Source organism: Gammaproteobacteria bacterium (assembly GCA_019911805.1).
Taxonomy (GTDB): Bacteria; Pseudomonadota; Gammaproteobacteria; order Thiohalobacterales; family Thiohalobacteraceae; genus JAHJQQ01.
Window position 1 is genome coordinate 1 of the sequence record JAIOJV010000074.1, and the last position, 115,343, is coordinate 115,343.

Below are 115,343 nucleotides of genomic sequence, written 5' to 3' on the forward strand. Positions count from 1 at the left end.
GCCCCCGATCCCCAGCTCTCAACTCACGCTGAAATGCCCATAACCCATGATGCGCTGGTAGCGTGCCTTGAGCAGCTGCTCGGGGGTCAGACCGCCGATGTTGTCGAGTTGCTGCAGCAGGGCCTGGCGGAGGGATTCCGCCGTGGCATCGATGTCGCGGTGCGCACCGCCGAGTGGCTCGGGGATGATGCCATCGACGAGCTTGAGTTCCAGCAGGCGCTTGGCCGTGATGCCCAGGGACTCGGCGGCATCCTGGGCCTTGTCGGCGCTCTTCCACAGGATGGACGCACAGCCCTCGGGCGAGATCACCGAATAGGTGCTGTACTCCAGCATCAGCACCCGGTCACCGACACCGATCGCCAGCGCGCCACCGGAACCGCCCTCGCCGATCACCGTGCAGATGATCGGTGTCTTCAGCTCGGTCATGGCGGATAGGTTGCGGGCGATGGCCTCGCTCTGGCCGCGCTCCTCGGCACCGATACCGGGATAGGCGCCGGGCGTATCGATGAAGGTCAGGAGCGGCAGGCGGAACTTCTCGGCCATCTGCATCAGACGCAACGCCTTGCGGTAACCCTCGGGGCGCGGCATGCCGAAATTGCGCACCAGCTTCTCTTTGGTGTCGTGTCCCTTCTGGTGACCGATCACCATCACCGGCCGGCCATCGATCCGGGCAACGCCGCCGACGATGGCAGCGTCGTCGGCAAAGGCGCGGTCACCGTGCAACTCGTCGAAATCGGTGAACAGGCGTTGGATGTAGTCGAGCGTGTGCGGCCGCTGCGGATGACGGGCGAGCTGTGAGATCTGCCAGGGGCTGAGCTTGGCGAAGATCGACGCGGTCAGCGAGCGGCTTTTCTCCTGCAGGCGCCCGATCTCCTCGCTGATGTTGATCTCGGTGTCGTTACCCAGGAACCGCAGTTCCTCGATCTTGGCCTCGAGCTCGGCGATGGGCTGTTCGAAATCCAGGAAGTTGAGGTTCATAAGGCGAAAGATACAAGAGGCAAGAAGCAAGATACAAGTAGAACACGGAATTATAATCGACTTGTATCCTGCCTCTTGCCCCTTGTATCCGTGGTGGCGTATTCCACCGCCACCTTCTCCTCCCCGGCCAGTTCATGCAGACGGTGGAGCAGTTCGTCGGCCGGGCGCACGTTCCATTCGCGGCCCAGGGCGACCTGGGCACGGGCCGCGCGGTTGCGGTAATCGACCCAGACCGGGCACTTGCCCTGCCGAAACGGCTGCAGGATCTCGGCCAGGGACTGCATGAAACCGTTGCCGGCCTGCGCATCGTCGACCGCGATGACCACTCGCCGGGCGAAGATCTCGCGTGCCTGACTGATATCATAGACTTTGTCGGCGGTGAGTTGCTGGCCGCCCGAATAATCGTCGTAGCCGAGCACTCCCTCCACCACCAGCACCCGGTCCTTGGCGATCAGGTTGCGGTGCTGCTCGAACACATCGGAGAACACCCGCATCTCGACCCGTGCGCTGCGGTCATCGAGGGTGACGAAGGCCATGGAACCGCGCCGGGTCTGGCGCACCCGCAGGGCGAGCACCAGGCCGGCCACCACGACCTGCCGGTCGGTGCTGCGTGAACCCGGGACATCCCCGTTGCCGATCAACGCCGCCAGACGGCCGCTGGTGATGTGCGCCAGCTCGGCCTCGTAGCGGCAGATGGGATGACCGGTGAGATACAGACCGAGGGTCTCCTTTTCGCCCTGCAGGCGGATCTCCTCGTCCCATTCCGGCAGGCTGACGACCTCGACCGGCACGTCCCCGGTCGCGACGACATTGCCGAACAGATCGACCTGCCCCGCACCCGAGTCACGCTCCTGCTGCTCGGCGAGCTTCAATGCAGTCGGCAGTTGCGCCATCAGGGTGGCGCGGTTCCCCCCCAGGCTGTCGCAGGCACCGGCGCGGATCAGCGCCTCCAGCACCCGGCGGTTGAGCTTGCGCAGGTCGACGCGGCGGCAGAAGGTGTACAGGTCCTTGAACGTGCCATGGGCCTCGCGTTCGGCCATCACGCCTTCGATGGCCGCCTGACCGACACCCTTGATGGCGCCGAGGCCGTAGATCACGGTGTCATCGTCGGCCACGGTGAAACGGTAGTCGGAACGGTTGATGTCCGGTGGGATCACCCGCAGCTGCATCGACCGACATTCATCGATGAGCGTGACCACCTTGTCGGTGTTGTCCATGTCCGCCGACAGTACCGCGGCCATGAACGGTGCCAGGTGATGCGCCTTCAACCAGGCGGTCTGGTAGGAGACCAGCGCATAGGCCGCCGAGTGCGACTTGTTGAAACCGTATCCGGCGAACTTCTCCATCAGGTCGAAGATGTAGGTGGCGACGTTCGCATCGACGCCATTGGCGACTGCGCCCTGCGTGAAGATCTCGCGCTGCTGGGCCATCTCCTCGGGCTTCTTCTTGCCCATGGCGCGGCGCAGCAGGTCGGCACCGCCGAGCGTGTAGCCGGCCAGCACCTGAGCGATCTGCATCACCTGTTCCTGGTACAGGATCACGCCGTAGGTCGGTTTGAGGATCGGTTCAAGCTTGGGATGCGGGTATTCGACCCGCTGTTTGCCGTGCTTGCGCGCGATGAAGTCATCGACCATACCCGACTGCAAGGGGCCCGGGCGGAACAGCGCTACCAGCGCGATGATGTCCTCGAAGCTGTCGGGCTGCAGACGCCGGATCAGGTCCTTCATGCCGCTGGATTCCAGCTGGAACACCGCCGTGGTCTGGCAGGCCTTGAGGAGAGCGAATGCCGCCGGATCGTCCAGCGGGATACGTTCGATGTCGACCGCTTCCGCGCCGTGTTCGGCACGCTGACGGTTCAGGGTCGCCAGCGCCCCGTCGATGATGGTCAGCGTGCGCAGACCCAGAAAATCGAACTTCACCAGGCCGACCGCCTCGACGTCGTCCTTGTCGAACTGGCTGACCAGGTTGGCACCGCCGGCCTCGCAGTACAGCGGCGTGAAATCGGTGAGCCTGGAGGGTGCGATCACCACCCCGCCGGCGTGCTTGCCGGCGTTGCGGGAGAGGCCTTCGAGCGACTTGGCGAGGTCGATGATGGCGCGCACGTCCTCTTCGTTCTCGTAGGCCCGGCGCAGTTGCTCGTCCTGGGCCAACGCCTTGTCCAGCGTGATGCCGAGTTCGAAAGGGATCAGTTTGGCGATGCGGTCGACGAAGCCGTAGGGGTGACCGAGCACCCGGCCGACATCGCGCACCACGGCCTTCGCCGCCATGGAGCCATAGGTGATGATCTGCGAGACCTTGTCGCGGCCGTACTTCCCGGCGACGTAATCGATCACCCGGTCGCGACCCTCCATGCAGAAGTCGACGTCGAAGTCGGGCATGGACACGCGCTCGGGGTTGAGGAAGCGCTCGAACAGCAGGTCGTAGTGGATCGGATCGAGGTCGGTGATGGTCAGCGCGTAGGCGACCAGCGAACCGGCGCCGGAACCACGGCCGGGACCGACCGGCACGCCGTTGGCCTTGGCCCATTTGATGAAGTCGGCGACGATCAGGAAATAGCCGGAAAAGCCCATCTGGATGATGACATCGAGCTCGATCTGAAGACGCTCGTCGTAGGGCCTGCGGCGCTCCGCGACGTCCTGCGCGCCCGCATCCGATGGCGCAGCGAACAGTTTTTCCAGCCGTTGCTCCAAGCCCTCGTGCGCCTGCTGCCGGAAGAGTTCGTCCATGGTCATGCCGGCCGGCACCGGGAACTCCGGCAGATAGTTCTTGCCCAGTGTCAGTTCCAGATTGCAGCGCCTGGCGATCTCGACACTGTTTTCCAGTGCCTCGGGGATGTCGGCGAACAGCGCGGCCATCTCCGCGGGTGTCTTCAGGTATTGCTGCTCACTGTGGCGGTGCGGTCGGCGCGGGTCGTCCAGGGTTCGGCCGTCGTGGATGCACACCCGCGCCTCGTGCGCCTCGAAGTCGTCCGGGGCGAGAAAATGCACGTCGTTGGTGGCGACCACCGGCACGGCGCGGCGCGCGGCCAGCTGCACCGCGGCGTGCAGGTACTCCTCTTCATACTCGCGGCCGGTGCGCTGGAGTTCCAGGTAATAGCGATCGGGGAACAGACCGAGCCAGTCGTCCAGAAGTTCTTCGGCAAGCGCGTCGTTGCCGGCGCGCAGGGCCACGCCGACGTCGCCGCTGCGCCCGCCCGACAGGGCGATCAGCCCGGCGCTGTGCGCGCGCAGCCAATCCTTCTGCAGGATCGGCACACCGCGATGCTGACCCTCGATATAGCTGCGCGAAATGAGCGCATTGAGGTTGAGATAGCCGGCACGGTCCTGGCACAGCAAGACCAGCCGGCTGGGTTGGTTCGGATCCTGTGCATTGTGGACCCAGACGTCCGCGCCGATGATGGGCTTGATGCCGGCGCCGATGGCCGCTTTGTAGAACTTCACCAGCGCGAACAGGTTGCTCTGATCGGTCACCGCGCAGGCCGGCATGCCGGCGGCGGCCACCGCCTGCACCAGCGGCTCGATCCGCACGATGCCGTCGACCAGCGAGTATTCGGTGTGCAAATGGAGATGGACGAAGGGCACGGGCATGCCGGGGAGTCTCCGGCTTTGGGCGGGGGGATTCAAGACTTGACTTGCGCGGCCCGCGGTCCCCGCGCGGAGCTGCCGTCGCAGCCGGCCCGGTCAACCACGAAGGACACGAAGGGCACTAAGGAAATCCATAGTTTATTGCGTAATGCAAAACAGAAGGCGCATGCTGGAACCCGGTGGATCAGCTTGGGTGGGCACCTGTTGCATGCCCACGCGACGGCCGCGGTGATCCATCGAAGTCGATTCCGCATAGGCGCGGACCAGGTGCCACCCTGCCAAGCCAAAGGCGGGTATTTTTTTCACGTCAATACCCTTGTGTCCTTCGTGTCCTTCGTGGTTATACGTACACAGGCAGGCTATAAGAGCCGCCGTACCGGCGCGAAACTGCGCCGGTGGATGGGGGTGACGCCCAGGCGCGCCAGCGCGGCGAGGTGCCCGGGGCTGGGATAGCCCTTGTGGCCGGCCAGGCCGTAGCCCGGGTACTGGGCGTCCAGTTCGACCATCTCGTGGTCGCGCGCGACCTTGGCGATGATGGAGGCGGCGCTGATGGCCGCGACACGGCTGTCACCCTTGATGACCGCCTCGGCCGGGCAAGGCAGCTCGGGGCAGCGGTTGCCGTCGATGAGTGCGAAATCCGGTACCGTCGTGAGTGCCAGCACGGCACGCCGCATGGCCAGGAGACTGGCCTGCAGGATGTTGAGCGCGTCGATCTCCTCCACCTCGGCGCGTCCCAGGGCCCAGACGAGCGCACACTCCCGGATGATCGGTGCCAACGCCTCCCGGCGCGTCTCGCTGAGCCGCTTGGAATCGGCCAGACCGTCGATGGGGCGCGCAGGATCGAGGATCACCGCGGCCGCCACCACCGGCCCCGCCAGCGGGCCGCGACCGACCTCGTCGACCCCGGCGACCAGGCGCAGACCGCGGGTGAAATCGAAGTCCACGTGGTCGTTCATCCTGAACACCGCGTTTGCCACGGGAACACGCGGAACGGCACGGACCGAGACCTTTCAGCCACGGAACCCACGGGGGATTTCTTATCCTGAAAATTCATATCAGCCACGGAAACACACGGAAGAACACGGAAATAAAACCGTGTCACAAAGCTCCGCTTCAGCACCTGGCGGGTGATAGGGGCTGTTGTGTGAAGCATATGATCTTGTCCGTGTTTTCCCGTGTGCTTCCGTGGCCAATACGGTTTGGGGGTTTGTGGGTCAGTGATTGTCAGTGTATTCCGTATGCTTCCGTGACTGAGATGCGGCTGCAGATTCATCGTCCGGCGACCTCGAGCACGGCCGCTGCGGCGCTGCGATCGGCATCGCGGCGCAGTGCGTGATGCAGCTCGTCGAAGGCGGTGATCAGCCGCGTGCGCGTGGCGCTGTCGTCCAGGCATTGCAGGACCGCCTCACCCAGGATCTCCGGCAGCACGTCATCCTGCAGGAATTCAGGGACCAGTGCCCGCCCGGCCAACAGATTGGGCAGTGCGAAATGCGGCAGTTTGACCAGCCGCCGCGCCAGCCAATAGGTGAGCGGCGCCAGGCGGTAAGCCACCACCATCGGCCGCTTCAGCAGCAGCGCCTCCAGGGTCGCCGTACCCGAGGCCAGCAGCACGGCGTCGCTCGCCGCCATCACCTGGCGCGCATTGCCGTCGATGAGTTGCACCGGCAACTCGCCCCCCTGCCGGTCGAGGGCCGTCACGAAGATCGCGCGGGTGGTCGCATTGGCCAGCGGCACCACGAAATGGATACCGGGCCGGTGACGCACACACCACGCCATCGTCCCGACGAAGCGCTCGGCCAGCCGCGCCACCTCGCCGGCACGGCTGCCGGGCAGCAGCGCCACCAGGGGGACGTCCGTGGGCAGCCCCAGGGTCGCCCGCGCCGCGTCCGCCGCGACACGCTCCGGGATCATGTCGGCGAGCGGGTGCCCGACGAACGACACCGGTACGGCATGCTCACGGTAGAATTCGGCCTCGAAGGGGAACAGGGCCAGCATGCGGTCGACACTGCGCGCGATCTTGCGGACCCGGCCACGCCGCCAGGCCCACACCGAGGGGCTCACATAGTGTACGGTCGGGATACCACTGCGCTTCAATCGCTGCTCGACACCCAGATTGAAATCCGGCGCGTCGATGCCCACGAACACGTCCGGTGGATTGGCGAAGAAATGCCGGACGATCTCACGGCGGATGCGCAGCAACCGCGGCAGATGCACGAGCACCTCGACCAGGCCCATCACCGACAGTTCCTCCAGCGGGAACAGGCTGTGGCAGCCGGCGGCCAGCATCTGCGGCCCGCCGATACCTTCGACCACCGCGTCCGGATGATGCTCGTGGATGGCGCGGATCAGGCCGGCACCGAGCAGGTCACCGGACATCTCGCCGGCGACGATGCCGATGCGCAGGGGTGCGGTACTCGGTTGCGGGGTTTGCATAGGAGATTTTATTGCCATATTGGCGGGGACATGTCATCCAAGCGGCTGGGTCTGTGAAAATCTCGACGACGCTTTGAAAGACCTGCTTACTTTGGTGAGACTTGCTGGCATGCCCCGGCGGGTCCGGCTACCGACTGGGCACGCCTCTATCGCACGATCCCGCGCTGCCGCTTCTCCAGAAACTCGACCATAATGCCCACTTCCCGGCAGTCGGCGGCCTGCACACGCAAGGCCTCGATGGCCTCCTGCAGGGTGAGCTTGGAGCGGTACAGGGTCTTGTAGGCCTGCTTGAGCGTGCGGATGGCGTCGGCGTCGAAGCCGCGTCGCTTGAGCCCCTCGGTATTCAGGCCATGCGGCTGGGCGGAGTAACCACTGACCATCACGTAGGGCGGTACGTCCTTGGCAATGCCGGTGCTGAAGGCGGTGAAGCTGTGCTCGCCCAGGGCGCAGAACTGATGCACCAGGGTGAAACCGCCGAGGATCACGTAGTCCTCGATGCGCACATGCCCGGCCAGCGAGGCATTGTTGGCGAACACCGTGTGGCTGCCGATCACGCAGTCGTGCGCGATGTGCACATAGGCCATGATCCAATTGTCATCGCCGATGCGCGTGACACCCTGATCCTGCACGGTACCGCGATTGATGGTGACGAACTCGCGGATCGTGTTGCCGTCGCCGATCTCCAGGCGCGTCGGTTCGCCCGCATATTTCTTATCCTGCGGGGCATCACCGAGCGAGACGAACTGAAAGATACGGTTGTCGCGGCCAATACGGGTCGGGCCGTTGATGACCGCGTGCGGGCCGATGGTGGTACCGGCGCCGATCTCGACGTCCGGGCCGATCACCGCATAGGGGCCGATGCTGACATCCTCGGCCAATTCCGCCTTCGGGTCGACGACTGCGCGCGGATCGATCAAATGTCTACACTCCGTTCCGTGCACATGATCTGAGCACTCGCGGCAAGCTTGCCCGCGACGGTCGCCTCGCCCTCGAACACCCAGATACCCCGCTTGCTGTTGACGAAGCGCACCTCGAGCATGAGCTGATCACCCGGCTCCACCGGTCGCTTGAAGCGCGCCTTGTCGATACCCACCAGGTAGAACAGTGAATCGTTGTTGGCGGCACGATCCACGGTGCGGAATGCCAGCAGACCGGTGGCCTGCGCCAGTGATTCAAGGATCATCACTCCGGGCATGATTGGCCGCTGCGGGAAATGGCCATTGAAGAACGGCTCGTTGAAGCTCACGTTCTTGTAGCCGCGCAGGAATTCACCCTGCCGGTAGTCCAGCACACGGTCGATGAGCAGGAAGGGATAACGGTGCGGCAGCAGCCGCAGGATGTCGTTGATGTTCAGTGTCGTCTCGGTCATGTCCGTATCTCGTCATCCCAAACTCGCAGTCTTATGGCCACGAAATGCACGAAAACACCATTAATACTTGAGATCATGGCTGCCTCATTATTTTTGCGCTGAACACACCTGTTTCAGCCACGGAAGCACACGGAAAAACACGGACAAGATCATAGGCTTCACACGATAGCCCCACGGTACCTGCCAGGTGCCGGGGCAAGGCTTCGGGACGCGGTTTCATTTCAATGTCTTCCGTGTGCTTCCGTGGCAAATCCGGCTTTGGGTTTTCGGGACCGCCGTGACTCAAGATTTTTTCGTGAATTTCGTGCATTTCGTGGCTAAGCGTCTTTTCCTGCCAGCTTCCGCTCCAGTGCCTGCAGGCGCCGGGCCATGTCATCCAGGCGCCGCAGGCGCGCGACGATCCGGTTCCACTGCTCGCCGGGCAGCACGGCCAGGCCCGAGGAGTACACACCCGGCTCAGTGATCGACTTGGTCACCATGGACATGCCGGTGACCACGGTGTGGTCGGCAATCTCCAGGTGCCCGACCACACCGACGCCGCCAGCCAGCATGCAGTGGGCACCGATCCGGGCGCTGCCGGAGATGCCGACGCAACCGGCGACGGCAGTATGCGCGCCGACCTGCACGTTGTGTGCGATCTGAATCTGATTATCGAGCTTGACACCGTCGGCGATCACGGTGTCCTCCAGCGCCCCCCGGTCCACGGTCGTGTTCGCGCCGATTTCGACGTCATCGCCGATGTACACGCTGCCGAGCTGTGGAACTTTGATCCAGCGACCGGCATCCTTGGCGATGCCAAAGCCGTCGCTGCCAACGACCACACCGGGATGAAACAGGCAATCGCGGCCGATGCTCACACCGTGACACAGTACGACGCCGGCGACCAGGCGCGTGTTCGCGCCGATGACGACGTCGCGCTCCAGTACACAGCCGGGGCCGATCACCGCACCGGCACCGATCGCGACGCGCGCGCCGATCACACACAGCGGGCCGATGCTTGCCGTTGGATCGATGTGGCAGTCGTCTCCCACCACCGCCGTCGGATGCACGCCCGGTGGTGGTGTCTCCACCGCGGTGAGCAGTGTCGCGACCCGTGCGTAGGTCGCGTACGGATTACTGCTTACCAGGGCCGGTACCGGACAGGCTGCCAGATCCGCAGCGGCCAGGATAACGGCCCCGGCGCGGGTATCATCGAGGTAGCGGCGATAACGCGGATTTGCCAGAAAGCTGATGCAGTCCGGCCGCCCGTCCTGCAGCGTACAGACACCCGCGATGGACAGTGCCGCGTCACCGTGGGGTTCGGTCCCCGTGCGCGCGGCCAGCTCACCCAGTGTCAAGCTCACCCGATTGCACCCTCTGCCGCTGGCCTCAGTTGCCTTGCTGTTTCAGACGCGTGAGCACCGCATCGGTGATGTCGATGCGGGTACTGGCGAACACCACGCCTTCGCTGACGATGAGATCATAGTTCTCTGCCTTGGCCAGATCGACGATGGCATCGTACAAACGCCGCTGCAGCTTGGAGAGCTCTTCGTTGCGACGGATGTTGAGATCCTCGCGGAACTCGTCCTGGGCGCGCTTCAGGTCACGCTTGCGGCTGACCAGATCACGCTCGGCCTTGCCGCGGTTGGCATCGCTCATGACGGCAGCATCGCGACCCAGCTTGTCTTCCGTCTGTTTGATGTCACGCTGCAGTGCGACCAGCTCTTTCTCGCGTGGCGCGAATTCCGCCTCCATCTTGCTGATGGCCGCCTTGGCCTGCGGCGCCTCCTCCATCAGCTTGACGGTATTCACGAACCCGATCTTGACCTCCGCCAGCACCAGTGCTGGCGCCAGCAGGCACAGGGCAAACAGGGTCTTCACGATATAACGCATATTCAAGGTATGTCTCCCGGCTCTCAAGAAGTCACGAAATCACATATTGGTGCCAATGGTGAACTGGAACACCTGGGTATCGTCGCCCGCCTTGTCGTTCAGCGGCTTGGCCAGGCTGAAGGTCAAGGCGCCCAGCGGTGACAACCACGTGGCACCCACACCAACGGAATAGCGCAGCTCCGCGGCATCGAAGTCATCATAACCCGGATAGACGTTGCCCACATCCAGGAACGTGCTCATCCGGAACGAATTGCTCTGGGCAAAGAACGGTGGCGGGAACAGGATCTCCACGTTGCCGACCACCCGGAAACCGCCACCCAGCGGATCGTTCTGGGAATCCCGCGGGCCGAGGGTATTGTCCTCGAAGCCACGCACCGAGCGCACGCCGCCGGCATAATAATTCTTGAAAAACGGCAGCGCGTCGAAGTCGCCGAAGCCGTCGCCATAGCCCACCTCGCCGTTCAGCATCAGGGTGAACTGCCGGGTCAGCGGCACGAAGGTCTGTTGCTCGTAACCGAGCTTGTAGTACTGCAGGTCCATGCCCGGAACGGTGATCTCGGCGGTGGCGCGCTGCAGGGTGCCACGGTCCGGGAAGATGATCTTGTTGCGGGTATCGTGCGCCCAGCTGCCGGTCAGCTTGACACTATCGAAGCGGTTGCCGTTGGCGTCGATGAATTGCCGGACCTGGTCAGAGGAATAGATGGTCTCACGGATGTCCAGGTTCTCGTATTCGACGTTCAGGCGCACTGTGTCGAATTCGTTGATCGGGATACCGTAACTGACGTTGCCACCGAAGCTATTCACGGCGTAGTTGGAAAGATTGGCCTCGCTGGCGTCGGTCTCACGGTAATAGAGACCGAAGCCGCGGCTCACCCCATCGATGGTGTAGTACGGATTCAGATAGGAGAAGCTGTAGATCGTATTCACGTCACTGTTATTGAAGGCCAGGCTGACACGCTTGCCACTGCCCAGGAAGTTGTTCTGGCTGATGCTGGTGTTGAACAGGATACCGTCCGTCTGCGAATAGCCCACACCCACCATCAGGTTGCCCGACGGCCGCTCGGTCACCGAATAGTTTACGTCCACCTGGTCGGTCGTACCGGGCACCGTGGGGGTCTCGACGTTGACCTGCTCGAAGAAGCCGAGGCGGTCCAGGCGGGTGCGTGAGCGCTCCACCGCCGCGGCCGAGAACCAGCCGCCCTCCATCTGGCGCATCTCGCGGCGCAGCACCTCGTCGCGGGTGCGGGTGTTGCCCACCATGTTGATACGGCGTACATAGACACGCTTGCCGGGGTCGACGAAGAAGGTCACGATGACCTTCTTGGTCTCGTGATCGACGTCCGGGATGGTGTTGACGTTGGCGAAGGCATAGCCCTCGTTGCCGAGCCGCTCGCTGATGCGGGTGACGGTCTCAGTGACACGTTTGCGCGAGAATACGTCGCCCGGATTCAGGTCCACCAGCGGGAAGAGCTCCGGCGGGTCGACCACCAGGTCACCGGCCAGACGCACCTCGCTGACATGGAACTGATCACCCTCGGTGACGTTGATGGTGACATAGATATCCTTCTTGTCGGGCGTGATCGACACCTGGGTGGAATCGATGCTGAAGTTGATGTAGCCACGGTCCAGGTAATAGGATCGCAGCATCTCCAGATCACCCGACAGCTTCTGCTTGGAATACTGATCGACGCCGGTATAAAAGGACAGCAGTGTCGGCGTACTGAGCTGGAAATCCTTCAGCAGTGTCTTGTCGCTGAACACCTTGTTGCCGACGATGCTGATCTGCTTGATACGCGCGGCACGGCCTTCCGAAACGTCGATGTTGATGCCGACGCGATTGCGTTCCAGCGGTGTCACGGTGGTGGTGATCTTCACACCGTACTTGCCGCGGCTGAAGTACTGACGCTCGAGTTCCTGCTCGACCTTCTCGAGCAGTGAGCGGTCGAACACACGCCCCTCGGCGAAGCCGATTTCCTTCAGCGATTCCAGCAGCGGCTCGGTCTCGATATCCTTGTTGCCGGTAATCTCGATGCTGGAGATCGCCGGGCGCTCCTGTACCACGACGACGAGTACACCGTTGTCGCGCTCGATGCGCACGTCCTTGAAGAAGCCGGTCCTGAAGAGGGCCCGAATGGCCGCGGCAGAGCGTGCCTCGTCGAAGGTTTCGCCCGTCTTCACCGGCAGGTAGCTGAACACTGTGCCGGGCGCGATGCGCTGCAGGCCCTCGACACGGATATCGGTGACAGTGAACGGCTCGAAGGCCCAGGCATTCCCCGCGACCGCGCCGGCCAGCACGCAGGAGCGCAACAAAAATCTCATGGTAGCGGCTTCCATTTCTTGTTGTCGTCTCAACCGAGCAGACGCGTGAAGTCATTGAACAGCGCCAAACCCATCAGCGCGAGAAGGGCGGCAATGCCGATCCGCTGACCGAACAACTCGGTCTGCTCCGAAACGGGACTGCCCTTGAAAAACTCAATAAGGTAATACAACAGGTGCCCCCCATCCAGTACCGGCACCGGTAACAGATTGAGTACGCCCAGGCTGATGCTGACGATGGCGAGAAAACCCAGAAAGGTGGCCAGCCCGATGCGCGCCGACTGGCCGGCGTACTCGGCGATGCTGAGCGGACCGCTGATGTTGTCGAGCGACGCCTCGCCCACCACCATCTTCCACAGCGTGCGCAGCGTCAGCACGCTCATGTCCCAGGTCTTGACGAGGCTCGGCCCCAGCGCGGCGAGTGGCCCGTAGCGCGTCTCCGTGCGCAGCTCCGCGCCGAGTCCCGGCGGTATGCGCACCTCTGCACCGATGCGGCCGATGGCGCGGTCGTCGATGACGACGCGGTCCGGTCGCAGCGTCAGCCCGATCACCGCGCCATCGCGGTCGACCCGCACCGCAATGGGCTGCTCGGCGTGCCCCTGCACGTACCGGACCCAGTCCCCCCAGTCCTCCATGGTGGTACCGTCGGCACTCAGGATGCGGTCGCCGGGCTGCAGACCAGCGGCGGCCGCCGCCCCGTCGGGCACTATCCGCTCGATCACCGCCGGCAGCCGCGGGCGCCAGGCCTTGAGGCCGAGCTTGTCGAGCAGATTGCCGCGGTCCAGCAGTCCCTCCACGGGACCCAGGTCCAGATAGACAGTGCGCACCCGGCCGTCGATACCCTCCACCTCCAACGCCAGGCGACTGCGGTCCAGCGCCCCCTCCAGCAGCGCCAGCAGGGCGCTGTCCCAGGTCGGGGTGGCGACACCGTCGATGCTCTTCAGCAGATCGTGCGTCTCGATGCCGGCCGCGGCGGCCAGGCCCTGCGGTACGGGTTCGATGATCGGCTTGGCGCCGGGCACGCCGTACACGAACATGGCCCAATAGGCCAGGATGGCGAACAGGAAATTGAAGGCCGGCCCCGCCACCACCACCGCCATGCGCCGCCCGACGGGCTGGCGGTTGAAGGCGCGTGCGCGCTCCGCGACGGGCACCGGCCCCTCGCGCTCGTCGAGCATCTTCACATAGCCGCCGAGCGGGATCGCCGCGACGACGAATTCCGTGCGGTCGGCGCCGTGGACATACCGCCACAGCGGCTTGCCGAAGCCGATCGAGAAGCGCAGCACCTTCACGCCGACCTGGCGCGCGACCCAGTAGTGCCCGAACTCGTGCACGGTGATGAGCAGACCCAGGGCGAGCACGAAGGCCGCGGCCGCGATCAGGAAGGCGCTCATGAGCTGCGCCTGCGCTGGCTGGCGGTGAGTTGTTCGGTGGCGCAGGCGCGGGCCGCAGCATCGGCGTCCAGGACGTCCTGCAGGGACTCGGCGGCACCGATGCTGCAGATACCGAGCGTCGCCTCGATTACGGCGGCGATGCGGTCAAAGCCGATGCGGCCATCGAGGAAGGCCGCCACCGCCACCTCGTTGGCCGCATTCAGCACCGCCGGCGCCGTGCCGCCGCGCCGCCAGGCGGCGTAGGCCAGCCCCAGGCAGGGGAAGCGGCGCGGATCAGGCGCGGAGAAATCCAGTCGCCCCACTGCAAGCAGATCCAGCGGCTGCACGCCGGACGCGATACGCTGCGGCCAGGCGAGTGCGTGGGCGATGGGTGTGCGCATGTCGGGATTGCCGAGCTGGGCGAGCACCGAACCGTCTGCATAGTCGACCAGCGAGTGGATCACGCTCTGCGGATGCAGCACCACCTGCACCTGCTCCACCGGCAGCCCGAACAACCAGCACGCCTCGATGACCTCCAGACCCTTGTTCATCATGGTGGCGGAGTCGACCGAGATCTTGCGACCCATGTCCCAGTTGGGATGTGCACAGGCCTGCGCGGGTGTCACCTGCGCCAGCTGTTCCAGCGGCAGACTGCGGAACGGTCCGCCGGAGGCGGTCAGCAGGATACGCCGCACCCCGGCCGGACGCTCGCCGACGGTGAAACCGGCTGGCATGCACTGGAAGATGGCATTGTGCTCGCTGTCGATGGGCAGCAGCTGCGCACCGTGGCGCCGCACCTCCTCCATGAACAGCGCACCCGACATCACCAGCGCCTCCTTGTTGGCCAGCAACACCCGCCGGCCGTGGCGCACCGCCTCCAGGGCCGGCCGCAGGCCGGCGGCGCCGACGATGGCGGCCATCACATACTCGGCATCCGGATAGGCAGCGGCCTCGCGCAGCCCGTCATCGCCGCTGCGGACCGCGACCTCGAGGCCGGCACGGCGCAGTGCCGCCTCCAGCTGCGCGGCGGCGGCGGTATCCGCCATCACGGCCAGGCGCGGCCGATGCGCGCGGCACAGGCGCAGCATACCGTCGACATCCCGGTTGGCGGTGAGCGCGACCACCTCGAAGCGGTCGGTATTGCGGCCGGCGACATCCAGGGTGCTCAGACCGATGGAGCCGGTGGCACCCAGCACGCTGAGCCGGATGCGTCGCACTGGCGGATCGTCGTGTGCAGGCATCGCCCTACTCCACCCAGTCCAGTCCGAGCGCGAACAGCGGCGCCGCGGCGAGCAGACTGTCGATGCGGTCCAGCAGGCCGCCATGCCCCGGAAACAGATTACCCGTATCCTTCAGACCCTGCTGTCGCTTGAGCAGACTGATGAAGAGATCGCCGACCACCGACAGCAGTGCACACAGCACCGCCAGCACCACGAAGCCGGTCAGGCGCCCACCCGTCCAGCCGAACCAGCCGCCGGCGAGCAGGGCGAACAGCAGGCTGCCGGCCAGACCCCCGGCCACACCCTCCCAGGTCTTGTTCGGACTGACGCGCGGGGCGAGCTTGTGCCGGCCGAAGTTGCGACCGGCGAAATAGGCCCCGCTGTCGGCGACCCACATCAGTACCAGCACGAACAGCGCCAGCGCCGGCCCGTGCTCGGGGCGTGCGTGCAGCGCGGCCAGCGCCCACCCGGCCGGCAGCAGCACCGGCAGTGCCAGCAGCGCCTTGGCCACGACCCGGTCGCGGCCAAGTTGGGGGCGGCCGAGCCACAGCGCCGCCAGCAACCACCAGCCGAGGGCGACCATGAGAGACGGCTGCAGCAGTGCCGGCTGCCGTTGCAGCGCAAACCCGCCGAGGACCAGCAAGGCCATCAACAGCAGGCCGTAGACCAGCCGCACGACCGTCGGGCGCAGCGGTACCAGGCCGGTCCATTCCCAAGCGGCAAGGCCGAGCAGCAGCGCACCGAGGGTGAACAACATGGCGGTCGGCAGCAGCAGCACGCCGCCCACGACCAAGGGGATGAGGAGCACCGCCGTCAGCAGGCGCTTAAACACGGTCAGGCACCCTTGATGCACTCCACTTGTTCACTGGTGCGGCCGAAGCGGCGCTGCCGTCCGGCAAACCAGGCCAGCGCCTCGGTGAGACAATGTTGGTCGAAGTCGGGCCAGAGGACGTCGGTGAAATAGAGCTCGGTATAGGCGAGCTGCCAGAGCAGGAAGTTGCTGATGCGTTGCTCGCCGCCGGTGCGGATGAACAGATCGGGCTCCGGTAGGCCGGCCAGGGCGAGTTGCGCGCCCAGCAGCTCGGGCGTGATGGCCTCGGGCTCCAGCGCGCCCGCCTGCACGCCCAGAGCAAGCACGCGCGCAGCCTGCGCGATATCCCAGCGGCCGCCATAATTGACGGCGATGGTCAGGCGCAGACCGGGATTGTCGCGGGTACGGGCCTCGGTCGAGTCCATCAGTGTGCGCAGCTTCGGTGCGAAGGGCTCGCGGTCGCCGATGAACCGCACTTGCACACTGTTGGCATGCAGGCTGTCCACTTCCTTCTGCAGGGTGCTGATGAACAAGTCCATCAGCAGGCTGACCTCGGTCGGTGGCCGGCGCCAGTTTTCGCTGCTGAAGGCGAACAGTGTCAGGGCCTCGATCCCCTCTCGGCGACAGATCTCGACCACGCGCCGCACGGATTTGACGCCCTCGCGATGGCCGGTTGGGCGCGGCATTCCGCGGCGCCGCGCCCAGCGTCCATTGCCATCCATGATGATGGCGATGTGACGTGGGCCTTCAGCATCCAGCATCCCGTCTTTGCCGCGGCTCGCCTCTGACATGTCTCGATATCCTGCCGACTTCAGATCTCCATCAGTTCGGCCTCTTTGGCCTGCGTGATCTTATCGATGTCGGCCACGAACTGGTCGGTGAGTTTCTGAATCTGCTCCTGCGCACGGCGCTCATCGTCTTCCGAGATCTCCTTCTCCTTGAGCAGTTCCTTGAAATCGTTGTTGGCGTCGCGGCGGATGTTGCGTACCGCGACCTTCGCACCCTCGGCCTCATGGCGGACGATGCGGATCATGTCCCGGCGGCGCTCCTCGGTGAGCGGCGGCAGCGGAATACGTATGACCGTGCCGGCGGTATTCGGGTTCAGCCCCAGGTCGGATTTCAGGATGGCCTTCTCGATCACCGCCACCATCTGCCGTTCCCAGGGCGTGACGGTCAGGGTGCGCGCATCCTCCACGGCCACGTTGGCGACCTGCTGCAACGGGACCTCGCTGCCGTAGTAGTCGACGGTGATGTGGTCCAGCAGGCCGGTATGGGCGCGGCCGGTGCGCAGCTTGGTCAGATCGTGGCGCAGCGTCTCCGCGCTCTTGGCCATGCGGGACTTGGCATCTTTGATGATGTCGTCGATCATTTTTTTTACTCCTTCTCGACCAGCGTGCCCACCGCCTCGCCGCAGGCAGCGCGCATCAGATTACCGCGCTGGTGGATATCGAACACCATCAGCGGCATGCCATGATCGCGGCACAGGATGATGGCAGTGTGATCCATGACCATGAGCTGGCGGCGCAGGGCCTCGTCATAGCTCAGCCGGTCAAAGCGCTCGGCGCCCGGATCTTTCTTGGGATCGGCCGAATATACCCCGTCGACCTGGGTGCCCTTGAACAGGATGTCCGCCCCGATCTCGATGGCGCGCAGGCTGGCGGCGGAATCGGTGGTGAAGAACGGATTGCCGGTACCGGCGGCGAACAGTACCACACGGCCCCGGTCGAGGTGCCGCAGGGCGCGGGCCCGGGAATAGTCCTCGCAGGCCGAGGCAATGGACAGCGCCGACATGACACGCCCCTCCGTACCCAGGCGACGTAGCGCATCCTGCATGGCCAGGGCGTTCATGACCGTGGCCAGCATACCCATGTGGTCGCCGGTGACGCGGTCCATGCCGGCCGCCGCCAGCCCGGCGCCACGGAAGATGTTACCCCCGCCGATAACCAGCCCGAGCTGCGCCCCGGCCTGTGCGAGGGCGTGGATCTCGGTGGCGAACTGGGTCAGCACACGGGGATCGATGCCGGGCCCGTCGGCCCCCATGAGGGCCTCACCGCTGAGCTTGAGGAGAATCCGTTGGTAGCGCAGTTCTGGTTCAGGCATGTCTTGATTTCAACAAGTTGCACAAACTTCTTGATGTGAATACTACTGCACGCTCCGGCGCGGCGACCCTTGTCATCCTGTTCCCCGCCAGGGGCCCGGCACGCGATGGGGTCGCAGAGCGACCCCATCGCATGTATCCCGCCCGGACACGGGTGGGTGACCCGCGGCTTACTTGCCGCGTGCCTGCGCCATCACCTCTTCGGCGAAGTTCTCGGTCTTCTTCTCGATGCCCTCGCCCAGTTCCAGACGCTGGAAACTCAGTACCTCGGCGCCGGCCTTGGACAGCAGCGCGCCCACGGTGATCTCGGGATCCTTGACGAAGGGCTGCCCGACCAGGGTGACCTCGGCGAGATACTTCTTGATGCGACCCTCGACCATCTTGGCAATGATGTCGGCGGGCTTACCGCTCTCCTCGGCCTGGGCGGCGAAGATCCGGCGCTCCGTCTCCAGCAGGTCTGCCGGGACCTCGGCCGCGGTGATGCACACCGGGCGGCTGGCGGCGATATGCATGGCGATATCCTTCGCCAGGTCCTCGCTGCCACCCTGCATCTCGACCAGCACGCCGATGCGGCTGCCGTGCAGATACGCACCCACCACACCGTTGGTCTCGACCACGGTGTAGCGGCGCACGTTGATGTTCTCGCCGATCATGGCGATGAGTTCCTTGCGGGCCTCTTCGATGCTCGGCCCGCCGTCGGTCAACGGCAGCGCCAGCAGTGCCTCCATGGACGCCGGCGTATCCTTCACGACACGCTGGGCGATCTTCATGGCGAAGCCCTGGAACTCCTCTTTCTTGGCGACGAAGTCGGTCTCGCAGTTGACCTCGACGATGGCCGCGCGCTGGCGGTCATCGCTGAGCTCGACCAGGACCAGGCCCTCGGCGGCCACACGACCAGCCTTCTTGTCGGCCTTGGCCAGACCCGATTTGCGCAGGGCCTCGACTGCGGTCTCCATATCGCCGGCCGCGTCGACCAGCGCCTTCTTGCATTCCATCATGCCGGAGCCGGTGCGTTCACGCAGCTCTTTGACCTGTGCGGCGGAAATAGACATGGTTGGTTACCTCTATGAATATCTGCTGGTATTCAATGACAGTGCCGCCGGTCATACGCCCATAGGCACTGCCGGCCAGCAGTCACGGATGCGTTGCGGGGGACGACGGGCACCGGAGACGCCCATCCCCCCGCGTTCGCAGCGGATCAGGCGCCCTGGTCGTCGTCGGCGCCAGCCGCGGCACGATCAGGGGCCTTGGCCGCCGGGGGACGCTTGCCACGGGGCGGCTTGTCGGCCGCGCCGGCGGCCTCATCCAGTTCGATGAACTCGTCGCCGCTCGCCGACACCTGCACCGCGGAGGTGGACTTGCCGTCGAGGACGGCGTCGGCCGCACCGCGCGCGTACAACTGGATCGCGCGGATGGCATCGTCGTTGCCGGGGATGATGTAATCGATGCCCTTGGTGGAGTTGTTGGTGTCCACCACGCCGACCACCGGGATACCCAGCTTGATGGCCTCACTGACGGCGATCTTTTCATGCCCGACGTCGATCACGAACAGCGCGTCCGGCAGGTGGCTCATGTCTTTGATGCCGCCCAGGCTGCGCTCCAGCTTTTCCATCTCGCGCGTGCGCATCAGCGCCTCTTTCTTATTGAGCCGGTCCATGCTGCCGTCCTGCGACATGGTCTCCAGCTCCTTCAGGCGACGCACGGACTGACGCACCGTCTTATAGTTGGTGAGCATGCCACCCAGCCAGCGGTAGTTCACGTACGGCATACCGCAGCGCGCCGCCTCTTCGCCCACGGTATCGCGCGCCGCGCGCTTGGTGCCGACGAACAGGATGGTGCCGCGCTTGGCGGCCAGGCTGCTCAGATAGTTCATCGCCTCGTTGTACAGAGGCAGGGTGCTTTCCAGATTGATGATGTGGATCTTGCTGCGTTCGCCGAAGATGTACGGGGCCAGCTTCGGGTTCCAGAAACGGGTCTGATGACCGAAATGCACGCCAGCTTCCAGCATCTGGCGCATGGTGACGTTCGCCATGAGATAAAACTCCGAATTGTCAGGGTTGGGCCTCCATGCGTCCCGTGCGGCAACCCCGGTCTTCACCGGGGCACCCCGCCGCACTGTCACGACGCATGTGTGGATTTGCAGCCGGCCACCGGGACGGCCTGCTTAACAAGCGCGCCTTTATACCATAAACTGGCCCCCGCAACAATTCCGTCCACCGCGTGATTCCCCCGCCAATTCAAAAGGTTCTCATGAGCGTTACGATCAAGACCGGCGACGAGATCGAGAAGATGCGCACGGCCGGCCGGCTGGCCGCCGAGGTGCTGCAGATGATCCGCCCCTACGTGAAGGCCGGCGTCTCCACCGCGGAACTGGACCGCATCTGCCACGACTACATCGTCGACCAGCAGCAGGCGATCCCCGCCCCGCTCAACTACCGCGGCTTCCCGCGCTCGATCTGCACGTCGATCAATCACCAGATCTGCCACGGCATCCCCGGCGACCGGGTGCTGAAGAACGGCGCCATCCTCAACATCGACATCACCGTGATCAAGGACGGCTTCCACGGCGATACCAGTCGCATGTTCCTGATCGGCGAACCCTCGGTGCAGGCCAAGCGCCTGTGCAAGGTCTGCTACGAGGCCATGGCGCTGGGCATCCGCATGGTGCGCCCGGGGATGCGCCTGGGTGACATCGGCCACGCCATCCAGAGACACGTCGAGGCGGCAAACTTCTCCGTGGTCCGCGAATACTGTGGTCACGGTCTGGGCCGGGAATTCCACGAGGAGCCGCAGGTGCTGCATTACGGCAGACCCGGCACCGGCATGGAACTGGTGCCCGGCATGACCTTCACCATCGAGCCCATGATCAACGCCGGCAAGCGCGATACCAAGATGCTGCCGGACGGCTGGACGGTGGTGACCAAGGACCACAGCCTGTCTGCCCAGTGGGAACACACCGTGCTGGTGACCGCTACCGGCTACGAGGTCCTGACCCTGGGGCCGGACGAGTCGCTGGACCACATGCCGCTGCTCCCATGAGCCTGCCGGACGGTGCCGTCAACACGAGTACCGCCGCCGTTCCGGCACCGCCCATCCTGGACGACCTCTGCGACACGGCCGTGCTGGACGCGGCACTCGCCGCCGGCGGCGGCCTGCTGCCCCTGCTGCGCAGTGCGCTGCGCGACGGCAGCCGCGCCCTGCGCGAGCACTTCCGCCGCCAGATCCCGGCCGACCGTCTCGTCTACAGCCGCGCCTGGCTGATCGACCAGCTGCTGGCCCGCGCCTGGCACTGGACGTTGCAGGCCGATGCCGACCGTCTGGCCCTGGTCGCGGTCGGCGGCTATGGCCGCGGCGAGTTGCTGCCCCATTCGGACATCGATCTGCTCATCCTGCTGCCGGATCACGAGACTGCCGCACTGACCGGCCGCCTCGAGGCCTTCCTGACCCTGCTGTGGGACATCGGCCTGGAGGTCGGGCACAGCGTGCGTACCGTGGACGACTGTGTACGCGAGGGCGAGCGCGACATCACGGTTGCGACCAATTTCGTCGAGGCCCGGCTGCTGGCCGGTGCCGCGCCCCTGTTCGAGGCCATGCGCGAGGCCACCGGTCCGGAACGCATCTGGACCGGCGCCGGCTTCTTCGAGGCCAAACTCAAGGAACAGGTCGCGCGTCACCACAAGTTCCACGACACCGCCTACAACCTCGAACCCAACATCAAGGAGAGCCCCGGCGGCCTGCGCGACATCCAGATGATCGGCTGGGTCGCCAAGCGCCACTTCGGCGTCGACACCCTGCACGATCTGGTGACCCACCATTTTCTCACCGAGCACGAGTACCGCACTCTCAGCGCCGGTCAGACGGCCCTGTGGCGCATTCGCTTCGCCCTCCACGATCTCACCGGCCGGCGTGAGGATCGTATCCTGTTCGACCACCAGCGCACCCTGGCCGAATTGCTGGGTTACCCGCAGGGCGAACGGCCGAATCAGGCGATCGAGCAGTTCATGAAGGATTATTACCGCACGGTATTCGAACTGAACCGCCTGAACGAAATGCTGTTGCAGCTCTTCCAGGAGGCGATCCTGTACGCCGACGATCCCGGCGAACCCGTACCCATCAATACGCGCTTCCAGGCACGCAAGGGCTTCATCGAGGCGCTCGATGAGCACATCTTCGTGCACCACCCGTTCGCCCTGCTGGAGATCTTCCTGCTGCTCGCGCAGCACCCAGAGTTGAAGGGCGTGCGGGCGGCGACCATCCGCCTGATCCGCGACCATCGCCACCTGATCGACGACGACTTCCGCAACGATCTGCGCACCCGCAGCATCTTCATGGAGATCCTGCGGCAGCCGCGCGGCGTCTGGCACGAGCTGCAGCGCATGAACCGCTACGGCATCCTGGCCGCCTACCTGCCGGTATTCGGCCGCATCGTCGGGCAGATGCAGTACGATCTGTTCCACGTCTACACCGTCGACGAGCATTCACTGTTCGTGCTGCGCAATCTGCGGCGCTTCGCGGTGCCGGAGTATGCACACGAGTTCCCGCTGTGCAGTGAGTTGATGGCAAATCTGCCCAGGCAGGAACTGTTGCTGCTGGCCGGGCTGTTCCATGATATCGCCAAGGGGCGCGACGGCGACCACTCCGAACTGGGTGCCGAAGAGGCCGTCGCCTTCTGCGATCACCACGGCCTCAGCCAGCACGATACCCAGCTGGTCGCGTGGCTGGTGCGCAACCATCTGCTGATGTCGACCACGGCGCAGCGCCGCGACATCAGCGACCCGGCCGTGATCAACGACTTCGCCCGGCAGATGCTGACGCGCACACGGCTCGATTATCTGTACCTGCTGACGGTCGCGGACATCCGCGCCACCAGTCCCGGTCTGTGGAACTCCTGGAAGAACGCCCTGCTGCTGGAGCTGTACAACGTCGCCGCCGAGGCCCTCGCGCGTGGCCTGGACAAGCCGCTCGAACAGGACGAGTTCATCGCCGAGACGCGCAGCGAGGCGCACCAGCTGCTGCTGGAGCAGGGGCTCGCCGCTGCGGACATCGAGGCGATCTGGCGGGACCTGGGTGAAGACTACTTCCTGCGCCACACCCCCGATGAGATCGCCTGGCATGCGCACTGCATCGACCGCCACGGCAGGCGCGACACACCGCTGGTCGAGCTGCGCCACAGCCCCGAGCGCGGCGGTACGGAGGTGTTCATCTACACCCGCACCAACGATACGCTGTTCGAGCGCACCACCGCCCTGCTCGACCAGCTCGGCCTGGACATCCACGACGCGCGCATCACCACCGCCCGCAACGGGTATGTCCTGGACACCTACCTGATCCTCGACGGGTCCGGCACACCCATCCGGGGCGCTGCCCAGCTGCGCGAGATCGTCGCCCGCATCACCCGTGAACTCAGCCGCCAGGACGGCGAGCGTCCGCGCGTCACCCGCCGCCCGCCCGGACGTTTCCGGCATTTCGATATTCCGACCCAGATCAGCTTCGGTGTCGACGCACCCAACCAGCGCACCGTGCTCGAACTGATCACCGGCGACCGGCCCGGGCTGCTGTCGGCGGTCGGTCGCGCCTTCAGCGCCTGCGGTATCCGCCTGCAGAACGCCCGCATCGCCACCTTCGGTTCACGTGCCGAGGACGTGTTCTACATCACCGACACCCACAACCGGCCGCTGCAATCGCCCGAGCAGTTCGAGTGCCTGCGCACGCAACTGCACGAGAGCCTGCATAGCGCCGACGACGGCACGGGCTGAAACACCGAAAACATCATTGGCCACGGAAGCACACGGAAATACACGGAATGTAAAACCCGTCGTGGCCTGACACCGGTAGGAGCGACATTCCTGCCACGATCCCGGCAGGTCACGCGCCCAATCCAATCGCGCCAGGAATGGCGCTCCTACATCAGAAACCCTGCTGTGTCGCCCGCCCCCAATCACTGCGTGTTTCGCCATAAGAATTTCTTCGTGTCCTTCGTGTCCTTCGTGGTGAAAGGAATTGAGTATCAACAGCAAAGAGCAGGCATGAACGACTACCGCATCCGGGCGTAGGTCGAACCCTTACAGACTGGCCATTGCACCACGAAGGACACGAAGGAATAATCATTGCAGAACCGGCCTGTCGATCAGGCTCGGTTGCACTTGCATCGAAATGCATTTGGCCACGGAACCACACGGAATGTAGAACCCGCCGCATCCCCGCCTTCCGTGTTTTTCCGTGTGCTTCCGTGGCCAAAATGGGTTTTATCTGTGCTTTCTGCACGTTCCGTGGCTGAGTTGAGCTTGTCCAGGATAATGCAGAGCGGCCCGGCGGGCCGTGCGGCTCACCCCACCTCGACGTCGGCCGAGAACAGATAGCCTTCGCCCCAGATCGTCCGGATATACTCCGGCTCGCTGGGGTCGTCTTCGATCTTCTGCCGCAGCCGTGACACGCGCACATCGATGCTGCGATCGTACGGCGTGCGATCATGCCGCTTCAGGAGATCCATGAGCTGATCCCGACTGAGCACGCGGTTGCAGTTTTCGATGAAGACGCAGAGCAGTTTGAATTCGGCATTGGTAAGCTCGATTTTCTCTCCAGCCCGCACCAGGGCGTGCGCCCCCGTATCCAAGGTGAACGGCCCGAAATGATAGCGTGGCGCGTGCGCGGCCACGCTCACACGGATCTCGTGCGTCCGCCGGCTGCGCCGTACCGTCGCGCGGATACGCGCCACCAGTTCTCCCGGATTGAAGGGCTTGGCGATATAGTCGTCCGCGCCGATATCGAGCCCGATGATCCGCTCGATGTCATCGCCCTTGTGCGACAGGATCAGGGCCGGGAGCGCATGCTCGAACATCACCCGCCGGGCAATGGAAAGCCCGTCTTCGCCCGGCAGCCGGACATTCAGGACCACCAGATCGAAACGTTCACGACTCAGATGCCGGTCCATCCCCGTCCCGTCCGCGGCACATTGGACCTCGAAGCCCGCCTCCTCGAGATAATGCCGGGCGAGCCTGATCAGATTCGGGTCATCGTCGACCACCAGTACCCGCAGCTTTGCCTGGCTGACCCGAGAAAGACTAGACGTGTCCATTGCTCATTCCCATCGATGCCGTCGTCAGTCGGGCGCCGCCAACAGCTACCAAAATCCACCTGTATCCGCTGCTGCCCGCCGCGCGGATCGCGCCCCGTGACACCGGCCTGCCCTGCTGCCCACTGACGTCAATGGCTGTAGGTGAACTGGAGGGTGACGATGTTGGCGCCGAAGTTGCTCTTGACCTCCTCGGTGCTCCCCGTCCTGATCCCGGTCAGCTCATTCTCGAAGGCGCGCATGTACGATGCCGTCAGCGTCCCGTGCTCGGAGATCCGATAGCTGAGGCCGCCGCTCAGGTGATGCTCGATGATCCCGTTGATGCCCGGGTTGTCACCGATATCCTCGGGACCCATTGGCGACTTGCCATAGTTGTAGCCCATCATCAGGTCCAGCCGCGGGGTGGCCTTGTAATTGACGCCCAGGGCATAGACCCACTGATCGTCCCAGCCCAGATCGAGTTCGACGCGGTCGGGGCTGTACTGATCCTGCAGGACCAGGGTGTCGCGCACTGCACTGAAATTGATCCACTTGACGTCGAACTCGATCTGCAGCTTGTCGGTCGGTTCTATCGACAGGCCCACGGCCATGCTCTGCGGGTCCTGGAAATCCAGCTTGTACTTCTGTGGTGTCCGCGGGCAGGTGTCGCAGCCGGGCAGAGTGTTTTCCAGGCCCTTGGTGAATTCGTAGGGCTGGTTATTGGTCTCCGCGTTATAGTTCAGGCCGAGCATGACGCCCGGCGCGAGCCGGTAGGTCAAGCCCGTCCCCCACACGAATCCGGTGGTGAAATCCGTCGGCGCCCGGAAGGCCGGCGCGTCGACCGAGAACATGCCGACGGTCATGTGTGTCGTCAGGCCGATCGCCAGCCGGTCGGTGACCAGATACGAAAAAGATGGCCCCATCCGCAACGACTGCAGGGCTGCGACCACCGGACCGTCGGTGCCCGGGTAGATGCTGTAGGCACCCACCGGATAATCCACGCCGCCGCCCGCGATCGCGTAGGCCCCGACACTGATGCGTACCTGTTCCGGAAAGAAATCGCTCTTGAACGCGAAGGCACCGGTGGCCAGCACGAACAGGTCGTTCTCGCTGTCGACATCGTTGAGTTGGCGTTGCGGGTTCGACGCACTCAGATTCACGTCGAAGCGGATGGCGTCCACGCCGAGATCGAGAAATGCGATACCGGCCGGATTGGTCAATCCGGTGGTCGCGTCCTGGGACTTCGCCACCACGGCACCCCCCATGGCGTTGGCCCGTCCACTGAAGGCGACCTGTTGATCACCGTTCGCGGCCCAGACCGGGCCGACCAGAAGAGACACCCCCGCAGATGCAAAGACGATTCCGAGCGACGTACGGATACGATGTACCATACCTACCCCCCTTGATTTTATATCGTTGTTCTCGTTCCCCCGACACGACATCGATGCAGCACCGATGGTCCCCGGCCGGTTGGACGCCCCCTCTTCGCTGCGCACCCGTCCGGTCTTAATACCCCCGTAGGCTATCAGGCAGCTATTTCCAAAGCGTTTCCGAATGCCGGGAGAATATTACAGGGTGTTACGTGCGGTTTCTGCAGGCAGGATACCTGCGCGCGTGTCTGCGTGCAGGTATTGAGCAAGCCGTGGCTTGGGCGTGGCGCCGAAAATTATTTTTGTTAGCCACGGAAGCACACGGAAAAACACGGAAAAAATACGGACCAGAGCAGAGGCTTTACACTACCGCTCACAACATCTGTCCAGTGCTGGGGCAGGGCGGCGTGGTGCGGTTTTATTTCAGTATCTTCCGTGTGTTTCCGTGTGCTGCCGTGGCCAACGCGACTTGCAGATGAAGCGGTGCTACCCGCTTGGGCGCCCGCGGCCCCGACATGCGGGCCGCGGGCGCGATGCATCATTCACTCGCGGCTGTCGCGACGCAGCCTGCAGTACGGCCGCCCGACACCCAGCCAGGCCAGGAACAGCAGCACCAGCAGCCATTCGCCGGCACGGCCGTGACCGCCGCCGGCACCGAGGCTGCAGCCACCACCGCCGCTGTCCGTGAAGTCGAAGCCGGCGCGCACGTCGTTGCCCAGGGCCACCGGGTCGACGATCAACCCGTTCACCAAACCGTCGGCATCGGTCACCGGATCGCCGTCCGTGACCACAATCTCGAGCGTGCGGTCGTCGATACGGGTCCACAGCGACGAGGGCAGGATGGAAAACGCCCCGTTGCCGTCGATCTTGTACACGACCAGGTTGGTCGGGAACTCAAGCGAGAAGCGCATCTGTACCCGGACCGTCCCGCCGAGCGGTGCGGTCGTGGCATAGCCAATGGCGCCATGGGCGAAGACGACGTCAGGCGGACCACCCGTGGGGGTGGTCACAGCCACCCTGGAGAGATGCTGCCCCGGCTCGGTGGTGAGCGTCACGGTGCCGCCGACGGCCGGGATCCGCAGCCCGCTGGCGATCTGGTCGTTCAGCGCATCGGCCCCCGGCTCCAGTGCATCGATGACGCCATCGCCGTCGCTGTCGAGCGGATTGTTCATGTCTCCGCCGATTTCATCGACATCCGAGTCGCCGTCCCCGTCCGTGTCGCCGTTGGCCACGAAGGGATCGAGACCCAGCACCCGCGCGTCCGCGTCCGACAGTCCGTCCCCATTGCTATCGGTGTCGGCGTCCTGGGCGGTGCCGTCCATCACGATCCCCACCGGCAGGGGCAGCACGCCGGGCAGTGTCGTTCCAGGGACGTTGTTGTTGTCGGCGTCCAGGGTGGTGACGGTCAAGGTGCCGTTGGCCTCGGTGATCCGCCAGGTCGTCGTGGTGGTGCCGGGGCCCTTGTCGCCGATCATGATGGTGTAGGTCGCCGTATAGGTGCCGTCGGCGTTGCGCTGCAGTGGCGTCGGCGCGGGCGTGATGATGTAGCCGACGCCGGTCGTCAGGTCCGCATTGGTGAGCATCACCGTACCGGCATCGAAATCGAAGTCCCACAGGATGCTCGGCCCGACCGGCAGGCTGGTGCCCAGGACGGTGCCGGAGGTGGCGTTCCACAGGGTCATCTGATAGGCCCCGACGTAACGCCCGGTGAAACCGGCGACCGGCGCCGTGCCGCTGCCCGACAGTGCGACCGTGACCGAGGCCTCGTCCGGGTCGTCCGAGAGGATGGTCAGCGTCGCCGCCTTGGCTGCGGCCGTCGCCGGGGTGAAGCTCACGGTGATCGTACACGTGGCCCCGGTGGCGAGGGTGGTGCAGTTGCTAGTCTGTCCGAACTCCGCCATGTCGGCACCCGACAGCTGGATCGATCCGATGGTCAGGGGGTTGCCGCCCTGGTTGGATACCATGATGTCCTGGGTCGCGCTGTTGCCCAAGACCACCGCGCCGAAGGCGACCGTCGGGGTGGCAAGCGCGATGTCCGGATCAGGCCCCACGCCCGTGCCCTGCACGGTCACGGTCACGCTCGCTTCGTCGGGGTCGTCCGAGGGGATGTCGAAGGTATCGCTGAACGGGCCCTCGGTGGTCGGTGCGAACCGCACGCTGATGTTGCAGGAGCCGGACGGTACGATGGGCGCCACGCAGTCGCTGGCGTCCAGGATGCTGAAGGGGGCGGCCAGCGGATTGCCGGAGGCGATCGCGCCGAGCTGGAGAGCGGTGCCTCCCACATTGTGGACCACCAGGTCGATACTGGCCGGGGCCGCGGTTGAGACCAACCCGAAGTCTAGCGTGGGGGCCACGTCGATGTCCTGTTCGGAGCCGGCAGTGCCGTCCCACTGCAGATCGACGGGCAGTGCCAAGACACCCGCCAGCAGTGTCCCCGGATTGCCGTTGCCGTCGGTGTCCTGCGTCACGATGGTCAGGTTACCACCTACTTGGGTGATGTCCCAGGTGGTCGAGGTGGCACCGGGGGTGGTGCCGATAGTCACCGTGTATGAGCCGGTGTAGGTGCCGTTGCCGTTGTCGACCAGCGTGATCGGGCTGGTGGAATAGGGAAAGCTGACGCTCAACATGCCCGGATCGAAGCTGACGGTACCGGTGGTGAAATCCCAGACCCAGACGTTGGCCGGGTTGCCGGTACTGGTCCCCAACACACCTGCAGGCCCGTAGACGGTCAGCGAATGCGTACCCGCGTACTGCCCGGTGATGCCGGCGGTCCCCGCCTGGACTGCGCCCGCGCACATCAGCGCCACGAACAGCACCCACAAACGATTCATGTACCCCATGCCACTGCCCCCTAACGTCCCCATCGCAGCGGATCCTCGCAAGGATCGCAACGCCGGGTAATAAGTAATCGTGCCGGTCGCGGTGGTGGCGTGATACCCGGGACCAGCGGCCACAGCAGGCATCCACCCTCTCATTTTCCAGCGCCAGGACCGTGGAAGAACCGCGGTGGCCCGCGCCGGGCCGCGACAACACCCCTCAAAAACCAGTAAGCCCCATCGGATCGACAGGGCTTACTGGGTCAGTACATCATGACAATCGAACGCGCACGCTCAAGCCGCGACCTTGCGCTTGCGCGCCACCCCGACCAAACCCAACAGGCCGGAACCGAACAGCCAGACGGCGGCCGGCACGGGCACGGCGGACACCGCGCTGCCGTCCCACTGCAGGCTGATGGGCAGCGGCATAACACCCGCGAGCGTCGTTCCCGGTATCCCATTGCTATCGGTGTCCCACGTCGTAATCATCAGGCTGTTGCCCGACTGGGTGATGTCCCAGGTGGTCGAGGCGGTACCGGAGTTCGTGCCGATGCTGATACCGTAGGTACCGGTATAGGTGCCATTACCGTTGTCGACCAGCGCGATCGGGCCGGTGGAATACGGGAAGCCGATATTCAGTGCACCCGGGTCAAAACTTGCGGTACCGGCTGTAAAATCCCAGCTCCACAGATTATTGGGGTTGGTGGTGCTGGCCCCCAACACAGCGCCGGTGCCACCGTTCCACACGGTCAGCGAATAGGTACCCGTGTAATCACCGGTGATCCCGATCGTCCCGGCATTCACCGCCCCGATGTTGCCGACGGCGGCCGCCGCCAGTACTGCTAACGCAATTGTCGTCTTTTTCATTGTTGGATCCTCGCACTCAGCTGGTGGATTTGGTGGATGTCCCGATCTCCGGCAATACCCCCTCAAGGCATGCCGTTTCTTCCTTACGGGACCCACGCTAGCGCGCAGGTATGTGCGAAGTACTTCGGAAGTGTATCAATTGGTACAAAAATGGTAACCGGTGGTGCCGCCATCAGACTGACGGATGGCGACGCCGCACGATCCCGGGTTCAGTCGCGCGCCTGCAGGCGCGCCGCCCAATAGGCCGCGAGGATGATCAGGCCGCCGCCGAGCCATTCCCGCGTGTGGATCACCTCCTCGGTCAGCAGACTGGACGACACGGCGCCCGCCACCAGCTCGAATAGCAGGATCACCGCCGAGCGGTGCACCGGCATGTGGGTCACACCGTACTGGACAGAGAGCGTCATGACGACGATGCCGATCGCACCCAGCGCCAGCGCCCCCAGCCAGACGCCGGTGCCGACGTGTGGGAGTGCGAACCCGCCGGTCAGCGCCAGCCAGACTGCGGCGATCGCCAGCACCCCCAGCCAGCTCACCACCGTCTTTACCGGCACCGATACCCGCTGCACCCGCCGCACCATGACGTTGCTGAGGGCGAAGGCGAGGCCCGACGAGACCGCCAGCCAGTCACCGGGCCCGCTCGGCCAGGGCGTGCCGATGGCCGGGTCCCACAGCATGATCAGCGCGCCGGCCAACGCCAGGCCGAAGACCCCGACCACCCGGCGGGTGAAGCGCTCCCCCAGGAGCAGCCAGGCCAGCAGCACGGCCCAGATGGGCGAGAGATAGAACAGCAGCAGCACGCGCATCACGGTGCCTTCCAGCACTGCCAGGATGAAGGCCACGTTGCACCAGCCCGCGGCCAGCGCCAGCACCAGCAGTGCACCCGGTTGCAGACGCAGCTCACCGCAGCGCCGCGCCAGCGGCACGAACCCGGGCAGCAGGGCCGCCGCGTAGATCACCAGCGTCGTCCACAGCCCCCCCAGGCCGGCCGTCTCCAGCAGGCGCAGCGGATACCAGATCACGCCCCACAGGGTCGCGGCGAGCAGCAGGCTGAAGACCGGTAAGACGGCGGCGGGTTTCGTCAAGGTCAGGGCTTCCCGTATACTCGCGGCTCTTTGGACGACCGGCCGCAGGATAGTGGGTTTGCCGCCGCGCTGCAGCCCACCGCACGCGGTACCCCGGCGCAGCCGCGGCCGCGCCTCAGTCGAGTACTGTGCACCATCCCATGAATCCCGATCTGCAGCGCCTGCTCCCCTACCCGTTCGAGCGCCTGGCCAGACTCAAGGCCGGAGTCACACCCCCGGCCGCGCTGACGCACATCAACCTGTCGATCGGCGAACCCACGCACCCGCCGCCACACTTCGTGGCCGAGCAGTTGATCAGCCACCTGCACGGTCTGGCGAACTATCCGCTGACGCGCGGCAGTGACGCGCTACGCGCGGCCATGGCCGCATGGCTCACGCGGCGTTTCGCCCTGCCCGCCGGCAGCATCGACCCCGCGCGCCATCTGCTGCCGGTCAACGGCACGCGCGAGGCGCTGTTCGCCATCGCCCAGACCGTGATCGACCGCAGCCGTGCGCCGCGGGTGGTGCTGCCCAACCCCTTTTATCAGATCTACGAAGGCGCCGCCCTGCTCGCCGGCGCCGAGCCCTGGTTCCACAACACCACCGCCGCGACCGGTTACCGGCCGGACTTCGGTACCGTGCCGGCCGCGATCTGGGAGCGCTGTCAGCTCGTCTACATCTGCACGCCCGGCAACCCCAGCGGCGCGGTGCTGGACACCGCCACCTTGCAGCAGTTGATCGAGCTCGCCGACCGCCACGACTTCGTGATCGCCTCGGACGAGTGCTATGCGGAGCTCTATCCGGACGAGGCCGCCGCGCCGACCGGACTGCTGGCCGCGGCCGCGACCCTGGGCCGCACCGACTACCGCCGCTGCGTGGTATTCCACAGTCTGTCGAAGCGCTCCAATCTGCCGGGGCTGCGCTCCGGCTTCGTCGCCGGCGATGCGGACCTCATGGCGGTCTTCCTGCGCTATCGCACCTACCACGGTTGTGCCATGCCGCCGGCCACCCAGGCCGCCAGCCTCGCCGCCTGGCAGGACGAGGCGCACGTACGCGACAACCGCGAACGCTACCGGCAGAAGTTCGCCGCCGTGCTGCGGACCCTGGAGGGTCTCGGGGACGGTGTGCTGGACGTGAGCATGCCCGACGCCGGCTTCTACCTGTGGGCGCGCACACCCATCGACGACACCGAGTTCGCACGTGGCCTGTTCGCGCAACACAACGTCACCGTCCTGCCCGGCAGCTACCTGTCACGCGATGCCCACGGCATCAACCCCGGCCGCGACCACGTGCGCATGGCCCTGGTCGCCCCACTGGAGGACTGCGCCGAGGCCGCGCAGCGCATCCGGGCGTATGTCGAGAGCTTATAGATTGGTCATTTCACCACAAAGGACACAAAGGACACGAAGAAATTTGATGCGAGTGCAACCGAGCCTGATCAGTAGACCGGTTTTGCAATGAATATTCCTTCGTGCCCTTCGTGTCCTTCGTGGTTAACAGAACTGAGTATCAACAGCAAAGAGCAGGCATGAACGACCAGCCCATCCGGGCGTATGGCGAAAGCGTATAGATTGGCCATTTCACCACAAAGGACACAAAGGACACGAAGAAATTTGATGCGAGTGCAACCGAGCCTGATCGGTAGACCGGTTTTGCAATGAATATTCCTTCGTGTCCTTCGTGGTTAACAGAATTGAGTATCAACAGCGGAGATCGAAGATGAACGACATCCAGGCCATCATCGAAGAGGCGTTCGAGCGTCGTGCCGATATCACGCCGCGCAGCGTCGAGCCGCACGTCAAGGAGGCGGTGTCGGAGGCGATCGAGCGGCTCGATGCCGGTCAGGTGCGTGTCGCCGAGAAGATCGACGGTACGTGGGTGGTGCACCACTGGCTGAAGAAGGCCGTGCTGCTGTCGTTCCGTATCGAGGACAACGACTTCATGAAGGGCGGCTTCACCAACTACTACGACAAGGTGCCGTCCAAGTACGCCGACTACAACTCACGTCAGTTCCGTGAATCCGGGGTGCGCGTGGTGCCACCGGCGGCGGCCCGCAAGGGCGCCTACATCGCGCCGGGCGCCGTGCTCATGCCCTCCTACATCAACATTGGTGCCTACGTCGACGCTGGCACCATGGTCGACACCTGGGCGACGGTCGGCTCCTGTGCACAGATCGGCAAGAACGTACACCTGTCCGGCGGTGTCGGCATCGGCGGTGTGCTGGAGCCGGTACAGGCCGCACCCACCATCATCGAGGACAACTGCTTCATCGGCGCGCGCTCCGAGGTCGTCGAGGGCGTGATCGTCGAGGCGGGCGCGGTGATCTCCATGGGTGTATACATCGGTCAGAGCACCAGGATCTACGACCGCGAGAGCGGCGAAGTGCTCTACGGCCGGGTCCCCGCCGGCTCGGTGGTGGTGTCCGGCAACCTGCCCTCCAAGGACGGCACGTACAGCCTGTATTGCGCGGTGATCGTGAAGAAGGTCGACGAGAAGACCCGTGGCAAGGTCGGCATCAACGAGCTGCTGCGCGGGATCTGAACCCAAGGGTTCGACATACGCCCGGATGCGCTGGTCGTTCATGCCTGCTGTCTGCTGTTGATACTCAATTCCTTTCACCACGAAGGACACGAAGGACACGAAGAAATTCTTATGGCGAAATACGCAGTGATTGGACTGGGCAGGCGACCTGCCGGGATTGCGGCAGGAATGCCGCTCCTACAGGGGTCAGGCCAGGATGGGTTTTACATTCGATGTGGTTTCGTGGCCAAATACATTTCGATGCGAGTGCAACCGAGCCCGATCGACAACCCGGTTCTGCAATGATTATCCCTTCGTGTCCTTCGTGTCCTTCGTGGTGAAATAACCAATCTGGGGACCCGACCGAAACCCTGGTCGCGATGCAACCGGGGTTTGCTCAACCGAGCACCCGTGCCTCGAGTGCGGGCAGTGCACCGCGCAGCAGGCGCTGAATGGCGCCGGCCGGCATCGGGCGGCTGAAGTAGTAGCCCTGCGCCTCGTTGCAGACGTGCTCGCGCAGGAAGCGCAGCTGGTATTCCGTCTCCACACCTTCGGCCATCACCTTCATATTCAGGCTGTGGCCCAGCGCGATGACCGTGCGGGCGATGGCGGCGCCGTCCCGCTTGTCGACATCGCGCACGAAGGACTGGTCCAGTTTGATCTTGCTGACGGGGAAGCGCGTCAGGTAGCTGAGCGAGGAATACCCCGTACCGAAATCGTCCACGGCGATCTGCACACCCAACGCGTGCAGGTGCCGCAGGGTGTCGATGGTCGTGTGTACGTCACGCATGATCAGGCTCTCGGTCAGCTCGACCTCCAGCCAGCAGGGCTCCAGACCACTCTCGATGAGCGCGGCAGTGATGGTGTCGAGCAGGTTGCGATGCCGGAACTGTACGGCCGAGAGATTGATGGCCACACGCACCGGCGGCAGGCCGGCGTCCTGCCAGGCGCGAGCCTCACGGCAGGCGGTGCGCAGCACCCAGTCGCCGATGGGCATGATGAGGCCGCTGCTCTCCGCCACCGGGATGAATTCCGCCGGAGAGATCTCGCCACGGTCCGGGTGCCGCCAGCGCAGCAGTGCCTCCACACCGACGACCCTGCCGGTGGCGAGATCCAGCTGCGGCTGATAATGCAACCGGAACTGCTGCTCCTGCAGGGCCGTACGCAGATCGCGCTCCAGCGTGGCGCGCCGCTGAATGATGTCGTTGAGCTCCGCGACATAGAACTGGAAACGGTTGCGGCCCTCGCGTTTGGCCTTGTACATGGCCATGTCGGCGTTCTTCAGCAGCCCGTCGGCCTGAGCATCGTCGAAGGGATAGATGGTCATGCCGATCGAAGCGCCACTGTGGATCTCGTGCCCTTCGATGTGGAACGGTTCGCCGAGCAGGATCAGCAGACGCTCGGCCAGATCGGCCGCCACGTCCACCGTCTGTACACCCGTCTGGATGATGCCGAACTCGTCACCGCCGAAGCGCGCGACGGTGTCGTACTCCCGCATGCAGGAGCGGATACGCTGGGCGATCTCCTTCAGGAGCTGGTCGCCGACGGCATGGCCGAGGGTGTCGTTCACGTCCTTGAAGTCGTCGATGTCGACGAACATCACCGCGATCAGGGTATCCGAGCGCTTCGCCTGGGCCATGGCCTGCAACAGGCGGTCACGGAACAGCGCGCGGTTCGGCAGCCCCGTGAGCAGGTCGTAGTGCGCCAGATAATGTACCTGCGACTCGGCGTTGGCGCGCTCACTGATATCGCGTACCACCGCCAGGATCGACCGGACGTGCCCATCGCGGCCATACAGCGGCGCGGCATGCTGCTCGACGCGACGCCGACGCCCCTGCAGCCCGACGATCTCCATTTCCAGTATGACGGGCTCGCCGGCGAGGACGCGCAGGGTGGCGGCGCGCAGCCGCGCCTGGTGCTCGGCCGCGATGAACCGCTCCACCGATTGACCGATGACATTGGCGGGGTCGTCACTCTGCAACAGGGCCAGACCGGCGGGGTTGATCTCCAGGATGTGGCCTTCCAGATCGAGCAGCTTCACGCATTCGGGCTCGGTCTCGATGATCTTGCGCAACAGCTGCTCGCGCTCGTGCAGCCGGGCCTGCAGGCCGTGCAACTCGGTGACGTCCAGCCAGGAACCCACGGTCTCGCCGCCCCCCGGCCCATCCGCATGCAGACGGCGGTGGTCGCGCAGCCAGCGGTAGCCGTTCGTGGCCGGGCAGAAGAAACGGTATTCGCATTGCAGCTCGCCACGACGGGGCAGCTGGTCGAAGGTGGCGAGCACGCGGTCGCGATCGTCGGGATGGAGCTGCCCCGTCCACCAGCCGGGGGTCAGCGCGTCCCGTGGATCGTGCCCCGTCATGCCGGCCAGATTACCGCTGATCCAGGTGAAGCGGCCGCCCCCGCCGCCCGCACCAGAGACGCTGGATGTACCAGGCACACCGGGCACGCCAGGCGCTGCGGATATGCGAAAATGCACCGTGGGGGCGGGGCCCAGGAGCCGTTCGAGCGGATCTCGGGGTAGCGCTGTCGGAATATTGTTCGGGGATCGGGGCATCGCGCGTCCGGCATCAGCTCGTGTCGTCGTCGTCTCGGGCCATCCGTGTGGCCGCACCCGGCCCGGCTGCGGCTCTCCCAGCCCAGGGTAGCGGCTAGCGATCCCATCGCTTTATTGAGATTCAACGGCTTTTCCACCACCGTCCGGTACGGGATACTAGCGGCCCGGTGGACCACAAAAATATGCAAGGACAATACAGTCCCATAGCGTTTACTTTAAAAACACTGACTTCAGCCACGGAAGCACACGGAAAAACACGGACAAGATCATATGCTTCACACGGCAGCCCATGTCACCCGCCAGGTGCTGGGGCAGAACTTCTGCGACATGGTTTCATTTCAGTGCCTTCCGTGTGCTTCCGTAGCAAATACGATTTTTGGTTTATGGGACAGCAGTGATGCAAGGGCATGAAATGCTGGTAAAACTTCATGGAATCTCCAACTGCGACAGTGTCCGGCGGGCACGCCGTTGGCTGGACGGGCAAGGCATCGCCTACCGCTTCCACGATTTCCGCAGGGACGGCCTCGACAGCGCACTTCTCGCCGCCTGGGCCGAACAGGCCGGCTGGGAGATCCTGCTCAACCGGAAAGGGACCACCTGGCGCCGCTTGCCGCCGGCGCAGCGCGCAGGGATCGACGCCCGCAGCGCCCGGGCCCTGATGCTGGCACAGCCGACCCTGATCAAGCGCCCGGTCCTGGAGGTCGACGGGCACCTCGAGGTCGGTTTCGACGCCGACCGTTATCACACCCTGTTCAAAGGCTGACCCCATGTCCCCCACCCTGGAACTCGCCCGCGCGCTGATCGCACGGCCCTCCGTGACCCCCGACGACCAGGGCTGCCAGCAGCTCATCGGCGCCCGCCTGGCTGCGCTCGGCTTCACACTGGAGCCCATGAACTCTGGCGCGGTGACCAATCTCTGGGCGCGGCGCGGAACGGCAGGCCCGCTGCTCGCCTTCGCCGGCCACACCGACGTGGTGCCCCCCGGCCCGGAAAACGCCTGGACGTCCCCGCCTTTCCGGCCGGAGGTCCGCGCCGGGCTGCTCTACGGCCGTGGTGCCGCTGACATGAAGGGCAGCATCGCCGCCATGGTCACCGCCTGCGAACGCTTTCTCGCCGAGCATCCCGATCATCGTGGCACACTGGCGTTTCTCATCACCAGCGACGAGGAAGGTAGCGCCACCGAGGGCACGGTCAAGGTCATCGAGACCCTGGAGGCACGCAACGAGAAGATCGACTGGTGCCTGGTCGGTGAGCCATCCAGCGTCGAACAGGCCGGTGATGTGGTGAAGAACGGCCGCCGCGGCTCACTGTCCGGCACGCTGAGCGTGCGCGGCGTGCAGGGCCATGTCGCCTATCCGCAGCTGGCCGACAACCCGGTGCACCGCGCCCTGCCGGCGCTCGCGGAACTCGCGGCCGCGGTCTGGGACGATGGCAACGAGTTCTTCCCGCCAACCACCTTGCAGATATCCAATATCCAGGCGGGAACCGGGGCGACCAACGTCATCCCCGGCACGCTGGAGGTCCTGTTCAACTTCCGTTATTCCACCGCGAGCAGCGAGGCCAGCCTGAGGCAGCGCGTGCACACCCTGCTCGACCGGCATGGCCTCGAGTATCGGCTCGATTGGTTCCATTCCGGCGGGCCCTTCCTGACCCCTGCCGGCGCCCTGGTCGACGCCGTACGCGTCGCGATACGCACGGTCACCGGCCTGGAGACGGAACTGTCCACCAGCGGCGGCACCTCCGATGGCCGCTTCATCGCCCCCACCGGTGCCCAGGTGGTCGAACTCGGCCCCGTGAACGCGACCATTCACAAGGTGAACGAGTGCGTCGCCGTGGACGAACTGGAGCGGCTCACACGAATATACGAAGGCGTGCTCCGACAACTGCTCGCCTAGGAACCTGTCGGACTTGGGGCAGATCCACTGCACCGGTGGGATAGCCCAAGTCCGACGGGCACCCAGCGAAACTCCGTTTGATCAACGTAGTCGACACCGAGGTGCAGGGAAAATCCTGTGAGGATTCAACACGGACAATCTCCGCGTCTCCGCGTCTCCGTATTGAAAATGTATCAGTCTGATTCCTTGGCTATGGATCGTCCCACAAATGCGTTAAGGTGACTCTCAACCGTTGCGGATAATACAACACGGGACGGCGATTTCATCTGGAGGAGCGCATGACACCATCCCCCCCCGGGCATGAAACCCTTTGGGGACGTGCAGCCGTGCTGCTGTCCCTGGCCCTGCTGGCCGGCGGCTGCACCACCGGCCAGTTGGTGGTGCGCGGCGCCATGCCGCTGATGGACGGTGGTCTGGAGGCGATGAACCGCGAGACCGATCTGGAGCTCGCACGCAGCGCCATCCCCGCCACGCTGAAGATGCTCGAAGGCATGGCCCTGGAGGACCCCGGTAACGTCACGCTGCGTCTGTATGCGGCGCAGGGTTTCTACGGGTACAGCTACAGTTTCGTCGAACTGGACGATCCGGCACGTGCGGCGACCCTCTACACACGCTGCCTGGACCATGCCGAGGCCGCACTGCACCGCCAGGGCTTCGCGGCGGATCTCGAGGAGGCGCCGCAGGCTGCCCTGGGCAGTGCCCTGGCAGCTGCCGGCGCGCGTCAGGTCCCGGCGTTGTTCTGGGCTGCCTCCTGCATGGCCAAACGTACCGACGTCGACCGCACCGACCCACGCAGTATCGCCCAGCTTACGCGCGCGGCCAGCATCATGGGACGCGTGCTGGCACTCGACGAGAACTATTACTACGGCGGACCACACCTGTTCTTCGGCGTGTATTTCGGTGGCCGGGCGCCCATGCTCGGTGGCGATCCCGTGAAGGCCGCGCACCATTTCGACCGGGCGCGGGCCGCCAGCGACGGACGCCTGCTGATCGCGGATGTCCTGCAGGCGGAGTTCCTTGCCCGCCAGCTGTTGGACCGGCAGGGGTTCCATGACCGCCTCACGGCGGTGCTGGCCGCGCCGGACGACCTCTTCCCAGAAATGGCCCTCGTCAATCAGGTGGCCAAGGCGCGCGCCCGCCAGCTGTTACGCCAGGAATCGGAGTGGTTCTGATGCACAGACTGGGCATCGCACTGCTGTGCGGTCTCGCACTGCTGACCTCGAACCTGAGCGCGGCCGAATACACGTTGAAGTTCGCTACGCTGGCCCCGCCCGGTTCGACCTGGATGAACCTCCTGGAGGACTGGGGCCGGACGGTGAAGGTACGCAGCCAGGGGCGTCTGGAATTCAAGTTCTATCCCGGTGGCGTGCAGGGCGACGAACCCGACGTCATCAAGAAGATGCGCTTTGGCCAGCTGCACGGCGGCGCCTTCACCGGCTACGGCATCGGCCAGATGTATTCGCCGGCACGGGTGCTGGAGCTGCCGTTCCTGTTCGAGAACACGGCCGAGGTCGATGCCGTGCGCGCGGCCTTCACGCCGGAATTTGAACGCGGTTTCCGCGATCATGGCTACCGGCTGCTGGGCTGGATGGAGGTCGGCGCGGTGTATTTCTTTTCCCAGTACCCCATCGAAACCTTCGATGAGCTGCAGCAGCGCCGCATCTGGTTGTGGCAGGGCGACGCCCTCGGCGAGGCACTGTTCCGCGCCGGCAAGCTCGCACCGGTACCGCTGTCGATCACCGATGTGTTCACCAGTCTGTCCACCGGCCTCATCGACACCGTCTACTCCACACCGCTGGCCGCCATCGCTCTGCAGTGGTTCACCAAGACGCCCTACAGGACCGATGTCCCCATGGCCAACGGTATGGGTGCATTGGTCGTCTCCAACCGCTTCTTCGATACCCTGCCCGCCGACCTGCAGGCGCTGCTGGAGGAGACCGGCCGGGCCACCGGCCGGCAACTCATCGAGACCGCCCGGGCCGACAACCTCCGCAGCCTGGAGGTGCTCAAGGAGGAAGGCGTACAGGTAGTGATGCCACCGGGGTCCGTGAACTGGCAGGAACTGACCGACCTGCGCGACCGTGCCGCCACCGAGCTGACGGCCGACGGCTACATCCCACGCGCGCTCTACGAGCGCACCTGGGAGCAGTTGCAGCAGCTGCGTGCCGGACGGGCCGCCGGGTACGATGCCGGCCACGATGCCGGACACGATGTCGGCCAGGCCCCGGGCGCGGCACCGCATGCGCACTGAGGTGCCGCGCGGCCTCCTCGTCCTGCTCCAGGCCGTGCGGCGCGGCCTGACCGGCCTGGAGACACTCATCGCTGGTCTGAGTCTGCTGCTGCTGGTGGTGCTGACGCTCGCCCAGACGGTCGCGCGCAACGGTTTCGATACCGGCCTGCCGGCCGTCGACGCACTCGCGCGGCAGTTGGTGCTGTACGTCATGTTCTTCGGCGCCGCGCTGGCCACCGACGCCGCCCGCCATATCCGCATCGACGTGGTCTCGACCTGGTGCGACACCAGCCGGCTCGACCGCTTCTACCGGCCGTTGCAACTCGTCGCCGCCGCGGTCTGCGCCCTGTTCACCGATGCCGCGGTGCGCTTCTGGCTGGATGCCTGGCAATACGCTGCCCAGCACGATCGTTGGCAGGTGCTGCTCAACCTGGTCATCCCGGTCGGCTTCGGCCTGCTGGCCATCCATTTCCTGCTGGGCTTTCTGCTCGGCCCGTCGCCACGCAGCGCCCGATGACACCCGTCCTGATCCTGCTCATCGTCCTGCTCGCACTGCTCGGCCTGCCACTGTTCACCGCGCTCGGCGCCGGCGGGCTGCTGGCCGCGCACGATACCGGCCTCGACCCGGCCGTACTCATCATCGAGCTGCACCGTCTGGCGGCCTCGCCCAACCTGACCGCCATTCCGCTGTTCACCTTCGCCGGCGTGATCCTCGCGGCCGGTGGCGCACCCCAGCGCCTGGTCCGGCTGTTCAACGCACTGATCGGTTGGGTCCCGGGCGGCATCGCCGTCGTCGCGCTGCTGGCGAGCGCCTTCTTCACGGCCTTTTCCGGCGCCTCGGGCGTGACCATCCTCGCGCTCGGCGGGCTGCTGTTCCCCATGCTGCTCGCCGTCGGCTACCGTGAGCGCTTCAGCCTGGGTCTGCTGACCTCATCGGGTTCGATCGGCCTGCTGTTCCCGCCCAGCCTGGCGGTACTGCTCTACGGCATCGTTGCCGGCGTGAACATCGACGACCTGTTTCTGGCCGGTGCGCTGCCGGGGCTGCTGCTGCTCGTCCTGGTGGGATTGTTCTGCATCATGATCGGCATCCGCCATGTCATCCCCTGCCAGGCCTTCGAGCTGGCGGTGCTGCGCAGCGCCGTGCGCGAGGGCCTGTGGGATCTGCTGTTGCCCGTCGGTGTCGTGTGGGGCATCTTCGGCGGCTATGTCACGGTGGGCGAGGCGGCCGCCGGCACCGCGGCGTACGTGCTGTTGCTGGAGATCGTCATCCACCGCAGCCTCACGTTACGGCAGATGCCGGAAGTGCTGCGCGAGACCAGCGTGCTGATCGGCAGCATCCTCATCATCCTGGGTATTGCCATGGGGCTGACCAATCTCCTCATCGACGCCCAGCTGCCCATGCGCCTGCTCGACTGGATGCGCAGCAACATCGACAGCCCGCTGCAATTCCTGCTGCTGCTGAACCTCTTCCTGCTGCTGGTCGGCGCGGTGATGGATATCTTCTCGGCCATCATCGTGCTGACCCCGCTGATCCTGCCCCTGGCCTTGCAGTACGGTGTCAACCCCGTGCATCTGGGCATCATCCTGCTGGCCAATCTGGAGCTCGGCTATTGCACACCGCCGGTTGGGATCAACCTGTTCATCGCCAGCCAGCGCTTCGGCAAGCCATGCCTGTCGCTGTTCATCGCCGCCCTGCCCTTCCTCGGCATCATGCTGTTATGGCTGCTGATCGTCACCTATGTGCCGTGGCTGAGTCTGTGGTGGGAGTGAGGGGTGGGTGAGTGAGGCGTGAGGCGTGAGGCGTAAGGCGTAAAAGACAAACCCTTTTTAGCCACGGAAATACACGGAACAACACGGAAAAAATTCATTGTGAAAACCCGGCGTAACACATGTCAGGGCCGGCAACCGGCGGCACGGGCCGGGGCCATACAGACACCAAGGGACCTCTGATTAATTCATCGTGCCGTCATTGCGAGCGAAGCAATCTCCTCCTACGGTAGATCAACAGCTTGGAGATTATTCGCTGCGCTCACCCCTGCGGGGCCGCCCTGCGGGTGTTCTGCGCTCGCAAGCTCGCTGGTGCCGCGTCGCTGCGCCCATAGAAGCCCTGCGCGCTTCATTATGGGTACCTCACCCTGCGGGTCCAGGCACCTTCACCGGGATGAATAAAGTCAGATACCTTAGGTATTTTTCAGTGTTGTTTCATGTGTCCCCTTGGCAGACTCCCGGCTCGTTCCGCGCCTGCGAGGAATCGGGCGTGTAGGGTGCGTCGGCGCCAGCGACGCACCGTGGCGTGGAACCCGGTGCGTCAGGCTGCGCCTCGACGCACCCTACCGGTCTGCCGAGATCATGGGGCCTGACTCCATTGATCCACGGCAGAATTCAATCGACAAACCCCACCCAGTGATCGCTCAGCTTGAGCACTGGGCTTTTACATTACTATTTTTTCCGTGTTGTTCCGTGTGTTTCCGTGGCTAAAAAGGGTTTGTCTTTTACGCCTCACGCCTCACTCCCCTCCAACACCCCCTGCCGCGCGAACAGCCGCAGGCAGCGCTCGATGTTGGCGCGCACCTGGGTCTGCAGTTGTTTCGGTGTCGCTGGTTTGAGGTCTGGCAGCATCAGGCGCGCCTGACGGATGTCAGCCGTGAGCTGACGGGCGAGCTGGGTGATGTCGCGCGTACCGTCGAGGTAGTCCAGCAACCGGGTCGAGAACGGGTCCAGCAGGAGGCTGGAATGGCGTGCCGTCGCGACATGGGCCAGTCCGGCGGCAGCCTGGGCGCGTGCCAGCCGGTGTGCCTGTGGCCGTGCCGCGGGGGTTTTGTGAAAACACCGCTGCAGCGGTGTCATGCCGACCGCCTGATGGGCGAACAGCAGGAACAGCTCGGTCAGCAGGCCGTTGGTATCGTCCGCCGCCGCGGTGTTGCCCGCCGCCCGCACCCGGGCCGCCGCCCGGGCGAACAGGGCTGCGTACGTGAGCGCATCCGGATAACACCCCTCCAGTTCCAGCAGTGCGGCCTTGGCGAGCGGATGACTCACCTCGACCGGCTTGTCGTCCACGGTCGTGAATGCCTGCGCTCGATCGCTGCACAGATCGGACTGCGCCGGCGGCCGCAGATCCGCGAAGAATGCGTGGTGCTCCAGCGTCTCCAGCTCAATCTCGCGCTGCAGCGGCGCGTCGGCACGGCACAGCAGCGATTGCCGGAACGACCGGTTGACCAGAAAATCGACGTACTGTTCCTGTTCCGCCAACTCATCGAATTGCTCCAGCCACTGCTCTGCGACCGGACCCAGCACGGAGGGAAACATGCTCTTGAGATCGGCGTCGCAGACATACTGCAGGCCTTGACCCTCAACCGCCGCAATGAACTCGCTGACGTACTGCGGCTGATTACAGCGCTCCAGATACTCGTGATACAGATAGCTCGGATGGGCCTCCTGCAGACGGCGGATTTCATTCTGAAGATACTGCGCGGGCAAGGCGTCAGTGTGCGCCAGCGCGGCGGGAAACTCCTGCAGTAACTTCTGGGCACGCGCCAGGCGCTCGCCGGGCGAGGCCGCAGCCTGCGTATACCGCAGCAGCATCTCCCGCAGCATGCCGCGCATATGCCAGCCGGGCCAGGTGTTGTAGCTGATATAGGCGATACCGTGCGGTGCCAGGTGTCGTGCACAGATGTCCAGGATGCGCGCCTGCACCTCCGGCGGTACCCAGGAATACACGCCGTGGGTGATGATGTAGTCGAACTCACCAAGGGTGCCATCCAGTTCGAGGATATCGCCCTGCTCGATGCGGATGTTGTCGAGCCCCAGTGCCGCAATCAGTTGCCGGCCGTCCTCCACCTGCCGCGCCGACAGTTCGATGCCGAGGTAACGCCCTCCCGGCAGATAAAACGCCAGCGGTAGCAGATTGCCACCGCTGGCACAGCCGAGTTCCAGCACCCGCGCACGCGCCGGATCGGGCGTGTCCAGCCCGAACAACCGCCCCAGCACGGCGAGATTCTCCGGCTGCGTGTCGGTGAAGGGGATACTCTGATAGGGGATGTCGTCGTAGCTGTCGGACATGTCACCCGAACCGTCCTGTCTTGCGATGGCCGGACGATACCACACCCGTCGCGTACCGCCGGCCCTACGGGCCTTCTCCCCGCACCCGCCGGCCGGCGGCCATCCGTTCCCGACGGCCATCGATACGGGCCACTGCATTCGTGCGCAAGGATGCGCGATTCCAGTACTATGGATACGTGTCCCACCCCCGGAGCCGTGCGTGCCCACCAGGCTGCAATCGCCCACCGACCCGCCCGATCAGCGGTCTGCGCTCGCGGCACGCCGGTGGACACTCACCGGTCGGGTGCAGGGCGTGGGTTTCCGGCCGTTCGTCTATCGGCTCGCACAGGCCCTGGGCGTGAGCGGTTGGGTCCGTAATCGCCTCGGTGAGGTGGAGATCTTCGCCGAGGCGCGCGCCGAACTGCTGGATCGTTTCGCCGCGGCGCTGATCACGCAGGCACCACCGCTCGCGCAGCCGCGCATCGCCACAGTGGCCGTGGCCGAGCCCTGCGGTCTGAGCGGCTTTGCAATCCACGCGAGCGCCGCGACCGCAAGGCCGCACATCCATGTCCCACCGGATTACTTCGCCTGTGCCGACTGTCTGCGTGAGGTCGATGACCCCGAAGACCGTCGCTTCCGCTATCCGTTCACCAACTGCACCCAGTGCGGGCCACGCTACACGCTGATCGAGCGTCTGCCCTACGACCGCCCCAACACGAGCATGGCCGGTTTCCCGCTCTGTCCCGACTGCGCGCGCGAATACCACGATCCGCTCGACCGTCGCTTCCATGCCGAACCCAGCGCCTGTCCCGCGTGCGGCCCGCGGCTGAGCTTCAACGGCGCTGCCGGAACCCTGCAAGGCAATGCCGCGGCGCTGGACGCGACGCTGGCCGCGTTGCGTGCCGGACGCACCGTCGCCATTAAGGGCGTGGGCGGCTACCACCTGGTCTGCGATGCCGGTAACGCGGCGGCGGTCGCGACGTTGCGGGCGCGCAAACCGCGGCCGGCGAAGCCCCTGGCGGTGATGTTTCCGGATCTCGATGCGCTGGAACATTGTGTCGAATTACACCCCGACGAACGCGAGCTGCTGTGCAGTCCGATGCGGCCGATCGTGCTGGTGCGCAAACGCGCCGGCTGCGCACTCGTCGCCGACATCGCGCCGCAGCTCAACGAGATCGGTGTACTGCTGCCCTACGCGCCGCTGCAGCACCTGTTGTGCCGCGCCTTCGCGGCGCCACTGGTGATGACCTCGGGCAATCTCAGTGGCGAGCCGGTGCTCACCGACAACACCGAGGCACAGGCGCGTCTTGCCCAGGTCGCCGCTGCCTTCCTGCACCACGACCGGCCGATCGTGCGGCCCGCCGATGATCCGGTGTTCCGCCGCATCGCCGGCCGACCGCGGCCCGTGCGCCTGGGACGCGGCTGCGCGCCGCTGGAGCTGCAACTGCCGCGCACACTCGCGGAGCCGGTACTGGCCGTGGGTGGTCATCTCAAACTGACCGTCTGTCTGGCCTGGGACGAGCGTGCGGTGCTCTCGCCGCACATCGGTGACCTGGGCACGCCGCGCGGCCTGGCCGTCTTCGAACAGGTGGCCGCCGACCTGCAGCGCCTCTACGGCATCCAGGCCGCGCGCATCGTCCACGATGCCCATCCTGGTTACACCACGACACGCTGGGCGCAGGCGCAGGCGCTTCCCTGTACTCCGGTCTGGCATCACCATGCCCACGCTTCGGCGCTCGCCGGCGAGTTCGAAACCGCGGGTGATCCTGACACGGGCTGGCTGATGTTCACCTGGGACGGCACGGGCTATGGCGCAGACGGCACGCTCTGGGGCGGCGAGACGCTGCACGGTCGTCCGGGTGACTGGCACCGTGTGGCGCGGCTGCGGCCGTTCCGCCTGCCGGGCGGCGACCAGGCCGGACGCGAACCCTGGCGCAGCGCCGCGGCCGTGTGTTGGGAAACCGATACGCCCTTTCAGCCCCCGTACGCCGACGGTGAACTGCTGCACCGGGCCTGGGAGCGGGGTCTCAACGCACCGCCAAGCAGCGCCGCGGGGCGCCTGTTCGACGCCGCCGCGAGCCTGACCGGCATCCTGCAGCGCGGCAGCTTCGAGGGCCAGGGTCCCATGTACCTGGAGGCGCTCGCCACCGGCGTGGACGGCGCGGCCATCGAAGTGCCGCTGGAACGGACGGACGATGGTCTGTGGCAGACCGACTGGGCACCGCTGCTCGCCCGCCTGCGCGACCCGGTCCGGCCCGTCGCGCAGCGCGCCGCAGACTTCCACGCGAGCCTGGCACGTGCTATCCGCCGCCAGGCCGAACGGCTCGCCCGGGAACACGCCTTCACCCGGGTCGGCCTGACCGGCGGCGTGTTTCAGAACGCCCTGCTGGCCGAACTCACCTGCGCCGAACTCCACACGGCCGGTTTTCGGGTAGAGTTGCCCGGCCGCATCCCCTGCAACGACGCCGGCATCAGCTTCGGGCAGGTGATGGAGGTGCTGTCTGTCGACGCGCAATGATGTCGATGCTAAGGCGCACAAAGATACCCATGAGAGAATATGAAAAGAAAAATTTTCCTGTTGGCGGCAAGAAAGAAAATTCATATCTTCACCCACTGCCATCCCATAGCTATTACCCTGAAAAACTCATTTGCCACGGAAGCACACGGAATAACACTGAGGAATCTCTGATTAATTCGTCGTACCGTCATTGCGAGCGAAGCCCTGTCCCAGCGCCTGGTCGGTGGCGTGGGCGATTGTGTGAAGCCTGTGGCCTTGTCCGTGTTTTTCCGTGTGCTTCCGTGGCAAATGCGGCTTTTGGGTTTATGGGACCGTCGTGATCTCCGCCTCATATTTTCCTTCGCGTACCTTCGGCACCTTCGTGTCGGAAGCTCTTGATACATGAATCCAGCAGCCCAGAACCGGAGCACCGCATGTCCACACCGCTGACCGATACCCACATCGCCCTCGCCCACGGCAACGGTGGACGCTACATGCGCGAGCTGATCGAGGGTGTCTTTGCACGGCACCTCGGCAATCCGTCGCTGGACACCCAGGCGGATGCGGTAACGCTGACACTGGAGGCGCGCGAACTGCTGTTCACCACCGATGGTTTCACGGTGCAGCCATTGGAGTTTCCTGGCGGCGATATCGGCTCACTGGCGGTGCACGGTACCACCAACGACCTGGCGGTGGCCGGGGCGGTGCCGCGCTATCTCAGCCTCAACGCCTTCATCGAGGAAGGCCTGGAGATCGCGGTGCTGGACCGCGTCGTCGCCAGCCTGGCGCGCGCGGCGCAGGAGCTCGGTGTGCGCGTGGCCGCCGGCGATACCAAGGTCGTGCGCCGCGGTGAGGGTGGCGGACTGTATCTGGCCACCACCGGCATCGGCACGCGCCTGCCCGGGCCGCTGCTGGGACTGAACCAGATCCGCGACGGCGACGCGATCCTGGTCAGCGGACCGGTCGGCGATCACGGCATTGCGGTGATGCTGGCACGCGAGCAGTTCGGCCTGCGCGGCGACCTGCGCTCGGACGCCGCCAGCGTGCTGCCGCTGACACGCGCGCTGCTGGAGTTCTCTGGCCTGCGCTTCATGCGCGACCCGACCCGCGGCGGCCTGGCCACGGTGTGCCACGAAATCCAGCACGCCACCGGCATGGGCCTGCACCTGCAGGCGCGGCAGATCCCGATCCGCGACCCGGTACAGTCCGTCTGCGACATGCTCGGCTACGATCCCCTGTTCCTCGCCTGCGAAGGTCGCGTGGTGGCGGTCATCTCCGCCGACCAGGCCGAGGCCGCGGCCCAGATGCTGCGGCGACTTCCGGGTGGCGAGCAGGCACAGGTCATCGGGCGCATCGAGACGGGCGTTCGACAGGTGGTGCTGCATACGGAACTCGGCGGCCAGCGCATCCTCGACGAACTCGAAGACGACCCCCTGCCGCGCATCTGCTGACCAGCTCCTGGGCTGCCCGTGCCGGCGGCGCGTGCGTGCCCGGCGGTCAATCCAGACAAATGACACGCTGCACGTCAAAACATCCTGCACCCGTCCGCACACCGTCAGAAAGACCGTGATCAACACCGTCTTTATTGATCGGCATCAATGTGATGGATAGGGGGCCGCTTACCATGTGCGCAGCATCGGCGGGACCGTAGCGATGCAATCGCGTCTGCGTCACGACGCCCGGGCCTGTAGAGGACACTTGTTTGGGTACGACCGATCAGCGCAGGCCAGACACATCGAAGGGCCACGGGCAGCCGGTCGCAGGCCCCGCCCTCCCGCGCCTGCTCGCCGCCCTGCAGCGGCCGGACGGCTTCCCGCATCCCGTGGACGGCTTTACGCTCCTGGAGACCCACATCTCCTTCGTCCTGCTGACCGGCACCTATGCCTACAAGTTCAAGAAGCCGGTCGACCTGGGCTTCCTGGACTTCAGCACCCTGGAGAAGCGGCGCTTCTACTGTCACGAAGAACTGCGCCTCAACCGGCGTCTCGCCCCGGAACTGTACGAGGCCGTGGTCGCCATCACCGGCACCCCGGAGCACCCGGTCCTGGACGGAGAGGGCCCCGCCATCGAATACGCCGTGCGCATGCGCCAGTTCGCCGTGGATGCCCGCCTGGACCTCGTCTCCGACCGCGGCGGGCTCGGCGAAAACCACATCGATCAGCTGGCGACCGACGTCGCGGCCTTTCACCGCCGTGCGGCGGTGGCCGCCGCCGACGGTCCCTTCGGCACGCCGGCGGGCATCGAGGCACGCGTCATCGAGAATTTCAAGCAGATCCAGGCCCACTGTGACGATCGGGAGCTGCTCCTGCGCCTGCCGCCGTTGCATGTCTGGAGCATGACGGCCGGCGAGGAAATCCGTGAGGATCTGGAACTGCGCCGCCGCGAGGGCTGGATCCGGGAGTGTCACGGTGACATGCACCTGGCCAATATGGCCCTGATCGACGACCGTGTGGTGCTGTTCGATGCGCTGGAGTTTTCCGCGGATCTGCGCTGGATCGATCCCCTGAGCGAAATCGCCTTCGTCTATATGGATCTCGATCATCGCGGCCACCGGGCCCTGGCGCGGCGCTTTCTGAACAACTATCTGGAAGCTGCCAACGATTACCAGTCGCTGAACCTGTTCCGCTACTACCTCGTCTATCGTGCGCTGGTGCGTGCCAAGGTCGCCGCCATCGCCGCGCATCAGCACGCGGGGGACCCGGGCCACCGGGCGCAGGAACTGGCCACATTCGCGGGCTATCTGGACCGCGCGGCCAGCTACTGCGCCAACCCGGCACCCGCCCCGCTGATCCTGATGCACGGACTGTCGGGCTCCGGCAAGAGCTGGCTGGCGCGGCAACTGGTCGAGGCCCTGGGTGCCATCCGCATCCGTTCCGACGTCGAACGTCGCCGCCTGCTGGGCATGGCGCCGGAAGAGGCCACCGACAGCGGTATCGCCAGCGGCGCCTACAGCCCCGGGATCACCCGCAAGACCTATCAGCGCCTGCAGGCGCTGGCCTATCCGATTCTCGATGCCGGCTTCCCGGCGATCATCGACGCAACCTGCCTGCTGCGCAGCCAGCGCGCGCCGCTGCAGCGCTTCGCCGCCGTCGCCGGCGTCCCCTGGGTGCTGCTCGACGTGCAGGCCCCCGAGGCCGTGCTGCGCGAACGCATCACCCGCCGCCACCGCGACGAGCGTGACGCCTCCGAGGCGACCCTGGCCGTACTCGACCATCAGCTGGCCAGCGCCGAACCGCTGACCCTCGATGAACAGCGCCACCGTATCGTCATCGACACCACCGGACCCATCGATTTCGATACGCTGGCGCGCGCGATCATGGCGCGCGGCTGAGCGACTCGGGATTTTTCTGACGGTATTTCACAGCACGCCCTGACAACAGACTCCTAGTCGTCGCGGCGTGGCTCCAGCGGCAGCGACAGCTCACCCTCCGACTCGAAGCGCCCAGCACCCAGACCGATACCACCGAGGTGGCCACGCAGGCGGTAGTCGAGCTTGGCGGGCGGCTTGCCGGCGGTGGCGATACCGAAGATCTGACGGAGGATGGCCGTCGCCGGGACGGTGACGGGCACGGCGATCAGTGTCTCACCGTAGCGCGGCACATGGCCACGCTGGTCGCTGACCCCGCTGGCGAAATCCTTGCCGCCCAGTTCCAGATCGACCGCCACGCCATCGAAGTCCAGCGGCGTTTCATTGGGGTTCTGCACGCGCAGCTTGAGGACGAAGCGTGCCTCCATCCCCTCGCCCGGCAGCGGCTCCATGCCGGCGACCGATACCTGCAGCGGTTCGCGCAGTCCGAGGCCGACGCAGCTGGCGAGCGGGAGTGCGCTGAGGATGAGCAGCAGGTGACGGCGCTTCATGCTGAGGCCCGGGTTGCGGTGGGCATGACGATCACCGTCAGCCACCGATCAACCAACCGCCACCCAGCGCCGCCACGGCGCCACCGGCCACCCGCACGACCGTGGAGAAACGTCCACCGCGCACACCGTCAGCGAGGCGGGCCGCAGCCAGCTGCACCGCCGCGGAGGCGAGCAGCAGGCCCAGCACGTACGCAAGCGGGTCGGCAGTCTGTGGCAATTCCGTACCGTGTGCCTGCCCGTGGAACAGCGCGAACACACACAGCAGCACGCTGGCGAGCCCGACCGAGGGCCGTGCGGCCGAGGCCGCCAGCAGGCCGAACAACAGCACCGACAGCACGATCATGGGTTCGACCCCGGGCAGGCCGACACCACCCCAGGCGAGCAGTACCCCGCCGAGCATGCCGGCGAGGAACCCGCCCGGCAGCAGGTACCGCGCGCGTGCGCCCAACCAGCCCGCCCACAGACCGGCACCCAGCAGTGCGAGCAGGTGATCCAGTCCGACCAGGGGGTGGGCGACACCGGCCGCGAACCCCGCGCCCTCGACACCCAGGGTGTGCGCGCCCGCCACCGGCGCCAGCAGCATCAGTCCCGGCAGCGTCAGTAGGGTGTAGATCTTTCGCATGATTCAGTCTCCGGTTGGGTGAGTGAGGAGTGAGGCGTGAGGAGAAAAACCCGAACCCTTTTTTGGCTACGGAAGCACACGGAACAACACGGAACAATTCTACAAGTAACACCCCTCACGTGGGTGGGGCCGCCTGAAGCAGCACACGTCCTGCAGTATGTTGCCCCCGACAAACCACGCGCGGCCAAAGGCCGATCGCACACGGCGTCATCAGTCCGGTGCCCGTGCCATACTGCGGATGGCCTTTTAGCCATAAGATCCTTCCACATTTTTCCGTGTTGTTCCGTGTGCTTCCGTGGCTAGATTGGTTTTTCTCCTCACGCCTCACGCCTCACGCCTCACTCACCGCACCTTCACCTTGATGAGTTCCTCGCCCTCCGGGTCGGTCACGTGCACGGCGCAGGCGATGCAGGGGTCGAAGCTGTGGATGGTGCGCAGGATCTCGATGGGCTGCTTGGGGTCGTACAGCTGGTGGCCGGCGAGTGCCGCCTCGTAGGGGCCGTCCTGACCCTGGGCGTCACGTGGGCCGGCGTTCCAGGTACTCGGCACCACCGTCTGGTAGTTGTCGATCAGGCCATCCTTGATGACCACCCAGTGGGCCAACGCACCGCGTGGGGCCTCCATGAAGCCGACGCCTTTGGCGAGTCTGGGCCAGGTGGATGGATCCCATTTCTGTTCGTTGAAGGTGCGCACGTCGCCGGCCTTGATGTTGGCCATCAGATTGCTATACCAGGTGCCCATGGCGTCGACGATGATCTTGGTCTCCAGGGCACGGGCCGCGGTGCGACCGAGCGTGGAATAGAGCGCCTGCACCGGCAGGTCCAGCGTACGCAGGGTCGAGTCCACCAACTCGCGTGTCTGCGCGTGGCCGTTGGCGTACAGCATCAGCACCCGTGCCAGCGGCCCGACCTCGACCGCCTTGCCGCGCCAGCGCGGTGATTTGATCCAGGAATAGCTGCCGTCGGTGTCGAGGTGCTCGTAGGGCGGCTCGGGGCCGGTGTACTCGAACTCGGTCTCCCCCTTGAACGGATGCAGACCGGCCGCCTTGCCGTCCTTGTATGTATACCAGGCGTGGGCGACGTACTCCTCGATCTGATCTTCCGCATTCAGATCGATCTCCTGGATATTGGACAGGTCACGGCCGACGATCACGCCGGCCGGTACCAGGAAGGTACTCGGGTCGCCCATGCCCTGCTCGGGAAAATCGCCATAGGTGAGGAAATTGCCGACACCCTCGCCCTGTGTTGCCCAGTCCTTGTAGAACGAGGCGATGGCGAGCGTGTCCGGTACGTAGACCTGGTCGATGAAGGTGCGCATCGCATCGATGATCTCCTTGACGCGTTGCAGACCGGTCATGTTCACCGCCGTCGCTCCCAGGCCGCCGCGATAGTGCGGGCCCTTGCCACGGCCGCCACCCTGAGGGTCCATGCCGCTGATGGCCGTGGGCGCGCCGCCGACGACGAAATTCGGGTGCGGATTCTTGCCACCGAAGATGGTATGCAGGCGCGCGACATCGCGCTGCCAGGCGAGTGCATCGAGATAGTGCGCCACGGCCATCAGGTTCGCCTCGGGCGGCAGTTTGTAGGCCGGGTGACCCCAGTAGCCGTTGCTGAAGATGCCGAGCTGCCCGGATTCGATGAAGGTCTTGAGTTTCTTCTGCACGTCGGCGAAATAGCCTGGCGACGATTTCGGATAGGGACTGAGCGACTGTGCCAGCGCCGAGGTCGCCTTGGGATCGGCCTTCAGTGCCGACACCACGTCCACCCAGTCGAGCGCATGCAGATGATAGAAGTGCATGACATGATCGATCGCGAACTGCGCACCGATCATGAGGTTGCGGATCAGCTGGGCGTTCGGCGGGATGGTGTACTGCAGGGCATTCTCCACGGCGCGCACCGAGGCGATGCCGTGCACCAGGGTGCACACGCCGCAGATGCGCTGGGCGAAGGCCCAGGCGTCACGCGGATCGCGGCCGCGCAGGATGATCTCGATGCCGCGCACCATGGTACCGGCACTGGACGCCCGGGTGATGCGGCCCTCGGCATCGGTCTCCGCCTCGATGCGCAGGTGGCCCTCGATGCGGGTGACGGGATCGACGACAACGCGTTGTGAAGTACTCATGGTCTTATCCTTGTATCAGGAAACGCTTGTCCGGATCGTTTGCACCGCTGTCCGATGAAGCACGCGATCGTCGCGGAAGCACCTATGAAGAGGCGGAAAAACTCCGATTTCGTTCTGCATGCCGTGTGCTTGCGTGGCCATCCGGGATGCCTGCCAGGACACTCTCCATCACGGTGATCATTTCCCAGCCAGGTGTTCGGCGATCATCTCCGTGAGGCCGACGACCGGGATGTCCATCTGATAGTGTTCCAAGCCCTCCTCCAGGAGGATGCGGCAGTTGGCGCAGGCAGTCACCACGGTCTTGGCGCCGGTCTTCTCCAGTTGCCGCTTCTTGATCTTGAAGGCCTCCAGCCGCAGGTCTTCGGCCTCCTCGATGGCGCTGACACCGCCGCCGCCGCCACAGCACCAGTTGTACTTGCCGGGGTCGTCCATCTCGACGAACTCCCGGGTCACCATCTGCATGAGGTGGCGTGGAGGATCGATGACGCCACCGCGACGCACCAGCTGACAGGGGTCGTGGAAGGTTGTGCGCGCGGTCTCGAAGCCTTCGGTCTTGAGCAGGCCCTGGATACGGAATTCGTCCAGCACCTCCAGGATGTGCAGGACCTTGAACTGGAACGGCCGGCCGATCAGGTTGGCACCGTCCCAGCGCAGGGCCGTGTAGGCGTGACCGCACTCGGGGCTGATCACCGTCTTGACGCCGAGGCGCTCCGCTCCGTCGACGATGCGCGCGACGATCAGCCTGGCGATATCCGAGCTGCCGATCTGAATACCTGAATTGGTGGCCTCGAAGGCGGTCGAGCACAGGGTCCAGGTCTTGCCCGCCTGCTGCATGATCTTGGCGATGGCGCCCAGGTACTCGGGGAAGCTCATGATCTCCATCGAGGACAGCAGCACCATGTATTCGGCGCCCTGCGCATCCATGGGGATCTCGATACCGGTGTCCGCCTGGATGTGCTTCATCTGTGCCTGCAGCGCCGGCAGGCGCACGCCCATCGGGCTGCCGATCTCCACGGCCCGGGTGGTGGCGCTGATCATGCCGGCAGGTGCGTGTCCGGATACCGCCATACCTTCCCGGAACTTGCGCACCATGTAGACGATGTCGTTGCCGACCGGACAGACCAGAGAGCAGCGGGCACACAGCGTGCAACTGTCGTAGACCAGTTCCTTCCACTCCTCCAACTCGGCGTCGGTAACAGGTTTGGACAGGCCGAGTGCCTTGCCCAGACGGCCCAGCAGCGTGTACTCCTGCTGGTAGATGCGGCGCAGCGGTTCGAGCTTGTGGATGGGTGTGTATTTCGGATCGCCGGTCTCGGTGTAGAACAGGCAGGCCTCGGCACACAGGCCGCAGTGCACACAACTCTCGAAGTAGCTGGCGATGGGCGCGTCGATCATCTCTTTCAGGACGCTGACACCCCTTTCCAGGGAGGCGCTCATACGGGCACCCCTTTGTGGGCGTTGACCCGGCCGTTGTACCAGCGCGAGCCGAACAGGGTGAAGGTATGGAACAGCTTGGTGAACGGCAGCGCCACCAGCAGGATCTCGACGCTGAGGATGTGCAGCGCCAGCAGGTTGGTGTATGGCAGCCACAGGTGCTTGACCGCCAGGTAGCCGGTCAGCACCGGCAGGAAGGTCACTGCCCAGCTGAAGTAGTCCTGGAAGGTGGACAGGTAGCGCTTGACCGGCTTGGCGAGCCGATCCACCAGCACCAGCAGCATGGCTGCCAGGGTCACCACCGTCACCAGATCGATCAATGGGGACGGCAGTGCCGGCCAGGACAGCCCGGTGAGGTCCTCGATCAGCAGGATGTGCGGCGCGAACAGGAACACGATGACGGCCAGACCGATATGGAAGATGTAGCCGCCGATATAGCTAAGGGGCGAGCGCTTCAGCATGCCGGGCGGCGGCAATGACCGGCGCAACACCGTGTGCAGACCCGAGGCCCCGGCGACCGACCGTGCTACGGACAGATCCGGTTTGCGGCCGAGGCTGTAGATCTCCAGCAGGCGCCAGACCACGCCCAGGAGAAAGATGCCGATGGCGAGATTCAGTCCCGGCCCGCGGACCCAGGTCAGAAATTGCAGCGCATGCATGTCATTTCTCCAGATCCGCGAGGGTGGTCGTCTTGTGCTGCGCCCTGGCCGCGCCCTTCTTGGCACGGTTGGCGACCGCCACCGCGGCGCCGACGGCGACCCCGGCCACCGCCGCGCCCGCCACATAGGTGAGCGGGTCGGCGGGCATGGACAGCGCCTGGTAAAAGCTGCCGGCATCCCAGAAATCCGGCTCGGAACAGCCGATGCAGCCGTGACCGGATTCGATCGGGAAGCTGGTGCCCTGGTTCCATTTCTTGGTCGCGCAGGCGTTGTAGGTCGTTGGCCCCTTGCAGCCGAGCTCAAACAGACACCAGCCCTTGCGTGCACCCTCGTCGTCGAAGGTCTTGGCGAATTTGCCCTGGTCGTAGAACGGCCGGCGGTAGCAGCGGTCGTGGATGGTTTCACCGAAAAACATCAGCGGCCGGCCGTGCCGGTCGAGCGCAGGGATCTCGCCGAAGGTCAGATAGTGCGCCAGCACACCGGTGATCACCACCGGGATGGGTGGACAGCCGGAGACATTGATCAGCGGCTTGCGTGCGATCAGGCCCCGCTCCATCAGCGCCTGCACGCCCAGTGCGCCGGTCGGGTCGGGGGCGGCCTTGGGGATACCGCCGAAGGCCGCGCAGGTGCCGACCGAGACCACCGCCGCGGCATTCTCCACCGTGTCCTTCAACATCTGCAGGTTGGTGATGCCGGCGATGGTCGAGTGGATGCCACCGTCCCGGGTCGGAATGGATCCGTCGACGAGGACCAGGTAGCCGGGCTCGGCCATGGCCTGTTCCCGTGCGCGTTCGGCGGCCTCGCCGGCGGCGGCCTGCAGGGTGTGATGATAATCGAGCGAGATGAGATCGAAGATCAGGTTCTCGACGGTGGGTGAATGCGAGCGCGTCAGCGATTCGGTGCAGCCGGTGCACTCCTGGAACGACAGCCAGATCACCGCTGGTCGGGTGCGCTTGCCCAGCGCCGCGGCGATCGCCGGCGCCATACCCGGGGGCAGCGCCATGAGTGAGGCGGCGGCGGCGCAGAATTTCAGGAATGCCCGCCGGCTGACACCCTGTCTGGCCAGCTGTTCGGCGACGGTTGGACGTCGGCTCATGATGTTCTCCTTGCTCGTCACACCGGGCCGGTGCTGTCACGCCGGCCCCTGCCCCATACGGCGTTACACACCGTCCGCCAGGCGCGCATTCAGCGCCTCCAGGCTGTCACGGACATCGTCGCGCTGGGCGCGGAGGATATCCGGACAGAAACTCACCTCCAGGAACTCGGCCATCACCTCGTCCAGCGTGTTCCAGTGCATGACCCACCAGACACCGCGGATCGCCGTCTCCCGCACCTCGCTATGGCCGAGCGCGTCGAGTTCGGCGCGTACCTCGCCCTGGCCCAGCGTCTCCCGCAAATACTCGAGCTCACCGGGGAGCAGCGGCAGGCTGCGCAGATCGATGCTGTGTTCGCGGCCGGTCTTGAGCAACGCCTGCAGGGCGGTCTCCAGCTCACTCAGCAGGGCGCGGCCATTGCCGCTCTCCGGATACACGCTGCCGGGACCAGTCTCGATACGGACGCCGATGTCGTCCAGCCCGCTCATGCGCGCCACTCGGCGAGGATATCCAGCACCTGACGGCCGGCGATCGGGATGGCCTCGGCCACGACGGTGCTCGGGGCCTCGCCCCAGTCGACACGCTGCGGCTGGATACCGACCAACGCACGGCGTTGCGGCAGATGGTCGGAGAGGCAGGCGATGGCGAGCAGATCGAGCAGGCTGACCTCGTGGACGCTGCGCTTGCGGTTGCCGCCGACGAAGGTGTCCATGGCCGCGTCGCGGTAGCAGCGTACCGTGCCGGGTGCGGCGCCCAGCTCGGCGGCGTCGACCACGATCAGGGCGTCGGCGGATTCGATGGGGACAGTGAGATCGAAGCTGAGGGTGCCGCCGTCCATGTATTCGATGCCGGCCGCCGCGGGCGACCGCGCCTGCAGATAGCGGATCACGTGCACGCCGACGCCCTCGTCGCTCAACAGCGTGTTGCCCAGCCCCAGCACCAGCACCTTCCCACTCACGGTATCCCTCGCGACAGCAGCAGTGTTCCTGTTGCTATCCAGTATCGCCGGCTTTGCCATGCGGTCAACAAGCTGCACATGACTTGCATCAAGAGATGCTAATGTTCGAATACATCGGTCGGCACGGCCGGGCCCGCAGAGGGTGCCTCCTCTGCGGGTCGCATGGAGTCCAGCATGCATAATGTCATCGCATGCGGCAACGGGCCGACCTGATCTGGATCATGTACGAGTGCAGCCGGCGCGCGATCGGGGCTGGACATTGGCAGCGCGACGCGCTGCAATGTCGTCAGGCGGGATGCACCCGATCATTCCGGGCATCGCGGGCAGAGCGGACGCCGGCCGTGGCCGGCAAGGAACTTCACATGTGTCTTGGCATCCCCATGCAGGTCTGCACCATCGACGGCTTCGTCGCCCGCTGCGAGGCGAAGGGCGTGAGCCGCGACGTGAATCTCTTCCTGCTGCAGGGCGAGCCCGTGGCGTGCGGCGACTTCGTCATGGTGCACGTCGGCTACGCCATCCAGAAGATGTCCGCACAGGAGGCGCGCTCCGCCTGGGAGCTCTACGATGAGATGCTGGCACCGAGCGGTGGCACCGATGCATGAGCTGTCCATCTGTCAGGCGCTGGTGGGACAGCTGCAGGAACTCGCCCGTGAGCAGCGTGCTGCCCGCATCATCCGGGTGGTGGTACAGATCGGTCCGCTGTCGGGAGTGGAACCCGAGCTGTTGCGCCACGCCTACCCGGTCGCCAGCGCCGGCTCGCCGGCGGCGGATGCGACGCTGGTCCTGGAGACATTGCCGGTCCGCGTCCACTGCGAGACCTGCGGCGCCGATTCCGCTGCAGCTGCCAACCGCCTGCTGTGCGGTGCCTGCGGCGATTACCGCACGCGCCTGATCAGCGGCGACGAACTGCTGCTGGCCAGCGTCGAGCTCGAGACGGAAGCGACACCCGGGACGCTGCACTGAAAAGGACTCGGCACCAGATGACGCGTACCTGACCACTATCTGGCCACGGAAGAACACGGGAAAAAGCTCATTGCATAAAGCCCACGAACCAGACCGTGGTGCATGAGCCTACGCTTGCATAGTGAACGGTTTCCGTGTTGCTCCGTGTGTTTCCGTGGCCATTGTCCGGGACGATGCCTGCACCCGGCGGCCTCCGGCACCCAAGCCTTTTCGAGGAGAGCGACAGCATGTGCGATACCTGCGGCTGCAACATCACTCCCGGCAACCAACATCTGGTGCAAAACGACGGTGCGCTTGCCAGGACCACCGACGGCCGCTCGGCACTGACCGTGCTCAGGGGTCTGCTGAGTGAGAATGACCGGCAGGCGGCGCACAACCGCGGGCATTTCGACCGTCATGGCGTGCTCGCCATCAATCTGATGTCCTCGCCCGGCTCCGGCAAGACGGCACTGCTCGAGGCGACCATTGCGGCGCTGGGCCATGAACTGCGCATCGCCGTCATCGAGGGCGACCTCGAGACCGAAAACGACGCCGAACGCATCCGCGCGCAGGGCGTGCCGGCCGTGCAGATCACCACCGGCACCGCCTGCCACCTCGACGCCCACATGGTGCACGCGGCCGTGCACCAGCTGGACCTGGATGCCATCGATGTACTGTTCATCGAGAACGTCGGCAACCTGGTGTGTCCGGCCAGCTTCGACCTGGGCCATCATCGCAACGTCACCCTGCTGTCGGTCACGGAGGGTGACGACAAGCCGGCCAAATACCCGGTGATGTTCCGCGCCGCCGACCTGATGCTGCTGACCAAGGCCGATCTGCTGGCGGTGCTCGACGACTTCGAGCCGGCACGTGCCGAACGGCATCTGCGCAATCTCGCCAATCCCGCCCCGGTGCTGCAGTTGTCGGCGCGCCGCGGCCAGGGTCTGGATGCCTGGCTGGACTGGCTGCGCGCCGAACTCGTGGCCCAGCGCGAACGCATCGAGCGCCACGAGACCCTGCGCCCGGCGATGCAGCCCGAGGGGCAGGCGCGGCATGCCGCGGCACCGCACCGCTTCGTGCGGCTGCCGTGAAGGACGGGCGGTGGTGTGGCGCCGGACGGGGCGATGGATGGCCACGGACGCCACGACAAGGTTCTGAAACCCTTGTTGTCCCATACACCCGAACACCTTGTTTGCCACGGAAGCACACGGAAGGCACTGAAATGAAACCGCGTCACGCCGCCCTGTCCCGGCACAGGACAGATGCCGTGGGCGGTAGTGTGAAGCCTGTGATCCGGTCCGTGTTTTTCCGTGTGCTTCCGTGGCTGCAAGCAGCGATTTTACGGTAGTAAGGTGTGAGATCGCAGTGCCCTGGAACGTATTCTCCACGTGTAGCTTGCATGGAGTCCGTGGCCATAGCAGCCCTTGGAACTGAACCTACGGCTTGGAGATACCGCCATGAGCACATCCGCGACGACCTGGCTCGAGCGCATCCATGCCCTGCCGCTGGAGCGCACGGTCCGCATCATGAATGTCTGTGGCGGACACGAGCGCTCCATTACCCTGGCCGGCCTGCGCGGCGCCCTGCCCTCCCAGGTCGAACTGATCCCCGGCCCCGGCTGCCCGGTGTGCGTCTGCCCCGAGGAGGACGTCTACCAGGCGATCCAGCTCGCCCTGCACGAGAACGTCATCCTGGTCGCCTTCGGCGACATGCTGCGGGTGCCGGTGAACGTGCCGAAGAAGGACGCGCGCTCGCTGGAACAGGCCAAGGCCGCCGGCGCCGACGTACGCGCCATCGCCTCGCCCACCGAGGCCGTGCGCATCGCCCGGGAGCATCCCGAGCGTGAGGTGGTGTTCTTCGCCGCCGGCTTCGAGACCACCACCGCGCCGGTGGCCGGCATGCTCGCCGAGGGCATGCCGCATAATCTCAGCCTGCTGCTGTCCGGGCGCCTCACCTGGCCGGCGGTGGCAATGCTGCTGGATTCGGAGACGCCGGGCTTCGACTGCCTGATCGCACCCGGCCACGTGAGCACCGTCATGGGGCCCGAGGAGTGGGAGTTCGTGGTGCGCGACCACGGCATCCCCGCGGCCGTGGCCGGCTTCACCCCGGAGTCGCTGCTGGCCGCAATGTATTCGGTACTGCGCCAACGCCTGGAAGGACAGCCGTTCCTGGATAACTGCTACCCGGAGCTGGTGCGCCCCGGCGGTAATCCTGCTGCCCGCCGCCTGCTCGCCCAGACCTTGAAGGTGGTCGATAGCAACTGGCGCGGCGTCGGGATCATCCCGGATTCCGGCTATGCGCTGCAGGACGCCTACACGCATCACGATATCCGCGCGCGCTTCCCCGACTACACCGACGCCGCGCGCCGACGCGCCGGTGAGATGCCACCGGGCTGCGACTGCGCCCGCGTGGTGCTGGGACGCATCTATCCCAACGAGTGCACACTCTACGGCCGCGCCTGCCATCCCCGCCACCCCATCGGCCCCTGCATGGTATCCGACGAAGGCGCCTGCCGGATCTGGTGGAGCAGCGGCGTGCGCGAGGCGGGGGCGGTGAGGAGTGAGGCGTGAGGCGTGAGGCGTGAGGCGTGAGGCGTGAGGAGCAAAACCCTTTATGGCCACGGAAAAACACGGAAAAACGCAGAAGGATCTTATGGCTAAAAGGCCATCCGCGGTATGGCACGGGCACCGTACTGATGACGTCGTGTGCGATCGGCCTTTGGCTGCGCGGGGTTTGCCGGAGGTAACGTGCTGCAGGACGGGCGCTGTTTCAGGTGGCCTATGCTCACGTGAGGAGTGTTATTTTTAGAATTGTTCCGTGTTTTTCCGTGTGCTTCCGTGGCCAATATCTTTTCGCCTCACGCCTCACGCCTCACGCCTCACGCCTCACGCCTCACGCCTCACCCGAAGATCCAGAAATACCCCAGGTTGTAGAACATGTGTAGTGCGATGGGCGCCTGCAGGCGGCCGTAGCGGTCGCGGAAGTAGCCGAAGATCAGTGATGGCAGCAGCACTGCGGCCGCTGCCAGTGGCGGATGCATCAGGAAATGCAGGCCGGTGAAAACGCTGCTGGTAAGCGCGTTGGCGCCGGTCAGGCCGTGCCAGTGTCGCTGCAGCTGTGGGCGCCGCCGCAGCCGCCCCTGCAGCAGACCGCGGAACAGCCATTCCTCGACGAGGGGATAGAGCAGCACGACATACAGGAACTCGCGCGGGTGGTGCAGCGGCCAGGCCCAGTCGGTCGAGGGCACGAACCATACGTAGCCCGCGGCCCACAGCAGCGGTGCGGCCAGCAGTGCCCACCAGAAACGGGGGTCTTTGATGAACGCTTTCGCCGGCAGGTCCAGCCGCCGCGCCGCCCCGTTCACTGCTCCAGCGTCACCAGACGCTCGCCGCTGACACGGTTGACGATCTCCACCCGGCGCGCCTCGAAGCTCTGCTCCGGAACCGTCAGCACCCCCTCGATGCGGTAGACAAGATCCCGTTCCATGTCCTTTATGCGGCGTGCCGCCGGCACATCCGCATAGGCGTAGAAGGTGACATCACCGATGAAAAAGGCGTCTTCCTCACGACGCCAGCCGACCTCCACATCGCGCTGGTAGTAGGTCATGCAGCCGCGCCAGGAATCGGTCCGACAGGGTTCGATCTGACCGATGAGACCATCTGCTGCCTGTGCGCTGCGCAGCGTGCAGGCCTTGTAGGCGCTGGCCTTGGGTGTGGGATCATCGATATGCCAGCGGTCACGCGGCAGCTTTGCCAGTAGCGGCGGAAAATCATCCCGGACCAGGCCCTCGTACTGGAGGCGCAGCCCCTTGGTGACCGGCAGCTCGAACAGGAAGCGGCGCGCGTCGACGTCGTAACGCAGTGCCACGGGGATGTCGATGCGCGCGGCTTCGATGCGCCGATAGGTGTCGCAGCCCACCCGCAGAATCTCGACACGCCGACGGTAGTCCGTCTGCGTCTCATATTCGCCGCGCACCGGGGTGAACTCCTCGCGTGCCTTGCAGCGCTCGTAATCTTCCCAGTAGCGGTCGAAGGTCTGGAGCTTATCGCCGGCCGCGATGACCAGTTCGCCGGCCTGAGCCAGCGTCGCTGACCACAGGAGCAGGCCGAGCAGTTGGGTGAGACGCATGGTTTGTATCCTTGAGGCCGCCGCAGGACCACCCGGAGACATGCCCCGGACAGGCCGTCCGGGCCGCCCCTCTTGTTGATTTCGCGCCATTCTAGCCCCGATCGGCACACGGCATCCAGACACGGACGCCGCCGGTGATTCTGGTATCATCCCTGGCCGGTAGCCGCGCCGCCCCCTGGCCCGCACGGCTGCCGTCCGATAAGAAGAGGGCACGGAGACAACGATGACGATGCGGGGAACGCTGGTGACGGGTGGTGCCGGTTACATCGGCAGCCATGTGGTGCGGCAGCTGCTGGAGGCCGGCGAGAAGGTTGTGGTCCTGGACAATCTGTCCACCGGCTTCCGCGAGGCCGTGGTGCCCGGCGCCGAACTGGTGGTCGGCGACACCGGCGATCAGACGCTGGTCACTACGCTGCTGAAGCGGCACGGCATCGATTCCGTACTGCACTTCGCCGCCCACACCATCGTGCCGGAATCGGTCGCCGACCCCCTGAAGTACTACGGCAACAACACCTGCTGCACACGCAACCTGCTGAGCTGCTGTCAGGCTGCGGGTGTGCGGCATTTCATCTTCTCGTCGACGGCCGCGGTCTACGGTATTCCGGACGGGCCGATGGCCGACGAGGATACGCCGAATGCACCCATCAACCCCTACGGCACCTCCAAGCTGATGAGCGAGTGGATGCTGCGCGATCTGTCGGCCGCGACCGACCTGCGCCATGTGGCGTTGCGCTATTTCAACGTTGCCGGTTGCAGCCCGGACGGCCGCATCGGTCAGTCCACCCGCAAGGCCACGCTGCTCATCAAGGTCGCCTGTGAGGTCGCGGTGGGTCGGCGTGAGAAGCTGCTGGTGTTCGGTACCGACTACCCGACGCCCGACGGCACCGGTGTGCGCGACTACATCCACGTCGAGGATCTGGCCGACGCACACCTGAAGGCACTCGATTATCTGCGCCAGGGCGGTGCCTCGACCACACTCAACTGCGGCTACGGCCACGGCTACAGCGTGAAGGAGGTCATCGACGCGGTCGAACGCGTCGCCGGCCACAAGATCAAGGTGGAGGACGTCGCGCGCCGCGCCGGCGACCCGCCCTCGCTGGTCGCCACGTCCGACAAGGCCCGCAGCGTACTCGGCTGGACGCCGCGTTTCGACGACCTGGATCTGATCGTGAAGACATCACTGGAATGGGAAAGGAAACTCGCCAACGGCGAGGTGTATGGCTGAACCACGCAGGCGCACGCAGAAAACCAATAAAAACCTATTGGCCACGGAAACACACGGAATAACACGGAAGAAAACCTGATTTGATCACTGCGGTCCCATAAATTCCGCAACATGGTTCCGAGCGGCCACCGGCAAGACCGTCGGCCGCAGGGATGCGGCCGTCGAGCCTACAGGGACAAGGTGAGACCGCACAGCGGTCGAGAAGGTGCCCTGGGGCAAGTATTCACGGCGGGTCTTGCCGGTGGCCGCTCGGAACCATATCCCCGCAGCTGCCAACCATGCCAATGACCACGCCAGGACTCGCCGCCTATTACGCTATGTAGAACATTTATGGGACAGCAGTGTGATTTGATTATTTCCGTGTAGTTCCGTGTGTTTCCGTGGCCAATACGTTTTTTGGTTTCCCCGCATGCGCCTGCGTGCTGGACGGGGTTTTCAGACCTTGAAGTATTCCCGGTACCAGGCCACGAAGCGCGCGATGCCGTCCTCGACCGAGGTGGCCGGCTGGTAGCCGACATCCTGCACCAGATCCTCGACATCGGCGTAGGTGTCGGGTACGTCGCCGAGTTGCAGCGGCAGCAGGTTTATCTCGGCCTTTTCCCCCAGACAGTCCTCCAGCACCTGGATGTAGTGCATCAGCTCCACCGGCTGGTTGTTGCCGATGTTGTAGAGCCGGTAGGGCGCGTTGCTGGTCGCCGAATCGGGGACATCGCTGCGCCAGTCGGGATTCGGTGCGGGGATACGGTCGAGTGTGCGGATCACGCCTTCGACGATGTCGTCGATGTAGGTGAAATCACGACGGTGCTTGCCATAGTTGAACACGTCGATGGGTTTGCCGGCGAGGATGTTGCGCGTGAACATGAACAGCGCCATGTCCGGACGGCCCCACGGCCCATAGACGGTGAAGAAGCGCAGGCCGGTGGTCGGCAGACGGAACAGGTGACTGTAGGTGTGCGCCATCAGCTCGTTGGCCTTCTTGCTGGCCGCGTACAGGCTCACCGGGTGATCGACGTTGTGGTGCACCGAAAACGGCATCGTGGTGTTGGCGCCGTACACCGAGCTGCTGGAGGCGTAGACCAGGTGCTCCACGCCCTGGTGGCGGCAACCCTCGAGGATGTTCACGAAGCCGACCAGGTTGGTGTCGACATAGGCGTGCGGGTTCTCCAGCGAATAGCGCACACCGGCCTGGGCGGCAAGGTTCACCACCCGGTGCGGCTGGTGCTGCGCGAACACCGCGGCGATGGCGGCACGATCCTCGAGGTTCACGCGCACATCGGTGAACCCGGGATACCGGGCGACCCGCGCCAGGCGTGCCTGCTTCAGCTCGACGTCATAATAATCATTGAGGTTATCGATGCCGATGACCTCGTCACCGCGTTCCAACAGGCGCATGGCCAGGTTCGAGCCGATGAATCCGGCTGTGCCGGTGATCAGTACCTTCATGTGGATCCTCGTGATGTGCGGTCGATGCCGGTTACAGACGGCCGTCCACCTGCTCGGGTGGCAGCACGTACTTCACGTCGAACAGGACGCAGGTAGGTTTACCGAAGGCGCGGATGCGCGCTGCGCCCAACTCCACGAACTGCCGGTGCGACACGGCCAGGATGACCGCGTCGTAGTGCCCGCTCGCGGGCTCGGCAGTCATGGCCAGACCATATTCGTGCAACGCCTCCTGCGGATCCACCCAGGGATCGTAGACGTCGACGTCGGCGTTGAAGCCCTGGAATGCCTCGATCACGTCGACGACCCGGGTGTTGCGCAGATCGGGGCAGTTCTCCTTGAAGGTCAGCCCCATGATCAGCACGCGGGAACCGCCGATGAGGATATGCCGCCGGGTCATGAGCTTCACCACGCGTTCGGCAACGTGCGCGCCCATGCCGTCGTTGATGCGCCGACCGGCCAGGATCACCTCCGGGTGGTAGCCGATCTCCTGGGCCTTGTGCGTCAGATAGTAGGGATCGACACCGATGCAGTGCCCGCCCACCAGGCCGGGCCGGAAGGGCAGGAAATTCCACTTGGTGCCGGCGGCCTTGAGGACCTCTTCGGTATCGATGCCCAGGCGCTCGAAGATCAGCGCCAGCTCGTTGATGAGGGCGATGTTGACGTCGCGCTGGGTGTTCTCGATGACCTTGGCGGCCTCGGCAACACGGATGCTGCTGGCCTTGTGGGTACCGGCGGTGATGATCCTGCGGTACAGCGCATCGACGAAGTCGGCCGTCTCCGGCGTCGAGCCCGAGGTGACCTTGAGGATGGTGCTGACGCGGTGTTCGTGATCGCCCGGGTTGATACGTTCCGGGCTGTAGCCGACGAAGAAGTCCCGATTGAATTGCAGCCCCGACTCGCGCTCCATAATGGGCACGCAGACCTCTTCCGTGGCGCCAGGATAGACGGTCGATTCGAAGATGGCGACGTCACCTTGCTTGAGTACGCGGCCAATGCTGCGGCTGGCGCTCTCGAGGGGTGTCAGGTCCGGACGTTTGTAGCGGTCGATGGGCGTCGGCACGGTGGCGATATAGACGTTGCAGCCGGCGATGTCGTCGAGATTGTCGGCATAGCTCAGCCGGGTCGCGGCCGCCAGTTCCTCCGGCGAGACCTCCAGGGTGCCGTCGTGCCCGGTCCGCAGTTCGGCAATGCGTTCGGCCTGGATATCGAAACCCATGGTCGGAAAGCATTTACCGAACTCCACCGCCAGCGGCAGGCCGACATAGCCCAGACCCACCACCGCAATCTTCGCGTCTTCCACCTTCAGCATGTTGCTATCCTTCTCGCGGCGTCTTTAGTTGTTTGTGAACCCCGGCACTGCGCCCATACCGGCGCCCGGCAGGCCCATGCATGGCCGCAAATGGCGCGTAGTCTACCGTAGTCCACCGGCCGGCGGCGACTGTTGGCCAGCCGTTTTGGCGCCCTGCGCTGTCAGGCTTTTCCGCAGCCGATCCTGGGCTTACGCCCACAGTCCGGCCAGCGGGGTCCGGTGCGCACGGCCGGCCGGTCCGTCTATCGAATTAACCGATTGGTTGGACAGGGATCTTGCAGTAGCATCAAGAGCGCTGTCCCTGAAAAAAAGACAGTGCAGGCTTTCATCGGGCTCTAGGGAAGGCATCACGATGGATTCCAAAAACTATTACACCCCCAATGAGGTGGCCCAGCTGTTCATGGTGTCACCCGTCACCGTCCGGCAATGGGCACAGAAGGGGCTGCTGCACGCAGCACTGACCGCGGGCGGCCACCGCCGGTTCCTGCATCAGGAACTGATCCGCTTCGCCGAGGAGCGCGGGCTGACGCCGAATTGGCCGGTAAATGGCGGCAAGCATGTCCTGATCGTCGAGGACGACCTCCACTTCGGTGAATTCCTCCAGGCCTTTCTCGGCGGACGCCCCGGCGTCGATGGCGTCGAGATCGCAACCAACGGCTTCGAGGCCGGGCGCCGGGTCGAGACCCTGCACCCCGATATCGTGCTGCTCGACCTGACCATGCCCGGACTGGACGGCTTCACGATCTGTCACCGGCTCAAGGGCGATCGCGGCACCCGCGACATCCGCGTGATCGCCATGAGCGGCGCGCCGACGACGGATAATGTCCAGCGCATCCTGGCGGCCGGTGCGGAGGCGTGCCTGCCAAAGCCGATCGATACCTATCGGCTGCTGGAACTGCTGCACCTCGATGAACCGGGTGTCGCCGCGCACTGAGCGGCGGGTGCACGACGGGGGTAGGGCTGGGGTGCGGGTGGTGTGCGGTCAGTACCCCGGGCAGATGGCTGGCGGGCGTCAGTCCCGGCCAGGCGACTGCCCGTCTGCGGCCATCCGCCGCCAGATGCAGCGCCCGTCGCTGGCTGCGTCGATCGCCTGCAGGCGCGCGGCATGTGCCTGCTCCTCGGTGCGGCTGGCGCGGATCACGCGCAGCGGCGGACGCGTCGCGCTCAACCGGCGGATGACCGCACCACCTGCGGCCGTCGTGTCCGCCTGCGCGCCTTCCAGCGACAGGCTGCTCTGCCCGCCCGTCATCGCGAGATAGACGTCGGCGAGGATCTCCGCGTCCAGCAGGGCACCGTGCAGCTCGCGCCGCGTATTGTCGACGGCGTAGCGCTTGCAGAGGGCGTCGAGATTGTTCTTCTGTCCCGGGTGCAGGCGCCGCGCCAGGGCCAGTGTATCGAGCACAGCGCAGTAGCTGCCGATGTCGCCGTGGTCTGCGCCCAGCAGCTTCAGCTCATGGTTGAGGAACCCCACGTCGAAAGGCGCGTTGTGGATGACGAGCTCGGCATCGCGCACGAATTCCAGGAAATCCTCGACGATGTCGGCGAAGCGCGGCTTGTCGGCCAGGGACGCGTCGGTGATGCCGTGGACCTCGACGGCCCCGGGATCGATCAGCCGGTCGGGCTGCAGATACTGATGGAAACTGCGGCCAGTGTGCCGGCGGTTGACCAGTTCCACGCAGCCAATCTCGATGATGCGATGCCCGTCGGCCGGTTCCAGGCCGGTGGTCTCGGTATCCAGCACGATCTGACGCATCTTCTCATTCCTCCCCTACCCAGGTTCACTCAGACCCTGACAGCGCATACGGAAGCCGATTTCTTGGAAATATGGCCACGGAAGCACACGGAACAACACGGAAATGATTGGTCGCAGGGCGCATCGAGGCGTAGCCTGACGCACCAGAACAGGTAGCAACCGCGCGGCTTGTTCGCTGGGCTTTTACATGCAAGTAGTTTCGACTTGATCTGACACCTGCCGCACCGAAATCCCGCGCCACGGTGCGTTGCTTACGCCGACGCATCCTACCCGGGATTTTGCCATAAGCATTCTTTCCGTGTTGTTCCGTGTGCTTCCGTGGCCAAGCGGGTGTACGTACCGGCCGTTCCACTCAGTCCCGTTGCAGCAATTCGTCGATACCCCGGTTGGCCAGTTGATCGGCACGTTCATTCTCCGGATGTCCGGCATGACCCTTTACCCAGTGCCAGGTGATGTCGTGCTGCGCCGCGAGCCGGTCCAGCTCCTGCCACAGATCGACGTTCTTTACCGGCTGACGCGCGGAATTCTTCCAGTCCCTGCGTTTCCAGCCGGGCAGCCATTCGGTGATGCCCTGCTGCACGTACTTGGAATCGGTCGTCAGCCGCACCCGACAACGCCGCGTGAGCGATTCCAGGGCGCGGATCGCGGCCGTCAGTTCCATGCGGTTGTTGGTGGTGTGCACCTCGCCACCATGGAGTTCCTTCTCGGTGCCGTTGAAGCGCAGCACGGCGCCCCAGCCGCCCGGGCCCGGATTGCCGCGACAGGCGCCATCGGTAAAGATCTCCACGACTTTGGTACTCATGACAGTCGGTCCCGGCGGCTCGGTTCGACCAGCCCCCCGAGCAGACTGCGGCGGGGACGCCAACGCGGCCGGATGGGCGTCAGCCCCACCACGCGCTTACGCGCCAGCAGCTGATAGCCGGCCGCCGGTATGGGCCAGCCGCGCCGGGCCAACCGGTCCAGGACCTCCAGGCGTTGCAGCGCGAATCCGCCCTGCAGCGGCGGCCGGAAGAACAGCGGTGTGCAGGCGACGGTATCGAAACCCAGCAACGCCAGCCAGTCCCGCACCCGGGTCTGGCTGATGAAGCGGCCGGTCCAGGGCGCCCGGCGCCGCCAGCCGTACAGCAGGCGCCACAGACCCCACAACCCGTACGGATTGAAGCCAAGGATCAGTACATGCCCCTCCGGGATCAGGCAGCGATCGACCTCGCGCAGCACCTCGTGCGGCTGCTCCACGAATTCGAGGGTATGCGGCAGGATCACCACGTCCAGGGCGTCGGTGCTGATCGGCAGGGCCTGGGCGGCCCCGACCAGGCCGGCCGTAGCGTGCGGCGTGCGGGGCATCACAATCCGGTGGCCGATCCGACTGGCGCCCAGGGGCGATGCCCCCCAGGGAGGAGACACCAGCAGCAGATGAAAGCCAAAAAGAGTAGAAATTACTTCGCGAACAGATGACAACTCGACGTTTTCGTATGCTTTTCCTAATGGTGTCTCATACCATTCGCTAAGCCCTGCCAGACCATCGGCATCACTCAGGGGGGGGCTGGGGCGGCGCGGCTTCATGGTCGTGCATCATACCCGAACTCCAGTGATGCGCGCAGACGCCGAAACCACGATGTAGTCGGTTGACCCATCCACCCGCGGCTGTCAGCATGCCGGCCGGACCATTGGGGGAAAGTAACGATGCCGGGAAGGATTTTCAAAATCGGGGCGCGTTGCGGCCTGTACGCCGTGCTCTGCACCTGCCTCGGCTGCAGCCTGCAGGCCGTCAGCCACCAGACGCCCGAACAAGAACACCTACCGGCCACCGCGATGCTGCCGGTGACGGCGGATCAGGATCGGATCTCCGTGGCAACCGACCTCCCGGACGGCAGCACGGAGGACCCGCTGGAATCCGTTTCCGGTACGAGGCCCCTGTTGGCCTGGGAGCGCATGCGCGAGGAGTTCCGCCTGCCCGAACAGCAGCATCGGCGCCTGGATGTCCACATCGACTGGTTCCAGCGCAACCCCGCCTACCTCGACCGGGTCTTCGACCGCGCCGACCCCTTCCTCGCCTGGATCCTCGACCGGCTCGAGGAACACGACATGCCGGCCGAGATCGCACTGCTGCCGATCGTCGAGAGTGGCTTTCAACCCTTCGCCTATTCGCACGGCCGCGCCGCGGGGCTGTGGCAATTCATTCCGGGAACCGGCGACCGCTTCGGTCTGAAGCGGAACTGGTGGTACGACGGCCGCCGCGACGTGGTCGACTCCACCCAGGCCGCGATCGAATACCTGTCCTATCTGCATCGCTACTTCGACGGCGACTGGCTGCTGGCACTGGCCGCCTACAATTCGGGGGAAGGGACGGTCAAACGGGCCGTGGAGCGCAATCGCGCGCAGGGCAAGCCCACCGACTTCTGGCATCTCGACCTGCCGCGTGAGACCCGCGAGTACGTACCCAAGCTGCTCGCCCTGCGCGACATCGTCGCCGACCCCGACCGCTATGCCATCGAACTGCCGGACCTGGATGCCGAGGCGCAGATCACGCTGGTGGACACCGCCGGCCAGATCGACCTGGCCCTGGCCGCCGACCTCGCCGATCTGAACATCGCCGAACTCTACCGCCTCAATCCCGGCTTCAATCGCTGGGCCACCGACCCGAACGGGCCGCACCGCCTGGTAATCCCGGTGGCTGCGGCGGAGGGCTTCGCTGCCAATCTCGCCGGGCTGCCCGACGAGCAACGCATCACCTGGAAGCGCCATCAGATCAAACGCGGTGAGACCCTGGTGCAGATCGCGCAGCGCTATCACACGACCGTGGCATTGCTGCAGAAGACCAACGAACTGAAGGGCCACAATATCCGTATCGGCGATCATCTGTTGATCCCGGTCGCGCAACGCGAACTGACCGCGTATACGCTCAGTGCGCCCCAGCGCGAACGTGCGCGGGTCGAGACCAAGGTCAGCCAGGGTGCTGGCACCTATACTGTCGGCAGCGGCGATACCCTCTGGGAGATCGCCCGCCGCCACCAGCTATCCGTCGCCCAGCTGGCCCGCATGAATGGCATGGCCCCGCGTGACCTGCTGCGACCCGGCCGCACGCTGGTCGTCGGCAAGGGCGCCAAGGCCACCACCGTCTCGGCGCACCCGGTCGCGCCCCGTCAGAAAGTCCACTACACCGTCCGCCAGGGCGATTCGCTGGCGCGCATATCGCAGCGTTTCCGCGTCTCGGTCGCCGACCTGCGCAGCTGGAACAAATTGAACACCCAGGCCTATCTGCAACCCGGTCAGCACCTGGTTCTGTACGTGGACGTCACCCGCCAGGCGGGTAACAGCTGACGGGCGGGGAAGAAGACAGGTTTTACCAAAACCTGCATCAACAAAGCCTCACGCCGTGTTCACCCCGCATGTCGCCGGCAACCAGCCCCTGCCCGGCACCCGCGCGCCTTCGCATTGAACGCCGTTCGAGTGTTCAGCCGCCGTAGGCCGCCATCGCCGCGCGGACGGCGGCACCGGACTGGATCGGCGCCTGCATGTCGGTCAGCACGGTATCCAGGGCACCGAGGCAGAACAGGACATTGCGCTGACTGGCCGCGTGGCCCATCAGACCGATGCGCCAGATCCGCCCGGCCATCGCACCGAGCCCCGCACCGATCTCGAGGCTGTATTCCTGCAGCAGACGGGCGCGCACCACGGCCTCGTCAATGCCGTCGGGCACGCCGATGGCGTTCAGCTGCGGCAGGCGCGCCGCGGGTTCGACCACGAAGCCGAGTCCCATGGCCTCGATACCGGCACGCAGCGCCTCGTGATGCCCACGATGGCGTGCCCAGGCGTTCTCCAGCCCCTCTTCCTTCAACATCACCAGCGCCTCGTGCAGCGCGTACAGGGTGTTGACGGGTGCGGTGTGGTGGTGGGTGCGCTGCGTGCCACCGCCCCAGTAGCCGAGCACCAGATTCAAGTCCATGAACCAGCTCTGCACCCGTGTCACCCGGCCCTTCACCTTCTCCAGCGCGCGCTCGCTGAAGGTCACGGGTGACAGCCCCGGTACGCAGGACAGGCATTTCTGCGTGCCCGAGTACACCGCATCCAGCCCCCAGGCATCGACGCGCAGCGGCGTGCCGCCGAGCGAGGTGACGGTGTCGACGAGGGTAAGACAATCGTAGCGCTGCGCGATCCCGGCCAGTGCCCTGGCATCCGACTGCACACCGGTGGAGGTCTCGGCATGGACGAACGCGAGGATCCTTGCATCCGGATGGGCCTTGAGCGTGTCCTCGACCTTGTCCGGATTGACGGGTTCACCCCAGGTGTCCTCGATCATCACGGCCGTGCCGCCAGCGCGTTCGACATTCTCCTGCATGCGCCCGCCGAACACACCGTTGCGGCAGACGACCACCTTGTCGCCCGGCTCGACCAGATTCACGAAGGCCGTCTCCATCCCCGCCGAGCCCGGTGCCGAGACCGGCATGGTCAGGGCGTTTTCGGTCTGGAAGGCGTAGCGCAGCAGGTCCTTCAACTCATCCATCATGGCCACGAACAGGGGATCGAGATGGCCGACGGTCGGTCGGCCCAGGGCCTCGAGGATGCGTGGCGGCACATCCGAGGGCCCGGGCCCCATCAGAGTGCGGTGCGGGGGGTGGAAGGATTTCGCGGTCATGGGATTCCTCTCGTGGCGGCGGGCGCAGGCCCGCAACGGATAAGTCTAACAACCTCAGCAAAATCAAGACAGAATCGAGTGTGCTGGCAGCTATTGCGGCGTGCTATCCAGGTCCACCCAGCCCCTCCAGCTGGTCCCGAGAACGCACGCTAGATAGTTGTTTTACTGACAAATATCAAACATGTGTGCAGCCTGTTGCAATTTGTTTCGAGGGTTGATATAGAATCGAGCGATCACCTGATCGACAGGTCATGTGATTAACCGATCATAAACTATTGGGAGATGTATTTATGGCCCTGAAGTCCTCTGTGAAGACCCTCAGCCTCGGTCTGGCGGCCGCCCTCGGCGTGGCCCTGGCCATCGGCACCCAGGCGGCGCCCCAGCAGCCGGTGCCCGCCGACCAGCAGATGCAGAAGATGCTGCAGATGTACACGCCGGAACTGCGCGAAAAAGTGAAGGCGCTGTCGCCCGAAACCCGCAAGCAGCTGCTGGAAATGCTCAGCATACACACCAACCGCAGCACCAAGGCGACCTTCCGTCAGGTCATGCAGGAGGTCCTGAACGACTACCAGGCGATCACCGCCGGCATCGCCACCGACAATGCGGAGATGACCGCCGATGCCGCCCGGCGCCTGGCCAACCACCGCCTGCCCAAGGGCGGCCTGTACCCCTACTTCGCCCTGGACAACATCAACGATGCGGACATGACCATTCTGCCGGCCATGAATGCGGCCGTGGAAGGCAGCGCCCTGAAGCTCGCCGAGGCCGCCGACCGCGGCGATATGGCCACCGCGGCGACCCACCTGAGCGAGATCATGACCGGTTGCGTCGGCTGCCATGCGAAGTTCCGCGGCCAGCCCGGTGTATCCGACCGGCTGCTCAGCGCGGGTCAGTGAAGCCTGTCCGATAAAAACCGCCCGATGAGAACTGCCCGATGAGAACTGCCCAATGAGAACTGCTAAGACGGTTCAATCACCAGAGAGGAATGACATGAAGAAAACCATCGCAATCGTAGCGGCGGGCTCGGCCCTGAGCCTGTCCCCGGCGGTCTTCGCCACCAACGGCGACCAGATGCTGGGCGTGACGGCAACCCAGTGGGGCCGTGCCGGGGCCGTGATCGCACAGCCCGAGGACGCCGGCACGGTCCTCACCAACCCGGCGGCGCTGGCCAACCTGGATATCGAGGAGGTCCGGGTCGACATGGGCTTCGGCATCCTGAACCCGCCGCGCAAGGCCAACGGCGTGGACAGCGATTCCGACGCCTATCTCATCCCTTCCGGCGCCTTGGCCCTGCGGGTGAATCCGCGGTTGGTGTTCGGCATGGGCATGGCCGGGCTGTCGGGCATGGGTGTGGACTTCGACGATATCCGGCCCACCATGGCCGGCAATCAGACTGTGGTCACCACCAAGCAGTTCTACAAGATCGCCCCGGGCTTCGGTTTCAAGGTCAACGACAAGCTGAGCCTCGGCGCGGCCTTCAACCTGGACTACCAGAGCCTGGCCATCCACAACAACATGTTCACCCTGCCGCAGACCCAGGTCTACGGTTGGGGCGGCACCTTCGGTCTGACCTACGATATCAACGACAAGGTACGTCTGGGTGCGGCCTACGCCACCAAGCAATGGATGAGTGAGTTCGAATGGAACAGTACCGCGGGCAGGTACAGCATGGACATGGATGCGCCACCCACGCTCACCCTGGGCGTGGCGGTGAAGCCCATGCCCGGTCTGGTGATCGAGGCCGACGTCAAGCAGATCTGGTTCTCCGATGTGCTCGACCGCGTGTCCTTCAATACCCCGGGGGGCGCGAGCAGTATGAACTTCGGCTGGGATGACCAGACGGTCTTCGCCCTGGGCGTGACCAAGCAGATCAACAAGAAGATGCTGGTGCGGGCCGGCTACAACTACGGCGAGAGCCCCATCGGCCCCGAGGACGTGGACAACAACATCGGCTCGCTGGCGATCACCGAGCATCACCTGTCGCTGGGTCTGACCCGCTATTTCAGCGACAAGGTGGCGGGCTCGCTGTCCTATGTGCACGCCTTCCAGAATGACATCACCAGCTCGACGCCCAGTGGCAACAAGATCGAACTCGAGCAGAACATCGTCAATCTGCAAATCACCTACCAATTCTGATCAGGAGGTAACAACGTGACTGTCGACAACATCGTCCATATCTTCGCCGGCATCGCCATCCTCGCCGGCATCGCACTGAGCCATTTCGTACACCCCAACTGGATCTGGCTGGTGGTGTTCGTGGGCGCCAATCTGCTCCAGAGCGGCTTCACGAAGTTCTGCCCACTGGCCTTCATGCTGAAGAAGGGCGGCGTGCGCGAAGGCAGCTGCTGTTGACGGACGGTGGGCCGGGTGGATCGCCGCCCGGCCCACCTTTCTCCAGGCCGATCGGGCTGTTAAAGTACAACCCCGCCGCGGCACCGATCCTGCCCGGCTGCGGTACAAGAGAGCAGGTATGGACACCCCCAGAAGGCGCAGACGCAAATCCGCCGAGGTGCGCCGTCACGACATCATCATGGCGGCGATGGAGCTGCTGCGGACCCAGAGCGTCGCCCAGCTCACGACCCGCGCACTGGCCCAGGCCGTCGGCATCGCCCAACCCACGCTGTTCCTGCATTTCGGCAGCCGGACGCAGGTGCTGCTGGCACTGGTCGACCATGTCCAGGAACAGCTGCAACAGGGATTGCAGAGTCAGAACCTGCAGCAACTCACGCCCCTGGAGCGGCTGCGGAAGGTGATCGGATTCCACCTGAAATTCATCCAACGCCAGCCCGGCATCCCGCGGCTGCTGTTCTCCGAAGAACTCCAATCCGGTGACCCGGCGCTGCGTGAACGCATGCACGGTCTGATCGGGTTCTTCCTGGACTTCCTGCGTGCCCAGATCCGCGAGGGTCAGGCGCGCGGTGAGTTGCGCGCCGATCTGGACCCGCAACAGTCGGCCTGTCTGCTGGTGGCATCGGTGCAGGGGCTGGCCTTCCGCTGGGTCCTGTCCGAGTTCCGTTTCGTGCTGGAGGAACAGGCCGATCTGATGGTTTCCACCTTTCTCGACGGCTGGCAACCACGCCACGGCGGCGACTGACGGACGCATGCCGGCAGCGACCCTATGAAGCCGCGCGCCGCCTGGGCCGCGCTCACCGCCGAGCCCTACCGCATCCTGCTGACCCTCGGCACACTCCAGCTGCTCACCGCTCTGCTCGTCTGGTCCATCGAACTGATCGGACGCCCACGCGGCCTGCCGCTAGCGATGGCCGGACCACTGCCACCCGGCAGCCTCCATGCGCTGCTCATGCTCTATACGGTCTTCCCGTTCTTCATCTTCGGCTTTCTGATGACGACCTACCCGCGCTGGCTGGACGCACCGCCGCTGCCGCGGTCGCGCTATCTGCCGGCGGCACTGCTGCTCGGCACCGGCGTGCTGCTGTTCTACACCGGTGTGTATGCGTCCGCCGGGTGGATGGCCATCGGCCTGCTGGTGTTCCTGGGCGGCTATCTGCTGGCCATGCTGGGCCTGTGGGAGACGCAGCGCCGCGGCCGCATCCATGGCCGGCTGTACGAGCGCTATCTGCACATCGCCCTGCTGCTGGGGGCGATCGGTATCTTGCTCGCGGCCGCGGCACTGCACGGGCACGCATCGCTCTGGCCGGCGGCGCGTACGTTCGGACTGTGGGGGTTCCTGCTGCCCGTCCTGGTGACCATGAGCCATCGCATGCTGCCCTTCCTCACCAGCTGCGTCCCCGGCACCGACCCCATCAGTCAACCGCGCGGCGGGCCGCATGCCCTGCTCGGCCTCATCGCCCTCCACGGGCTCCTGGAATGGGCCGGGCAGCCGCGCTGGCTGTGGCTCGCCGACCTGCCGCTGGCATTGATCGCCGCCCACCACCTGCGCTGCTGGGCCTTCGCCCGCTGCCGGCGCGCGCGGCTGCTGGCGATGCTCCATAGCGCCTTCGCCTGGTTCGTCGCCGGCATGCTGCTCTCCGGCAGTGCCAGCCTGCTGCTGTTCTTCGGCCAGCCCGATCACCTGGGTCGCGCGCCACTGCATGCCCTGGGCATGGGCTTCGCCCTGGGCATGACACTGGCCATGGTCACGCGGATCGCGCAGGCCCATATCGGGCTGGCACCGGTGGCCGGCACGTCCGTCTGGCTGGCCTTCTGGGCCCTGAACGGTGCCGTGCTGTTGCGCATTCTGGGAGAACTGATGCCGCCAAGCGCGCTGACGCCCGTCTCCGGGATACTGCTGGTCGTGGCGCTGCTGCCCTGGGCGGCGCATTGCCTGCCCCTGCTGCTGAAACACCGAGACACCGGCAGAGACTAGCGCCCGCCGCGCGTTTGTGCCATGTCGGCGAGCAGTGCCCGTGCCCCGTCGGCATAGTCGCCCTCCGTGCTCACTGTCAGTTGGCGCAACAGATGGGTGCGGGCGAGACCCGGCCTGCCGAGCGCATGATAGACGGCCCCCAGGTGGTAATGGATGCAGACCATGTCCGGCTGGCCCGCGAAGGCCCGCAGGAGAGGATCGAGGGCCTCTTCGTACCGGCCGGCGCGGTACAGCGCCCAGCCGTGGGTATCGAGGAAGCCGGCGTTGTCCGGCTCGGCTGCCACGGCCAGGGCCGAATGCCACAGGGCCGTCGCAGGGTCGGCATCGAGGCGCTCGAGTTCGAGCCAGGCCAGTTCGTTGTAGAGTGCCGGCGTCGCGTAACCACGGGCGATGCCCTCCAGGAACGAGCGCTGGGCGCCAACCAGATCGCCGGCATGGATCTGCAGCAGGCCGGTACTGTAGTACCGGCCCGAGGCGTAGGCATGAACCAGTATGGCACCGAGCATGCCCACCGGCAGCAGCATCCAGACCAGGTTGCGTCGAGCGGTGGACTGCCGCGCGGCCAGGAGCAAGGCGCCGGTGGTCGTGCCGCAGACATTTGCGAGCAGGTCGAGCAGGTCGAACTCACGCCCGGCGACGAACGCCTGCTGGGTCTCGTCCACCAGCCCCAGCAGCAGTGATGCCACTACCGCGATGGCCAGCAGGGTAGCGCGCCCCAGCCCCTTCCAGGACCGGCGTGCGATCCCGTAGATGCCCAGCGTCAGGGTCAGGTGGGTGAGAAAGTGGGCCAGCTTATCGATGCCCGGGTAGCGCAGGCTGAGGCGCTGAATATCGTAGCCGTGCCCATCGGCGATGAACATCGCAATGCCGGCCAGCAACAATACCGCCCCCAACGCCAGCACGCCGGGCCAGTATGATTTTGCCGCTTTCCACACCACCATCTGCCCTCCCTGCAACGACACTACGACGGCGGCCCGCACCCACAACTGCTGCAATGAAAAGATCGACGGGCGCGCAGCCGGGCGTCCCGGTCGCGGCGCTAGGGGCCTGTCGGACTTGGGCGATACAACACGCAGCTCACCTCGCGGTGCTCGTCAACCTGGACACTTTCGGGATAGTGCTGCCGGCATTCCGGCCGCGCCCGTGGACAGCGCGGCTCGAAATGACAGCCACTGGGCCGGTTCAAGGGCGACGGCGGATCGCCGCGCACCTCGGCGGGCCGGTGCGGCGCATACGCAGAGGGCACCGCCTGCAACAATGCCTGGGTATAGGGATGCAGCGGGTCGGCGAGTACGCGATCGGCCGGTCCACGCTCCACGATGCGCCCCAGATACATCACCGCGACATCATCGGCCAGATAACCGACCACCGCCAGATCGTGGCTGATGAACAGATAGGACAGGCCGTGGTCCAGCTGCAGGCGCCGCAACAGATTGAGGATCTGCGCCTGCACCGACACATCCAGGGCGCTGGTCGGTTCGTCGCAGACCACGAGGCGGGGATTCACCGCCAGGGCACGCGCGATGCACAGCCGCTGGCGCTGCCCCCCGGAGAACTGGTGTGGATACAGGCTCAGCTGTTCGGTCCGCAGGCCGACCTGCTGCAGCAGGTCGGCGGCCCGCGCCAGGCGCTCGGGGCGCGCCGCGCCGATGTTCTGCACCTCCATGGCCTCGACCAGCATGTCGCGCACCCGCATGCGTGGATTCATCGACGCGAATGGATCCTGAAAGATGAGTTGGAAGCCGGCACGGGCGCGGCGCAGTTCCTCCGGCGACAGCCGACTGAGATCCTGTCCGTCGAACACGACCGTGCCGGCATCCAGCGGTTGCAATTGTAATACTGCCTTGGCCACCGTGGACTTGCCGCAGCCCGATTCGCCCACCAGTGCCAGCGTGCGGCCGGTCATCAGTTCGAAGGACACGCCATCGACGGCGTGCAGGATCTGGCGGGCCCGGCCGAAGCCGCGTCGGACCAGAAAATTGACCTGGAGATCACGCACCTGCAGCAGCGGCCGGGCCGCGATCGTGGGTGGCGGCACCTCGAGCGGTGCGGGTTCCGGCAGCGGCGGCTCCGACTCCACGGCCGCCTGCTCGCCCAGATAACAGCGCACACCCCACTCCCAGGTGCCGTACCAGGGCGGTGCTTCGGCCTCACAGCGCGGCATGACCCGGTCACAACGCGGTGCGAAACGACAGCCGGTGTGCCCGGTAGATGGCACCGGCACCTGGCCCGGGATCGCCGCCAGCGGCCGGCCACGCTGTCCCAGATCCGGCAGTGCGCGGAACAACATCCGACTGTAGGGGTGCGCGGGCGCCGCGAAGAAGGCGTCGCGCGGCCCCTGCTCGACGATCTGTCCCGCATACATGATGGCGACACGATCCGCGACCTGTGCCGCCACCCCCAGGTCGTGGGTAATGAGCAACAGCGCCATATTGCGTTCGCGCTGCAGGCGTACCAGCAGATCGAGTATCTGTGCCTGGATGGTTACGTCCAGCGCCGTGGTCGGTTCGTCGGCGATCAGCAGATCCGGATCGCCGGCCAGGGCAATGGCGATCAGCACGCGCTGCTTCATGCCGCCGGACAGCTGATGGGGGTAGTCGCCGTAACGCGCCTCGGCGTCGCCGAGACCCACCGCCTCGAGCAGTTCCACGACACGCCGCCGCGCGGCAGCATCCGCCAGCCGCTGATGGAGGCTCACAGCCTCGGCGATCTGATGGCCGATGGAAAGTACCGGATTGAGCGAGGTCATGGGCTCCTGAAAGACCATCGCGATACGCCGGCCGCGCAGCTGGCGCCGCTCCAGTGGCGTGAGTGTGCGCAGATCCCGGCCACGGTAGCCGATATGCCCGCTGACGATCTCGGCACCGTTCGGCAGCAGCCCCATCAACGCCAGCGCGGTCATGGATTTGCCACAGCCGGATTCACCCAGCAGCGCGAGCGTCTCGCCGCGGGCGATGTTGAAGCTGACACCGTCGACCGGATAGGTCCCACCGATCCGGATGCGGAGATCGCTCACCCCGACCAGGATCTCGGTGGCGGCCTGCTCAGCTGACAGCATGCGGGTCCCCATGATCGCTGAACAGCGAGGCGCGCAACAGGGTCTGCGTGTAGCCGTCGCGAGGCCGATTGAACAACTGATCCGTCTCACCCTGCTCGACGATCCGGCCGGCGCGCATGACCATGATACGGTGCGACACAGCGCGGATGACCTTGAGATCGTGCGAGATGAACAGATAGCTGATGTGATAGCGCCGTTGCAGCCGCAGCAGCAGCTCCAGAACCTGCTTCTGTACCGACACGTCCAGGGCGCTGGTCGGCTCGTCCAACAGGATGAGCTTCGGTTCGAGTACCGCCGCACGGGCGATGGCGATGCGCTGACGCTGGCCGCCGGAGAACTCGTGTGGATAGCGCCACAGCATGTCCTCGGTGAGCCCGACCTCGGCGAGGATCTTCAGGATGCGCTCATGGTGCTGCACCTTGTCCTGTCCGGGGAAATGGATCTCCAGGCCTTCACGCAGGATCTGTTCGACCGTCATGCGCGGCGACAGCGAGGAATAGGGATCCTGGAACACCACCTGGAACTCCTTACGCAGGGGCCGCAGCCGCCGCCCCGCGAGCTGATCCAGACGCTGGCCCTGGAAATCGATCTCACCGCTGCAGTCCTGCAGGCGCAGCAGGCACATACCGAGCGTCGATTTGCCGGAGCCGGACTCCCCGACGATGCCGACCGTCTCGCCCGCGTGCAGCTCGATATCGACCTCATCGACCGCCTTCACCACACCGATCCGGCGGCGGAAGAAGCCTGCCTTGATCGGGAAATGGCAGCGCAGCGCGCGGCCCTGCAACAGCAGTGCACGCGCACCGACGGCGTCGTCACTGCCAAGCATGCGTCGGGGTTGCGCGTCGATGAGTTGCCGCGTGTAGGCGTGCTGCGGGGTACCGAATACCGCTGTGACGGCACCCTGCTCCACGATACTGCCGTTCCGCATCACGCTGACCCGCTCGGCGAAACGCCGCACCAGGTTGAGATCGTGGCTGATCAGCAGCACGGCCATGCTGAACTCCTTTTGCAGATCCTCGAGCAGCGTCAGGATCTGCGCCTGCACTGTGACGTCCAGTGCCGTGGTCGGCTCATCGGCGATCAGCAGCTTGGGCGAACAGGCCAGCGCCATGGCGATCATGACACGCTGGCGCTGGCCACCCGACAGCATGTGCGGGAAGGCATCGAAGCGCTTGTGCGGCTCGACGATACCGGTGCGGTCCAGCAGTTCGAGCATGCGCCGGCGCGCCTGTGTCTGGGTGACACCGGCATGCAGCAGCAGCGGCTCCATCAATTGCCGGCCGATGGGCTGGACCGGATTGAGCGAGTTCATGGGCTCCTGGAAGATCATGGCGATCTCCCGGCCACGCAGCGCACGCATGTCCGCGTCGTTCAGTGCCAGCAGGTTGCGCCCTGCGAACAGGATCTGCCCACTCGGGAAGCGCGTCTGCGACGGCTCGTGCAGTCGCAGTATCGACAGGGCCGTCACCGACTTGCCCGAACCCGACTCACCGACCAGCGCGACCCGCTCACCCGCTGCGACGTGAAAGTCCACACTTTGCACCACGCGGTTGAAGCCACCGGAGGGATCACGGAAGGCGACTGAGAGTTCCTTGATCTCCAGCAGCCTGTCGGTATCGTTATGCGGGGAGTCAACCACGGCGGGTATCCAGGGCCTCGCGCAAGGCCTCACCGATGAAGATCAGCAGGGTGAGCGTACCGACCAGCACGACGAAGGTCGTCATCGACAGCCACCAGGCCTCGATGTTCTCCTTCCCCTGCGACAGCAGCTCGCCCAGGCTGGGCGTCGATGGCGGCACGCCCAGACCAAGAAAGTCCAGGCTGGTCAACGCCAGGATCGCACCGCTGATGCGGAACGGCATGAAGGTGATCACGGGCGTCAGGCTGTTGGGCAGCAGATGACGGAACATGATGCGGCGGTTGGACAGCCCCATCGCGTGGGCCGCCTTGACGTAGTCCATGTTGCGTCCACGCAGAAACTCCGCACGTACATAGTCGGCCAGGCCCATCCAGCCGAACAGCGACAGCAGCACGATCAGCAGCAGGATACTGGGATTGAACAGCGACGCGAAGATGATGAGCAGATAGAGCTCCGGCATGGAGCTCCAGATCTCGATCAGCCGCTGGGCGAACAGATCCAGCCGCCCACCGAAATAGCCCTGCAGTGCGCCGGCCACCACACCCAGTAACACACCGATGGTGGTGAGCACGAACGCGAACACCACCGATAAGCGGAAGCCATAGATCAGTCGTGCCAGCACATCGCGGCCGCGGTCGTCGGTGCCGAGCAGGTTCTCGGCCGACGGCGGTGCGGGATTGGGGTAGTCGGTATAATAGTTGATGGTGTTGTAACTGTAGGGGTTGGGCGGATACAGGGCCCAGTTGCTGTCGCGCGTCAGCAGATCCTGGACATAGGGGTCAGTGTAATCGGCTTCCGTCTCGAAGTCGCCACCGAACACCGTCTCCGGATAGGCGACGAACAAGGGAAAGAAGTACTCGCCCTGATACTGCACCACAATGGGCCGATCATTGGAGAGAAACTCCGCGCCCAGGCTGACGACAAACAACACGAGGAAGATCCACAGGCTGTAATAGCCCCGGCGGTTGGCACGAAAGCGCATCCAACTGCGTTGACGGGGCGATACGTGCCAGCCCGCAGTCGTGCCAGTCTTCAGCCGGACCCCTCCCGTGCTCATCGGCCAGCCGACTCGAACTGAATACGTGGATCGACCAGTACGTAGCTGATGTCGGTCAGCAGCTTGGCGATCAGGCCCAGCAGGGTGAACAGATACAGTGTGCCCAGGACTACGGGGTAGTCGCGCTTGAGGATGGATTCGTAGGCCAGCAGCCCCAGGCCATCGAGTGAGAAGATGGTCTCGATCAGGATGCTGCCGGCAAAGAAGGCGCTGATGAACGCCGCCGGGAACCCGGTCACCAGCGGGATCATGGCGTTGCGGAACACGTGCCGGTAGAGTACGCGCCGCTCCGGCAGTCCCTTGGCGCGTGCCGTCAACACATACTGCTTGCGCAATTCCTCGATGAAGCTGTTTTTGGTGAGCATGGTCATGACGGCCAGACTGCCGACCACCAGCGAGATGACTGGCAGGGTGATGTGCCAGAGGTAGTCACCGATCTTGCCGTACCAGGGTAGTTCAGCGAAATTGTCCGATACCAGATCGCGCAGCGGAAACACATCCCAGAAGCTGCCACCGCCGAACAGCACCAGCAGCAGGATACCCAGTACGAACCCCGGGATGGCGTAGCCGACCAGAATGATGGTACTGGTGATCAGATCGAAGGGCGTGCCGTCGCGCACCGCCTTGGCGATGCCCAGCGGGATGCAGCTCAGATAGACGATGAAGAAGGTCCACAGGCCCAGACTGATGGATACGGGCAGCTTGGAGACGATCAGGCCGATGACCGATGCCTGGTGAAAATAACTGTCGCCGAAATCGAACACGGCGTAGTGGCGCAACATCTCCAGGAAGCGTTGCGGGGCCGGCTTGTCGAAGCCGTACAACGCCTTGAGCTGTTCGATGCGCTCCGCATCGAGTCCGGCGTCACCGCGATACAGGCGCGGGCCACCGGCCGAGGCCTCACCCTGCGTACCCGTCCCCTGGAGCTGCTGAATCAACTGCTCGACCGGGCCACCGGGCACAAACTGCGTCACCACGAAGGTGACCAGCATGACCCCGATCAGCGTCGGGATCATGAGCAGCAGGCGTTTCAGGATGTAGGTACCCATGTCCTCTTACCTCGTCCGTGCCGCCGGCTTCGCCAGATCGCGCCACCAGGTCTGCAGTGCCCAGGATTCGGCATCGTAGTAGAGAGGCAGCGTCTGCGGATGACCGAAGCGGTTCCAGTAGGCCACCCGGTGGGTGGCAATGTACCAGTTCGGCACCACATATTCGCCATACAATAGTACCCGGTCCAGCGCCCGCGCGGCGGTCACCAGGTGCGCCCGGTCCGGCGAATACACCAACTCCTCGATGAGCGCGTCGACCACCGGATCTTCGATACCCGCCAGATTGTTGGAACCCTCCTTGTCCGCGGTCGAGGAATGCCACATGCCGAACAGCTCGTTGCCCGGCGATTGCGACTGCGGAAACGAGGCCACCATCATGTCGAAGTTGAAGGTCCGGCGACGCTGCACATAGAGGCTGACATCCACGGTCCGGTAGCTGAGCTCGATACCGAGTTTGCGGAGATTGTGCGCGTACGGCGCCAGAATGCGCTCGAAGCCCTTCTGGGCGAGTATGAATTCGATGTCCAGCGGTTCGCCGGCAGCGTTGCGCAGGCGACCGTCACGCACCGTCCAGCCGGCTTCCGCGAGCAAGTCACGTGCCGCGCGCAGATTGGCGCGCAGCGAACCCGGTTCAGCGGTATCCGCGGGGCGCCAGATCTGGGTGAAGATCGCCTCCGGCAGCCGCTTGCGATACTTCTCCAGCAGCGCCAGCTCGGCACCCTGCGGCAGACCCGACGAGGCCATCTCACTGTTGCTGAAATAGCTGTCACAGCGCGTGTACTGACCGTAGAACAGATGCTTGTTCGACCATTCGAAGTCGAAGGCCAGCGCAATCGCCCGGCGCACCCGCCGGTCCTTGAATTTATCCCGCCGGGTGTTGAACACGAAGCCCTGCATGCCGGCGTTGTTGCTGTTCTTGAGTTCTTCCTTGCGGATGCGGCCGGAGTCGAACTGCGGCCCGGTATAGTCGCGGGCCCATTGCTTGGAGTGCAACACCAGGGTGAAGTCGAATTCACCGGCCTTCAGCGCCTCGAGCTGCACGGTCGCATCCTTGTAGTATTTGTAGGTCACCCGGTCGAAGTTGAACATGCCGTTCCGGGTGTTGAGATCCCGGGCCCAGTAGTCGGGGTTGCGCACGTAGGTGACGTCCTTGCCGATCCGGTAGGACGCGACCGTGTAGGGGCCGCTGGCGATCGGCAACGCACGGTTGAGCTTGTCGAATTCCGCGTCGCCGACCCATTTGCGCGAGAACACCGGGATCTGCGCCGCCAGCAGGTGCAGTTCCGGATTGACCCGGGCGAACTCGAAGCGCACGGTGTGCGCATCCACGGCCACTACCCGTTCGATGTCCGCCCAATAGAACCGGTACTGCGGGTGGCCCTTGTCACTCTTGATGGTGTCGAAGGAAAACTTCACGTCGTCGGCGAGCACCGGATCGCCGTTGGAGAAACGCGCCTTGGGATTGAGTCGGAACGTCACCGACAGTCTGTCGTCCGCCAGCTGGATGTCCTCGGCGAGGTGGGCATAGAGGCTGTACGGCTCATCCAGACTCTGCACCATCAGCGGTTCGAACACCAGGGTGCCGAGACCGTCGGCGGACACCCCCTTGAGCACGAAAGGATTGAAGCTGTCGAAATTTCCAAAACCGGACAGCACCAGCTCCCCGCCCTGTGGTGCGTGCGGATCGACATAGTCGAAATGCGTGAAGTCCGATGGATATTTGGGCGTATAGCCAAGCGCCACCGACGGCGACGCCACCACCGGTGATGTGACCACCGCCAGCAGCAGCCAGCAGATTACAGCTCGGAACACGGACACTCGATGCTTCCCTGGTTGCCTTGACGCGCCCGCACTGCCCCGGCGGTCAGGCTGTCGTTGTTCACCAGACGCGGCACTGTGCCTGTCTGGTCAAGGGCTGCGGGCCATTATATAGTAGCCGGCCTGACACAACGCAAAATGGGGACGCGCAATGGGTTTTCTTACGGGAAAACGGGTACTGATCGTTGGTCTCGCCAGCAATCGCTCCATCGCCTGGGGTATCGCCCGGGCCATGCACCGCGAGGGTGCCGAACTGGCGTTCACCTATCAGAACGAAAAGCTGCAGGAACGTGTCCGGAAAATGGCTGCCGAATGCGACTCCAGCATCATCCTGCCCTGCGACGTCGCCAGTGACGAACAGATCGACGCCGTATTTGCCGGACTCCGCGAGCACTGGGACGGCCTGGACATCATCGTCCATTCCGTAGCCTTCGCACCCAAGGAGGCGCTGGAAGGCGAATATCTCGCCAGCGTGAGTCGTGACAGCTTCCGCGTCGCCCACGATATCAGTTCCTACAGCTTTGCCGCACTCGCCAAGGCCGCTCGCCCGATGCTGCAGGGCCGCGCCGGGGCGTTGCTTACGCTCAGCTACCTGGGTGCCGAAAAGGCCCTGCCGAATTACAACATCATGGGCGTGGCCAAGGCCAGTCTGGAGGCCAACGTGCGCTATATGGCCTACAGCCTCGGCCCGGAGGACATCCGTGTGAATGCGATCTCGGCCGGCCCGATCCGCACGCTGGCGGCCTCGGGCATCGCCAATTTCCGCCGGTTGCTCGACTATGCCGAGAAGACCGCACCGCTGCGCCGCAATGTCAGCATCGAGGATGTCGGCAATGTCGCCGCCTTCCTGTGCTCCGACCTGGCCGCCGGTATCACCGGCGAAATCACCTACGTCGACGCCGGCTACAACATCGTCGGCGGCGCGCCCTTCGAGGATCAGGAGTAGGCGCCAGTAAGGCATACTCATTGGCCACGGACCAACACAGACAAAACCTTTTTTTGGCCACGGAAACACACGGAACAACACGGAAAAAATCCATTGTTGAAAACGCAATGAAACCGTCCGTAGGGTCCCCTCAGCAGACCGGTAAGGTGCGTCGAGGCGCAGCCTGACGCACCCTGCACGGCCGGTCCCTCACAGGCACGGAGTACGCCCAAAATCTGCCACAAGAACGCACAGACAAGCACGGAAGAGGTCGGCATGACGGGTTTTACATTCCGTGTACTTCCGTGTGTTTCCGTGGCCAAAGAAGGTTTTGTCCATGTCGTTGCGTGGATTCCGTGGCCATCAACGACACAGACAAAACCTTCTATGACGGCGCCTGCAGGATACCCTCCTCCCCCTCCAGCCGCGCGACCACCACCGCCCCGCAGGAGTCGCTGAACACGTTCACCGCCGTGCGGCACATGTCGAGCACACGGTCCACCGCCAGGATCATGCCCACCGCCTCGACCGGCAGACCGACGGCCGTGAGGATAACGGTGATGGCGACCAGGCTGGCGGCGGGGATGCCGGCGACGCCGATCGACGTCAGCAGTGCGAGCGTGACGATCAGCAGTTGCTGCGCGAACCCCAGTTCCACACCATAGGCCTGGGCGATGAACATCGCCGCCACGCATTCATACAACGCCGTGCCGTCCATGTTGACCGTCGCACCGAGCGGCAGCACGAAGCTGCTGGTACGATTGGATACGCCCGCCTGCCGCTCGACGCAGCTTAGGGTGATCGGCAGCGTTGCCGACGACGACGCGGTCGAAAAGGCCATCAGCAGCGCCGGGGCCATGGCCTGATAGTGACGCAGGGGATTCACCCGCGCGACCAGCAGCAGGATGGCGGGCAGCACCACCAGAAAATGAAACGCCAGCCCCGCCAGGACAGTCAGAAAGAAGATCAGCAATGGCTGGAAGGCTGCCATGCCGGTGGTGGCCACGACCTTGCCGACCAGGGCGAATACGCCGAGCGGCGCAAACCGCATCACCCAGCCGGTGATGCGCATCATGACCTCGAAGGTGCCCTGCCAGAAACCCAGCAGATTGCCGGCGTAGGGCTCGCCGATGCGCGTCATGAAATAACCGAACAGCAGGCTGAAGAAGATCAGACCGAGCATCTGCCCCTCGGCCGCCGCCGCCACCACGTTGGGCGGTATCAGGCGCATAAAGACGGCGACGAGATCGCCTGCCCCGTGCGCACTCAGATCGGCCGCGATCTGGTCACCGTCCGCCGTCAGGCCGATCTGCTCCCTGACCGGGGTGCCACCGACCAGCCCCGGCTGGATGAGATTCACCAACGTCAGACCGACCAGGATGGCCGCCAGGGTGGTGGTGGCGTAGTACAGCAGGGTCTTGAGGCCGAGCCGGCCGAAGGCGCCGGTGTGCCCGACGCCGGCGATGCCGCTGATGATGGCGGAGACGATCAGGGGAACGATGAGCATCTTGAGCGCATTCATGAACAACGCGCCCAGGAAATCGAGGATGTCGACGATGGCGACACCGAAGAGGGTCGCCGTCTCGCCCACCGCGCTGCCGACAAGGACGGCCAGCAGCAGTGCGATCAGGATCTGCCAGTGCAGTTTGATGTGGAGCATCGCCATATCAGGGCAGCTCTCGCCGGATCGACCCGTCGCTGATCATCACCGGGCCGGCACCGTCCACGGCACCGTGTCAGTCCAGTCGATCCGGATACTGCACGATCTCGGCACGCGCCTTGAGCCGGTCCAGCAGGGCTGTTGTCTCCAGCGTCCCGTACAGCTGCTCGAGGTTGCGCCGGAAGGCCGCACGGGCCGCCGCGTCGACCGTGGCCAGGTCGCCGTCGCGCACCTCGTCGACCTGCACGAGTACGAAGTCGCCATTGGCCAGCATCGTGCCGCCACTGACGATCCGGCCGTCGGCCGCCCGCGGGATACGGAAGGCCTCGGCGACGATCTGGCGATCATGGTCCGCGGCGCTGCGCTGGACGAAGCCCGCATCCGTCACCTCCAGCTGCAGTTCCCTGGCCAGTGTGTCGAGCGGCGCACCCGCCTGCAGCCGTTCGACCAGGGCCTGCCCGCGGACCCGCGTGGCCTCGCGCTCGGCCTGATTGCGCAGGGTCGCCTGGATCGTGTCACGCACGGCCTCGAGCGGGCGCTGGGTCGATTCCTGGTGCTCGAGCACGCGCAGCACCAGGACATGGTCAGGTGCGATCTCCACCACCGGACTGTTGTTGCCACCACGGAGCACATCATCGGCGAAGGCGGCCTCGACGACCTTGGGGTGGGTGCCGATGCCCTCTCCACCCGAAGCGGTCAGCCAGCCGCTCTCCTGAATCTTCAGGTCGAGTTGCGCGGCGGCCGGGGCCAGGGTGTCGGGCTGCTCGAAGCTGAGCGCCGCCAGCGTCTCGGCGCGCTCGAAAAACAGCTGCTCGGCCTGGTGGCGCACGGCCTCCTGCCGCAGCTGCTCGCGGACCTCCGCGAGGGCCGGTACCTGGGCGGGTTGGATCTCAGTGACCTGGATGATGTGGAAACCGAAGGGCGAACGCACCGGATCGCTGATCTGATCCTGTGCGAGTGTGAAGGCGGCGGCCTCGAACTCCGGTACCATCATGCCCTTGCCGAACAGACCCAGATCACCGCCCTCCACCGCCGAACCGGGGTCGTCGGAAAACTCCTTGGCCAGCGTCGCGAAGTCCTCTCCTGCACGCAGGCGGGTGACGAGCCCCTCGGCCTTCTTGCGTGCCGCGGCGACCTCTTCCTCACTGGCATCCTCGGCGACCTGAATGAGGATATGGCGGGCGCGGCGCTGCTCGTCGCGCGTCAGGCGGGATTTGTCCGCCTCATAACGGGCCTCGATCTCCTCCTCGGTCGCCGTCATCCCGGCGGCGATGGTGTCGGCCGACAGCTCCAGATACTGCACCCGCACACGTTCCGGTTCCACGAAGCGCGCCTTGTTGGCCGTATAGAATGCCTCCACGTCCTCGGGCTTGACCTCCACCTCGTCAGCGAAGGTCGTTGCGGGGATCCGCAGGTACTGGAGCTTGCGCTCCTGGCCCTGCAGGCGCATGGCCTGGTCCACATCCTGAGACACCACCGCCGACGTCGTGGAGATGCTACCGGCCAGTTGGTTGATCAGCAGGGCACGGCGGAACTGCTGTTCGAAACGCTGCGGCGTCAGCCCCTGCTGGCTGAGCAGGCGTTGATAGCGTTCCTGGGAAAACGTGCCATCCTCCTGGAAATCAGGGATGGCATGAATACGCGCAGCCAGCAGCGCGTCGCTGACAGTGAGCTTCGCTGCGGTCGCGGCCTGCACCAGCAGTTCCTCCTCGATCAGCCGGTTGAGTACCGCCTGCTTGAACTCCGGCGTGCCGGTAATGCCACTGTCGAAACGTTCGCCGAGCATGGCACGCATGCGCTGAACCTGCTGCTGCTTGGCGAAGCGGTACTCCTGCACCGGGATCTCGACGTCATTGATGGAGGCGGCGAAGACACGCGCATCGGGCTTCAGATACCAATCGATACCCCAGAGCGCGAACGTGACTGCGATCAGCCCGACGATAAGCCAGGCAATCCAACCGGTGGCGCGATCACGAATGGCCTGCAGCATAATGATGGTCCTGAAGGTTTATCCAAAAAACTCATTTCAGCCACGGCCGCACACTGAAGATTCTGAAATAAAACCGTGTCGCGAAGCTCCCGACTCAGCATCTGGCGGGTAAGCGGCGCGGGTGTGTGAAGCAGTTGGTCTTGTCAGTGCTTTTTCGTGTGCTTCCGTGGCAGATTCGGTTTTCGGGTTTATTCTTTTCCCGGGCGCCGGTGCGCGCCGGCCGTGGTCCGGGGACTGTACAAATTAAAAGGGCGCCCATCAAGGGCGCCCTTCGGTTGTTAGTGGCGGAGTGGACGGGACTCGAACCCGCGACCCCCGGCGTGACAGGCCGGTATTCTAACCAACTGAACTACCACTCCACATTTGACCCTGGTGGGTGCTGAGGGGATCGAACCCCCGACATTCGCCTTGTAAGGGCGACGCTCTACCAGCTGAGCTAAGCACCCCGGAACAAGCGCGTTAGTTTACGGCATCCTTGAGGGCTTTGCCAGCCTTGAATGCAGGCGCCTTGGCGGCCTTGATGTTGATGGTCTCGCCAGTCTGGGGGTTGCGACCGGTGCGGGCCGCGCGCTCGCGCACCTCGAAGGTCCCGAAGCCGATCAGCGTCACCGGGTCACCCTTTCTGAGCGCGTCGGTGATGCCGTTCAGCATGGCGTCCACGGCCCGCGCCGCTACCGTCTTGTTCAGGTCGGCCGCTTCGGCAACTACGTCGATCAATTCTGATTTATTCATTAATAATTACTCCTTCCCCCTGGGTACCACGGGATGAGTTGCACTGTAACGGTGCATATTGAATGGATGTGGAGACCTGCATCCCCGTGAAGCGGGACGCCGCATAATATCGTGCTGGCTCACGGGAACCTGGAAATTGAAAGTATGCGCCCGTCAGGCACGCCGCACGTTATACCAAGCCGCACAAACGACTGTCAACCAAGACCCTGGATGGAAAAGGCGGCAACATGGGCATGCTGCCGCCTATATCACAAAAGCTGACAAACCTCAGTGCGCACGCGCCGGAGAGCGCTTGCGTTTGCCTTTGGACTCGCTGGTCTTTTCATCGGACTCTGCGGGTTCCTCACCTTCGCCCGCGTCTGTCGCCACCGGCACTGGCATGTGCTGCAATGCGATCTGCAGCACCTCATCGATCCATTTCACCGGCCGTACCTCCAGACGATCCTTGACGTTCTTCGGAATCTCCACCAGGTCCTTCTTGTTTTCCTCCGGGATGATGACGGTGGTGATGCCGCCGCGGTGGGCCGCCAGCAGCTTCTCCTTCAGGCCGCCGATCGGCAGTACCTCGCCACGCAAGGTGATCTCACCGGTCATGGCGACATCCGCCCGCACCGGGATCTTGGTCAGCGCCGATACCAGCGCGGTACACATGCCGACGCCGGCGCTCGGACCATCCTTGGGTGTGGCACCCTCCGGCACATGCACATGGATGTCGAATTTCTGATAGAAATCCGAATCGATGCCAAGCATCGCCGCGCGACTGCGCACTACCGTGGTCGCCGCCTGAATGGACTCCTGCATCACCTCGCCCAGCTGGCCGGTGTGGATCAGGCGACCCTTGCCCGCCACGATTGCCGATTCGATGGTCAGCAGTTCGCCGCCGACCTCGGTCCAGGCCAGACCAGTCACCTGGCCGACCTGGTCGCGCTCTTCGGCGCGGCCATAGCGGAAACGGCGCACACCGAGATATTTGTCCAGGTTCCTGGGCGTAACGGCGATCTTGTGCTCGTCCTTTTTCAGCAACAACTCCTTGACCACCTTGCGACAGATCTTGGCGATCTCGCGCTCCAGATTGCGCACGCCGGCCTCACGGGTGTAGTAGCGCACGATATCGCGCAGCGTGGCATCGCCGACAGTCAGCTCGTCCTTGCGCAGGCCGTTGCTCTTGACCTGCTTGGGTAACAGATAGCGCTTGGCGATGTTGATCTTCTCATCCTCCGTGTAACCGGGGATGCGAATCACCTCCATGCGGTCGAGCAGCGGTCCGGGGATGTTCAGTGTGTTGGCGGTTGCCACGAACATCACATCGGACAGGTCGAAATCGACCTCCAGGTAGTGGTCACTGAACGTATGGTTCTGCTCCGGATCCAGCACCTCCAGCAGCGCCGAGGACGGGTCGCCGCGGAAATCCATCGACATCTTGTCGATCTCGTCGAGCAGGAACAGCGGATTGCGTACGCCGACCTTGGCCATGTTCTGCACCAGCTTGCCCGGCAGGGAGCCGATGTAGGTACGGCGGTGGCCACGGACCTCGGCCTCGTCGCGTACGCCGCCCAGCGACATACGCACGAACTTGCGGTTGGTGGCACGCGCGATCGAGCGGCCCAGCGAGGTCTTGCCCACCCCGGGTGGCCCGACCAGACACAGGATCGGGCCCTTGAGCTTACGCACACGCTGCTGCACGGCGAGATACTCGAGGATGCGTTCCTTGACCTTGTCCAGGCCGTAGTGATCCTCTTCCAGTACCTGCTCGGCCAGCGCCAGATCGTGGCGGATCTTGGTGCGCTTTTTCCATGGCACGCTCACCAGCCAGTCGATGTAATTGCGCACCACCGTCGCCTCCGCGGACATCGGCGACATCATCTTGAGCTTGTTCAGCTCGGTCTGTGCCTTGTCGCGCGCCTCCTTGGTCATACCGGCCTTGTCGATCTTGCGCTGCAGTTCCTCGACTTCGTTGGGCGCGTCCTCCATCTCGCCAAGTTCCTTCTGAATGGCCTTCATCTGCTCATTCAGATAGTACTCGCGCTGGCTCTTCTCCATCTGCTGCTTGACGCGACCACGGATGCGCTTCTCGATCTGCAGGATGTCGATCTCGCCTTCGATCAGCCCCATCAGGTGTTCCAGACGACCACGCACGGAGTCGATTTCGAGGACATGCTGCTTCTCGTCGATCTTCAGTGCCATGTGTGCGGCAATGGTATCCGCCAGGCGACCGGCGTCATCGATACCGGACAGCGAGGTGAGGATCTCGGGCGGAATCTTCTTGTTCAGCTTCACGTACTGGTCGAACAGCGCCAGCAGGGAACGCATCAGCACCTCGACCTCACGGTCTTCCGCACCGCTGCCACCCTCCAGCGTCTCGATCTCCGCCGAAAAGAATTCGTCGGTCTCGTGGAAGCTCTTGATGCTGGCACGCTCGGCACCTTCGACCAACACCTTGACCGTGCCGTCGGGCAGTTTCAGTAACTGCAGGATGCTCGACAGAGTGCCGATGCGGTGAATGTCATCGACCTGGGGGTCGTCGACGTCCGCACTCTTCTGGGCAACCAGGAGAATGCGTTTGTCCTGTGCCATCGCGGTATCGAGTGCACGTATGGATTTTTCACGCCCCACAAACAGGGGTATGACCATGTGTGGATACACCACCACGTCGCGAAGCGGCAGAACGGGGATCAGGTTATGCGTCTCGGCGATCATGGTCTTGTCGTCGTCATGCTCCATCAGGAGTCCCTCTCGCGGGTGAAGGTTGCGCGATGTCCGGGGTGAAGACCCGCTCCAGGCCCGGGATCGCGTACCCGGTTTATATGCGGGCAGCGACAGCCGCTTTCAATGCAGGCGAGCGGCCTGCGTATTCAAATGCAAGCACGATTTGCGCCAATACCGGCTGTAGCAACGGGGAGAAGAGAGCGTGCCCGGCCAACTGGCCGGGCCCGTAAGTCAGTCTGACGCCACGCGCTGCTCTGTGGCATCGAACAACATGTAAGGCTTTGAATCACCGAGAATCGCTGACTCATCCACCACCACCTTGCGGACATCCTCGAGGGTCGGCAGATCATACATGGTGTCGAGCAGGATATTTTCCAGGATCGTCCGCAGACCCCGGGCGCCGGTTTTCCGTGCCATGGCCTTGCGTGCAACGGCCCGCAGGGCGTCTTCGCGGAACTCGATCTCGCAGCCTTCCATCTCGAACAGCTTCGCATACTGTTTGGTGATCGCGTTGCGTGGCTCGACCAGGATTTGGACCAAGGCATCCTCGTCCAGTTCCTCCAGTGTCGCGACGACCGGCAGGCGACCGACGAACTCCGGAATCAGGCCATAGCGGATCAGGTCCTCGGGCTCGACGTCGTGGAGGACCTCACCGATATTGCGGCTGTCCTCCTTACTCTTGACCTCGGCCGAAAAGCCGATACCGCCCTTCTCGGACCGGCTGCGGATAACCTTGTCCAGACCGGCGAAGGCACCACCGCAGATGAACAGAATGTTGCCGGTATCGACCTGCAGAAATTCCTGCTGTGGGTGTTTGCGACCACCCTGCGGCGGGACCGACGCCATGGTGCCTTCGATGAGCTTGAGCAGCGCCTGCTGCACGCCCTCACCTGACACGTCGCGGGTAATGGACGGGTTGTCCGATTTGCGCGAGATCTTGTCGATCTCATCGATGTAGACGATGCCGGTCTGCGCCTTCTCGACGTCGTAGTCACACTTCTGCAGCAGTTTCTGGATGATATTCTCGACGTCTTCACCGACATAGCCTGCCTCTGTCAAAGTCGTGGCGTCGGCGATGGTGAAGGGGACGTTGAGCAGGCGCGCCAGCGTCTCGGCAAGCAGCGTCTTGCCGGAACCTGTCGGACCGATGAGCAGGATATTGCTCTTGGACAGCTCGACGTCTTCCTTACGGCTGCGCGCATCGAGTCGCTTGTAGTGGTTGTACACCGCGACCGATAACACCTTTTTGGCGCGTTCCTGGCCGATGACATATTCGTCAAGGACCTGCTTGATCTCTTTCGGCTTGGGCAGCTTGCTGCCGCTGGCGGCGGCCTTCTCCTGCATCTCCTCACGAATGATGTCGTTGCACAGCTCGACACACTCGTCGCAGACGAAGACGGAGGGCCCGGCGATCAGCTTACGCACCTCATGTTGGCTCTTACCGCAGAAAGAGCAGTAAAGGAGCTTACCGTCGTCTCCCTTGCTGTTTCGATCGTTACTCATAACCTACCCTCTTTCAGCTCAGACGCAGATCGGCCTTGCGGTTGCGATGCTTGAGGTACAGCCGCGATCAACTGCCGGAACCGCCGCGTCACCGTCCGCATTCAACCCGCCCGCAGGCCCCATTCAACTACGGTTCTGTCGAGCTTACAAGCAATCCCCGTGCCCGCCTGGGGGCATTCCTGCTGATCGATCAAGATTTAGCCACCTCGCCGGCGCGCTGCGACAGGACCTTGTCGATCAGACCGTACTCCCGCGCCTGCTCCGCGCCCATGAAATTGTCACGCTCGGTATGCTTCTGGATCTGCTCCAGCGGCTGGCCGGTATGCTTGGCGAGGATGGCGTTCAAGCGATCGCGGACCAGCAGGATCTCCCGGGCGTGGATATCGATATCGGTGGCCTGACCCTGAAAGCCCCCCAGCGGCTGGTGGATCATCATGCGCGAGTGCGGCAGGCAGTAGCGTTTGCCGTTCGCCCCGCCCGTCAGCAACAGCGCGCCCATGCTGGCCGCCTGGCCGATGCACATGGTGCTGACATCCGGCTTGACGAACTGCATGGTATCGTAGATCGCCAGGCCGGCACTCACCGAACCACCCGGCGAATTGATGTACAGGTGAATATCCTTGTCGGGGTTTTCCGACTCGAGGAACAGCAGCTGGGCGACGATGACATTTGCCATGTAGTCCTCGACCGGGCCGACGACGAACACCACCCGCTCCTTGAGCAGGCGCGAATAGATGTCATAGGCACGCTCGCCGCGCGCCGTCTGTTCGATCACCATCGGCACCAGATTCAGTGCCCTCGTGTACTGCGCCCCATCTTTGCCGTAATCGGTCATGTGTAGATCCTTGCGAATGAGTTCGGATTGGCGATCAAGCGCTCATGGTCTTGCGGATTTCCGCCAACTCGTCGAAGGTGCAGCTCTTTTCCACCACCTGCACCTGGCCGAGCAGCCAGTCCACGACCTGCTCCTCGAGCGCCAACGACTGGGCACTGCCCATGGCCTCCTGGTTCTCATAGTACCACTTGACCACCTCGTCGGGATTCTCGTAGCTGGCGGCGATACCTTCGACCAGGCGGCGGACACGTTCAGGATCGGCCTGGATACCGTTACGTTTGATGATCTCACCGATGATCAGCCCCAGGGCAACACGTCGGTGGGCCTGCTTTTCGAACAGGTTGCGCGGCAGATTCATGCCCTGCGCAGCACCCATCTGCTGGTGGGATTCACGCATCAGCCGCTCGATCTCCTCGTCCAGGAGCGCCGCCGGCACGTCGATGGCATTGCGCTCGAGCAGCTGACTGAACGCGCGCTCCTTGACCACGGCGGTGACCATCTGGTCGAGTTCGCGCCGCATATTCCTGGCGACCTCTTCGCGTAACGCGCCGATACCACCCTCCACACCCAGTAGCTTGGCGAATGCATCATCCACCTCGGGCAGCTCGAGCGCCGCGACTTCGTTGACCTTTACCTTGAACTGTACCGGCTTGCCCGCCACCTCGGCGCTGTGATAGTCGTCGGGAAAGCGCAGATCCAGGGTCACCTCGTCGCCCGCCCGGGAGCCGATCAGACGCTCCTCGAAACCCTCGATCAGGCGCCCGGCGCCGATCTCGAGTCGCATACCCTGGCCGCTGCCACCGGCGAACTCGGCACCGTCGATGGTGCCCACAAAATCCACGTTGACCTGATCGCCCTTGGCGGCGGCACGGTCGACCGTGCTCCAGTTCGCGCGCTGCTGGCGAAGTTTCTCCAGCATGGCATCGATGTCCTGCTCGCCAATGGTGGCGACCGGCCTCTCGATCTGCACATCGGCCACCGGGGCAGGTTCGAATTCGGGGTAGACCTCGAACTCGGCGGTGAATTCCAGGGCCTTGCCCTTCTCGATTGTGCGCGGCTCCAGCTTCGGCTGGCCCGCGGGCCGGAGGTTCTGCTCAGACAGCGCCGCGTGCAGGCTGGAGCTCATGAGGTCCCCGGCGACCTCGAGGTGTACCTGCTGGCCGTAGCGCTGCTGAACGATCTTGAAGGGCACCTTGCCGGGGCGGAAGCCCGCTATGCGCGCCGTGCGGGCCAGTGACTTGAGTCGGTTGTCGACCTCCTGGTCGATGCGCTCGGCAGGGACCTGCACGGTCATGCGGCGCCCCAGGGTACCGGTGGTTTCTACGGAAACTTGCATACGTTCACCTCTGTTAGGAGACGGCCTGGTACCGATTCTCAAGCCGGTCGCGGCCGCCGTTCAACCCTGACGAACTTCATTATGTTTCATGTGACTCGGCCGCCCGCCCGGGACTGCGCGCCGAATCGTAACTGGTGCGAAAGGAGAGACTCGAACTCTCACGGGTTGCCCCACTGGAACCTAAATCCAGCGCGTCTACCAATTCCGCCACTTTCGCGAATGCGCCCCCAAATATAAGTCAGACGTAAGCAGACGTGACCCGATTCGACCATGAGCGGCGAAACGTCCGCAGTATACCGCCATGCCCGGGCGGCGCGTAGCCCTTTGAAGACGCAACTCTCTGAAAAACGGTCAGGAACCACAGGAGATCGAGAGGGAGAGTGGTGGGCCGTGTAGGACTCGAACCTACAACCAATTGATTAAGAGTCAACTGCTCTACCAAATTGAGCTAACGGCCCGGAAAGGGGTGGCATTGGACCAGAATCTGACTCCTGATTCAACTGCCTTGACCAGCCGTGGCCGGTCGAAAATGGGGTGGACGATGGGACTCGAACCCACGACGACTGGAATCACAATCCAGGGCTCTACCAACTGAGCTACGTCCACCATCGAAACTGCCGCCTGTTCCCCGCGGATTGCCACCCCGGTACTACCTTGACCGGTGGTGGCCGCCCGCCGGCGTATTGGCGCGCCCGGCAGGGCTCGAACCTGCGACCCTCGGCTTAGAAGGCCGATGCTCTATCCAGCTGAGCTACGGGCGCGAAACCTGTCGATATCGCGCGGCGATGCCGCGAGCCGGGGGATGACACTATGGTCGGGGTAGAGGGATTTGAACCCCCGACATCCTGCTCCCAAAGCAGGCGCGCTACCAGACTGCGCTATACCCCGCGCTCGTTCGCCTGCGCCCTCACCTAGAACTCTCGATTAAGGCCGGGCGGGACAAGGGCGCCGATGATACGCGTTGCCAGCTACGGCCGTCAACGCCGCGGACAGCTGGTTGCGGGCACGACGCACGCTTGTGATCGCTACAAGCCGCGTGCGAGAATCGCCGGCTCTGTGAATCCACGCGACAGCACCCGGAACCACCACCGATGACAGCCCAGTTGATCGACGGCAAGGCCATCGCGGCCGACATCCGCCGCGAGGTCCGCGCCCGGGTCGAGGCCCGCAAGGTGCGCGGCCAGCGCCCCCCCGCTCTGGCCGTGATCCTGGTCGGGGCCGATCCGGCCTCCGAGGTCTATGTGCGCAACAAGCGCAAGGGTTGCGAGGAGGCCGGTATCCTGTCCTTCGCCCATGACCTGCCGACGCACACCAGCCAGGAGCAGCTGCTCGCCCTCATCGACGCCCTGAACGCGGACCCTGTCATCGACGGCATCCTGGTACAGCTGCCCTTGCCGGGGCACATCGACGCCGTGACGGTGGTGGAACGTATCCGGCCCGACAAGGACGTCGACGGCTTCCACCCCTACAATATCGGCCGGCTCGCGATCCGCATGCCGCTGCTGCGCTCCTGCACCCCCCGCGGCGTCATCACCCTGCTCGAACACACGGGGGAGCCCTTTTACGGGCGCGAGGCCGTGGTGGTGGGTGCCTCCAACCACGTGGGGCGACCGATGGGTCTGGAACTGCTGCTCGCCGGCTGCACGGTCACGACCTGTCATCGCTTCACCCGCGACCTTGCCGCGCATGTCGGTCGCGCCGACATCGTGGTGGTCGCCGTCGGCAAACCGGGGCTGGTGAAGGGTGAATGGATCAAGCCGGGGGCCACGGTGATCGATATCGGCATCAACCGCACCGCGGACGGCCGCCTGATCGGCGACATCGAGTTCGAGCCGGCGCGCGCACGGGCGGCCTGGATCACGCCGGTGCCCGGCGGTGTGGGCCCGATGACGGTGGCGACCCTGCTGCAGAACACCCTCACTGCCACGGAACAGTTCCACGACTGAGGCACAGCGGTTCCCCGCGCCGCTTCGAACGTGAAATCGCCGCTCAGGCACGCCGCCAGACGGTCCCCTGCGGCCCGTCATCCAGCAGCACGCCCTGCCCCTTGAGCAGATCGCGAATGCGGTCGGATTCGCCCCAGTCCTTGGCATGCCGCGCCGCGTTGCGGCGTTCGATCAGCGCCTGAACGGCCGCATCGTCGAGACCGCCGCTGCCGTCACGGTGGGCATGGCCGCCCTGGAAATAGGCATCGGGATCCTCCTGCAGCAATCCCAGGGTACCGCCCAGCGCCGCCAGCGTCGTCGCCAGGTCGGCGGCCGGCGCCGATTGCTCCCGGGCCCGGTTCAGCCGGTTGGCAAGCTCGAACAGCACGGCCACCGCCTCCGGCGTGTTGAAGTCGTCGTCCATGGCGACGCGAAAGCGCTCGGCGTGTTCGGTGAGCAGCGTCCCGCCGCTGCGGTCGACCCCGCGCAACGCGGTGTAGAGGCGGGCCAGGGCACTGCGTGCCTTGTTCAGATTGTCCTCGGCGTAATTGAGCGGGCTGCGGTAATGGCTGCCGAGGATGAAGAAGCGCACCTCCTCCGGCCGGTAGCGGGTCAGCACATCGCGCACGGTGAAGAAATTGCCCAGCGACTTCGACATCTTCTCCTCGTCGACCTGGACGAAACCGTTATGGATCCAGTAGTTGACGAACTTGTGGCCGGTCGCGCCCTCGCTCTGGGCGATCTCGTTCTCGTGATGCGGGAACTTGAGATCCATACCACCGCCATGGATGTCGAAATGCTCACCCAGGCAACAGGTCGACATGGCCGAGCACTCGATGTGCCACCCGGGTCGACCGGATCCCCAAGGCGAATCCCACGCGGGCTCGCCGGGCTTGGCGGCCTTCCATAACACGAAATCCAGCGGATCGTCCTTGGCCTCATCGACATCGACACGCGCACCGGCACGCAGGGCATCGGGCTGCTCACCCGACAGCTGCCCGTAGTCCGGGAAGCTGCTCACGTCGTAATAGACGTCGCCATTGCTGGCCGCATAGGCATGCCCGCGTTCGATCAGCGTGCCGATCATGCGGATGATGGCGTCCATCGAGGCGGTCGCGCGCGGCTCGTGATCCGGGGGCAGCACGCCCAGGGCTTCGCTGTCCTCGTGCATGGCGCGGATGAAACGCTCCGTCAGCGCCGTGTAGTCCTCACCATTCTCCTGGGCGCGCTGGATGATCTTGTCGTCGATGTCGGTGATATTGCGCACATAGGTCAGCTGGTAACCGGACTGCCGCAGGTGGCGCGCGATCACGTCGAACACCACCAGCACCCGGGCATGGCCCAGATGGCAGTAGTCGTACACGGTCATGCCGCAGACATACATGCGGACCTTGCCGGGTTCGATCGGCTGGAAGGCTTGTTTGCGCCGGGTCAGGCTGTTGTAGATGTGTAGCATACGAGGTACGTCCTAACGGAAGGATTCACAAACTTGTTCGGCCGCGCGCAGCCGCGCCCGGACCCGCGCGGCACCCAGCAGTGTCCAGAGTTGGCCCAGCTCCGGGCCGTTGCGCCAGCTACCGCCAGAGCCGGGGTCCTGCCGCTGTCCGCTGAGCGCGGCGCGCAGCGGCATGAACAGCGCCTTGGCCTTGCGCCCGGTAGCGGCGGCCAGTGCCTGGCTGAAGGCCTTGAACTCCGCATGCTGGTCCACCTGCGCCTGGGCCGCGCGGAAGAATTCCGCACCGGCGGCGTGCAGCACCGCGCGCGCGTCCGGATCGAAGGCATCGGCATCGAAGGCTCCATCGGCCGCATAGAGACAACCGGCCCAGACATAGGCCTCCGCCGGCAGCGCGATGTTGTCACGGACCGTGCGCACGAAGGCCAATGCCTCGTCCGCGGGCACCCGCGCCTGGATATGCGCACCACCCCGGTAGGTCTGCGCGCGCATCCAGTCCCAGAGTTCCTCGTCCGTGCTGCGCAGCACCGCCTCCTTCTGCCAGTGCAGCAGCTGGCGCGGATCATGCCGCGCCGGCGCCCGGCCCAGGCGCGTGGGATCGAACTGCGCGGCCAGCGTTTCCATATCCATGAAACCGTCGGCCGCATAGGCATGCCCCATACGCGCCAGGTGGTTCGCCAACGCGAGCGGCAGAAAGCCGGCCTCACGCAGGGCGCGGATGCTGGTACTGCCCGTGCGCTTGGACAGCGGGCTGCCGTCCGCGCCTACGATCAGTGAAATATGCCCGTAGCGCGGCAGCGGCAGACCGAGCGCCTCCAGGATCAGCAACTGGCGCGGCGTGTTCGCCAGATGATCCTCGCCGCGCACGACGTCAGTGACGCCCATGAGCGCGTCGTCGACAGCGTTGCAGAAGAAGAACGCGGCACTGCCGTCGGCGCGCCGGATGACGAAATCGCCGATGTCGTCGCTGGCGAAACGCTGCGGCCCGCGTACCTGGTCCTCGAATTCGATCAATCGCGCCTCCGGAACGCGGAAGCGCAGGGTCGGCATCCGCCCCTGTGCCCGCCGTGCCGTGCGCTCGGCAGGCGACAAGCGGGCACAGGTGCCGGGATAGCGCGGCGGCCGGCCGGCTGCCAGCTGCACCTTGCGCGCGACGCTGAGTTCCTCGGTGCTGCAGAAGCAGGGATAGGCCTGCCCATCCGCCTCCAGCGCCTCGAAGTGGCGCGCATACACCGGTGCACGTTCCGACTGTCGATAGGGACCGGCCGGCCCACCGACCTGCGGACCTTCCTGCCAGTCCAGTCCCAGCCAACGCAGGTCCATCTCCAGCGCCGCGGCGAACGCGTCGCGGCTGCGCTCGCGATCGGTGTCCTCGATGCGCAGCAGGAACACACCACCGTGGCGCCGCGCCAGCAGGGCATTGAACAGCGCCGTGCGCACATTGCCCAGGTGCAGTTCACCGGTCGGGCTGGGGGCGAAACGGGTCTTCATCGGCGGCGGGGCGGGGCTCGGCTGCATGGCGCGGCCATGGTAACGGAAAGCCCCGATGTCGACAAAAGGCCAACGCCTGACGCCAGGGCCGAACCGGCGCCTTTCTCCCCTGCGCCAAACCCTTTATGATGGCGCCTCCGCGTTGATCGAGCGAGAGCCGAAACCCATGTCCAGCCTGCATCGATTGATCCTTAGCCTGGCCGTCGCCTGCTTCATTGCCGGCACCGCCGCCGCCAACCCGACTGATAACCTGACTGATACTGGAGCCACCGCCGTGACCGTACAGATGCAAACCAACAAGGGCCTGATCGTCCTCGAGCTGGATGCCGAGAAGGCCCCCGGTACCGTGGCCAACTTTCTGGAATATGCCCGCGCCGGCTTCTACGACGGCACCATCTTCCACCGCGTGATTCCGAACTTCATGATCCAGGGAGGTGGCTTCGCACCCGGCATGAACGAGAAGGCCACGCGTGCACCGATCAAGAACGAGGCCGACAACGGCCTGAAGAACAGCGTCGGCACCATCGCCATGGCGCGTACCCCGGACCCGAATTCCGCCAGCGCGCAGTTCTTCATCAACGTGAAGGACAACGCCTTCCTGAACCACTCGGCGCCGACCGCGCAAGGCTGGGGCTACTGTGTCTTCGGTCGCGTCGTCGAGGGCATGGATGTGGTCCATGACATCGAGAAGGTCGCCACCGGCAACCGTGGCGGCCACGGCGACGTGCCGGTCGAGGACGTCATCATCGAGAAGGTCACGGTCGTCGAATAGGCCTCTGGCGTGCCGGGGCCCGACCGCCCCGGCGCCGTCCCCATGAGCACCACCCTGTTCATCTCGGACCTGCACCTCGATCCGCGCCGGCCGGCCGTGACCGCGTTGTTCCTCGACTTCCTCACCGGGCTGGACGCGGCCTGCGCCGCGCTCTACATCCTCGGCGATCTGTTCGAGGCCTGGATCGGCGACGACGAGGACGACCCCCAGGTGCTCGAGGTCCTGGCCGGGCTGCGGGCGGCCACGGCCCGTGGCCTGCCCGTGTTCGTCATGCACGGTAACCGCGATTTTCTGCTCGGCGACGGCTTTGCCCGCAAGACCGGCTGCCGCCTGCTCACCGAGCCGGCGCTGATCGACCTGGGCGACGAGCGCGTGCTGCTGTTACACGGCGACACCCTGTGCACGGATGATCATGACTACCAGCAGTTCCGCGCCCTGGTGCGCGACCCGGCGTGGCAGACACAGTTTCTCGCCCGATCACTTGCCGAACGTCGCGCCCTGGCCGCGCAGATGCGCGCGACCAGCCGCCAGCACACCGGCGAGAAGCAGGCCGAGATCATGGACGTGAATCCGCAGGCGGTCGCCGCGACCCTGCGCGCGCAGGGCGTGCGTACGCTGATCCATGGTCACACTCACCGCCCCGCCATCCATACCTTCAACCTCGACGGACAGCCCGCACGACGCATCGTGCTGGGCGACTGGTATGAACAGGGCAGCCTGCTGCGCTGTGAAGGGAATGCCTGCGAACTGCAGGCGCTGCCACTCAGTCCCTGACGGACGGCAGCTTCAGGGAATCTCTTCGCGCCGGTAGTCAGCGGGCAGTTCGAACAGCGCCGCCGGCAGCGTCTGACCGGTCCGGTAATCCCGTAGCGCGCGCCGCACACCGCCACTCACCGACTCCCGGATCGGCAACCCGGTCTGCAGCGCCCGATCCATCTCGTACACGTAGTTGGCGAGGAAGCACGGGGTGCGGAATTCCTCCGGGGTCTTGTAGAGATCACGGTACTGGCGGCCCGCCAGCCGCGCACGCATCTCGCGCAGAGCCGCGACGGCCTCGGGCAGCAGTCCTGGGACGACCATTGCCTGCATGCACAGAGCGTCACCACTGTGCAGCCGGATCGCCTGCACCGCCTGTCCGCCGATCAAGGGTGCGTCCGGGTCGGTGGCGATATCCACCTGCACCTCCGGCCGCGGACCCGCGGCAGCGGGGAGCGGCTCCGCAGTCACCACCAGCAGTGCGCGCCGCTCGTGCGAGACGCTGTACAGCACGCCGGTGCGGCGCTCGAACAGCAGATAGTCGCTATCATCCTCGCCATCGTCGCTGCGCAGATGGTCGGTGGTGATCAGCATGCGATTCGGATAGGGCTCGATGCCGGGCTCCTGTTCCTGCCAGAGCAGCACGCTGCCGGTCACGGTCGCGGCGGGCGCAGCCGCCGTCACGTTGACCAGTGCCAGCCAACACAGCCCGATCTGAAAAATCTGTCGCATCACTCACCTGCCTTATTCACGCCTTCCGGCTGTCCGGTTCCGCCCGGTTCCACCCGGTTCCACTGGGGGGAGCATATCAGACGGCCGTGCCTGACTTGAGCGCGAGCACCACATCGTTGACGTTGCTGCCGGTCGGTCCGGTGTCGATCAGATCACCGGTCGCCGCAAGGTAACGGCCGGCATCGGCCGCCGCCAGGGCCCGTGCGGCATCCAGCCCCAGATCGCGGCCGCGTGCGAGGGTCGTCCCGTCGACCAGCGCACCGGCCGCGTCGGTGGGTCCATCACTGCCGTCGGTGGCCGCCGCCAGCAGCACGCAATCGGTGCACCCATCAAGGACCTCCGCAGCCGCCAGCGCCAGCTGCTGGCTGCGCCCCCCACGACCCGGCTCGGTCGGCAGTACTACGGTCGTCTCACCGCCCCAGACGTGCAGGCCCGGCCGCGCCGCCAGCAGCGTCTCGGCCAGGCGCCGGCCCGTCGCAGTCGCAGCGCCGGCGAGCCTTGCCGGGTGGCGCTGCACCTCCAGCCCCAGATCCCGGCCAGCCCGCGCAGCGGCCTCCAGCGCCAGATCGAGATTGGCGATGATCACCGTCTCCAGCAGCGGCAGGCCGGCGGTTGCCGACGCTGAGGCGGTGTCGCCTGCCCATGCCTGCAGCCAGTCCGGGAGATCGGCTGGCATGTCCCTGTCCCGATCCGGTGTCGCATGCAGCGGGCCGGAGCCGATCACGCCGGGGTCGTCGCCGGGGACGTCGGAGATCAGCAGCGCCAGCACCCGCCCCGCACCCTGTCGGGCGAGCTGCGCGGCCAGCCCGCCGCCCTTGATGCGCGAGATGCGGCGGCGCACCGCATTGACCTCTTCGATGGCAAGCCCGCTGGCGAGCAACCAGGCGTTGGCGCGTTGCAGATCGCTCAGCTGCATGCCGTCGGGCAGGACTTCCACCAGACTGGAGGCGCCGCCGGAGAGCAGGATCAGCCACGACCGTCCGGGCGGTGCGGTGGCAACGAAGCGGAATAGGCGGTCGCCCGCCTGCAGGCTCCGGTCATCGGGGACCGGGTGCCCGGCTTCGATACACTCGGTCCGCGGCAGGGTGCCGTCCGGCGGTCCGTAGCCGTGCTTGGTGATCAACAGCGCCGCTTCGATGTCTGCCCCCAGTACGTCGAAGGCGCCGCCCAGCATGGCGCTCGCCGCCTTACCCACCGCGACCGCGCGCACCGGTCCCCGCAGTCGGTGTCCCACCAGCGCCGCCCGGACCCGCGCCCCTCCCTCCACGGCCGCCAGCGCCGCCTGATAGGCGTGCAGCAACAGGGTTCGTGGTGAGGTCGGCATGACGGGCTGAATAACCAATTTATTTATGAAGTTATTGAATGTTTATGATTATGGACTCAGGAGCTTTCATGGCATCCGTCAAGCCCGCTGAACATGCTCTTTGACAGCCTTGATTTTATTAGTGCATCCTGCGAGGCAGGCGGACCGGCTCAGGGGGACAGGTCATGGGCGAGCACAAGCATCTCCTGGAAATCTATGAGCCCTATGAGTACGAGGGACCCAATCCCATACATGTACTCGGCACCGGCGTCCTGCGCGGTCCGAATGGGGCATCCTACTATCTGCTTGGCGTCAACGGCGGGCTGCAGTTGAACGACGACCTGGTCGAACAACTGCTGGTACTGCCGCGCTACAACGGTGACAAGATCGAACGCGCGGAACAGAGTTGCTGTACGGTGAATATCGTGCGGGTGCACGCCGGCGTCCGGCTGTGTCCCGGAGCGCCCTTCGCCTACAGCGACATCACCCACTGGGGCGTGGGCAAGATCACGCCCCTGAATGGCACAGCAGCTAGTAATCGACTGTAGGTAATCCATCACAGGCAACGGGCCGAAGGCGGTGACCGTGCCGCCCCGACCCTACGCCTGATCCAACCCGCGCGCCAGGTCCGCGCGAATATCCGCGACATCCTCGAGACCGATAGCGACCCGGATCAGACCGTCGCCAATCCCGGCTGCCTGCCGTTGCTCCGGTGCCAGACGGCCGTGGGTGGTGGTAGCCGGGTGCGTGACCGTGCTCTTCACGTCGCCGAGATTGGCTGTGATGGACAACAGACGCGTGGTATCGATCAGCCGCCAGGCCGCCGGCTGACCGCCGCGCACGTCGAAGCTGACGATCCCGCCGAAATCGCGCTGCTGGGCCGTGGCGAGCGTATGCTGCGGGTGCGAGGGCAGCCCCGGATAATAGACCCGCGCCACTTGCGGGTGTGACTCCAGCCAAGTGGCGAGCGCGAGTGCGTTCGCACTGTGCGCGCGCATCCGCAACGACAGCGTCTCCAGCCCTTTGAGGAATACCCAGGCATTGAACGGACTCATGCTCGGCCCACAGGTCCGCAGGAAGCCGTAGACCTCCTTGCCGACCCGCTGCTCATCGCCGATCACCGCACCACCGATGCAGCGCCCCTGACCATCGATATATTTGGTCGCCGAATGGATGACGATGTCGGCACCCAGGTCCAGCGGGCGCTGCAACGCCGGCGTACAAAAGCAGTTATCGACCACCAGCAGGCAGCCGCGGGCATGCGCCAGATCCGCCAGGGCACGGATATCGCCGAGTTCGGTGAGCGGGTTGGACGGCGTCTCCAGGAACAGCATGCGCGTATTCGGTCGGATGGCCGCCGCCCAGGCATCCAGGTCGGCGAGTGGCACGTAGCCGGTCTCGATGCCACAGCGGGCCAGATAGGTGCTGAACAGCACGGTTGTGGAACCGAATACGGCACGCGATGACAGTAGATGATCGCCCTGCTTGAGCAGGGCGAGACAGGTCGCCAGGATCGCGGCCATACCCGAGGCGGTGGCCACGCAGGATTCGCCGCCTTCCAGGGCCGCGAGGCGCTGCTCGAAGGTGCGCACCGTCGGGTTGGTGAAGCGCGAATAGATGTTCCCCGGCTGCGCGCCGGAGAAGCGTGCCGCCGCCTCGGCGGCGCTACTGAACACATAGCTGGAGGTCGGGAAGATCGCTTCGGAATGCTCGCCCTCGCCCGTGCGCCGCTGTCCGGCGCGGATCGCCAGCGTGTCAAAGCCGTAGTCGTCCAGCTCGAAGTCCATCGCCCCTCCCCATTCCCCACCCAGGTCACAGCCAGTCTCTAGCTCCTAGTACCTGGCTCCCAGTCCCTGCCCTTCCTCAGGCACTGTTGTACATCTCGATGACTTCCTCTGCATCGGTGTCCCGGCGCTCCTGCTTGACGCCATCGCTGCGCTGTTTCTGCAGCTGATCGAGATAGGCGGTATCGACGTCACCGGTGACGTACTCGCCATCGAACACGGAACAGTCGAACCCCGTCAGCTTATTGTTGCCCTTGCGCACAGCACCGATCAGATCCTGGAGTTCCTGGAAAATCAGTCGGTCGGCGCCGATCTCGACGGCGATTTCATCCACCGTGCGCCCGTAGGCCACCAGTTCGTCGCGGCTGGGCATGTCGATGCCATAGACATTCGGGAAGCGCACCGGCGGTGCCGCCGAGGCAAAATACACCTTGTTGGCGCCGGCTTCGCGCGCCATCTGGATGATCTGGCGCGAGGTCGTGCCACGCACGATGGAGTCGTCCACCAGCAGGACGTTCTTGCCGCGGAATTCCAGATCGATGGCATTGAGTTTCTGGCGTACTGATTTCTTGCGCTGTTGCTGCCCCGGCATGATGAAGGTACGGCCGATATAGCGGTTCTTGATGAAGCCTTCGCGATACTTGACGCCCAGCGTATTGGCCAGTTGCAACGCCGAGGTACGGCTGGTATCGGGGATGGGAATGACGACATCGATATCGTAGTCCGGCCAGTCGCGCTCGATCTTGGCGGCCAGCTTATCGCCCATGCGCAGCCGCGCCTTGTGCACCGAGACATCGTCGATGATGGAGTCGGGCCGGGCGAGATAGACGTATTCGAAGATGCAGCTGGCGTATTGCGGGGATTCGGCACACTGACGCGTGTATATCTGGCCATCGACGGTGATGAAGACCGCCTCGCCGGGCGCGACATCCCGTACCAGCTCGAAACCCAGCACGTCCAGGGCCACGCTCTCCGAGGCGATCATGTAGTCCGTGCCCGCCGCGGTCTCGCGCTTGCCGTACACGACCGGCCGAATGCCGTAGGGGTCGCGGAACGCGAGCACGCCGTAACCCGTGATCATGGCGACTGCCGCATAGGCACCACGGCAGCGCCGGTGCACGCCGGCGACGGCATCGAAGACGTCATTCTCGTCGATGCGCAGCTTGCCCTGACGCTGCAGCTCATGGGCGAAGACGTTGAGCAGCACTTCGGAATCGGAGTCGGTATTGATGTGGCGCAGGTCCTCACGGAATACATCACGCTTGAGCTCGCCGGCGTTGGTCAGATTGCCGTTGTGCGCCAGGCTGATGCCGTACGGCGAATTGACGTAAAAAGGTTGTGCCTCGGCGCTGGATTCGCAGCCTGCGGTCGGGTAGCGCACATGGCCTATGCCCATATTCCCCAGCAGACGCAGCATGTGACGGGTGTGGAACACGTCGCGCACCAGGCCGTTATCCTTGCGCAGATACAAGCGGTTGTCGTCGCAGGTTATGATCCCGGCGGCATCCTGGCCACGGTGCTGCAGGACGGTGAGCCCTTCGTACAGGGCCTGGTTGGCCCGTTCGTGGGCGACGATGCCGATGATTCCGCACATTGAACTGTTTACCTCGAGGTACCCGAGTCCGGCAGGGCCGGATGGTCAAATTGGACATTATCCACCACGTCGGCCGGCAGATAATCCAGGAGCCACAACGCCACACGTTCGAAATGTGGCAGCAGCTGCGATTCCCGCCACCAGGGGTCCTGCGGCAGCGCTGTCAGGCCCGCCAGCAGCACCATCACGGCGACGATCATGATCCCGCGGGCCACCCCGAACACCGTCCCCAGGACGCGATCCGTACCCGACAGGCCGGTCTTCCTGACCAGCTGGCCCGCCAGGTGACCGGCCAGGCCACCAAGCAGCAGCACCGCCACGAACAGCAACGCGATGGCCACTGCCGCGCGCACCGATGGTAGGGATATCCAGGGCGTCAGCAGCTCGGCGAGCGCGTTGGAAAATACAAAGGCCACCAGGAAGGCAACCACCCAGGTGGCCAGGGACAACGCCTCTTTGATGAAGCCGCGCCAGATACTGATCAGCGCCGAAAGGCCTATCAGGCCCAGAATGAAATAATCCGCCCAGTTCACGTCCCGCCCGCCATCTTCGTGGCCCGTTCGATCACCCCGGGAGCGGGCCGTCGCGGGCGCGCCACGTCCGTCTGCGTCGATTGTATCAGGGTGTCCGCACGGGCCGAAACCCGCGTTCCAACCGCAGAAATGTCAGGGATAGCTGGTGACCATGCCTTCCAGATCGACCTGCTGCCGCAGGCGGTCGCGCAGCGCCTCGGCAGCGGTACGTTCCAGTTCGGGTCCGACGCGCACACGATACAGGACGCCCTTGGCCGTCTTCGTCTCCTCGACGAAGGCCGTGTAGCCGAGGCCACGCAGACGCTCGCGCAGGGCCATGGCGTTGTCCTTGCTGGCCAGGCTGGCGAGCTGCACGATCCAGCCGGATTGAGGCACGGAAGCCGGTGCGGGCGCCGTCGTCGGGGCTGGGGGCACGGGTGCGGGTTTGGCAGCCGGTGGCGGCGGCGCAACGGGCGCGCCGGCAGTGCCCTGCGACGGTGCGGCCGGCCCGGCACCGCTGTCGTTCGCCGCGTCGATGGCCGCATCGGCATTGGCGGCACTGGGATCGGCCGGCTCCTCCAGGATCACCTGCGGGGCCGGCTCGGGCTCGGGCGGCGGCTCCGGCAACGTCAGTGGCTCGATGCGCTCGCGCACGATACTGTCGGGTTCCGTGGGGAGATTGCTGCCCACCGGCCCAAGTTCGTCCTCGGGGGTTTCGAACAGCATAGGCACGAAGATCACCGCCAGGGCCACCAGGACGATGGCGCCGATGACGCGCTGCTTGACCAGATTGTCCACGTCGTTACCTCTCTGGTTTACCTGGCCACCGTGGGTGGCCACCGCGAGTCCGCGCATTATAGGCCCGGTGGCAGCAGCTCCGCTATGGTGTGGAACGAGCCGAATACGACGATGCGATCTCCGCTGACGGCCGCCGCGCGTGCCGCCGCCAGCGCCGCGGCCATATCCGGGCAGAGTGTACGCTGCGATTCGGACAGGGGCATGCGTGCCGCGAGTGCCGCAGCGCTCTGACCGCGGCTGCCGCCCAGACCACCGAGGAACCACCGGTCCACTACTGACTGCAGGGCGACCACGATGCCGCCGGCATCCTTGTCCGCCAGCATGCCACAGACGGCTAGCGTCCGCCCGCTGCAGGCGCGCCCATCAAGCGTCATGGCCAGGGCCGCGGCGGCATGCGGATTGTGGGCCACATCGAAGATCATCTCGACCGCGCCGGGGATCACCGTGAAGCGCCCGGCAGCGCGCGCCTGCCGCAGGCCAGCGTGAATCGCCTGCAGCGTGAGCGGCAGGCGCTCGCTCAGACTGTGCAGCACCATGAGAGCGCCGGCGGCATTGTACAGCTGAAAGTCGCCCGGCAGCGCTGGCGGCGGCAGGCCCACGAGTTCCACCGCCGGCCCCCACCAGTCCCAGCATCCTGCGCCGGGACGGTAACCGAACTGCTGGCCCAGCGCGAACCAGCGCGCACCGATCTCACGGGCGGCCGCCGCTATGCTGGCCGGCGGCCGCGGGTCGGAGCACACCGCCGGACGGCCGCCTCGGAAAATCCCCGCCTTCTCCCTGCCGATGGACTCACGGTCCGTACCCAGCCACTCGACGTGATCGATGCCGATGCCGGTCACCAGCGCGCAATCGGCATCCAGTATATTGATCGCATCCAGCCGCCCCCCCAACCCCACCTCGAGTACCGCGACGTCCAGATCGGCCCGTTGAAAGAGGTCCAGCGCCGCCAGCGTACTGAATTCGAAATAGGACAGCGAGAGTCCGTCACGCGCCGCATCGATGCGCGCGAAGGCCGCAACGATAGCGGCATCATCCACGGGCTGCCGATCGATACGGATACGCTCGTTATAGCGCCACAGGTGGGGGGAGGTGTAGGCGCCGACACGGTGGCTGGCGCAGGCCAGGATGGTCTCGAGCATGGCCACACTGGAGCCCTTGCCATTGGTGCCTGCCACGCTGATGACAGCGTGCTGCGGCGCAAGCAACTCCATGCGTTGCGCCACTGTCTGCACCCGCTCCAGGCCCAGGTCGATTGCCCTGGGATGCAGCGTCTCCTGCCAGGCGAGCCATTCGGCGAGGGTCTGAAAGCGCATCGGAATTCAACCGGTAGAGCCGCTGGGAACCTTCACCGCAAAGGACGCGAAGGAAATAGGATCAAGACATGCCATGAGTGACTCAGCAGCGGCCTTGCCGGACCATCATGCCGACAGCAGCGACTTCACTTTACGTGTCTTCGTGTCGTTTGCGGTGAACGTTGTCTTCCGCTAGGAGCCCCTCAGGCCGGCTTGCGGTGCAGCAGGATACCGAGCAGGTTGGCGATGCGTTCACGCAGGTCGCGGCGGTCGACGATCATGTCGATGGCCCCATGGGTGAGCAGGAATTCGCTGCGCTGGAAGCCTTCCGGCAGAGTCTCGCGCACGGTCTGCTCAATCACGCGCGGTCCGGCGAAGCCGATGAGCGCATTGGGCTCGCCGATATGGACGTCACCGAGCATGGCGAGGCTCGCCGATACACCACCCATGGTGGGGTCGGTCAGCACCGAGATATACGGCAACCGCGCCTGTGCGAGTTTCGCCAACGCCGCGCTGGTCTTGGCCATCTGCATCAGTGAGAACAGCGCCTCCTGCATGCGTGCCCCGCCGCTCGCTGAGAAGCACACCAGCGGCAGGTTCTGTTCCAGGCACAGATTCACCGCACGCACGAAACGCTCGCCGACCACGGCACCCATGGAGCCGCCCATGAAGCCGAACTCGAAGGCGCAGGCCACCAGCGGCACGTCCATGACCTGGCCGCGCATCACGATCAGCGCGTCTTTCTCGTTGGTCTTTTTCTGCGCCTGCACCAGGCGGTCCTTGTACCGCTTGCTGTCCTTGAACTTCAGGATGTCGAGCGGCTCGATGTTGGCGGCGATCTCCTCGCGCGGCTCCTCGTTCAGGAAGGCGTCCAGCCGGCGGCGCGCGCCAATACGCATGTGATGCGTACACTTCGGGCATACCTCCAGGTTGCGCTCGAGTTCCGCCCGATAGAGCATGGCACTGCAGGCATCGCACTTGGTCCACAGCCCTTCCGGTACGGTGCGCTTGGTGCCGCCTTCGGTGCGGATGCGCGTCGGCAGCAATTTCTCGAACCAGCTCATAGTCAATTCCGATCAGTAAAGTTTCAACGGATGGCGGCCTGATGCTGCTGCGCGTCCATCGCCTGGCGCATGTCCCGCAGAACGCCACTGACACGCGCAGCGATACGGTCCGGTTGGTCGGCCAGGTCGGCGATGTGCTTGATGAGCGCGCTGCCGACGACGACGGCATCGGCGACGGCCGCGACCGCGGCGGCGGCCTGCGCATCACTGATACCGAAACCTACACCCAGCGGGATGTCCGTCAGCGTGCGGATGGTATCCAGCTTCTTGGCGACCGCACCGACGTCCAGACGGTTCGCACCGGTGACGCCCTTGAACGAGACGTAATAGAGAAAACCGCTGGCCTGGGCCGCGATCCGGTGCGCGCGCTCGTCACTGGTGTTGGGTGACAACAGGAAGATGGGGTCGATTTCCGCGTGGCGCAGTTCCGTCAGCAGGTCGGTGGCCTCTTCCGGCGGCAGATCCACCGTCAGGGCACCGTCGACGCCGGCGGCGCGTGCCGCACGGGCGAATTCGGCATACCCCATGACCTCGACGGGATTGAGGTAGCCCATCAGAATGACGGGTGTGTCCTGATCCTGCTCACGGAAGCGGCGCACCATGTCGAAGACATCGCGCAGGCTCACATGGTGCCTGAGCGCGCGCTCACAGGCGGCCTGCACCACCGGGCCGTCGGCCATGGGATCGGAGAACGGCACGCCGAGCTCGATGAGATCTACGCCCGCCGCGACCATCGCATGCATCAGCGGCACGGTGACCTCGGGGTTGGGGTCCCCGGCGGTCACGAACGGGATGAGTGCCTTGCGCCCGGATTGGCGCAGCGCGGCGAAACGTGTGGCGATGCGGCTCATACGGTGATGCCCTCCCGTGTCGCCACGGTATGGATGTCCTTGTCACCGCGCCCCGACAGATTGACGATGATGATTCGGTCCTTGTCCATGGTCGGTGCGAGCTGCATCGCATAGGCCAGTGCATGGCTGGATTCCAGGGCCGGGATGATGCCCTCGATGCGCGTCAGGCTGTGGAAGGCCGCCAGCGCCTCGTCATCGGTGATGGGGACATACTGCGCGCGACCGGTGTCCTTGAGCCAGGCGTGTTCCGGGCCGACGCCTGGGTAATCGAGGCCGGCGGAGATCGAATGTGTCTCGATGATCTGGCCGTCGCTGTCTTCCATCAGATAGGTACGGTTGCCGTGCAGCACCCCCGGCCGGCCGGCAGAGAGCGGTGCGGCGTGATGCCCGGAGGCGATGCCGTCACCACCGCCCTCGACGCCGTACATCGCGACCTGATCGTCGTCCAGGAAGGGATGGAACAGCCCGATGGCATTGGAACCCCCACCGACGCAGGCGATCAGGGCATCGGGCAGCCGCCCGGTCTGATCGAGGATCTGGGTGCGTGCCTCGCGACCGATCACCGACTGGAAATCACGTACCATCGCCGGATACGGATGCGGGCCCGCGACCGTGCCGATGATGTAGAAGGTGTTGTCGATGTTGGTCACCCAGTCGCGCATCGCCTCGTTGAGCGCGTCCTTGAGTGTCTTCGAGCCGGATTCGACCGCCACCACCTGGGCGCCGAGGAGGCGCATGCGGAACACATTGACCGTCTGGCGCTTGATGTCCTCCGCACCCATGTAGATCACGCATTCCAGCCCCAGGCGTGCGGCGACCGTCGCGGTTGCGACGCCGTGCTGGCCCGCACCGGTCTCGCCGATGATGCGCGTCTTGCCCATGTGCCGCGCCAGCAGGCCCTGGCCCATGGTGTTGTTGATCTTGTGCGCGCCGGTGTGATTGAGGTCTTCACGTTTGAGATAGACCTGCGCACCGCCGAGTTTCGCACTCCAGCGCTCGGCATGGTAGAGCGGCGACGGGCGGCCGACGTACTGGGCGAGGTCGCGGTCGAGTTCGGCCAGAAATTCCGGGTCGTCGCGCAGACGCGTGTAGGCCAGGCGCAGTTCCTCGATCGGCCCCATCAGGGTCTCGGCGACGAAACGGCCGCCGTAGGGCCCGAAATGCCCGTCGGCATCCGGCAGGTCGCGCCAGCTTGCAGGCCTAGGCGCCATGTTCGTGATCGGCACGTTGCACTCCT

The 115,343-nt window shown here is 64.9% G+C and carries 96 protein-coding genes and 7 tRNA genes (1 of these 103 running past the window's edge); 30 read left to right on the forward strand and 73 right to left on the reverse strand.

The features are described 5' to 3' along the window. Positions 1–18: 18 nt before the first annotated feature. From accA to rpsB, 17 genes are all read right to left on the reverse strand, one after another. On the reverse strand, positions 19–978 hold the full coding sequence (accA, locus tag K8I04_07840) for an acetyl-CoA carboxylase carboxyl transferase subunit alpha (GenBank protein MBZ0071621.1): 960 nt from the start codon (positions 976–978) through the stop codon (positions 19–21). A 50-nt stretch (positions 979–1,028) separates the two neighbouring features. Continuing rightward, on the reverse strand, positions 1,029–4,565 hold the full coding sequence (dnaE, locus tag K8I04_07845) for a DNA polymerase III subunit alpha (GenBank protein MBZ0071622.1): 3,537 nt from the start codon (positions 4,563–4,565) through the stop codon (positions 1,029–1,031). Positions 4,566–4,921: 356 nt separating this feature from the next. Next, the gene (gene rnhB / locus K8I04_07850; GenBank protein MBZ0071623.1) at positions 4,922–5,518 is read right to left on the reverse strand and encodes a ribonuclease HII; all 597 of its coding nucleotides are present in this window, start codon (positions 5,516–5,518) and stop codon (positions 4,922–4,924) included. 313 nt (positions 5,519–5,831) lie between these two features. Further along, positions 5,832–6,995 (reverse strand): lipid-A-disaccharide synthase, encoded by a 1,164-nt coding sequence (gene lpxB, locus K8I04_07855; protein MBZ0071624.1) that lies wholly within the window; start codon positions 6,993–6,995, stop codon positions 5,832–5,834. A gap of 146 nt (positions 6,996–7,141) precedes the next feature. After that, on the reverse strand, positions 7,142–7,912 hold the full coding sequence (lpxA, locus tag K8I04_07860) for an acyl-ACP--UDP-N-acetylglucosamine O-acyltransferase (protein ID MBZ0071625.1): 771 nt from the start codon (positions 7,910–7,912) through the stop codon (positions 7,142–7,144). Beyond that, positions 7,909–8,364 carry a 3-hydroxyacyl-ACP dehydratase FabZ gene (gene fabZ, locus K8I04_07865; protein ID MBZ0071626.1) on the reverse strand — a complete coding sequence of 152 codons (456 nt, stop codon included), beginning with the start codon at positions 8,362–8,364 and terminating at the stop codon, positions 7,909–7,911. Before fabZ ends, lpxA begins: the two co-directional genes overlap by 4 nt. 317 nt (positions 8,365–8,681) lie before the next feature. After that, positions 8,682–9,707: a UDP-3-O-(3-hydroxymyristoyl)glucosamine N-acyltransferase gene (gene lpxD / locus K8I04_07870; GenBank protein ID MBZ0071627.1), complete on the reverse strand. Its 1,026-nt coding sequence runs from the start codon at positions 9,705–9,707 to the stop codon at positions 8,682–8,684. A gap of 25 nt (positions 9,708–9,732) precedes the next feature. After that, positions 9,733–10,236: an OmpH family outer membrane protein gene (locus tag K8I04_07875; protein ID MBZ0071628.1), complete on the reverse strand. Its 504-nt coding sequence runs from the start codon at positions 10,234–10,236 to the stop codon at positions 9,733–9,735. A gap of 39 nt (positions 10,237–10,275) precedes the next feature. Further along, positions 10,276–12,555: an outer membrane protein assembly factor BamA gene (gene bamA, locus K8I04_07880; protein ID MBZ0071629.1), complete on the reverse strand. Its 2,280-nt coding sequence runs from the start codon at positions 12,553–12,555 to the stop codon at positions 10,276–10,278. A 29-nt stretch (positions 12,556–12,584) separates the two neighbouring features. Further along, positions 12,585–13,946 (reverse strand): RIP metalloprotease RseP, encoded by a 1,362-nt coding sequence (gene rseP, locus K8I04_07885; GenBank protein ID MBZ0071630.1) that lies wholly within the window; start codon positions 13,944–13,946, stop codon positions 12,585–12,587. Next, a complete protein-coding gene (ispC, locus tag K8I04_07890; GenBank protein MBZ0071631.1) occupies positions 13,943–15,166 on the reverse strand; it encodes a 1-deoxy-D-xylulose-5-phosphate reductoisomerase in 1,224 nt (407 codons plus the stop codon). The genes rseP and ispC overlap by 4 nt, the downstream gene beginning before the upstream one ends. Before the next feature lie 4 nt (positions 15,167–15,170). Beyond that, the gene (locus K8I04_07895) at positions 15,171–15,977 is read right to left on the reverse strand and encodes a phosphatidate cytidylyltransferase (GenBank protein MBZ0071632.1); all 807 of its coding nucleotides are present in this window, start codon (positions 15,975–15,977) and stop codon (positions 15,171–15,173) included. A 2-nt stretch (positions 15,978–15,979) separates the two neighbouring features. Next, positions 15,980–16,747: a di-trans,poly-cis-decaprenylcistransferase gene (gene uppS, locus K8I04_07900; protein MBZ0071633.1), complete on the reverse strand. Its 768-nt coding sequence runs from the start codon at positions 16,745–16,747 to the stop codon at positions 15,980–15,982. 20 nt (positions 16,748–16,767) lie between these two features. Continuing rightward, positions 16,768–17,325, reverse strand: a complete 558-nt coding sequence (gene frr, locus K8I04_07905; protein ID MBZ0071634.1) for a ribosome recycling factor — start codon at positions 17,323–17,325, stop codon at positions 16,768–16,770. A gap of 5 nt (positions 17,326–17,330) precedes the next feature. Beyond that, positions 17,331–18,056: a UMP kinase gene (gene pyrH, locus K8I04_07910; protein MBZ0071635.1), complete on the reverse strand. Its 726-nt coding sequence runs from the start codon at positions 18,054–18,056 to the stop codon at positions 17,331–17,333. A gap of 168 nt (positions 18,057–18,224) precedes the next feature. Next, on the reverse strand, positions 18,225–19,106 hold the full coding sequence (gene tsf, locus K8I04_07915) for a translation elongation factor Ts (protein MBZ0071636.1): 882 nt from the start codon (positions 19,104–19,106) through the stop codon (positions 18,225–18,227). Between the two features lie 146 nt (positions 19,107–19,252). After that, a complete protein-coding gene (gene rpsB, locus K8I04_07920) occupies positions 19,253–20,086 on the reverse strand; it encodes a 30S ribosomal protein S2 (protein MBZ0071637.1) in 834 nt (277 codons plus the stop codon). Between the two features lie 218 nt (positions 20,087–20,304). On the opposite strand from rpsB, the gene map reads away from it, so the two are divergent. Both map and glnD read left to right on the forward strand, forming a co-directional pair. Next, complete coding sequence (map, locus tag K8I04_07925; protein ID MBZ0071638.1) at positions 20,305–21,093, forward strand: type I methionyl aminopeptidase; 789 nt, start codon at positions 20,305–20,307, stop codon at positions 21,091–21,093. Further along, positions 21,090–23,810, forward strand: a complete 2,721-nt coding sequence (gene glnD / locus K8I04_07930) for a [protein-PII] uridylyltransferase (GenBank protein MBZ0071639.1) — start codon at positions 21,090–21,092, stop codon at positions 23,808–23,810. The genes map and glnD overlap by 4 nt, the downstream gene beginning before the upstream one ends. A 569-nt stretch (positions 23,811–24,379) precedes the next feature. On the opposite strand, the gene K8I04_07935 is transcribed toward glnD, so the two are convergent. The 5 genes from K8I04_07935 to K8I04_07955 all read right to left on the reverse strand — a co-directional run bounded on the left by K8I04_07935 (position 24,380) and on the right by K8I04_07955 (position 31,243). Beyond that, entirely contained in the window at positions 24,380–25,129 is a 750-nt protein-coding gene (locus tag K8I04_07935) for a winged helix-turn-helix domain-containing protein (GenBank protein MBZ0071640.1), read from the reverse strand. Between the two features lie 128 nt (positions 25,130–25,257). Next, entirely contained in the window at positions 25,258–26,496 is a 1,239-nt protein-coding gene (locus K8I04_07940) for an outer membrane protein transport protein (GenBank protein ID MBZ0071641.1), read from the reverse strand. Between the two features lie 521 nt (positions 26,497–27,017). Continuing rightward, the gene (locus tag K8I04_07945) at positions 27,018–29,315 is read right to left on the reverse strand and encodes a choice-of-anchor D domain-containing protein (protein MBZ0071642.1); all 2,298 of its coding nucleotides are present in this window, start codon (positions 29,313–29,315) and stop codon (positions 27,018–27,020) included. A 270-nt stretch (positions 29,316–29,585) separates the two neighbouring features. Continuing rightward, a complete protein-coding gene (locus K8I04_07950) occupies positions 29,586–30,158 on the reverse strand; it encodes a VPLPA-CTERM sorting domain-containing protein (protein MBZ0071643.1) in 573 nt (190 codons plus the stop codon). A 209-nt stretch (positions 30,159–30,367) separates the two neighbouring features. Continuing rightward, a complete protein-coding gene (locus tag K8I04_07955) occupies positions 30,368–31,243 on the reverse strand; it encodes a DMT family transporter (GenBank protein MBZ0071644.1) in 876 nt (291 codons plus the stop codon). 140 nt (positions 31,244–31,383) lie between these two features. On the opposite strand from K8I04_07955, the gene dapC reads away from it, so the two are divergent. Both dapC and dapD read left to right on the forward strand, forming a co-directional pair. Next, positions 31,384–32,592, forward strand: coding sequence for a succinyldiaminopimelate transaminase (gene dapC, locus K8I04_07960; GenBank protein ID MBZ0071645.1), 1,209 nt, complete (start codon positions 31,384–31,386; stop codon positions 32,590–32,592). Between the two features lie 349 nt (positions 32,593–32,941). Next, positions 32,942–33,763, forward strand: a complete 822-nt coding sequence (gene dapD, locus K8I04_07965) for a 2,3,4,5-tetrahydropyridine-2,6-dicarboxylate N-succinyltransferase (GenBank protein MBZ0071646.1) — start codon at positions 32,942–32,944, stop codon at positions 33,761–33,763. Positions 33,764–34,139: 376 nt separating this feature from the next. Here the strand turns inward: dapD and K8I04_07970 are convergent, their stop codons facing one another. After that, positions 34,140–36,182, reverse strand: coding sequence for an EAL domain-containing protein (locus tag K8I04_07970; GenBank protein ID MBZ0071647.1), 2,043 nt, complete (start codon positions 36,180–36,182; stop codon positions 34,140–34,142). 529 nt (positions 36,183–36,711) lie between these two features. Between K8I04_07970 and K8I04_07975 the strand changes: the two genes are divergently transcribed. The 6 genes from K8I04_07975 (at position 36,712) to K8I04_08000 (ending at position 42,194) form a co-directional block, all read left to right on the forward strand. Continuing rightward, positions 36,712–37,062: an ArsC family reductase gene (locus K8I04_07975; GenBank protein ID MBZ0071648.1), complete on the forward strand. Its 351-nt coding sequence runs from the start codon at positions 36,712–36,714 to the stop codon at positions 37,060–37,062. A 4-nt stretch (positions 37,063–37,066) separates the two neighbouring features. Next, the gene (gene dapE / locus K8I04_07980; GenBank protein MBZ0071649.1) at positions 37,067–38,194 is read left to right on the forward strand and encodes a succinyl-diaminopimelate desuccinylase; all 1,128 of its coding nucleotides are present in this window, start codon (positions 37,067–37,069) and stop codon (positions 38,192–38,194) included. Positions 38,195–38,472: 278 nt separating this feature from the next. Next, positions 38,473–39,366: a TRAP transporter TatT component family protein gene (locus K8I04_07985; protein ID MBZ0071650.1), complete on the forward strand. Its 894-nt coding sequence runs from the start codon at positions 38,473–38,475 to the stop codon at positions 39,364–39,366. Beyond that, the gene (gene dctP, locus K8I04_07990) at positions 39,366–40,445 is read left to right on the forward strand and encodes a TRAP transporter substrate-binding protein DctP (GenBank protein ID MBZ0071651.1); all 1,080 of its coding nucleotides are present in this window, start codon (positions 39,366–39,368) and stop codon (positions 40,443–40,445) included. The genes K8I04_07985 and dctP overlap by 1 nt, the downstream gene beginning before the upstream one ends. Next, positions 40,435–40,941: a TRAP transporter small permease gene (locus tag K8I04_07995; GenBank protein MBZ0071652.1), complete on the forward strand. Its 507-nt coding sequence runs from the start codon at positions 40,435–40,437 to the stop codon at positions 40,939–40,941. The genes dctP and K8I04_07995 overlap by 11 nt, the downstream gene beginning before the upstream one ends. Continuing rightward, complete coding sequence (locus tag K8I04_08000; protein ID MBZ0071653.1) at positions 40,938–42,194, forward strand: TRAP transporter large permease subunit; 1,257 nt, start codon at positions 40,938–40,940, stop codon at positions 42,192–42,194. The genes K8I04_07995 and K8I04_08000 overlap by 4 nt, the downstream gene beginning before the upstream one ends. Before the next feature lie 729 nt (positions 42,195–42,923). Here K8I04_08000 and K8I04_08005 read toward each other — a convergent pair. After that, entirely contained in the window at positions 42,924–44,483 is a 1,560-nt protein-coding gene (locus tag K8I04_08005) for a class I SAM-dependent methyltransferase (protein MBZ0071654.1), read from the reverse strand. Positions 44,484–44,508: 25 nt separating this feature from the next. Here K8I04_08005 and hypF point away from each other — a divergent pair, with 25 nt between their 5' ends. From hypF to K8I04_08020, 3 genes are all read left to right on the forward strand, one after another. Beyond that, positions 44,509–46,980 carry a carbamoyltransferase HypF gene (gene hypF, locus K8I04_08010; GenBank protein ID MBZ0071655.1) on the forward strand — a complete coding sequence of 824 codons (2,472 nt, stop codon included), beginning with the start codon at positions 44,509–44,511 and terminating at the stop codon, positions 46,978–46,980. A 425-nt stretch (positions 46,981–47,405) separates the two neighbouring features. Further along, positions 47,406–48,410: a hydrogenase expression/formation protein HypE gene (hypE, locus tag K8I04_08015; GenBank protein MBZ0071656.1), complete on the forward strand. Its 1,005-nt coding sequence runs from the start codon at positions 47,406–47,408 to the stop codon at positions 48,408–48,410. A 251-nt stretch (positions 48,411–48,661) separates the two neighbouring features. Beyond that, positions 48,662–50,290, forward strand: coding sequence for an AAA family ATPase (locus K8I04_08020; GenBank protein ID MBZ0071657.1), 1,629 nt, complete (start codon positions 48,662–48,664; stop codon positions 50,288–50,290). Between the two features lie 53 nt (positions 50,291–50,343). On the opposite strand, the gene K8I04_08025 is transcribed toward K8I04_08020, so the two are convergent. From K8I04_08025 to K8I04_08060, 8 genes are all read right to left on the reverse strand, one after another. Further along, positions 50,344–50,817, reverse strand: coding sequence for an LEA type 2 family protein (locus K8I04_08025; protein MBZ0071658.1), 474 nt, complete (start codon positions 50,815–50,817; stop codon positions 50,344–50,346). 37 nt (positions 50,818–50,854) lie between these two features. Further along, positions 50,855–51,439, reverse strand: a complete 585-nt coding sequence (locus tag K8I04_08030; protein ID MBZ0071659.1) for a HupE/UreJ family protein — start codon at positions 51,437–51,439, stop codon at positions 50,855–50,857. Positions 51,440–51,781: 342 nt separating this feature from the next. Beyond that, the gene (locus K8I04_08035) at positions 51,782–53,560 is read right to left on the reverse strand and encodes a nickel-dependent hydrogenase large subunit (protein ID MBZ0071660.1); all 1,779 of its coding nucleotides are present in this window, start codon (positions 53,558–53,560) and stop codon (positions 51,782–51,784) included. 177 nt (positions 53,561–53,737) lie between these two features. Next, positions 53,738–54,997 (reverse strand): (Fe-S)-binding protein, encoded by a 1,260-nt coding sequence (locus K8I04_08040; GenBank protein ID MBZ0071661.1) that lies wholly within the window; start codon positions 54,995–54,997, stop codon positions 53,738–53,740. Continuing rightward, positions 54,994–55,653, reverse strand: coding sequence for a hypothetical protein (locus K8I04_08045; protein MBZ0071662.1), 660 nt, complete (start codon positions 55,651–55,653; stop codon positions 54,994–54,996). Before K8I04_08045 ends, K8I04_08040 begins: the two co-directional genes overlap by 4 nt. A gap of 1 nt (position 55,654) precedes the next feature. After that, positions 55,655–56,749, reverse strand: a complete 1,095-nt coding sequence (locus K8I04_08050) for a hydrogenase small subunit (protein ID MBZ0071663.1) — start codon at positions 56,747–56,749, stop codon at positions 55,655–55,657. A 63-nt stretch (positions 56,750–56,812) separates the two neighbouring features. Beyond that, the gene (locus K8I04_08055; protein MBZ0071664.1) at positions 56,813–57,235 is read right to left on the reverse strand and encodes a hydrogenase expression/formation protein; all 423 of its coding nucleotides are present in this window, start codon (positions 57,233–57,235) and stop codon (positions 56,813–56,815) included. Further along, positions 57,232–57,765, reverse strand: coding sequence for a HyaD/HybD family hydrogenase maturation endopeptidase (locus K8I04_08060; GenBank protein MBZ0071665.1), 534 nt, complete (start codon positions 57,763–57,765; stop codon positions 57,232–57,234). Before K8I04_08060 ends, K8I04_08055 begins: the two co-directional genes overlap by 4 nt. Before the next feature lie 302 nt (positions 57,766–58,067). On the opposite strand from K8I04_08060, the gene hypC reads away from it, so the two are divergent. From hypC to hypD, 4 genes are all read left to right on the forward strand, one after another. Next, positions 58,068–58,307 carry a HypC/HybG/HupF family hydrogenase formation chaperone gene (hypC, locus tag K8I04_08065; protein ID MBZ0071666.1) on the forward strand — a complete coding sequence of 80 codons (240 nt, stop codon included), beginning with the start codon at positions 58,068–58,070 and terminating at the stop codon, positions 58,305–58,307. After that, on the forward strand, positions 58,300–58,668 hold the full coding sequence (locus K8I04_08070; GenBank protein ID MBZ0071667.1) for a hydrogenase maturation nickel metallochaperone HypA: 369 nt from the start codon (positions 58,300–58,302) through the stop codon (positions 58,666–58,668). Before hypC ends, K8I04_08070 begins: the two co-directional genes overlap by 8 nt. Positions 58,669–58,895: 227 nt before the next feature. Beyond that, the gene (hypB, locus tag K8I04_08075) at positions 58,896–59,738 is read left to right on the forward strand and encodes a hydrogenase nickel incorporation protein HypB (GenBank protein ID MBZ0071668.1); all 843 of its coding nucleotides are present in this window, start codon (positions 58,896–58,898) and stop codon (positions 59,736–59,738) included. A gap of 366 nt (positions 59,739–60,104) precedes the next feature. Then, positions 60,105–61,217: a hydrogenase formation protein HypD gene (gene hypD, locus K8I04_08080; GenBank protein MBZ0071669.1), complete on the forward strand. Its 1,113-nt coding sequence runs from the start codon at positions 60,105–60,107 to the stop codon at positions 61,215–61,217. A 329-nt stretch (positions 61,218–61,546) separates the two neighbouring features. On the opposite strand, the gene K8I04_08085 is transcribed toward hypD, so the two are convergent. Both K8I04_08085 and K8I04_08090 read right to left on the reverse strand, forming a co-directional pair. After that, entirely contained in the window at positions 61,547–62,011 is a 465-nt protein-coding gene (locus K8I04_08085) for a JDVT-CTERM system CAAX-type protease (protein ID MBZ0071670.1), read from the reverse strand. Next, positions 62,008–62,775 carry a hypothetical protein gene (locus K8I04_08090; GenBank protein ID MBZ0071671.1) on the reverse strand — a complete coding sequence of 256 codons (768 nt, stop codon included), beginning with the start codon at positions 62,773–62,775 and terminating at the stop codon, positions 62,008–62,010. The genes K8I04_08085 and K8I04_08090 overlap by 4 nt, the downstream gene beginning before the upstream one ends. 223 nt (positions 62,776–62,998) lie before the next feature. Here K8I04_08090 and galE point away from each other — a divergent pair, with 223 nt between their 5' ends. Beyond that, entirely contained in the window at positions 62,999–64,000 is a 1,002-nt protein-coding gene (galE, locus tag K8I04_08095; protein MBZ0071672.1) for a UDP-glucose 4-epimerase GalE, read from the forward strand. A gap of 435 nt (positions 64,001–64,435) precedes the next feature. Here galE and K8I04_08100 read toward each other — a convergent pair whose 3' ends face one another. Together K8I04_08100 and tviB are read right to left on the reverse strand one after the other, a co-directional pair. Continuing rightward, the gene (locus K8I04_08100; protein ID MBZ0071673.1) at positions 64,436–65,443 is read right to left on the reverse strand and encodes an NAD-dependent epimerase; all 1,008 of its coding nucleotides are present in this window, start codon (positions 65,441–65,443) and stop codon (positions 64,436–64,438) included. Positions 65,444–65,474: 31 nt separating this feature from the next. Further along, positions 65,475–66,752: a Vi polysaccharide biosynthesis UDP-N-acetylglucosamine C-6 dehydrogenase TviB gene (gene tviB / locus K8I04_08105; GenBank protein ID MBZ0071674.1), complete on the reverse strand. Its 1,278-nt coding sequence runs from the start codon at positions 66,750–66,752 to the stop codon at positions 65,475–65,477. A gap of 352 nt (positions 66,753–67,104) precedes the next feature. Between tviB and K8I04_08110 the strand changes: the two genes are divergently transcribed. Then, positions 67,105–67,686: a response regulator gene (locus K8I04_08110; protein MBZ0071675.1), complete on the forward strand. Its 582-nt coding sequence runs from the start codon at positions 67,105–67,107 to the stop codon at positions 67,684–67,686. Positions 67,687–67,764: 78 nt separating this feature from the next. On the opposite strand, the gene dnaQ is transcribed toward K8I04_08110, so the two are convergent. From dnaQ to K8I04_08125, 3 genes are all read right to left on the reverse strand, one after another. Beyond that, positions 67,765–68,505, reverse strand: coding sequence for a DNA polymerase III subunit epsilon (gene dnaQ, locus K8I04_08115; GenBank protein ID MBZ0071676.1), 741 nt, complete (start codon positions 68,503–68,505; stop codon positions 67,765–67,767). Between the two features lie 352 nt (positions 68,506–68,857). After that, the gene (gene rnhA, locus K8I04_08120) at positions 68,858–69,307 is read right to left on the reverse strand and encodes a ribonuclease HI (protein MBZ0071677.1); all 450 of its coding nucleotides are present in this window, start codon (positions 69,305–69,307) and stop codon (positions 68,858–68,860) included. Next, positions 69,304–69,849 carry a class I SAM-dependent methyltransferase gene (locus K8I04_08125; GenBank protein ID MBZ0071678.1) on the reverse strand — a complete coding sequence of 182 codons (546 nt, stop codon included), beginning with the start codon at positions 69,847–69,849 and terminating at the stop codon, positions 69,304–69,306. The genes rnhA and K8I04_08125 overlap by 4 nt, the downstream gene beginning before the upstream one ends. A gap of 339 nt (positions 69,850–70,188) precedes the next feature. On the opposite strand from K8I04_08125, the gene K8I04_08130 reads away from it, so the two are divergent. Then, complete coding sequence (locus K8I04_08130) at positions 70,189–71,826, forward strand: LysM peptidoglycan-binding domain-containing protein (protein ID MBZ0071679.1); 1,638 nt, start codon at positions 70,189–70,191, stop codon at positions 71,824–71,826. Between the two features lie 133 nt (positions 71,827–71,959). On the opposite strand, the gene K8I04_08135 is transcribed toward K8I04_08130, so the two are convergent. After that, positions 71,960–73,141, reverse strand: coding sequence for an alanine--glyoxylate aminotransferase family protein (locus tag K8I04_08135; GenBank protein MBZ0071680.1), 1,182 nt, complete (start codon positions 73,139–73,141; stop codon positions 71,960–71,962). Between the two features lie 290 nt (positions 73,142–73,431). On the opposite strand from K8I04_08135, the gene K8I04_08140 reads away from it, so the two are divergent. The 5 genes from K8I04_08140 (at position 73,432) to K8I04_08160 (ending at position 77,468) form a co-directional block, all read left to right on the forward strand. Beyond that, positions 73,432–74,037 (forward strand): hypothetical protein, encoded by a 606-nt coding sequence (locus tag K8I04_08140; GenBank protein ID MBZ0071681.1) that lies wholly within the window; start codon positions 73,432–73,434, stop codon positions 74,035–74,037. Between the two features lie 94 nt (positions 74,038–74,131). Beyond that, positions 74,132–75,277 (forward strand): outer membrane protein transport protein, encoded by a 1,146-nt coding sequence (locus K8I04_08145; protein MBZ0071682.1) that lies wholly within the window; start codon positions 74,132–74,134, stop codon positions 75,275–75,277. 15 nt (positions 75,278–75,292) lie between these two features. Then, positions 75,293–75,493, forward strand: coding sequence for a DUF2892 domain-containing protein (locus K8I04_08150; GenBank protein ID MBZ0071683.1), 201 nt, complete (start codon positions 75,293–75,295; stop codon positions 75,491–75,493). Between the two features lie 187 nt (positions 75,494–75,680). After that, positions 75,681–76,235, forward strand: a complete 555-nt coding sequence (locus tag K8I04_08155) for a TetR family transcriptional regulator C-terminal domain-containing protein (GenBank protein ID MBZ0071684.1) — start codon at positions 75,681–75,683, stop codon at positions 76,233–76,235. Positions 76,236–76,259: 24 nt separating this feature from the next. Then, positions 76,260–77,468, forward strand: a complete 1,209-nt coding sequence (locus K8I04_08160; GenBank protein MBZ0071685.1) for an NnrS family protein — start codon at positions 76,260–76,262, stop codon at positions 77,466–77,468. On the opposite strand, the gene K8I04_08165 is transcribed toward K8I04_08160, so the two are convergent. From K8I04_08165 to K8I04_08190, 6 genes are read right to left on the reverse strand one after another with little or no spacing between them, the layout of a single operon-like run. Next, the gene (locus tag K8I04_08165) at positions 77,465–78,448 is read right to left on the reverse strand and encodes a VanZ family protein (GenBank protein MBZ0071686.1); all 984 of its coding nucleotides are present in this window, start codon (positions 78,446–78,448) and stop codon (positions 77,465–77,467) included. The genes K8I04_08160 and K8I04_08165 overlap by 4 nt on opposite strands. 59 nt (positions 78,449–78,507) lie before the next feature. Further along, the gene (locus K8I04_08170; GenBank protein MBZ0071687.1) at positions 78,508–80,526 is read right to left on the reverse strand and encodes an ABC transporter ATP-binding protein; all 2,019 of its coding nucleotides are present in this window, start codon (positions 80,524–80,526) and stop codon (positions 78,508–78,510) included. After that, complete coding sequence (locus K8I04_08175) at positions 80,513–82,168, reverse strand: dipeptide ABC transporter ATP-binding protein (protein ID MBZ0071688.1); 1,656 nt, start codon at positions 82,166–82,168, stop codon at positions 80,513–80,515. Before K8I04_08175 ends, K8I04_08170 begins: the two co-directional genes overlap by 14 nt. Then, positions 82,161–83,225, reverse strand: a complete 1,065-nt coding sequence (locus K8I04_08180) for an ABC transporter permease (protein MBZ0071689.1) — start codon at positions 83,223–83,225, stop codon at positions 82,161–82,163. Before K8I04_08180 ends, K8I04_08175 begins: the two co-directional genes overlap by 8 nt. Further along, a complete protein-coding gene (gene yejB, locus K8I04_08185) occupies positions 83,222–84,274 on the reverse strand; it encodes a microcin C ABC transporter permease YejB (protein MBZ0071690.1) in 1,053 nt (350 codons plus the stop codon). Before yejB ends, K8I04_08180 begins: the two co-directional genes overlap by 4 nt. A gap of 6 nt (positions 84,275–84,280) precedes the next feature. Continuing rightward, the gene (locus tag K8I04_08190) at positions 84,281–86,092 is read right to left on the reverse strand and encodes an extracellular solute-binding protein (GenBank protein MBZ0071691.1); all 1,812 of its coding nucleotides are present in this window, start codon (positions 86,090–86,092) and stop codon (positions 84,281–84,283) included. Between the two features lie 151 nt (positions 86,093–86,243). Between K8I04_08190 and K8I04_08195 the strand changes: the two genes are divergently transcribed. Further along, complete coding sequence (locus K8I04_08195) at positions 86,244–87,038, forward strand: enoyl-ACP reductase (GenBank protein MBZ0071692.1); 795 nt, start codon at positions 86,244–86,246, stop codon at positions 87,036–87,038. 364 nt (positions 87,039–87,402) lie between these two features. Here the strand turns inward: K8I04_08195 and K8I04_08200 are convergent, their stop codons facing one another. The 14 genes from K8I04_08200 to K8I04_08265 all read right to left on the reverse strand — a co-directional run bounded on the left by K8I04_08200 (position 87,403) and on the right by K8I04_08265 (position 98,667). Continuing rightward, the gene (locus K8I04_08200; GenBank protein ID MBZ0071693.1) at positions 87,403–88,683 is read right to left on the reverse strand and encodes a dicarboxylate/amino acid:cation symporter; all 1,281 of its coding nucleotides are present in this window, start codon (positions 88,681–88,683) and stop codon (positions 87,403–87,405) included. A 70-nt stretch (positions 88,684–88,753) separates the two neighbouring features. Continuing rightward, entirely contained in the window at positions 88,754–90,667 is a 1,914-nt protein-coding gene (locus K8I04_08205; protein ID MBZ0071694.1) for a SurA N-terminal domain-containing protein, read from the reverse strand. Between the two features lie 282 nt (positions 90,668–90,949). Next, positions 90,950–91,026 (reverse strand) — tRNA-Asp (locus K8I04_08210). An 11-nt stretch (positions 91,027–91,037) separates the two neighbouring features. Further along, positions 91,038–91,113 (reverse strand) — tRNA-Val (locus tag K8I04_08215). Between the two features lie 13 nt (positions 91,114–91,126). After that, positions 91,127–91,399, reverse strand: a complete 273-nt coding sequence (locus K8I04_08220; GenBank protein MBZ0071695.1) for an HU family DNA-binding protein — start codon at positions 91,397–91,399, stop codon at positions 91,127–91,129. Positions 91,400–91,666: 267 nt separating this feature from the next. Continuing rightward, positions 91,667–94,120: an endopeptidase La gene (gene lon / locus K8I04_08225; protein ID MBZ0071696.1), complete on the reverse strand. Its 2,454-nt coding sequence runs from the start codon at positions 94,118–94,120 to the stop codon at positions 91,667–91,669. Positions 94,121–94,336: 216 nt separating this feature from the next. Next, positions 94,337–95,608, reverse strand: coding sequence for an ATP-dependent Clp protease ATP-binding subunit ClpX (gene clpX / locus K8I04_08230; protein ID MBZ0071697.1), 1,272 nt, complete (start codon positions 95,606–95,608; stop codon positions 94,337–94,339). A 190-nt stretch (positions 95,609–95,798) separates the two neighbouring features. Beyond that, entirely contained in the window at positions 95,799–96,443 is a 645-nt protein-coding gene (clpP, locus tag K8I04_08235; protein ID MBZ0071698.1) for an ATP-dependent Clp endopeptidase proteolytic subunit ClpP, read from the reverse strand. A 34-nt stretch (positions 96,444–96,477) separates the two neighbouring features. Next, positions 96,478–97,779, reverse strand: a complete 1,302-nt coding sequence (tig, locus tag K8I04_08240) for a trigger factor (GenBank protein MBZ0071699.1) — start codon at positions 97,777–97,779, stop codon at positions 96,478–96,480. Positions 97,780–97,911: 132 nt separating this feature from the next. Further along, positions 97,912–97,996: transfer RNA gene (locus tag K8I04_08245), tRNA-Leu, on the reverse strand. Positions 97,997–98,160: 164 nt separating this feature from the next. After that, a tRNA-Lys gene (locus K8I04_08250) sits at positions 98,161–98,237 on the reverse strand. A 72-nt stretch (positions 98,238–98,309) separates the two neighbouring features. Next, a tRNA-His gene (locus tag K8I04_08255) sits at positions 98,310–98,385 on the reverse strand. Positions 98,386–98,463: 78 nt separating this feature from the next. Next, a tRNA-Arg gene (locus K8I04_08260) sits at positions 98,464–98,540 on the reverse strand. A gap of 50 nt (positions 98,541–98,590) precedes the next feature. Further along, a tRNA-Pro gene (locus tag K8I04_08265) sits at positions 98,591–98,667 on the reverse strand. 203 nt (positions 98,668–98,870) lie between these two features. Here K8I04_08265 and folD point away from each other — a divergent pair. Continuing rightward, on the forward strand, positions 98,871–99,725 hold the full coding sequence (gene folD, locus K8I04_08270) for a bifunctional methylenetetrahydrofolate dehydrogenase/methenyltetrahydrofolate cyclohydrolase FolD (GenBank protein ID MBZ0071700.1): 855 nt from the start codon (positions 98,871–98,873) through the stop codon (positions 99,723–99,725). Positions 99,726–99,768: 43 nt separating this feature from the next. On the opposite strand, the gene cysS is transcribed toward folD, so the two are convergent. After that, the gene (gene cysS / locus K8I04_08275) at positions 99,769–101,160 is read right to left on the reverse strand and encodes a cysteine--tRNA ligase (GenBank protein MBZ0071701.1); all 1,392 of its coding nucleotides are present in this window, start codon (positions 101,158–101,160) and stop codon (positions 99,769–99,771) included. 12 nt (positions 101,161–101,172) lie between these two features. Further along, positions 101,173–102,648, reverse strand: coding sequence for a glutamate--tRNA ligase (gene gltX, locus K8I04_08280; GenBank protein MBZ0071702.1), 1,476 nt, complete (start codon positions 102,646–102,648; stop codon positions 101,173–101,175). Positions 102,649–102,814: 166 nt separating this feature from the next. On the opposite strand from gltX, the gene K8I04_08285 reads away from it, so the two are divergent. Then, on the forward strand, positions 102,815–103,420 hold the full coding sequence (locus tag K8I04_08285) for a peptidyl-prolyl cis-trans isomerase (protein MBZ0071703.1): 606 nt from the start codon (positions 102,815–102,817) through the stop codon (positions 103,418–103,420). A 42-nt stretch (positions 103,421–103,462) separates the two neighbouring features. Then, on the forward strand, positions 103,463–104,194 hold the full coding sequence (locus K8I04_08290) for a UDP-2,3-diacylglucosamine diphosphatase (GenBank protein MBZ0071704.1): 732 nt from the start codon (positions 103,463–103,465) through the stop codon (positions 104,192–104,194). 12 nt (positions 104,195–104,206) lie between these two features. Here the strand turns inward: K8I04_08290 and K8I04_08295 are convergent, their stop codons facing one another. Together K8I04_08295 and K8I04_08300 are read right to left on the reverse strand one after the other, a co-directional pair. Next, complete coding sequence (locus tag K8I04_08295; GenBank protein MBZ0071705.1) at positions 104,207–104,908, reverse strand: hypothetical protein; 702 nt, start codon at positions 104,906–104,908, stop codon at positions 104,207–104,209. A gap of 76 nt (positions 104,909–104,984) precedes the next feature. Continuing rightward, complete coding sequence (locus tag K8I04_08300) at positions 104,985–106,232, reverse strand: DUF4147 domain-containing protein (protein ID MBZ0071706.1); 1,248 nt, start codon at positions 106,230–106,232, stop codon at positions 104,985–104,987. 164 nt (positions 106,233–106,396) lie between these two features. Here K8I04_08300 and K8I04_08305 point away from each other — a divergent pair, with 164 nt between their 5' ends. Then, on the forward strand, positions 106,397–106,759 hold the full coding sequence (locus tag K8I04_08305) for a hypothetical protein (GenBank protein MBZ0071707.1): 363 nt from the start codon (positions 106,397–106,399) through the stop codon (positions 106,757–106,759). Between the two features lie 51 nt (positions 106,760–106,810). Here K8I04_08305 and K8I04_08310 read toward each other — a convergent pair whose 3' ends face one another. The 9 genes from K8I04_08310 to K8I04_08350 all read right to left on the reverse strand — a co-directional run. Then, on the reverse strand, positions 106,811–107,998 hold the full coding sequence (locus K8I04_08310; GenBank protein ID MBZ0071708.1) for an O-succinylhomoserine sulfhydrylase: 1,188 nt from the start codon (positions 107,996–107,998) through the stop codon (positions 106,811–106,813). Between the two features lie 76 nt (positions 107,999–108,074). Next, positions 108,075–109,589 (reverse strand): amidophosphoribosyltransferase, encoded by a 1,515-nt coding sequence (gene purF, locus K8I04_08315; protein MBZ0071709.1) that lies wholly within the window; start codon positions 109,587–109,589, stop codon positions 108,075–108,077. A gap of 8 nt (positions 109,590–109,597) precedes the next feature. Further along, entirely contained in the window at positions 109,598–110,122 is a 525-nt protein-coding gene (locus tag K8I04_08320; GenBank protein MBZ0071710.1) for a CvpA family protein, read from the reverse strand. A gap of 132 nt (positions 110,123–110,254) precedes the next feature. Further along, the gene (locus tag K8I04_08325; protein ID MBZ0071711.1) at positions 110,255–110,899 is read right to left on the reverse strand and encodes an SPOR domain-containing protein; all 645 of its coding nucleotides are present in this window, start codon (positions 110,897–110,899) and stop codon (positions 110,255–110,257) included. Positions 110,900–110,955: 56 nt separating this feature from the next. Beyond that, entirely contained in the window at positions 110,956–112,212 is a 1,257-nt protein-coding gene (gene folC, locus K8I04_08330; GenBank protein MBZ0071712.1) for a bifunctional tetrahydrofolate synthase/dihydrofolate synthase, read from the reverse strand. A 182-nt stretch (positions 112,213–112,394) separates the two neighbouring features. Beyond that, the gene (accD, locus tag K8I04_08335; protein MBZ0071713.1) at positions 112,395–113,255 is read right to left on the reverse strand and encodes an acetyl-CoA carboxylase, carboxyltransferase subunit beta; all 861 of its coding nucleotides are present in this window, start codon (positions 113,253–113,255) and stop codon (positions 112,395–112,397) included. 23 nt (positions 113,256–113,278) lie between these two features. Further along, a complete protein-coding gene (gene trpA / locus K8I04_08340; GenBank protein ID MBZ0071714.1) occupies positions 113,279–114,106 on the reverse strand; it encodes a tryptophan synthase subunit alpha in 828 nt (275 codons plus the stop codon). Continuing rightward, positions 114,103–115,317 (reverse strand): tryptophan synthase subunit beta, encoded by a 1,215-nt coding sequence (trpB, locus tag K8I04_08345; protein ID MBZ0071715.1) that lies wholly within the window; start codon positions 115,315–115,317, stop codon positions 114,103–114,105. Before trpB ends, trpA begins: the two co-directional genes overlap by 4 nt. Beyond that, on the reverse strand, positions 115,307–115,343 hold the end of the coding sequence (locus K8I04_08350) for a phosphoribosylanthranilate isomerase (protein ID MBZ0071716.1). The gene runs 599 nt beyond the window's last position; the window shows 37 of its 636 coding nt (coding positions 600–636); its start codon lies beyond the right edge, outside the window; it ends in the stop codon at positions 115,307–115,309. Before K8I04_08350 ends, trpB begins: the two co-directional genes overlap by 11 nt.

Coding starts and splice junctions, on each gene's coding strand:
- K8I04_07935 (MBZ0071640.1), bottom strand. CDS start 25,129: ATGGACACGTCTAGTCTTTCTCGGGTCAGCCAGGCAAAGCTGCGGGTA.
- frr (MBZ0071634.1), bottom strand. CDS start 17,325: ATGATCGACGACATCATCAAAGATGCCAAGTCCCGCATGGCCAAGAGC.
- accD (MBZ0071713.1), bottom strand. CDS start 113,255: ATGAGCTGGTTCGAGAAATTGCTGCCGACGCGCATCCGCACCGAAGGC.
- folC (MBZ0071712.1), bottom strand. CDS start 112,212: ATGCGCTTTCAGACCCTCGCCGAATGGCTCGCCTGGCAGGAGACGCTG.
- K8I04_08045 (MBZ0071662.1), bottom strand. CDS start 55,653: ATGCATGCGCTGCAATTTCTGACCTGGGTCCGCGGGCCGGGACTGAAT.
- dctP (MBZ0071651.1), top strand. CDS start 39,366: ATGCACAGACTGGGCATCGCACTGCTGTGCGGTCTCGCACTGCTGACC.
- dapD (MBZ0071646.1), top strand. CDS start 32,942: ATGAACGACATCCAGGCCATCATCGAAGAGGCGTTCGAGCGTCGTGCC.
- K8I04_08145 (MBZ0071682.1), top strand. CDS start 74,132: ATGAAGAAAACCATCGCAATCGTAGCGGCGGGCTCGGCCCTGAGCCTG.
- K8I04_08090 (MBZ0071671.1), bottom strand. CDS start 62,775: ATGCGTCTCACCCAACTGCTCGGCCTGCTCCTGTGGTCAGCGACGCTG.
- K8I04_08305 (MBZ0071707.1), top strand. CDS start 106,397: ATGGGCGAGCACAAGCATCTCCTGGAAATCTATGAGCCCTATGAGTAC.
- lon (MBZ0071696.1), bottom strand. CDS start 94,120: ATGGAGCATGACGACGACAAGACCATGATCGCCGAGACGCATAACCTG.
- K8I04_08050 (MBZ0071663.1), bottom strand. CDS start 56,749: ATGAGCCGACGTCCAACCGTCGCCGAACAGCTGGCCAGACAGGGTGTC.
- ispC (MBZ0071631.1), bottom strand. CDS start 15,166: ATGCCTGCACACGACGATCCGCCAGTGCGACGCATCCGGCTCAGCGTG.
- K8I04_08205 (MBZ0071694.1), bottom strand. CDS start 90,667: ATGCTGCAGGCCATTCGTGATCGCGCCACCGGTTGGATTGCCTGGCTT.
- K8I04_08070 (MBZ0071667.1), top strand. CDS start 58,300: ATGCATGAGCTGTCCATCTGTCAGGCGCTGGTGGGACAGCTGCAGGAA.
- uppS (MBZ0071633.1), bottom strand. CDS start 16,747: ATGTCAGAGGCGAGCCGCGGCAAAGACGGGATGCTGGATGCTGAAGGC.
- fabZ (MBZ0071626.1), bottom strand. CDS start 8,364: ATGACCGAGACGACACTGAACATCAACGACATCCTGCGGCTGCTGCCG.
- K8I04_08060 (MBZ0071665.1), bottom strand. CDS start 57,765: ATGGCAAAGCCGGCGATACTGGATAGCAACAGGAACACTGCTGCTGTC.
- K8I04_08005 (MBZ0071654.1), bottom strand. CDS start 44,483: ATGTCCGACAGCTACGACGACATCCCCTATCAGAGTATCCCCTTCACC.
- rseP (MBZ0071630.1), bottom strand. CDS start 13,946: ATGAGCGCCTTCCTGATCGCGGCCGCGGCCTTCGTGCTCGCCCTGGGT.
- K8I04_08035 (MBZ0071660.1), bottom strand. CDS start 53,560: ATGAGTACTTCACAACGCGTTGTCGTCGATCCCGTCACCCGCATCGAG.
- K8I04_07945 (MBZ0071642.1), bottom strand. CDS start 29,315: ATGGGGTACATGAATCGTTTGTGGGTGCTGTTCGTGGCGCTGATGTGC.
- K8I04_08160 (MBZ0071685.1), top strand. CDS start 76,260: ATGAAGCCGCGCGCCGCCTGGGCCGCGCTCACCGCCGAGCCCTACCGC.
- yejB (MBZ0071690.1), bottom strand. CDS start 84,274: ATGGGTACCTACATCCTGAAACGCCTGCTGCTCATGATCCCGACGCTG.
- dnaE (MBZ0071622.1), bottom strand. CDS start 4,565: ATGCCCGTGCCCTTCGTCCATCTCCATTTGCACACCGAATACTCGCTG.
- K8I04_08130 (MBZ0071679.1), top strand. CDS start 70,189: ATGCCGGGAAGGATTTTCAAAATCGGGGCGCGTTGCGGCCTGTACGCC.
- dapE (MBZ0071649.1), top strand. CDS start 37,067: ATGTCCCCCACCCTGGAACTCGCCCGCGCGCTGATCGCACGGCCCTCC.
- K8I04_07940 (MBZ0071641.1), bottom strand. CDS start 26,496: ATGGTACATCGTATCCGTACGTCGCTCGGAATCGTCTTTGCATCTGCG.
- K8I04_08290 (MBZ0071704.1), top strand. CDS start 103,463: ATGAGCACCACCCTGTTCATCTCGGACCTGCACCTCGATCCGCGCCGG.
- hypF (MBZ0071655.1), top strand. CDS start 44,509: ATGGCCGGACGATACCACACCCGTCGCGTACCGCCGGCCCTACGGGCC.
- purF (MBZ0071709.1), bottom strand. CDS start 109,589: ATGTGCGGAATCATCGGCATCGTCGCCCACGAACGGGCCAACCAGGCC.
- bamA (MBZ0071629.1), bottom strand. CDS start 12,555: ATGAGATTTTTGTTGCGCTCCTGCGTGCTGGCCGGCGCGGTCGCGGGG.
- K8I04_08000 (MBZ0071653.1), top strand. CDS start 40,938: ATGACACCCGTCCTGATCCTGCTCATCGTCCTGCTCGCACTGCTCGGC.
- rnhA (MBZ0071677.1), bottom strand. CDS start 69,307: ATGAGTACCAAAGTCGTGGAGATCTTTACCGATGGCGCCTGTCGCGGC.
- K8I04_08040 (MBZ0071661.1), bottom strand. CDS start 54,997: ATGAGCGCCTCCCTGGAAAGGGGTGTCAGCGTCCTGAAAGAGATGATC.
- K8I04_08025 (MBZ0071658.1), bottom strand. CDS start 50,817: ATGAAGCGCCGTCACCTGCTGCTCATCCTCAGCGCACTCCCGCTCGCC.
- galE (MBZ0071672.1), top strand. CDS start 62,999: ATGACGATGCGGGGAACGCTGGTGACGGGTGGTGCCGGTTACATCGGC.
- accA (MBZ0071621.1), bottom strand. CDS start 978: ATGAACCTCAACTTCCTGGATTTCGAACAGCCCATCGCCGAGCTCGAG.
- hypC (MBZ0071666.1), top strand. CDS start 58,068: ATGTGTCTTGGCATCCCCATGCAGGTCTGCACCATCGACGGCTTCGTC.
- K8I04_08195 (MBZ0071692.1), top strand. CDS start 86,244: ATGGGTTTTCTTACGGGAAAACGGGTACTGATCGTTGGTCTCGCCAGC.
- K8I04_08135 (MBZ0071680.1), bottom strand. CDS start 73,141: ATGACCGCGAAATCCTTCCACCCCCCGCACCGCACTCTGATGGGGCCC.
- rpsB (MBZ0071637.1), bottom strand. CDS start 20,086: ATGGCGAACGTCACCATGCGCCAGATGCTGGAAGCTGGCGTGCATTTC.
- K8I04_07875 (MBZ0071628.1), bottom strand. CDS start 10,236: ATGCGTTATATCGTGAAGACCCTGTTTGCCCTGTGCCTGCTGGCGCCA.
- dnaQ (MBZ0071676.1), bottom strand. CDS start 68,505: ATGCGTCAGATCGTGCTGGATACCGAGACCACCGGCCTGGAACCGGCC.
- K8I04_08295 (MBZ0071705.1), bottom strand. CDS start 104,908: ATGCGACAGATTTTTCAGATCGGGCTGTGTTGGCTGGCACTGGTCAAC.
- tsf (MBZ0071636.1), bottom strand. CDS start 19,106: ATGTCTATTTCCGCCGCACAGGTCAAAGAGCTGCGTGAACGCACCGGC.
- clpP (MBZ0071698.1), bottom strand. CDS start 96,443: ATGACCGATTACGGCAAAGATGGGGCGCAGTACACGAGGGCACTGAAT.
- hypB (MBZ0071668.1), top strand. CDS start 58,896: ATGTGCGATACCTGCGGCTGCAACATCACTCCCGGCAACCAACATCTG.
- lpxB (MBZ0071624.1), bottom strand. CDS start 6,995: ATGCAAACCCCGCAACCGAGTACCGCACCCCTGCGCATCGGCATCGTC.
- K8I04_08110 (MBZ0071675.1), top strand. CDS start 67,105: ATGGATTCCAAAAACTATTACACCCCCAATGAGGTGGCCCAGCTGTTC.
- K8I04_08100 (MBZ0071673.1), bottom strand. CDS start 65,443: ATGAAGGTACTGATCACCGGCACAGCCGGATTCATCGGCTCGAACCTG.
- K8I04_08180 (MBZ0071689.1), bottom strand. CDS start 83,225: ATGAGCACGGGAGGGGTCCGGCTGAAGACTGGCACGACTGCGGGCTGG.
- clpX (MBZ0071697.1), bottom strand. CDS start 95,608: ATGAGTAACGATCGAAACAGCAAGGGAGACGACGGTAAGCTCCTTTAC.
- rnhB (MBZ0071623.1), bottom strand. CDS start 5,518: ATGAACGACCACGTGGACTTCGATTTCACCCGCGGTCTGCGCCTGGTC.
- K8I04_08220 (MBZ0071695.1), bottom strand. CDS start 91,399: ATGAATAAATCAGAATTGATCGACGTAGTTGCCGAAGCGGCCGACCTG.
- K8I04_08140 (MBZ0071681.1), top strand. CDS start 73,432: ATGGCCCTGAAGTCCTCTGTGAAGACCCTCAGCCTCGGTCTGGCGGCC.
- tig (MBZ0071699.1), bottom strand. CDS start 97,779: ATGCAAGTTTCCGTAGAAACCACCGGTACCCTGGGGCGCCGCATGACC.
- K8I04_08170 (MBZ0071687.1), bottom strand. CDS start 80,526: ATGCTGTCAGCTGAGCAGGCCGCCACCGAGATCCTGGTCGGGGTGAGC.
- hypD (MBZ0071669.1), top strand. CDS start 60,105: ATGAGCACATCCGCGACGACCTGGCTCGAGCGCATCCATGCCCTGCCG.
- cysS (MBZ0071701.1), bottom strand. CDS start 101,160: ATGCTACACATCTACAACAGCCTGACCCGGCGCAAACAAGCCTTCCAG.
- K8I04_08200 (MBZ0071693.1), bottom strand. CDS start 88,683: ATGGCGATGCTCCACATCAAACTGCACTGGCAGATCCTGATCGCACTG.
- glnD (MBZ0071639.1), top strand. CDS start 21,090: ATGAGCCTGCCGGACGGTGCCGTCAACACGAGTACCGCCGCCGTTCCG.
- K8I04_07995 (MBZ0071652.1), top strand. CDS start 40,435: ATGCGCACTGAGGTGCCGCGCGGCCTCCTCGTCCTGCTCCAGGCCGTG.
- tviB (MBZ0071674.1), bottom strand. CDS start 66,752: ATGCTGAAGGTGGAAGACGCGAAGATTGCGGTGGTGGGTCTGGGCTAT.
- K8I04_08285 (MBZ0071703.1), top strand. CDS start 102,815: ATGTCCAGCCTGCATCGATTGATCCTTAGCCTGGCCGTCGCCTGCTTC.
- K8I04_08155 (MBZ0071684.1), top strand. CDS start 75,681: ATGGAGCTGCTGCGGACCCAGAGCGTCGCCCAGCTCACGACCCGCGCA.
- K8I04_07985 (MBZ0071650.1), top strand. CDS start 38,473: ATGACACCATCCCCCCCCGGGCATGAAACCCTTTGGGGACGTGCAGCC.
- K8I04_08310 (MBZ0071708.1), bottom strand. CDS start 107,998: ATGGACTTCGAGCTGGACGACTACGGCTTTGACACGCTGGCGATCCGC.
- K8I04_07975 (MBZ0071648.1), top strand. CDS start 36,712: ATGCTGGTAAAACTTCATGGAATCTCCAACTGCGACAGTGTCCGGCGG.
- gltX (MBZ0071702.1), bottom strand. CDS start 102,648: ATGAAGACCCGTTTCGCCCCCAGCCCGACCGGTGAACTGCACCTGGGC.
- K8I04_07950 (MBZ0071643.1), bottom strand. CDS start 30,158: ATGAAAAAGACGACAATTGCGTTAGCAGTACTGGCGGCGGCCGCCGTC.
- trpB (MBZ0071715.1), bottom strand. CDS start 115,317: ATGGCGCCTAGGCCTGCAAGCTGGCGCGACCTGCCGGATGCCGACGGG.
- K8I04_08300 (MBZ0071706.1), bottom strand. CDS start 106,232: ATGCCGACCTCACCACGAACCCTGTTGCTGCACGCCTATCAGGCGGCG.
- map (MBZ0071638.1), top strand. CDS start 20,305: ATGAGCGTTACGATCAAGACCGGCGACGAGATCGAGAAGATGCGCACG.
- trpA (MBZ0071714.1), bottom strand. CDS start 114,106: ATGAGCCGCATCGCCACACGTTTCGCCGCGCTGCGCCAATCCGGGCGC.
- dapC (MBZ0071645.1), top strand. CDS start 31,384: ATGAATCCCGATCTGCAGCGCCTGCTCCCCTACCCGTTCGAGCGCCTG.
- K8I04_08030 (MBZ0071659.1), bottom strand. CDS start 51,439: ATGCGAAAGATCTACACCCTACTGACGCTGCCGGGACTGATGCTGCTG.
- folD (MBZ0071700.1), top strand. CDS start 98,871: ATGACAGCCCAGTTGATCGACGGCAAGGCCATCGCGGCCGACATCCGC.
- pyrH (MBZ0071635.1), bottom strand. CDS start 18,056: ATGCCTGAACCAGAACTGCGCTACCAACGGATTCTCCTCAAGCTCAGC.
- K8I04_08125 (MBZ0071678.1), bottom strand. CDS start 69,849: ATGCCCCGCACGCCGCACGCTACGGCCGGCCTGGTCGGGGCCGCCCAG.
- K8I04_08055 (MBZ0071664.1), bottom strand. CDS start 57,235: ATGAGCGGGCTGGACGACATCGGCGTCCGTATCGAGACTGGTCCCGGC.